Raw genomic sequence first — 109,008 nt, forward strand, 5'->3', positions numbered from 1 at the left:
CCCCCGCAAGGGGGGAGATCGGACGTAACCCCCGCTTCGCCAATCGCCAACGCTGCAAGAAGAGCGCCTTCGACGAAGCTGCCAATCTCCCCCCTTGCGGGGGAGATGTCCGGCAGGACAGAGGGGGGTGTGAAGGAACGCGGCGTTCGCTTTTTGGCTATCGCTGCCTGGTAACTGAGCGCTCCGCGCCTACAGCGCCTTGGCAATCTCCGCCGCCAGCCGCGCATTGTTCTCGACCAGCGCGACGTTGGTCTTGAGGCTGCGACCGCCGGTCAGCTCCAGGATTTTCGACAACAGGAACGGCGTCACCGCCTTGCCGGTGACGTTCTGCGCCTCGGCGGCCTTCTGCGCCGCCTGGATGTAACCGTCCATCTCAGCGGCCGGGATCTCGTCGTTCCGCGGCACCGGATTGGCGACCAGAATGCCGCCGCCCAGGCCCAGCGCTTGGCGCGTGCGGTAGAAATGCGCGATGTCTTCCGGCGCATCGAGCGTCAGTGGGGCGCGGAAGGGCGACTGCCGCGACCAGAAGGCGGGCATGATCTCGCAGCCATGGCCGATAACCGGTACGCCGCGCGTTTCCAGCACTTCCAGCGTCTTTTCGATATCGAGGATCGCCTTGGCGCCGGCTGAGACGACGATGACCGGCGTGCGCGCCAACTCGTCGAGATCGGCAGAGATATCAAAACTCTGTTCGGCGCCTTTATGGACGCCGCCGATGCCGCCGGTGGCGAAGACCTTTATGCCGGCCATATGCGCGGCGATCATGGTGGCCGCGACTGTGGTGCCGCCGGTGCGCGTTTGAGCGACCGCGAAGCCGAGATCGGCGCGCGACAGCTTCATGGCATCGCCCGTCATCGCCAGCGATTCGCGCTCGCCATCGGACAGGCCGATCTTGATGCGCCCGTCGATCACGGCGATCGTCGCCGGCACCGCGCCGCCGTCGATGATGATCTGCTCGACCTTGGCGGCCATCGCGCCATTGTCGGGATAGGGCATGCCGTGGGTGATGATGGTGCTTTCCAGCGCCACCACGGGCCGGCCGGCGGCAAGCGCTTCCGCCACGGGCGGGTGGATATCGACGAAGGGGCGGGCGGTTTCCGGCGTCATGGCTGTCTCCGACAAGGAGGAAGTAGATGGTGGGTGGCCCTATGCCACCTCCCGTGCCTCCGGCACAAGGGCAAGCGCCTGCGTGAAATTGGCGATCGTGAAGGACGGCACGGCCTCCGGGCTCTCTATGGCGAGCATTGCCGCCGCAACGCCTTCGCGCAGCGCGGCGCGCAGCGGCAGGCCGCGCAGCAGGGCAGCGACCGTCGCGCCGGTCAGGGCGTCGCCGGCGCCGGTCACGTCGGCGACCCGGCGGGGCGCGGGGGGGTCGATTTCAAAGATGCCGGTGTCGTCGAAGCCCAGCACCGCGGCGCTGCCGGCCGTAACCACGCCGGCATTCAGGCCAGCCCGTCTGAGCGCGTCGACAAGGGCTTCGCCGGACAGGTCGGCACCGACCAGCACCGCGGCTTCGCGGCGGTTCATGAAAAGCACCGACAGATCGTCGAGCAGCGGCGCCAGGCGGACGACCTTGGCCGGTGAGACGGCGATGGCGAAGACCGGCCGGCCGCCGGCAAGCGCCGTCAGGCGCTCCAGCGCCGCCGTCGGCAGGTTGGCGTCGCACAGGATGGCGTCGGCAGCGGCGATCGCCTCGCGCACCTTGGCGCGCCTGATTTGCTTGGGGAAGGCAAGATCGTAGAGCGCCATGTCGGCCAGCCCGACGATCAATTCGCCCTCGGCGTCGATCAGCGCCGTATAGCTCGGCGTCGTGCGGTCGAGGAACACGACCGAGAGGTCCGTTATCCCGGCGCTGTCGATCGCCGAGGCGACCGTGTCCGCCGCCGCGTCGCCGCCGCGCACGGATATCAGCGAGGCCGACACGCCGCGCTTCACCACGCTGCGCAGCGCATTGAAAACGACGCCGCCGACGTCCTCGCGCATCATGCCGGGATTGGAGGCAGCGGGCACATAAATGCCCGAGACCTGGCCGCGCCGGTCGATATGGGCGCCGCCCAGCGCCAGGATAGTTGGGGATGTCGACATTTCGGGTCGCTGACTTTCGTTGATCGTGCGGCTGCGCACACTAGAGCGGTTCGGCGTCTCACGGAATCGCTGAACCGCTCTAAATCTTTCTTCCTGTGCAATTCCGGACGGAAAACCGCTACGCACTTTTCCCGGAATTGCTCTAGGTTTCCCAGGTCGCCCCGGCAATCGGGGTCGCGATTCGGGATGGCCGGATGTCGGGATCTCTTCTGGACCAGTGGTTGTGCTCCGCACTTGGTTCTGGTGAGACAAAAATAGAACAAATCCGGATAGTGTTTGTTTTTCAGGTATTTGTTGCCCCTTGCCAAATGAGAACAAAAAAGGTACAAAAGAGGAGGGATCACGGATTGTCCGGCCTTCATTGACGACCAAGGGGTGATGTATCATGGCTCAGAATACTTTGCGGCTTGTAGAGGATAAGGCAGTGGACAAATCAAAGGCTCTGGATGCGGCGCTGTCGCAAATCGAGCGCGCTTTCGGCAAGGGCTCGATCATGCGGCTCGGCGCCAACGAGCAGGTGGTCGAGATCGAAACCGTGCCGACCGGGTCGCTCGGGCTCGATATCGCGCTCGGCGTCGGCGGCCTGCCGCGCGGCCGCATCATCGAAATCTACGGGCCGGAAAGCTCGGGCAAGACGACGCTGGCGCTGCACACCGTGGCGGAAGCGCAGAAGAAGGGCGGCATCTGCGCCTTCGTCGATGCCGAGCACGCGCTCGATCCGGTCTATGCCCGCAAGCTCGGCGTCGACCTGGAAAACCTCCTGATCTCGCAGCCCGATACTGGCGAGCAGGCGCTGGAAATCTGCGACACGCTGGTGCGTTCGGGCGCGATCGACGTTCTGGTCGTCGACTCCGTTGCAGCGCTGACGCCGCGCGCAGAAATCGAAGGCGAGATGGGCGATGCGCTGCCCGGTCTCCAGGCTCGTTTGATGAGCCAGGCGCTGCGCAAGCTGACCGCCTCAATCTCGCGCTCCAACACCATGGTCATCTTCATCAACCAGATCCGCATGAAGATCGGCGTCATGTTCGGCTCGCCCGAGACGACCACGGGCGGCAACGCGCTGAAATTCTACGCCTCGGTGCGCCTCGACATCCGCCGCATCGGCTCGGTCAAGGACCGCGACGAGGTCGTCGGCAACCAGACCCGCGTCAAGGTGGTCAAGAACAAGCTGGCCCCGCCCTTCAAGGTGGTGGAGTTCGACATCATGTATGGCGAGGGCGTGTCCAAGACCGGCGAACTCGTCGATCTCGGGGTCAAGGCCGGCGTGGTCGAGAAGTCGGGCGCCTGGTTCTCCTATAATTCGCAACGTCTCGGCCAGGGTCGCGAGAACGCCAAGCTGTTCCTGCGCGACAATCCCGACACGGCGCGCGAGATCGAGATGGCGCTCAGGCAGAATGCCGGGCTGATCGCCGAGAAATTCCTCGAGAATGGCGGCTCCGAAGGCGGGGAGGACGGTTTCGAGGACGAAGCCGGCGCCATATAGGGCCGGTTCGTCCAGGAAGGCCGCGCGGCGGTTTCCTGTTCGGGATTGAGCGAAAGCAATTCGTTGGCTCAGCCGGAGTTCGGCCACAATCCGGGTTTATCGGTTTGCGCTTATGTAATCGAGTTCTTGAGTACTGCGTACCCGAACCGCCGGCCTTCGCGCCGGCGGTTTTGCGTTTTGCGGGCAGTGCTGAGCCGCCGCTCCTGCGAAGATTGGCCTAAAGCGCGCCGCGCTGAAACGGCTCCAGGCGACGCGCCTTAGGCCTTTGTTTTGATGCATGTCGTTGTCCCAGAACCGCTGCGCACTTCTGGGCGACACGCATTAATTCCGTGTTTCTGGACAGGGTGAGGAGCTATCGCTAAAAGGCCCATCTATCTTCTGAAACAAAAGCCCATCAGCCGCCGGCAACGCCGGCGGTTCTCGCGAAAAGGCAGTACGCAATGAGTGGCGTGAACGATATCCGGTCGACATTCCTCGACTACTTCCGCAAGGAGGGCCACGAGATCGTCGCCTCCAGCCCGCTGGTGCCGCGCAACGATCCGACGCTGATGTTCACCAATGCCGGCATGGTGCAGTTCAAGAACGTGTTCACCGGCCTGGAGAAGCGTCCCTATTCGCGCGCCGCGACCGCGCAGAAGAGCGTGCGCGCCGGCGGCAAGCACAACGACCTCGACAATGTCGGCTACACCGCGCGCCATCTCACCTTCTTCGAGATGCTCGGCAATTTCTCGTTCGGCGACTATTTCAAGGAGCGTGCGATCGAGCTGGCATGGAACCTGATCACCAAGGAATTCAGTCTGCCGAAAGACAAGCTCTTGGTCACCGTCTATTACACTGACGACGAGGCGGCGGGCCACTGGAAGAAGATCGCCGGCTTTTCGGACGACCGTATCATCCGCATTGCGACCTCCGACAATTTCTGGGCGATGGGCGACACCGGTCCCTGTGGGCCTTGCTCGGAAATCTTCATCGACCGCGGCGAGCATATCTGGGGCGGCCCGCCCGGCAGCCCGGAAGAGGACGGCGACCGGTTCCTGGAATTCTGGAACCTGGTGTTCATGCAGTATGAGCAGGTGACGAAGGAAGAGCGCATCGACCTGCCGCGTCCCTCGATAGACACCGGCATGGGCCTGGAGCGCATGGCCTCCATCCTGCAAGGCGTCGAGAGCGTCTTCGAGACCGACCTTTTCAAGCATCTGATCGATGTGGCGTCCTCGGCGCTCGGTCAGGGTCCGAACCAGGAGAACGTGGCGTCCTATCGCGTGATCGCCGATCACCTGCGCTCGTCCTCGTTCCTGGTCGCCGACGGCGTGCTGCCGTCCAACGAAGGCCGCGGCTATGTGCTGCGCCGCATCATGCGCCGTGCCATGCGCCATGCGCAGCTGCTTGGAGCCAAGGATCCGCTGATGTGGCAGCTGGTGCCGGCGCTGGTGCGCGAGATGGGCCAGGCCTATCCCGAGCTGGTGCGCGGCGAGGCGCTGATCACCGAGACGCTGAAGCTTGAGGAAACACGCTTCCGCAAGACGCTGGTGCGCGGCCTCGGCCTGCTTTCGGACGCGACCGAGACGCTCAAAGCCGGCGACATGCTGGACGGCGAGACGGCGTTCAAGCTCTACGACACCTACGGCTTCCCGCTCGATCTGACGCAGGATGCGCTGCGCCAGCGCAGCATCTCGGTCGATATCGCCGGCTTCACCGACGCGATGGAGCGGCAGAAGGCCGAGGCGCGCGCGCATTGGGCGGGTTCGGGCGAGGCCGCGACCGAAACCGTCTGGTTCTCCGTGCGTGAAAACACCGGCGCGACCGAGTTCCTCGGCTATGAGACCGAGCAGGCCGAAGGCATCGTCCAGGCGCTGGTCAAGGACGGCAAAGCGATCGATAGCGCGTCGCAGGGCGACGCGGTCGCCGTGATCGTCAACCAGACGCCGTTCTATGGCGAATCCGGCGGCCAGATGGGGGACATCGGCGTGATCTCCGGCGAGGGCTTCTCGATCGAGATTTCCGACACGCAGAAGAAGGCCGACGGCCTGTTCGTGCATCTGGGCAAGGTGGCCAAAGGCACGGTCAAGACGGGTGTAGCTGTCGAGCTCAAGGTCGACCACGCCCGTCGCTCGAAGCTGCGCGCCAACCATTCCGCGACGCATCTCATCCACGAGGCGTTGCGCGAGGTGCTGGGCACCCACGTCGCGCAGAAGGGCTCGCTGGTGGCGCCGGACCGGCTGCGCTTCGACATCTCGCACAACAAGCCGATCTCGGCGGACGAGCTCGAAGAGGTCGAGCGCATGGCCAACGAGATCGTCGTCCAGAACAGCCCGGTGACGACACGGCTGATGTCGGTCGACGACGCCATTGCCGAGGGCGCCATGGCGCTGTTCGGCGAGAAATATGGCGACGAGGTCCGCGTCGTGTCGATGGGCACTGGCCTGCATGGCGCCAAAGCCAATCGTCCCTATTCGGTCGAACTCTGCGGCGGCACGCATGTGAAATCGACCGGCGATATCGGCCTGGTGCGCATCCTGTCGGACAGCGCGGTGGCGGCCGGCGTGCGCCGCATCGAGGCGCTGACCGGCGAGGCGGCGCGCAAGCATCTCGACGAGCAGGACAGGCGGCTGAAAGCCGCGGCGGCGACCTTGAAGATCTCGCCGGCCGATGTACCGTCGCGCGTCGAGGCGCTGCTAGAAGAGCGCAAGAAGCTCGAAAAGGAGCTTACCGAGGCGCGCAAGAAGCTGGCGCTGGGCAGCGGTTCGGCCGTTGCCGATGCCCCGGCCGCGAATGAGACGGTCGCCGGCGTCGGCTTCCTTGGCAAAGCAGTCAGCGGTGTCGCGCCGAAGGACTTGAAGCCGCTGGCGGATGCCGGCAAGAAGACTCTCGGCTCCGGCGTGGTCGTCTTTGTCGGCGCCGGCGAGGACAACAAGGCGAGCGTGGTCGTCGGCGTCACCGACGACCTGACCAACCGCTTCAGCGCCGTCGATCTCGTGCGCGTCGCGTCCGCCGCGCTTGGCGGCCAGGGCGGCGGCGGGCGTCCCGACATGGCGCAGGCCGGTGGCCCCGACGCCTCCAGGGCCAATGATGCGATCGCGGCGGTGAAGGCGGCGCTGGAGACGGCGTGACGCTTGGGGCGATCGGCTGTAGCTCAGGCCGGTTCCCAATTCTCCGAGGGTGGCGCTGCCCCTCATCTGGCTGCCGCCATCTTCTCCCCGTTGAACGGGGAGAAGGGCGCTGTCACATAGGGCTTTCGCCAATCGCCGGCGTTGCAACTGCTTCTTTCTCCCCGTTTTTAAGGGGAGAAATGCCCGGCAGGGCAATGAGGCGTGGCGCCGGCGCTGAGCGAGTTACGCGACCTTTTCCGTGCGCATAAAGCTCGGCCGTCCGGCTATCTGCGCAAACCAATCCCGGATATCCGCAAACCGCGCCAACAGATCGCGTCCTTCCGCGACCTTGACGAAATAGGCAATCATTGGCGCCGCATGCAGATCGGCCAGCGTCACTTGCTCGCCGAGCAACCAAGGCCCTTTTGCCTTCAGCGATGTCAAAACCTTGAGCACCATCTCAGCTTGACGGAGCCCGCCGGTGATCAGCGCCTCATCCGGCGCCGCCTTCTCCAGCCGCTCGACCGCGACGTCCCAGACCATGGCGCGATAGCCGTAGGCGTCGAGCATGCCGATGATCTGGCCCGTCCTGGCGCGGCCGCGCGCGTCGGCCGGTTGCAGGGCCGGACCGTCGAAGGCCTCGTCGACATAGCGCGCGATGGCGCCTGTCTCGAACAGACGAAAACCGTCATGCTCGAAGGCCGGGATGCGGCCGAACGGGTGATGCTCCAGATACCAGGCCGGAATGCCTTCGGCGGCGAAGATGTCGAGCGGCACGAGCTCGTAGCCGACACCCTTTTCCTCCAGCGCCATGCGCGCGATGCGGACATAGATGCTGTAGTCGGCGCCGAAGAGGATCGGCTTCTTCATGCTGATCTTCCACTTTGTCGGAACCAGACACACAGACTCCCGACGGGTTCGAAGCCGGCAAGGCGCGCCGCATGTAGCGCGTCGCCATGCTCATATCCGACGAGTGGAAGATCGTCGGCGTAGATAGCGGCGGCGCGGGTGGCGTCCTGATAAGCAGTAGCCGCGCCAACTCCCTTTGCAAAAACGTTGGACAGCCCGACTGCCCCTGGCGAACGATTCACGATGCAGCCGGCGTCAAAACCGACGGCGGATGCACACCCAAAAAAAGCAATGTCGGGATTATCGAGGATCGCAGGCGGAAACACGCGCCGGTCGCGTGGATTGTCTTCAGCCCAAGCATCTTCCCAGGCCCGTAGCGCATCGGGATCACGGATGCGCTCCCAGCCAAAAGCCATGCGGCTATGAGCGCCAGCGGCTGCACGGCTCGGATTGGCCCAAGTCCAGTTTGCGCTGAAAAGCCGCTTGAAGCCGAGGCTGGCCAGATCGAGCCGGCAAAACCCATCCTTGACCGCAAACGGGCCGTCAAGCCCCGAACTCAGATGCTTGACGGCTTCATGCTGGGACTCGATCGCATCGGGATCAAGCGTTGTCATATTGGAGTAATAGGGTGGAGCGGGCGACTCGCTCCACCACAACAACGGGTTTCGCTGTCGATTCAGTCCGTGCGCCCGAAATACTGCCTCGTAAAGATCGGCATTGTTTGCCGCGCAGACGCGGGCCTTTTCGGCCGCGGCCAGCATCGCTATCCCATCGCCTTCTGCAAATTCTCGTCGATCTTGTCGAGGAAGCCGGTGGTCGAGAGCCAGGGCTGGTCGGGGCCGATCAGCAGCGACAGGTCCTTGGTCATGAAACCGCTCTCGACGGTCTGGATGCAGACCTTTTCCAGCGTCTCGGCGAAGCGCTTCAGCTCGGCATTGTCGTCGAGCTTGGCGCGGTGGGCGAGGCCGCGCGTCCAGGCGAAGATCGAGGCGATCGAATTGGTCGAGGTTTCCTCGCCCTTCTGATGCTGGCGGTAGTGGCGGGTGACGGTGCCATGCGCGGCTTCCGCTTCCACCGTCTTGCCGTCCGGCGTCATCAGCACCGAGGTCATCAGGCCGAGCGAGCCGAAGCCTTGCGCGACAGTGTCGGACTGCACATCGCCGTCATAGTTCTTGCAGGCCCAGACATAGCCGCCCGACCATTTCAGGCTGGAGGCGACCATGTCGTCGATCAGGCGGTGCTCGTACCAGAGTTTCCTTGCCTTGAACTCGGCCTCGAACTCCTTCTCGTAGACCTCCTGGAAGATGTCCTTGAAGCGGCCGTCATAGGCTTTGAGGATGGTGTTCTTGGTCGACAGATAGACCGGGAAATTGCGCAGCAGGCCGTAGTTCAGCGAGGCGCGGGCGAATTCTCGGATCGACTCGTCGAGATTGTACATGGCCATGGCCACGCCGGCGCCCGGCGCGTCATAGACGTCATGCTCGATCACCTGGCCGTCCTCGCCGACGAACTTGATCGTCAGCTTGCCCTTGCCGGGGAAGCGGAAGTCGGTGGCGCGGTACTGGTCGCCGAAGGCATGGCGGCCGACGACGATCGGCTTGGTCCAGCCCGGCACCAGGCGCGGCACGTTCTTCATGATGATCGGCTCGCGAAAGATCGTGCCGCCGAGGATGTTGCGGATGGTGCCGTTGGGCGACTTCCACATCTTCTTCAGCTTGAACTCCTCGACGCGGGCCTCGTCGGGAGTGATCGTCGCGCATTTCACGCCGACGCCCCATTTCTTGATGGCGTTGGCCGAATCGACCGTCACCTGGTCGTTGGTGGCGTCGCGGTGCTCGATGCCGAGATCGTAATATTCAAGCTTCAGGTCGAGATAGGGGTGGATCAGCTTGTCCTTGATGAACTGCCAGATGATGCGGGTCATCTCGTCGCCGTCGAGTTCGACGACCGGGTTAACCACCTTGATCTTCGCCATGGAAAGAATGCCTCGTTGCTGGGGGATCTGGACGGCCTTGCCCGCATGGTTTCGGCCGGGGATGCGGAGCGTATATCAAAGGCTTTTTCAGCGCGCAAACCGCGATCCGCGCCCGGGCCGAGGGGCGCCGCTGTTGTGAATGCTTCATTTTCCGGTCCGGATGTGGCAGGGGACGCCGAAACGCCGCAAATCCCGGTTACCGAAAGCCATGCCAAGCACTGACGACCCCAGCAAGACCGCTTCCGCCGGCCCCGCGATCATCCTGGTCGAGCCGCAGCTCGGCGAGAATATCGGCATGGTCGCCCGCGCCATGGCGAATTTCGGCTTGTCCGAGCTCAGGCTGGTCAATCCGCGCGACGGCTGGCCGAGCGAGAAGGCGCGCGCGGCCGCCAGCCGCGCCGACCATGTCATCGACGCCACCAGGGTTTTCGACGATCTGGCATCGGCGGTCGCCGACCTCAACTTCGTCTTCGCCACCACGGCGCGGGAGCGCGACGGCTTCAAGCCGGTGCGCGGTCCCGTGGAAGCGGGCAGGGCGCTCAGGGCACGTGTCGAGGGGGGCCAGCGCACCGGCATCCTGTTCGGCCGCGAGCGCTTCGGTCTCTATAATGACGAGGTCGGGCTAGCCGACGAGATCGTCACCTTTCCGGTCGATCCTGGCTTTTCCTCGCTCAACATCGCCCAGGCGGTGCTTTTGATGTCCTATGAGTGGATGAAGTCCGGCCTCGCCGACGAGACCCAGACCAATTTCTCCGGACCGGAGCTGGTGCCGGCGACCAAGGAGCAACTGCACAGCCTGTTCGCCTATCTTGAGAACGCGTTGGAAGCGCGCGGTTATTTCCGCCCTGAGGAAAAGAAGCCGAAGATGGTCGACAATCTGCGCGCCGTGCTGACGCGCGCGGGGTTCGCCGAACCCGAGCTCAAGGTTCTGCGCGGCATCATCTCCTCGCTCGACCGGTTCTCGCCGGCCATGCCGCGCGGCGACGGCTCGCCCGGGGACGATCCAAGACGACTGCCGGCCGGCGCGCGCGGTCGCGCCAAAGACGAAGAAAGTTAAGATCGATAAGCTGTGAGCATTTGAAGTAACCGATTTTTATTCGGTCGTGCCTCATCCTTGCTGCAATAGTTGGGGGTGGCACATGTTTACGTCCAATATTGGCCGGCTGCGCTTTTTCCTTTACTCTCTTGGTCTTGCCGTCGCCGAAACCGTGGTGATCGTCATCTGCATTGTCAGCACGATCGGTTTCGAAGGACTGATCAATTCGGGTCCCGGTCCGTCGCGGCAGGGCATGGCGGGCGCCGTCCTCGTCGCCTCGCTCATCTTTGTCGCGCTGCGCGGCAACATCGCCTCGCGCCGCACCCGCGACGCCAACGGGCGTCGCTGGATTCTGTGGGCCTACATCGCCCTTTCGGCCGTCTATGCCCTTCTGCAGGCAGGCGTGCTGCTGGTCGTCAAATTCGGCGATCCCGAGAGCATTCCGGGCGGGCTGAACCTGCTTGCATTTTCGATATTCGGCCTCTGGTGCACGATCCTGTGGGCGAAACCCGTCGCGGGCAGCAACATCGATGAATTGACCGATGTTTTCGACTTCGACGGTCCGCTGCCGGCATCGACCCGCACTGGACGCACCGCTGTGCCGGCCGCTCCACGCGCCGCGGTTGCCGCTTCAGCCGCACGCATCCCGCCCGCGCCGCAGCCTTTCGGCAGACCGCGCCCGGCCGGTTTCGGCAAGCGCGGGATATGAGTTATCTTAGAGATAGAGCATGATGTCGTCCGAAAAGCGCTTCACTCTTTTCGGCATCATGCTCTAGCGATTGCGCGAAAGCTGCTCGCATTCGCCACTTCAAGACCATGATCATTCGCGATAGAAGCGCGTCGGTCCAATTCCGGGCCTGCCGCTTCTTATAACCGGATGACAATGAGCGATCGATCAAGCCAGCGCCCGATCCTGATGTTCGATTCCGGCGTCGGCGGGCTGACGGTGCTGCGCGAGGCGCGTGTGCTGATGCCCGACCGCCGCTTCGTCTATGTCGCCGACGACGCGGCTTTTCCTTACGGCGCCTGGGAAGAGCCGGCGCTCAAAGAACACATCCTTGCGCTGTTCGGCAAATTGCTCGACCGCCTGCAGCCGGCGATTTCGGTCATCGCCTGCAACACAGCCTCGACGCTGGTGATCGAGGTGCTGCGCGAGACATTCCCCGGCCATCCTTTCGTGGGCACGGTGCCGGCAATCAAGCCGGCGGCCGAGCGCACCCGCTCCGGCCTGGTGTCGGTGCTGGCGACGCCGGGCACGGTGAAGCGCCAGTACACGCGCGACCTGATCAGCAAATGGGCGCAGAAATGCCATGTGCGCCTGGTCGGCAGCGACCGGCTTGCGGGGCTGGCCGAGATCTATATGCGCCAGGGTTTCGTCGATGAGGAAGCCGTGCGCGCCGAAATCGCGCCCTGTTTCATCGAGCGCGACGGCAATCGCACCGATATCGTCGTGCTCGCCTGCACGCATTACCCGTTTCTCGCCAACCGCATGCGCAAGACCGCGCCCTGGCCGGTCGACTGGATCGATCCGGCCGAGGCGATCGCACGGCGCGCCATGTCGCTGCTCGATCCTGTCGGAGAAACATCCGGCGAGAGCGAGCCCGATCTGGCCGTCTTCACCTCCGGCAAGATGGATTTTGCCACGAGGCGGCTCATCCAGGGCTTTGGACTGACCGCACCTTAGTGCTCAAGCCGGGGTGGCGGGCTCGAAGACGATGCTGCGCTGATCCGGATCGGCCGAGACCAGCTTCAGGTTGAGATTGTCGCCCTGCCTGAGGCCGGAAGCCTTGACGTTGGCAACGACAGGCATATCGGCAAGCTGCACGCGCACGCCATGGTCGACGAAGTCGGTGACGACGGCCTTGAACGTCTCACCCTCATGTCCCTTGAGCATTGCGGCCTCGGCAAGGTCGATGGCAGCGTGATTGATCTGCGAGGCGCGGGCATCCGCACGCCCCATCACCTTCGGCAATCTGGCAAAGGCGTCGGCGACGGCCTGCGGCACGGGCTGGCCGTTGGCGATCGCCAGCGCGCAGCGCACGACGTAACGGTCGGCCAGCCGCCTGAGCGGCGCGGTGGCATGCGCGTAGGTCGCGGCCATCGCCTCATGCCAGGGCACGACGCCCTCCTGATAGGGCTGGTAGGATGCGCCGTTGCCCGCGCGGCGGATCTCCAGCATCAGCGCTGCCTGTTTCGGATCGGCCGGATCGAGCGTGCGCTGATAGTCGCGCAGGCTGGTGGAGGCGGGCCAGGACAGGCCGAGCGCCTGTGCTGCGTTGCGCAGCCGTTGCACCTTGGAAGCATCCGGCCCCGACATCACCCGGAACAACCCGGTCTTGTGCGCCAGCATGGCATCGGCGATCGCCATATTGGCGGCCAGCGAAAGTGCTGCATTGTCCTGCTCGGATTGCAGCAGCGGTCTGAACGAAAGCCGGAACGTGCCGTCGGCGAGCCTTTCCACCTCCTGCTCCGGCGGATCGACGCGCGAAGCGCCGCGGCGCTGTTCGTTGGCCGCCATGCGCCGCGCCAGTTCCGCGAAGCCGGCGGGAACATCCGAAGGTTTGACGCTGTCATAGGCGAGCTTGGCGCGGCTTTGAATGATGGCGCGCTCCGCGCCATCCAATTTCACCGCACCGTCCCCGGCAACCCGGATCGTGAAGATGACCGCGGGACGCGGCCCATCGGGCAATAGGCTCGCCGCAGCCTCGGCAAGCAGCGGCGGGTAGAGCCCGGCCTTGCCGTCCGGCAAATAAAGCGTCTCGCCCCGGTTCCAGGCTTCGAGATCCACAGCGTCGGCATCCCCGGCGAACCAGGCCACGTCGGCAATGGCGTAATGCAAGAGAAGATCGCCGCCGCTGGCCTCGATCGAGAAGGCCTGGTCGAGATCGGTCGAGCTCGCCGGATCGAGCGTTACGAAAGGCACCGCGGTGCGATCGGCATGCTGGTCGGGCACACGCTTGGCAGCCGCCTGCGCCGCAGCCACCACCTGCGGCGGAAATCCGTCCGGCACGTGGAACTCGGTGCGGATTTTCGCGAGGCCGGTGGAGAGTGCCTGTGAGGGATCGGTCAGCGATTTCATGCCGCCGTCCTACACTGGCGTTCCGGACGCGGGAAGGCCGTCGCTGAAGATCGCCGATGCCGCAAGCTTACGAAAGACCTGGCCGCCCAGGCCGGAACTGCTGCCGAACCGCGGCGTTTCTCCCGCAGCAAAGGAGAAACCGCCATGCCCGCCAAATCGCAAGCCCAGCAAAAGGCCGCCGGCGCAGCGCTTTCCGCCAAGCGCGGGGAGACGAAGAAGAGCGAACTCAAAGGCGCTTCGCGCGAAATGTATGAATCGATGAGCGAGAAGCAGCTCGAGGAGTTCGCCGAGACCAAGCGCAAGAGTCTGCCCGGCAAGAAGTCGTAGATCGAATGAAATGCCCGCGGCGTCGGCCGCGGGCCTCCGTTAATCCCTTTGCCGCGAGATCAGCTAGCGGCGCCACCAGCAATGCCGCGTCTTGTAGCGCACGACATGGCGATGGCCGTGGCGCCAGACCACTTTTTTCTTCACAACGACGCGGCACACCTGCTTGTGGCCATGGCCATGCCAGTGCCTGGCCATGGCCGGTTCCGGCGTCATGACCGCCATCGATCCGGCCAACACAGCCGCTCCGGTCAGGGTAAGGAAGAACTTCTTCATGGGAATTCGGACTCCTCTGCTCCAGTCCCTTCATCACGTGCAGGGCGTTGCGTCCGAAGACGCCGCATCCGCCCCGATACCGCCGGCGTGCAACTTTCCGCCACACCCAGCGCCGCATGCAACGCCAAGATGATATCGAGTTGCCGTCGGCGCCGCCAGCCACAAGCTTGACAGCGGTTAAATCTGTGTTTAACAGGCCACCAACACCGGGTGGCGACGCCCGGTGGTTTCTTTTGACGTGTCCCGTGGGTTTTCCGTCGCTTTGCGTGGGAAACCCTGTCAGGTCTCGAAAACGGAGGCCAGAGGAGGGCGCGTTTCCTTCGCCCGGAGCCATGGGGTTCCGGGTATATTGTTTTGAAAGGGAATGCGATGAGCAAGCGCGAATCCGCGAAATACAAGATCGACCGCCGTCTCGGCGAAAACATCTGGGGCCGCCCGAAGTCCCCGGTCAACAAGCGTGAATACGGCCCCGGCCAGCACGGCCAGCGCCGCAAGGGCAAGCTTTCCGACTTCGGCCTGCAGCTGCGCGCCAAGCAGAAGCTGAAGGGTCACTATGGCGACGTTTCGGAAAAGCAGTTCCGCAAGGTCTATGAAGAGGCCAACCGCCGCAAGGGCGACACCTCCGAGAACCTGATCGGCCTGCTGGAGTCGCGCCTCGACGCGATCGTCTATCGCGCCAAGTTCGTGCCGACCATCTTCGCCGCCCGTCAGTTCGTCAACCACGGCCATGTCAACGTCAACGGCAAGCGCACCAACATCGGTTCGTATCGCTGCAAGCCGGGCGATGTCATCGAGGTGCGTGAGAAGTCGAAGCAGCTCGTCATCGTGCTGGAATCGGTGGGCCTCGCCGAACGCGACGTGCCCGACTATATCGAAGCCGATCACAACAAGATGACCGCGACCTTCGCTCGCGTTCCGGGCCTGTCGGACGTTCCGTTCGCGGTGCAGATGGAACCCAACCTGGTCGTCGAATTCTACTCGCGCTGATCGACATCGATCAGCCGCAGCATCCAAGGCCGCCTCTCGAGGCGGCCTTTTCTTTGGCGGTCAGGTCCGCTAAGCCGGGCGCCAACAGAACCATGGAGCCGGCGCCATGAATATGCTGCCAGACCTCAAATCCCTCGAGCCGATCGACGACGAGGCCGAAGGCGGTTTCCACCCGCTGTTTCGTGACGTGCCGTGCTCGGTCGAGTTCAACAAGCTGCGCAAGCGGCTGTTGAGGCTCACCCGCCAGGCGATCGAAGATTTCGCCATGGTTAAGCCGGGCGAGCGCTGGCTGGTGGCGCTGTCGGGCGGCAAGGATTCCTACGGCCTGCTGGCGCTTTTGCTCGACCTCAAATGGCGCGGCCTGCTGCCGGTCGATCTGCTTGCCTGCAATCTCGACCAGGGCCAGCCGAATTTCCCGAAGCACATCCTGCCCGACTATCTCAACGCCAACGGCATCGCCCACCGCATCGAATACCAGGACACCTATTCGGTGGTGACTGACAAGCTGCCCGAGAGCAGCACCTATTGCTCGCTATGCTCGCGGCTACGGCGCGGCCATCTCTACCGCATCGCGCGCGAGGAGGGGTGCTCGGCGCTGGTGCTTGGTCACCACCGCGAAGACATTCTCGAGACCTTCTTCATGAATCTGTTCCATGGCGGGCGTCTCGCCGCCATGCCACCCAAGCTTCTCAATGACGAGGGCGACGTTATGGTGCTGCGGCCGCTCGCCTATAGTGCTGAGGCCGACCTCGAGAAATTCGCCAACGCGATGAAATTCCCGATCATTCCGTGCGACCTCTGCGGCAGCCAGGAAGGGCTGCAGCGCAACGCCATGAAGGCGATGCTCGACGACATCGAGAAGCGCATGCCGGGCCGCAAGGACACGATGATCCGCGCCATGACTAACGTAAGGCCTTCGCATCTCCTGGACAGGAAGCTGTTCGACTTCGCGGGACTCACGAACCCAGGAGGAGACAGTTCCGATGCGATTTGACGATAATGCGATCGACTGGCTGGCCGAGCTTCTCGCCGACGCGGCGAGCGCCGAAATCATGCCGCGCTTCCGCCGGCTGGGCGAGGGCGACGTCCGCCAGAAGACGTCCGCCGCCGACCTCGTCACCGAGGCGGACGTCAACGCCGAAAGGCTGATCGCCGCCCGGCTCCGCGAACGCTATCCAGACGCTATGGTGGTCGGCGAGGAAGCCTGCTCCGACAACCCGGCGCTGCTGTCGGGCCTGGGCGATGCCGCGCTTGCCTTCGTCATCGATCCGGTCGACGGCACTTTCAATTTCGCTTCCGGCGTGCCGCTGTTCGGCGTCATGGCCGGCGTCGTCGTCAATGGCGAGACCGTCGCCGGCATCATCCATGATCCGGTCGGCAAGGACTGGCTGATCGGGACCAAGGGCTCCGGCAGCCATATCCGCCATGCGCATGGCGCGCTGGAGAAGGTTCGCGTCGCGGCACCGGTCCCGATGTCGCAGATGACCGGCGCCGTTTCCTGGCAGTTTCTCCAAGAGCCTGAACGCTCGCGGCTTGCCCGCAACCAGACCAAAACGCTGTCGCAATTCGCCTATCGCTGCGCGGCGCATGAATACCGGCTTCTAGCCAGCGGCCACGCCCATTTCGTGCTCTACAACAAGCTGATGCCCTGGGATCATCTGGCGGGCGCGCTGATCCACCAGGAAGCCGGCGGTCATGTCGCGCGCGTCGACGGCAGCGCCTATCTGCCGTCGCATGTCGACGGCGGCCTGCTGGTCGCGCCCGACAAGCAAAGCTGGGACGAGTTGCGCCGCGAACTCTGGGCCGAGTAGGGCCAAATCCTGCGCTTGGCCTGGCCGGCAGGCCTGCCGGCCACAGCAATCTAGTGCAGATCGGTGACGTGGCCCGAAACGGGGGGATTGTGGGGCTGGAACATCCTGCCCCGCTCGGCGATCAGGATCATCAGCAAAGCCGCGACCGAGACGCTGCAGAAACCGGCGGCCAGAGGGGTCACCGTGCCGTTATAGGCCTGGCCGATCGCCGCGCCGATGAGGGCACCGAGAAAAGTCTGCATGAAGCCAAGAATAGATGCCGCCGTGCCGGCGAGCTCGCCGAGCGGCTCCATGGCCAGAGCGTTGAAATTCGCGCCCAGTCCGCCGAATGGCAGCATCGCGCCGGCAAAAAAGGTGACGAAGAGCCAGAGCGGCATCTGCATCTCCAGCGAGACCACCAGCCAGGCAAGGCTGATGCACAGGAAGATAAGCAGCGCGCCTTGCGACAGGCGACGCATGCCAATCTGTCCGACCAACCGCGAATTGAGATAGTTGGAGAAGGCAAGCACGCCGGCAACGCCGGCAAAGATCAGCGGGAACAATTCGCCGACATGGAATATGTCGATGTAGATCTGCTGCGCCGAACTGATGAAGCCGAACATGGCGGCGAAGATGAACGTGCTGGCAAAGGCGTAGCAAAGCGTGAGCCGGTTGGTGAGCACGATGCGGAAGCCGCCGAGTACGGACGCTACCGTTAGCGTGCGGCGATATTCGGGATGCAGCGTCTCCGGCAGGCGCAGCAGAGCCCAGGTCGAAACGATCAGCGCGCCGATAGCCATGGTCACGAAAATCCAGTGCCAACTGGCAAACAGCATGACGAACTGGCCGATGCCGGGCGCGATGACCGGGATGGCCATGAACACCATGAAGATCAGCGACATCACCTCGGCCATACGCCGGCCTTCGAACGTGTCGCGCACGATCGAGACGGCGATGACGCGGGTTGCGGCCGCGCCAATGCCCTGGATGAGACGCCAGGTCAGCAACAGGGCGAAACTGGGGGCTATGGCGGCGGCAGCCGCAGCCACGACATAGACGACCAGGCCAAAGACCAGTGGCGCGCGACGTCCAAAGCGATCCGAAATAGGCCCGAACAAAAGTTGCCCGCCGCCGAAGCCGAGCATATAGGCGGTGATGACATATTGGCGGTGGTTCTCGCTCTCGACGCCGAGCGAGGCGCCGATCTGCTGCAGCGCCGGCAGCATGATGTCGATGGCCAGGGAGTTGAGCGCCATCAGCGCTGCGCAGAGCGCGATGAATTCCCAGCGCGGAATGGGCAAGCTGCCTGCCCGTTGCGACGCTTCTACCTGCTTGTCCACGGCAAAGTCCGATTTTTCAGACGAACAAGCGCCGGCTGACCGGCGCGCTGCTCGTTTCATCCCCCGAGATGCGGGGTTTATGAATTGCCGAGGTGGGGGCGCCCCGGGGGATCTTGCCGGCCGAAGGGTTTGCCTCCGCGCGAGCGAGCAAAATTGAAATCAGGCGGCGCCTTTGACGCTGACGCCCTTTTCGACGAGGAAGTCCTGCAATTCGCCGGCCTGGAACATCTCGCGCACGATGTCGCAACCGCCGACGAATTCGCCCTTCACATAGAGCTGCGGGATGGTCGGCCAGTTCGAATAATCCTTGATGCCCTGCCGCAATTCGGCCGAGTCGAGCACGTTCACGCCTTTATAGTCGGCCCCGATGTAGTCGAGGATCTGCACCACCTGGCCGGAGAACCCGCATTGCGGGAAGCCGGGCGTGCCCTTCATGAAGAGCACGACGTCGTTGCTCTTCACTTCATTGTCGATGTAGTCGCTGATGCCGGTCATGGAAAATCCTTTCACGCCTGTGGGAGTCAGGCTCGAAGCATGTCTTTCAAATAAACCCATAGATGGGCTGAAACAAGACATTAGCCATGATGCACCTTGAATGGCGCAAGGGATAACGCGATTTTGGGCCAAGGCGTAAGGGGCGGCAGCGCTTAGTCCGGGACGCTGGTCTGCAGCGCCAGAGCATGCAGCACGCCGCCCATTTTGCCCTTCAGCGCGTCATAGACCATCTGGTGCTGCTGGACACGGCTTTTGCCCCGGAAACTTTCTGCGACGACCTCGGCCGCGTAGTGGTCGCCGTCGCCGGCCAGGTCGCGGATCGTCACCTTGGCGTCCGGGATGCCTTCCTTGATCAGTTTTTCGATGTCGTGGGCATCCATTGCCATGGCAAAATCCTGTTTCAAGCGGGCAGGTGACTCGGGGTGAGCCTAAAGCCTTTCCAGCCCGGATTGAAGCCGTTCCGTCGGGGGATGAAGCCTAGGAATTGTCCTGGCTCGGATGAACCACGCCGTCTTCGGTAATGTCGTCGCGCGTCGAATAGGCGCGGCCGAGGCTGAAGACCAGCACGTAAAGCGGGATGTTGATCAACAGGCTGACGATGGGAAGATAGCTCGTCATCTGCCATGCGGTTGAGAAGAAGGCCTGACCGTAGCCATCGCAGGTCAAGGACGAGCCATAGGCCCAAACCGCCCCGATCACCGTGGCGACGGCGAAGAGCTTGATGCAGGTCGCGATGTGCCTTGCCCGCGCCGGCTCCGGAGAAAGCCTGTTCCATAGCACCAGGCAGACGATCGGAACCGCGTAGATCAGCGTCTGCACGATGAGCATCGGCAGCGTGCCGTTGGCCGCCGCCAGGAAGTCGGCGCGGGTTTCCAGCCGCGGACAGACCTCGCTCGAGGTCGTCGACAACAGGAACAGGACGAACGGTCCAAGAAACCAGAAGAAGAACAAAGACGGCCAGAAGACGACTGCGACCAGCGCCCTGCCGGTCAGCCTCGTCAACTGGCTTGATCCATGAAGCGCGGGAACCAGCCCTCATGGGCAGCGGTCAATTCACTGACCGGGATCGGTCGTGCGTCACCCAGCTTCAATTCACGTCCGCCGGTAGTGCCGATCCAGGGCGCGAAGATGCCGAGCTTGCCCTGCTCCTCGCGGATCCTGTCCCATTCGCCGCTTTGCGGATCGATCGACAGCGTCAGCAGATAGCGGCCCTGGTCCTCGCCGAACCAGACCGGAATCGGATTGGTGCCGGTGAGGCCGGGAATGGTGGCGCCGATGCCGGAGGCCATCGCCATTTCGGCCAGCGCTATCGCCAGGCCGCCGTCCGAGACGTCGTGCGCGGCGGTCACGATGCCGGAAGCAATCAGCGAGCGCACATGGTCGCCGACGCGCTTCTCATGCGCGAGATCGACCGGCGGCGGCGGCCCATCGGCGCGGCCATGGATGTCACGCATATAGACGGACTGGCCGAGATGGCTGCCCCAACTCGACGGCGCGCCGACCAGCACGATCATCTGGCCCTCGGCGGCAAAGCCGATGCGCGCCATCTTCGACCAGTCGGCGATGAGGCCAACGCCGCCGATTGTCGGGGTCGGCAGGATGCCGCGGCCGTTCGTCTCGTTGTAGAGCGAGACATTACCGGAGACGATCGGGAAGCCGAGCGCGCGGCAGGCATCGCCGATGCCTTTGATGGCGCCGACGAGCTGGCCCATGATCTCGGGCCGTTCGGGATTGCCGAAATTGAGGTTGTCGGTGGCGGCGAGCGGCAGGGCGCCGGTGGCGGTGAGATTGCGCCAGCATTCGGCGACGGCCTGCTTGCCGCCTTCGTAAGGATCGGCCTCGCAGTAGCGCGGCGTGACGTCGGAGGAGAAGGCGAGCGCCTTGGTCGGATGGCCTTCGACGCGCACCACGCCGGCATCGCCGCCGGGAAGCTGCAGCGAATTGCCCTGGATCAGCGTGTCGTACTGCTCCCACACCCAGCGGCGCGAGGAGAGATCCGGTCCGCCAAGCATTTTCAGCAGCGCGTCGGCGACATCGGCCTTCGGCGCATCGTTTGCGGCAAGCGGCGCCGGCTTCTTCGCCTCGACCCAAGGGCGGTCATATTCCGGCGCCTGGTCGCCCAATTCCTTGATCGGCAAATTGGCGACCTCATCACCCTGATGGATGACGCGGAAGCGCAGATCATCGGTGGTCTTGCCGACGACGGCGAAGTCGAGCCCCCATTTGCGGAAGATCGCCTCGGCTTCCTCTTCCTTTTCGGGACGCAGCACCATCAGCATGCGCTCCTGGCTTTCCGACAGCATCATCTCATAGGCGCTCATGCGCTCTTCGCGCACCGGCACCTTGTCGAGGTCGAGCTCGATGCCGAGGTCGCCCTTGGCGCCCATCTCGACGGCCGAGCAGGTGAGGCCGGCCGCACCCATGTCCTGGATGGCGATAACGGCGCCCGAGGCCATCAGCTCGAGACAGGCTTCCAGCAGGCATTTTTCGGTGAAGGGATCGCCGACCTGCACGGTCGGACGCTTCTCCTCGATCTTGTCGTCGAATTCGGCCGAGGCCATGGTGGCGCCGCCGACGCCGTCGCGCCCGGTCTTGGCGCCGAGATAGACCACCGGCAGGCCGACGCCCTTGGCCTGCGACAGGAAGATGGCGTTGGTCTTGGCAAGACCCGCCGCGAAGGCGTTGACCAGAATGTTGCCATTATAGCGGGCATCGAAATTGACCTCGCCGCCGACGGTCGGCACGCCGAAGGAATTGCCGTAGCCGCCGACGCCGGAAACCACGCCCGCGACAAGGTGCCGGGTCTTGGGATGATCCGGCGCGCCGAAGCGCAGCGCGTTCATCGCCGCAATCGGCCGCGCGCCCATGGTGAAGACGTCGCGCAGGATGCCGCCGACGCCGGTCGCCGCGCCCTGATAAGGTTCGATGTAGGAGGGATGGTTGTGGCTCTCCATCTTGAAGACGACGCAGTCGCCGTCGCCGATGTCGACCACGCCGGCATTCTCGCCCGGACCCTGGATGACCTGCGGACCGCTGGTCGGCAGCGTGCGCAGCCATTTCTTGGAGGACTTGTAGGAGCAGTGCTCGTTCCACATCGCCGAGAAGATGCCGAGCTCGGTGAAGCTTGGCTCGCGGCCGACCAGATCGAGGATGCGCTGGTATTCGTCGGGCTTCAGCCCATGCGCGGCGACGAGCTCGGGAGTGATCGGCACGGAATTCGAAATGGTCATGAGCGGCGATTTTTGTCCGTGGGAAAGGGGAGTTCTTTTGAGTCTCCTCTTATCGCAAGCTTTCGCGCGATACACCCCACCGGATGACGAAAAAAGCCGGAAAACTGCCCCTGCCGGCGGAGATCAGGGCCTAAGGGCCCGTCAGCTTGATCAGGAAAAACTGTCGTAGCCAGCGCGGCCTTCGTCGAGCAGGCGGCGGATGACGGCCACGCCGCCGGCGACATCCTTGCTTTGCCGCGGCTGCGACACGCCAAAGCGCACGCCGTGAAAGACCTGCTCGGAGCGGCCGGCCTTGAACTCGTCCTCGTCGTCGATGAGCACGCCTTGCGCCAGGCAGGCGTTCTTGAAAGTGCCGGGCAGCCACGGGTCCGGCAAGGTCAGCCAGACGAAAGGCACGTTGTCCCGCGCCTTGAAATCAAAACCCGCCAGCACGTCGCGCGCGATGGCGAGGCGCGCCTGGATCTCGCCAATGCAGCGCTTGCGGATCTCGCCCGCCTGCCCCGACATCACCAGCCGGGTACCGACCTCGGCCAGCAGGAAGGGCAAGCCGCCGGTCATCATCTTGTGGGCGACACGGATGCGGTGGCGGTAGGCCGGGGGGCAGGAAAGCCAGCCGCCGCGGACGCCTGCCGCGACCGACTTCGACAGGCCGCCGGCAACGATCGTGCGCTCGGGCGCATATTCGGCCAGCAGCGGCGTCGGGTCGTCGGTGAGCTCGCCGTAAAGATCGTCCTCGATCAGCGCGACATTGTACTCGCGCGCAATCTTTGCGATCGCCTGCCGCCGCTCCGCCGACAACGTCACCAGCGTCGGGTTCTTCGCGGTCGGCATCAGGAACATCAGCTTTGGATGTTTCTGCGCGCAGACGCGCTCGAAATCATCCGGGTCGATACCATCCTCATCAGTCAAAACCAGCGCCGTGCGGCGGCCGATCAGCCCGGCGCTGCGCGCGATCTGCGAATAGGTGAGATGCTCGAATACCACGTAGTCGCCGGGCATGGTCAACGCCGCGATCGCCGCCATGACCGCGGCATGGGTGCCCAGCGTCGGCACGATCGAATCGAGCGAGGGGCGGAAGGCATTGCGTGCCAGCCAGCGGCTTCCGGCTTCGTACCAGCGTTCGGGGAAATCCCGCGTATAGCTTGAAATGTCGTGCGGATGCTCCTGCGCCGTGCGTGCCAGCATGTCGGCAATCACGGCGCCCTGGCCGACATCGGGCGCGGCGGTGCTGTCGAAGCGCAACTTGCCGCTCGGCGCATCGACGGGGCGCGTGCCCTGGATGGCAAGTTCCAAATCCGGCTTCGGGTCTGCTGCGCGCTGACCGAGCACATAGGTGCCGCGGCCGACTTCGCCGCTCACCAGACCGCGCTCGCGCAGCAGCTGATAGGCCCTGCCGATGGTGCCGACGGTCGTGCCGATGTCATAGGCGAGGTCGCGCTGCGGCGGCAGTTTTGCACCGGCGTCGATGACGCCCTTGTCGATATCTGACTCAATGCTGTCAGCAAGGCGCTGGTATAGCGGACCGGAGCCGGAGGAAAGATCGGGGAGCCAATTTGTCATGGTGACAATTTTCTATATTGCACCGCACGATGAGTCAATTCATATCGGTTGCGCGATTGCCAAGGTACAATCGAAACAAGGCAGAACGACAATGGATACAATCGAGACAACTCGCTACGCTCGCCCGGCTTTTGGCGCCCAGGTCGAGCCTCAGACCCATCGCGGCTTCGTCGGCCGCATGGCGGTTGTGCTCCGTTCCATCGCCAGGCGGATCGACCGCGTGCTCCAGCGCCGGCGCGGCCGTCTCGCGCTCATGGAGATGACGGACGATCAGTTGAAGGATATCGGCATCTCGCGCTGCGACGCCCATCGCGAAGGCATCAAGGCGTTCTGGGAGTGATGCCTATCGGTGGGGCTCGATTGGACGTGGGTTGCGGGCTTTCCTCGCAATCGGCCGATGCCGTGATCGACAAGCACGGCAAGCACGCTCAATCCGATGAACAGGGCTGTGACGCCCAGGGCCGAAACGGCGACGCTGGCCGCGCCGTTCTTGGCGACATCAAGGAACGAATACGGCACTTCGCCGGCGAAGGGCGCGCGTATCAGCGCGTAGGCGAGATACGCCAGCGGATAGGCCATCCACCGGGAGATATCGCGCCAGCGCGTGCTGCCGTCGGCGCCTGCGGCGAGCCACCACGCGACGAAGATGAACGGCGTGACGTAGTGGAGCAGGATGTCGCAAAGCAGGAACAGGCCCTGCGGTTGCCAAAGCCCTGCCAGCACCGTCGCATAGACGATGAAGACCAGCGTCGTGGCGACCGCGACGCCGGTGCGCATTCGCTGTCCGGCAAAGGCCGGAAACCAGGCATAGCCGGTGGGTGACAGCAGCGAAGCATGCACCATCACCGCCGCGATGTTGGTGAGGATGGTGAAGAAGCTGAAATAGAAGACGACCGAGCCGAGCAGGCTGCGTCCCGCCGCCATCGATGCCGGTATGGTGATGGCGAATTGCAGGACAAGCGCAATCAGCCCGATAGCCAGTCCCGCGGTCTGCAGGAACCGGGCCATGACAATTTCAGGCGGCAGCCGCGCAGGACGGATTGCCGGCCTGCCAGCGGGCGATATCGGACCTGATGCGCACGCCGAGCGCCTCATTCATCAACGGGCCAAAGGCGTCGACGCGGCTGGAATTGCCCTGCGCCTGCACGACCAGCAGCGGCTTGCCGCCATAATGCTTGGCGGGCACCAGCAGGAAGCGCGGCGTGCCGCTGTAGGAATTGAGCTCGTTGGCCATCTGGTAGGCCTTGAACGCCGGATCCTTGCTGGCGATCCAGCACTTGTGCGCTGAGATGGCAACCTGTTCCATCGCAAGCAGCGAGGCGCTCTTACCCGAGAGAACCGGCGTAGTCTTGGGGCCGGACTGGCAGGAAGCCAAGGCGAGCCCGGCGGCGGCCAGGAGGGCAAGGCGAGCGATCGTCAGTCTCATGGTCAGTCCGCCCCCGCGTTCCGATAGGATGTTAAAGGATCAAGCCGCGACGCCGAGCGCGCTCTCGAACAGCGCCCGGCCATCATTGCCGCCATGCGCCGCTTCGATCAGGTTTTCGGGATGCGGCATCAGGCCGAGCACATTGCCCTTGTCGTTGACGATGCCGGCAATGTCGTTGATCGAGCCGTTGGGATTGGTGCCCTCTGCATAGCGGAACACCACCTGGCCTTCGCCTTGTATCCGGGCAAGCGTCTCGGCGTCGGCGAAATAATTGCCGTCATGGTGCGCCACGGGCGAGCGGATGATCTGTCCCGGCTGGTAGCGGCGGGTGAACATGGTGTTGGCGTTGGCGATCTCGAGCTTCACCTGCCGGCAGACGAATTTCAGCGATGCATTGCGCATCAGGGCGCCAGGCAGCAGTCCCGCCTCGACCAGGATCTGAAAACCGTTGCAGACGCCGATGACGGTCACGCCCTTGGCCGCCTTTTCGGCTACCGCCCGCATCACCGGCATGCGCGCCGCGATCGCGCCGCAGCGCAGATAGTCGCCGAAGGAGAAGCCGCCCGGGATGGCGATCAGATCGACATCGGGGATTTCGGTGTCGGTCTGCCAGACGGTCGCCGGCGCCTGGCCGGAAATCTTGGTCAGCGCCGCGATCATGTCGCGGTCGCGGTTGAGGCCAGGCAGGAGGACGACGGCTGATTTCATGTCAGGCGATCTCCACCGCGTAGTTCTCGATCACCGTGTTCGCCAGCAACTTGTCGCACATGGCCTTTAGGTCGGCCTCGGCCCTGGCCTTGTCGGTTCCGGCGAGTTCGATGTCGAACACCTTGCCCTGCCGCACCTGGCCGACGCCATCGAAGCCCAGCCCGGAGAGCGCGTGCTCGATCGCCTTGCCCTGCGGGTCGAGGACGCCGTTCTTGAGGGTCACGGTGATACGGGCTTTCATCGATACTCCTGGGCAGACAGTCGTTTTAGGAAAAGGCCTACCTTCTTAGGCAGGCCCTCGGTAATTAGTGCTTCAGACCCTTGGGGGCCTCGGAAGAGGCGACGAGCACCGGACCCGTGGGGCGTGGCGGCTCGTTCTCGTTGATAATGCCGAGACGGCGCGCAACTTCCTGATAGGCTTCGACAAGGCCGCCCATATCACGGCGGAAGCGGTCCTTGTCGAGCTTGTCCTGAGTGGCGACGTCCCACAGCCGGCAGGAATCGGGCGAGATCTCGTCGGCGACGACGATGCGCATCATGTCGCCCTCGAACAGGCGGCCGCATTCGATCTTGAAGTCGACGAGTTGGATGCCGACGCCGAGGAACAGTCCGGACAGGAAGTCATTGACGCGGATGGCCAGGGCCATGATGTCGTCGATTTCTTGCGGGCTGGCCCAGCCGAAGGCGGTGATGTGCTCTTCCGACACCATCGGATCGTCGAGCGCGTCGGCCTTGTAGTAGAATTCTATGATCGAGCGCGGCAGCACCGTGCCTTCCTCGATGCCGAGGCGCTTGGACAGCGAGCCGGCGGCGACATTGCGCACCACGACCTCGAGCGGGATGATCTCGACTTCCTTGATCAACTGCTCGCGCATGTTGAGCCTGCGGATAAAGTGGGTCGGGATGCCCATGCGATTCAAGTGGTTGAAGATGTGCTCGGAAATGCGGTTGTTGAGCACGCCCTTGCCATCGACCACTTCGTGCTTCTTCTTGTTGAAGGCGGTGGCATCGTCCTTGAAAAACTGGATCAGCGTGCCCGGCTCAGGTCCCTCATAGAGGATCTTGGCCTTGCCTTCATAAATGCGGCGGCGATTTTTCATTTGATTTTTTCTCTGGATCTGCGGGCAGGCGGCAAGTGACCGGTTCCTGCCCGTCTGCCTAAATTAGTATGGCGAAGGCGGCGTTCAATGCCGGTGTTATCGCAATCGCCTTGTTTGCTCAATCCGCAAATCCCGCGAATCAACCGCTTTCGGGACCGAAATGCCGCAGCGCAGCATGCGACGAAGCATATTGACCGGCCCGCGGCCTTTTGGTTTGTGCTTGCCCATCACACATATTCACCGCCAAGCGAATCGGATTGATCGGAGGGACGTAATGAGCAGCATGAAAGACCGCGAAGAGGGTTTTGAGCGCAAATTCGCCTTCGACGAGGAACTTCGCTTCAAGGCTTCCGCGCGGCGCAACAAGGCGCTTGGGCTCTGGGCCGCCGAGAAACTCGGCAAATCCGGCGCCGATGCCGAAGCCTATGCCAAGGAAGTGGTGGTGTCCGATATCGAGGAAGCAGGCGACCACGACGTTTTCCGCAAGATCCGCAAGGATTTCGACGCCGCCGGCGTCAACCAGTCCGACCACCAGATTCGCCGCACCATGGATGAGCTGATGGCGCAAGCTATCGAGCAGATCAAGAACAGCTGAGCCTGTGTGGGGATGATGTCGCCCGAAAATAGCTTCACGCTTTTCGGCATCATGCGCTATCTCTTTGTTTTTACGCAATTCCGGACGGAAAACCGTTACACACTTTTCCTGGAATTGCGCTGACTGGACCAATCGACCGCCCGGCCAAGCCGGGCGGTTTTTCTTTGCCTTCACATCGTTTCCGGCCAAAACTGCGGATTGTTAGCAAGGAAAGTTCCGATGTCGCTCAAATCCCGCCTGGCCGCCGACGAAACGCTTTTCACCGCATGGTCGGGCGTGCCGGACGCGCTGACGGTCGAGATCATCGCCAAGCAGGGTTTCGATGCGGTCACCCTGGACATGCAGCATGGCGGACACCACGAAGACAGCGTGCTGCGCGGCCTGGTGCCGGTGCTGGCGGCCAACAAGCCGGCGCTGGTGCGCATTCCGGTCGGGCGCTTCGACATGGCGAGCCGCGCGCTCGATTTCGGCGCCGAGGCGGTGATCGCGCCGATGGTGAACTCCGTTGCCGATGCAAGGCAGTTCGCCGCCGCGATGAAATATCCGCCGTTGGGCGAGCGCTCCTGGGGCCCGACCTACGCCTTCCCGCGTCACGGCAAGGGCGACCATGCCGAGTGGCTGCGCGATACGAACCAGCGCACCATGGCTTTCGCCATGGTCGAGACGCGGGCGGCCCTTGAGGCGCTGGATGGTATTTTGGATACGCCCGGCATAGACGGCATCTTCGTCGGCCCGTCGGATTTCTCGATCGCCTGGTCGAACGGCGCCACTGTCAGCTCGACGCTGGAAAGCATGATGGAGACAGTCGCGTCGATCGCCGAGCGGACGCGCAAGGCCGGCAAGCATGCCGCGATCTATGTCATCGAACCGGCGATTGCCGGGCGCGTCGTGTCGATGGGCTTCCGGCTGCTCGCCATGGGCTCGGACCACGCGCTGATCTCGCTCGGCGCAACGACGCTGCTCAAGAGCATGCGGGATTCGATCGGTTCTTGAAGCCGGCGTTACGGCTGCTTCAACTCCGTCAGGAATTTGGCGAAAGTCATCGAACCCTCCGGCCACGGGCCGAAGCCGGCATCGTGGTTGAGATGACCGGCCTCGCCGGCATCGATGAAGAGCGATCCCCAGGCGGCGGCAATGTCCTCGGCGACCGCGAAGGCGCAAAACGGATCGTTGCGGCTGGCGATCACGATGGACGGAAAAGGCAGGGGATCGCGTGAATAAGGGCCGAAGGTCATCAGATGCCTTGGCCTGATTTCCGGATTGGAAACGTCCGGCGGCGCCACGAAAAAGGCGCCCGCGACAGGCTTCTTGAATTGCGGGATGGCCTGCACCGCGGCCGCGACGCCAAGCGAGTGCGCAACGAGAACCACCGGCCGCTCGGCCTCGTTGACGGCGTTTGCCACGCTCGCCGTCCAGTCCTCGCGTACGGGCTTCGTCCACTCCGCCTGCTCAACCCGGCGCGCGGTCGACAGTTTCGATTGCCAGCGGGACTGCCAGTGCTCGGGACCGGAATTGGTGTAGCCCGGCACGATCAGAATATCTGCGTCTTTGACTTTCATCGCGCCGATGTAGCGAGCGGTCTTCTCGCCCGCAACCCTGTCGCCAATATCGGTGTGATCACAATTGTGAACAACTTGTTCGACAACTGCTGCCTTGTGTGAACGATCGCAATCGACGATTTGGAAGGAAGAAGAACTGCGGCCCGGAAAGCCCCATATTGGGAAGCGTCGCCGAACGGAGAGTTTGATGAGCGAACTGCCTTTTGCCGCGACCACCCCGGTCAGCGTGTCGCGTGTCGGGCTGAAGGCGCGCGACGCCGAGAGCCTGGCGGCCTATTACCGCGCCGTCGTCGGGCTGCAGGAACTGAGCCGCGCCGACGGCGCGATCACGCTTGGCTCCGCCAACCGGCCTCTGCTCGTGCTTGAACAGGATTCTTCGGCCAAGCCGGACGATCCACGCAGCGCCGGCCTTTTCCATACCGCTTTTCTCTTGCCGTCGCGCGCGGACCTTGGCCGCTGGATCAGCCACGCCGCAGCCAACCGCATCGGTATTGAGGGCGCTTCCGACCATCTGGTCAGCGAGGCGCTCTATCTCACCGACCCGGAAGGCAACGGCATCGAGATCTATGCCGACCGCCGCCCGCAGGACTGGAAATGGAATGGCGACCGTATCGCCATGGCGACCGAGCGGCTGAACCTGCCGGCGGTGGTGGGAAGCGTGCCGGCGGGCGATGCCGGCTGGCATGGCGCGCCGGAAAACACCATTGTCGGCCATGTGCATTTGCGTGTCGGCCGGCCGGAAGATGCCGAAGCCTGGTGGCATGACCAGTTCGGCTTCGACACCGTCGCCAAATATGGCAGCCAGGCGGTGTTCCTGTCGTCCGGCCATTACCACCACCATATCGGCGCCAATGCCTGGCAGAGCGCCGGCGCCGGCCGCCGCGATCCGTCCCGCTCCGGCCTCGCCTGGGTCGAGATGCGCTCGGATAATGCGAAGACTGAGACGAGCAGAGAGGACCCGTGGGGCACGGTGATCAGGACCGTGCCTGGGAAGGCTTGAGCAGGCGTCGGTGACAGCGTCTTTCTCCCCGTCACTATACGGGGAGAAATGCCCGGCAGGGCAATGAGGGGCAGCGCCGGCGTCAGGATGTTTCACGACAGACGGGTGCGATCACCGAAGTCGGCGCCGCACCTCATCCGCCCTTCCGGCACCTTCTCCCCGTATAGAGACGGGGCGAAGGAACGATCAAGCTTCCCCAAACACCCGCTTGAAGATCGTGTCGATATGCTTGGTGTGGTAGCCGAGGTCGAATTTCTCGCGGATCTCGGCTTCGGGCAGCGCCGCCGTCACGTCCTTGTCGGCGAGCAGTTCCTCAAGGAAATCGGCGCTGTGCTCCCAGACCTTCATGGCGTTGCGCTGCACCAGCCGATAGGCGTCCTCGCGTGACAGGCCGGCCTGGGTCAGTGCCAGCAGCACACGCTGCGAATGCACCAGGCCGCGGAACTTGTTGAGGTTCTTCTCCATGTTCTCGGGATAGACCAGCAGCTTGTCGACGACGCCGGTCAGGCGCGACAGCGCGAAATCCAGCGTCACCGTCGCGTCCGGTCCGATCATGCGCTCGACCGAGGAATGCGAAATGTCGCGCTCATGCCAGAGCGCCACATCCTCCATAGCCGGCATGGCGTAGGCGCGCACCATGCGGGCGAGGCCGGTGAGATTTTCGGTCAGCACCGGGTTGCGCTTGTGCGGCATCGCCGACGAGCCCTTCTGGCCCGGCGAGAAATATTCTTCCGCTTCCAGCACCTCGGTGCGCTGCAGATGCCGGATCTCGATGGCGAGGCGTTCGACCGACGAGGCAATGACGCCCAGCGTGGCAAAGAACATAGCATGCCGGTCGCGCGGGATGACCTGGGTCGACACCGGCTCCGGCTTCAGGCCGAGCTTTGCCGCCACATGCTCTTCGACATAAGGCTCGATGTTGGCGAAGGTGCCGACCGCGCCGGAAATGGCGCAGGTGGCGATGTCTTCGCGCGCGTGCAGCAGCCGCTCGCGGCAGCGCGAGAATTCGGCATAGGCCTGCGCCAACTTGACGCCGAAGGTGGTCGGCTCGGCATGGATGCCGTGGCTGCGGCCGATGGTGACTGTGTTCTTGTGCTCGAAGGCGCGGCGCTTCAGCGCCGCAAGCAAGGCGTCGATATCGGCAAGCAGGATGTCGCTGGCGCGGGTCAATTGCACCGCAAGGCAGGTGTCGAGCACGTCCGACGAGGTCATGCCTTGGTGGATGAAGCGGGCATCCGGTCCGACGAATTCCGCAAGATGGGTCAGGAAAGCGATGACGTCATGCTTGGTGACGCGCTCGATCTCGTCGATCTTGGCGACGTCGAATTTGGCTGCGCCGCCCTTTTCCCAGATCGTCCTCGCCGCTTCCTTCGGAATGACGCCGAGCTCGGCCAGCGCATCGCAGGCATGCGCCTCGATCTCGAACCAGATGCGGAAGCGGGTTTCGGGCGACCAGATGGCGACCATTTCCGGCCGGGAATAGCGAGGGATCATCCGTTTTCAGTCCTGCCTGGGAGAAGCGTCGGCCGCGTCCTAACAGAGCCAGGCCCAATGCTCAACGCCGCTGCCGCGCAAACCAGGTACTGACTGCGACGAGCGCTGCAAGACGGTTCGTTACCTGTCTCATCGGCGTCATGTCTATCACGCCATGGTGAACGAGACGTGCCGTGCGATGCATCCAATCCGGCGTTCATTTGTTATTGTCGGCCGTCTCGCATCCGAAAGGGCAAATCGCCATCCAGCGGAGAACCAGCATGAGCACCGACATCAGCAAGATACGCGGACATATGGAAGTGATCGGCGCCGATGGCGTCCATATCGGCACCGTCGACAAGATAGAAGGTGACCGGATCAAGCTGACCAAGGCCGACAGCGGCATGGGCTCGCATAAGGGCCATCACCATTACATTTCGCTTGCCCTGGTCGCGGAAATCGATGGGCAGAAGGTATGGCTCTCCGCGAACTCCGATGTCGCCGTCAGCTTCGAGGAAGAAAAGTCTGATCCGACCTGATTAGCCGGTCAGCGCGACGACCAGACCGGGAACAGATCACCGTCGGCCGGCGTGGCGGCATGGACGCCGCGGCTGATCGCGCGCGCCATGGTCGCGCCGGCCGCCGCGAACAGGTCGATCGCGGCATCCGCGCCGAGCTCGATCCCGCTCCTGCCGGTCGCCAGCGCAAACACCAGATCGCCGTCCGCCGGCGTGTGCGTCGGCCAGATGGCGCGGGAAAAGCCGTCATGCGCCGAAATCGCCAGCCGCTTGGCCGCGGCCTTGGTCAGGACGGCATCCGTGGCAATGACGGCGATGGTGGTGCTGCCGGCTTCCCCATGCCCGCCGACGCGCCTGTCGCGATATTTCAGCAGGATATTCCTGGCGTCCTGCGGCAGGGGATCGGGATAGCCCAGGCCGCCGAACTCGTCGCCGATCTCGAAGGGCGCCGCCCAGAAATGGCGCCCGCGGCCGACCGTCACCGAGCCGGTCGGGTTGACGGCGGCGAGCGCGCCGATGGTGACGCCGCTGTCGAGCACGGTCGAGGCGGAGCCCAGCCCGCCTTTCAGGCCGGAGGTCAGGGCGCCGGTGCCGGCGCCCGCCGTGCCGATGGCGAAATCGACGGTTGCCGCCTGTACGGCGTCATAGCCGAATTCGCGATAGGGCGGATAACGGCCCCAATCCTTGTCGCCGCCATTGCGCAGGTCGAACAGGATCGCGGCCGGCACGATCGGCACGCGGAAGCCTCCGACCTCAACGCCGATGTTCTTTTCGCGCAGCGCCGCCTGCACGCCCGAGGCGGCGTCCAGGCCGAACGCGGAGCCGCCCGACAGAACGACGGCATGGATCGTCGCGATCGAATTCTGCGGCTCGAGCAGATCGGTCTCACGCGTGCCCGGCGCGCCGCCCAGCACCTGGACGCCGGCCACCGCGGGCTGGTCGCACAGCACCACAGTGACGCCGGATTTGAGACTGGCGTCGGCCGTATTGCCGACGCGAAGGCCGGCAACGTCGGTGATCAGATTGCGCGGACCGGTCCGGAACATCACTTGTCCTCCAGCGGCACGAAATGCGTGCCGTCGAAGCGGAAGAGGCGGAACGGGTTCTGGCTGAGATCGCCCTTGTCGTCGAAGCGGATGGTGCCGATCGCAGTCGCAAAATCATGGCCGGTCAGCGCTTCGCCGATCGGCCGGCCGGAGCTTTCCGCGCCGGCCAGCGCGGCCTTGGCGACCTCGACCGCGGCATAGGCCGGAAGCGTGTACCCATCCGGCGCGATGTTCTTCGCACCAAAGGCTTGCACGATCTTGGGGTCGGCGACCTCCGACCATTCCGGCGTCGCGATCATCAGCGTGCCGACGGCATAAGGCACATCGCCCGGCGGCGTGCGCAGGTTCTCGCCCCCGGCGAAGGTGATGCCAGCGTCGAGCTGGGCGGCGTCGCGGCCCATGATGGCGATGTCGTCGCCGTCGCCGCCGGCGAACACCTTGGTCGCGCCGGCCTTCTTCAGCCGGCCGACCAGGCCGATCTGGTTGTCGAGCTGCGGCCGGAATGTGTCGGCGAAGACCGGCTTCAAGGCAGCCTGCTCGGCCGCGGCGCGAAAGGTCTCGGCCATCTCGCGGCCATAGATGGTGCCGTCATCGACGATGGCGAACAGGTCGTCGCGCCAGAGCTGAATAAGCTTGGCGGTAACCGCATTGCGCTCATCGTCGCCGCGCGGGCCAAGCCGGTAGACCGGCCAGCCAGTTTTGGCGCGCCGGTCGGTCAGGCTTTCGGTGCGCACGCCGACCGTGATGACCGGGATGTTGGCATTCTTCAGAATCGGCAGCGCCGCCTCGATCGCCTCGGTGCAGAGAAAGCCCACCACGACATTGACCTTGGCGTCGACGAATTCCTTCGCCGCCGTGGCGCCCCCATCGGCGGTGCAGGCGTCGTCGGCGGCTTTCACCGTAATGCCGTTTGCCTCCGCCGCCAGGCCCGCGCCGGTTTCGACCTGCTTGCCAAGGATCGCCGACGGACCGGAAAGCGGCGCCGCAACACCGACCAGCGTCTCGGCGTCGGCGCTCGCGGCCAGCGACAGCCAGAGCAGCACGGCTGATGTCGTCGTGAGAAGACGCATTCGGGCTAAGAGATCCTCCATGCCGGGAATACAGTCCCGACACTATTCCAAGAAATGCCTAAAGGCTGGCTAAGCGGCGCGCAACACGCGAATTTGCGGATTGCAGTCAAGCACTTCGCCCCTGCCGGGCAACTTGTGGCATGCAATATGCCGCCATATATAACGAACTGGTTTCGACAGGTGGACTATCGGGTGCTGAAGATCAATGACATCGGGCCGCAGCATTATCGCGATGCGATGGCACATTTCGCCGGCCATGTGCATGTGGTGACGACGGATGGGCCCGGCGGCAAACGGGGCGCAACCGTGATCGCCGCCTGTTCAGTCTCGGACACGCCGCCGACGCTGCTGGTCTGCCTCAACCGCGAGAACGCCAAGAACGAAGCTTTCATCAAGAACGGCAAGTTCGCGTTGAACACGCTCGCCTCGGATCAGGAAGCCGTCTCCGTCGGCTTTTCCGGCGTCACCGGCCTGCCGGTGGAGGAGCGCTTTGCGCTGGCCGAGTGGGATGTGATCTCAACCGGCGCGCCGACCCTGAAAGGCGCCCTTGCCGTGTTCGACTGCGAGATCATCGACAGCAAGGACCTTGCCACCCACCGTGTGCTTTTTGGCAAGGTGACAGGCCTGCGCATCGGCGATAATTTGCGGCCGCTGATCTACCACAACCGCGGCTACCATTTTCTTTGAAACGGGCGGGCGGAATCCACGGAGACAAGATGACCGCGCCGCGCCCCGCGCCGAAAACGATCGACGAAACGCTCGATCTGTTGACCGGTGCGGACTATGTCGCGGACCGCTCGCTGGCGACGGTGCTGTTTTTGTCGCTGCGCATGAAGCGGCCCTTGTTCCTCGAAGGCGAGGCGGGTGTAGGCAAGACCGAGATCGCCAAGGTGCTGGCCGGCGCGCTCGGCCGCCGGCTGATCCGCCTGCAGTGCTATGAAGGGCTCGACGTCTCCTCGGCCGTCTACGAGTGGAATTACGCCGCCCAGATGATCGAAATCCGCATGGAGGAGGCGGCGGGCAAGGTCGTGCGCTCCGACATGGAGCGCAACGTATTTTCCGAAAAATACCTGATCCGCCGTCCGGTGCTCGATGCGCTGACCGGCAAGGCTGGCGCGGCGCCGGTGTTCCTGATCGACGAGCTCGACCGCACCGACGAAGCTTTCGAGGCGTTCCTGCTCGAGATCCTGTCGGACTTCCAGGTGACCGTCCCGGAACTGGGCACCATCAAGGCGGAAGAGCCGCCGATCGTCATCATCACCACCAACCGCACACGCGAGATCCACGACGCGCTGAAGCGTCGCTGCCTCTATCATTGGGTCGACTACCCGAACGCCGAGCGCGAGCTGGAGATCGTGCGCCGCAAGGTGCCGCAGGCGAACCGCCGGCTGTCGGCGGAGGTCGTGTCCTTCATCCAGAAGCTGCGCCAGGTCGAGCTGTTCAAGGCGCCCGGCGTCGCCGAAACCATCGACTGGGCCGGCGCGCTGACAGAACTCGACAAGATGGCGCTCGATCCGGAGACCGTGTCGGACACGATCGGCGTGCTTTTGAAATACCAGGACGACATCGCCCGTATCGGCGAAGGCGAGGGCCGGCGCATCCTCAACGAGGTGAAGGCCGAGCTTTCGGCCGCGGAGTAGACGCGATGCCGTCGCCGCGTCCGGAACCCAAAGAGGCGCTCGCCGATGGGCGCATCGCCGACAACATCGTCTATTTCGCGCGGGCGCTGCGCAAGTCCGGCATGCGAGTCGGCCCGGCCTCGGTCAAGGACGCCATCGAGGCGGTGCTTGCCGCCGGCATCGGCTCGCGCGACGATTTCTACTGGACGCTGCATGCGGTGCTCGTCTCGCGGCACGAAGATCACCCTGTCTTCGACGAGGCCTTCCGCCTGTTCTGGAAATCGCGCGAGCTGATCGAGAAGCTGCTGGCGATGTTCTCACCGGTCGCGCCGGACAACGCTGAAAAGCAGAAGCCGCGGGCGGCCGAGAACCGCGTCAGCCAGGCGATGTTCGAGGCCCATCGGAAGAACCAGCCTGCGCGCGAAGTGCCGGAGATCGAGGTCGATGCACGGCTCACCTTTTCCGGCAACGAGGTGCTGCGCGGCAAGGATTTTGCTCAGATGGACGCCGGCGAGATGGCCGAGGCCAAAAAGGCGATCGCGGCCTTGCGGCTGCCCTTCGATCTCGTCCGCACGCGGCGCTTCAGGGCGGACGCGCAGGGGGGGCGCATCGATCCGCGCGCAATGATGCGCTCGGCCGCGCGCACCGGCGGCGAGCTTATCCTGCCGAAATTCCGGTCTCCGCGCGAAGTGCATCCACCGCTGGTGGTGCTAGCCGACATTTCCGGCTCGATGAGCCAATATACCCCCATCTTTCTGCATTTCCTGCACGCCCTGACGGAGAAGCGCCGGCGCGTGCATGCCTTCGTCTTCGGCACGCGGCTGACCAACCTGACCCGCCAGATGCGCCATCGCGATCCGGACGAGGCGCTCACCGAATGCTCGGCGGCGGTGAAGGACTGGTCGGGCGGCACCCGCATCGGCGATACGCTCGCCGAGTTCAACCGGCTGTGGTCGCGCCGCGTGCTGGGGCAGGGCGCTGTGGTGCTTCTCATCACCGACGGGCTGGAGCGCGACGACGTCGCCGGCCTTTCGCAGGAGATGGAGCGGTTGCACAAATCCTGCCGGCGGCTGATCTGGCTCAATCCGCTGTTGCGCTTCGATGGTTTTGAGGCCCGCGCCCGTGGCGTGAAAGCGATGCTGCCCTATGTCGACGAGTTCCGGGCAGTGCACAATCTCGACGCGCTGGCCGATCTTTGCGCCTCGCTCGACCAGCGGCCGGCGGCTTCGGTCGACCCGCGCCGTTGGCAGCAAGCTGGCGGGAGGCGTGCCGCATAGCCATATGTTTTGCAGCCATATATTTCTGGGGGATGGCCCCCGAGGGAAACGAAAGTTTCTCATAGGGAAAACTGAAGTTTCCCTGGAAAAACAGCTTTGTGAGAAGCGACGATGGATGAGAGCATTTATCTCGATGAGGCCCGCGACCCCCTGATCATCGCGGAAGGTTGGATGAAGGACGGCAAGGATGTCGCCATCGCGACCGTGGTCGAGACCTGGGGTTCGGCGCCACGTCCGGTCGGCAGCCATCTGGTCATCGACGCCGAGGGCAACTTCCATGGTTCGGTCTCCGGCGGCTGCGTGGAGGGCGCCGTGGTGACGGAGGCGATGGACGTCATCGGCTCGGGCAAGGCCAGGATGCTGGAGTTCGGCGTCGCGGACGAAACCGCCTGGCAGGTGGGCCTCTCCTGCGGCGGCCGCATCAAGGTTTATGTCGAAAGGCTGGGCTGACCACCGTGGATCCCTACGTCCTAAAGACACTCAACGAAGAACGCCGCGCCCGCCGCGCAGCGGTGCTTGTCACCGACCTCGGCGACGGCCGCGACCGCATCGTGCGCGAGGGCGACCATGTTGCGGGCGATCTCGGGGCGGCAATCGCCAACACGTTTCGCACCGGAAATTCGCAGTCGGTGGAGGCGGAAGGGCGAACCTTTTTCCTCAATGCGCATCTGCCGCGCCCGCGCCTCGTGGTGATCGGCGCCGTGCATATCAGCCAGGCGCTGGCGCCGATGGCGAAGATCGCCGGCTATCCGCTCGAGATCATCGATCCGCGCACCGCCTTCGCTACCCCTGAACGCTTCCCCGACGTCGCGCTGCATGCCGAATGGCCGCAGGATGTGCTGAAGCGCGCGCCGCTCGACAGCTATACCGCCCTTGCCGCCGTCACCCATGATCCGAAGATCGATGATTTCGCGCTGAAGGCGGCGATCGACGCCCGATGCTTCTATGTCGGGGCGCTGGGCAGCCGCAAGACCCACGCCAAGCGTGTCGAACGCCTGCTGGCGCTTGGCGCCGGTGCCGACCAGATTGCCCGCATCCACGCGCCGATCGGCCTCGATATCGGTGCTGCCAGTCCGGCCGAGATCGCCGTCGCCATCCTTGCGCAGACGATCCACGCCTTCCGCTCACGCGGTCTCGAAGCGAAAGGCGCGGTGGCGTGAAATTCGGACCGGTTCCGATCGACGAGGCGGAAGGGGCGGTGCTGGCGCATGCTACCACCGCCGGTGAAAAACGCTTCCGCAAGGCGCACCGGCTGAGCGGCGAGGATATCGCGGCACTCAAGGCGGCGGGCGTCGGCGAAGTCGTCGCCGCGGTGCTTGCCGAGGACGATCTCGGCGAGGATGCCGCTGCCGCGAAGATCGCGGCCGCCATGAGCCACCGTAACATCGAGGCCAAGCCGGCCGCGACCGGGCGGGTGAATTTGCATGCGGAAGCCTCAGGGGTCTTTACCGTCGACGCCGGGATGATCGACGCCATCAATGGCGTCGATCCGGCCATCACCATCGCAACGCTGGCGCAGCACACGCCGGTCGAGAAAGGTCAGATGGTGGCGACGGTCAAGATCATCCCCTTTGCCGTCGCCGCAAGCCTGGTGGACAGCGTGGTGAGGATTTGCGCCGGCCGCGAGATCTTTGCGGTCAACGCCTATCGCCCCGTCACTGTCGGCGTCATCCAGACGGTGCTTCCCGGCGTCAAGCCGAGTGTGCTCGACAAGACGCTGCGCGTCACCGAGGCGCGGCTGGCGCGTTTCGGCGGCCGACTGACCGCCGAGCGGCGCACGCCGCATGAGGTGGCGCCGGTCGCCGCGGCCGCGACAGCGCTGGCGCGCGACAACGACATGGTGGTGATTTTCGGCGCCTCGGCGATGAGCGATTTCGCCGATGTCGTGCCGGCCGCGATCGAGCGTGCCGGGGGCACTGTCGTCCGCGCGGGCATGCCGGTCGATCCAGGCAATCTGCTGGTGCTCGGAACGCTCGACGGCAAGCGCGTTGTCGGTGCGCCTGGATGCGCGCGCAGCCCGAAGGAGAATGGCTTCGACTGGGTGCTCGATCGCCTGGTTGCCGGGCTCGAGGTGACCGCGGGCGATATAGCCGGCATGGGCGTCGGGGGCCTCCTGATGGAAATCCCGACCAGGCCGCAGCCGCGCGAGCCGGCGCCGCAGCCGGCAAGGTCGGCGCTGAAGGTCGATATCGTGCTTCTGGCCGCCGGCCGATCGAGCCGCATGGGCGGCCCGAACAAGCTTCTGGCGCTGTTCGACGGCGAGCCGCTGGTGCGCCGCACCGCCCGGCGGGCACTGGGCTCGAAGGCCGCCAGCACTATTGTCGTCACCGGGCACCAGCGCGAGCGTGTGCGTTCCGCGCTTTCCGGCCTCGGTGTGACGGTCGCCGACAATCCGGACTTCGCCGATGGCCTCGCTTCGTCTTTGAAGGCGGGCATCGCGAAGGTCGCGCCCGACGCGGCCGGCGCCATGATCGTGCTTGGCGACATGCCGGGCGTTTCGTCGCGCGATCTCGACAGCCTGATAGATGCGTTCCGCAGCTCCGGTGGCCGCTCCGTGGTGCGCGCCTCGCATCAGGGCAAGCGCGGCAATCCGGTGCTTTTGCCGCGCTCGCTTTTCGCGGCTGTCGCGCAGCTCGAGGGCGATACCGGCGCGCGCCATCTGGTCGAAGCCGAGGGTCTCGACGTCATCGATGTCGAGATCGGGCAGGGCGCCTCTATCGATGTCGACACGCGCGAGGCGCTGGAAGGGGCGGGCGGCGTTCTGCAGGATTGACAAAGCGGAGCCGAATTTCGCATGCCTCTCGGCATGGCTTTGCGTTATCGACTTTTCTTCGCCCTGATCGCCGCGACGGCGCTGTCCCTCTCTGCCGCCGAGGGGCAGACGCTTTCGCTCAAATCGTTCAAGGACGATCTATTCGCCTATCCGGCGACACTGTCGACCGGCGACAACGGCGCCTACACCGTTCTCGACTATCGCGAGATGCGCGACATCAATCAGCGTGACGAGGTGCCGGAAAGGCGTGTGCATGCGCAGTATACCGATCCCGGTGTGCGCAAGGTGCAGCAGGACCTGATGCTGAAGACCGACGCCGGCGATATCAGGCATTTCGCGGTCGGCAGGACCGATGGCGCCTCCATCATCGTGCTCTACCTGCATGGGCAAGGCGGCAGCCGCAAGCAAGGCGTCGACGACTTCACCTTCGGCGGCAATTTCAACCGCATCAAGAACCTGATGGCCGCCAATAACGGGCTCTATCTTTCGCCGGATTTCCCCGATTTCGGCGACAAGGGCGCGGCGCAGGTCGCGGCGCTCATCGATCACTATGCCGAGACATCGCCGGGCGCAAAAATCTTCGTCGCCTGCGGCTCGATGGGAGGCATGATCTGCTGGAAGCTCGCCGCGCGCAAGGACACGGGCGGACGCATCAATGGGCTGCTGCTGCTCGGGTCGCTGTGGGACGACAGCTTTCTCGCCAGCCCCGCCTTCAAGCGCCGCGTGCCGGTGTTTTTCGGCCAGGGCAGCCATGACGTGGTCTTCCCGGTGGAGAAGCAGGAAGCTTTCTTCCGCTCGATTCTGGCCAAGAAGTCTTATCCGACCCGCTTCGTGCGCTTCGAGACCGGCACGCACGGCACGCCGATCCGCATGGTCGACTGGCGCGGCACGCTGAACTGGATGCTGACGAAAGCGCCGTGATTGCGCTGCAGCGCCTCAAGGCGCGGTGTTGTAATCGATGATTGTCTGCGGATTTTGTTCGCCGTCATAGGATGCATCGACGTCATACTGGATGAGCGAGAAATCGCCGTTGCGGAAAAGGTAGGTTCCCGATGACGAGGCATCCCCCACACCACGCCATTTGTTGGATGTGGTGATGGTTTTTGTGTTGTCGTCATAGTCCGAATTGGTCGCCCAGCCGCTGGTCTTGAAACCGACGATGTGGATCGATTCGACCTTGCCTTCGCTGTTGTTGTTCTCGTAGCGGATGTCGAGGTCCGGCTCGGTGAACTGCAACTGTGAGACGCCGTTGACGTCGTCGGCGATGTAGTAGACCGCCGTCTCATTGTAGGCGGCCATCGAACAGAAGAAGCGGAACAGCCGCGTCTCGCGTTCCGGGTCGCTGGGCTGGGCGTCCTTGTCCTTGTAATGGATGGAGTGAGCCTCGGGCTCGCCGATCGGCTTGCCTTCCGGATCCTGCTTGTCGCATTGGTCGCCATAGGTGGCGAGGAAGGCTTTCTTGGCCTGCTCCAGCGCCTCGTCCTTCTTCGGCGGCGGCGGACCGTCGCCGCAGCTTGCCGGCACGGCGCTGTCGAAATCCTCGGTCGACGGCTTCAGCGTGCCCTTGTCGATGAAGATCGGCTGGAAGGGCGGCTCCTGGATCTGCGCGTTGACCTGGCGGACCGTGTAGCAGCCGGCGAAAACCTTGGCCTCGCCCTTCTTGTCGGTAGCCTGGATGGCGACCGGGACGCTGTAATAGATGCTGCCGGCCGCCGCTTCGTTCGATACGGCGCCAGTCTTGACTTCGACGCTGTCGGTGCCGTCGTAACCCTTTACGAAGGCATTGAAGTCTTTTGCCGGCTTTGTATCGCCGAAATAGGCCCAAGCGCGGGCGAATTCGTGGCGGTTGATGGCGCTATAGAGTGAACGGACGGCCGCTTCGGCGCTTGATCGGTCATCGATATAGGGCGCATCCGCCGCGGACGCGGACTGCATAAAGCCGGCCAGTGAGAAAAAGACGGTCGCTGCGAAAGTGGCTCTTTTCATCGAATCCTCCGCTCGGTAACGAAAATACTACCCCGGCGATTGCGGCGGCGTGGTGACGCCGAGGGCAGGACCGCTTGAAGAATCGTGGTGGGAGGCGCTAGTTCACGGCCGCGGCGCTGGGGCCGCGTCGGAGGTTACCCGTGACCATTTCCATGTACGACATATCGGTCGGCGTGTTTGCCGCCAGGCTGAAGGCACTGGCCAGCGTCTTGACCGCGGCGGAGCAGAATGCCGGCGAGCGCAAGATCGATCCGCAGGTGTTCCTCACCGCGCGGCTGGCGCCCGACATGTTCGCGCTGGCAAGGCAGGTCCAGATCGCCACCGACCACGCCAAGGGCGCACCGTCGCGGCTCGCCGGCCGCGAGGTGCCGAAATACGAAGACAATGAAGCGAGCTTCGCCGAGCTGCAGGCCCGGATCGCCAAGACGCTCGATCATCTGGCGACATTCGCGGCGGCCGATCTGGAAGGCTCCGAGGACAGGACGGTCGAAGTGCGGCTCGGCGGCCGCGAAACCACGCTGCCCGGCCTGCAATATCTGCTGCACCTGGCGATGCCGAATTTCTACTTCCACGTCACCACGGCCTACGACATCCTGCGCCACAACGGCGTGCCGCTCGGCAAGCAGACTTTTCTGGGAAATCGCTGACTTTGGAGCGGTTTAGAGGTTTCCCAGCACTCCGGGAAACCTCTTCGGTTCGGCTCAGCGGATCGACATTTCGCGCGCGATGCGCGGAAAATCCGCCGGCTTGATGCCGATATCGGCGCGGTCGGCATTGCTCATCGCGTTCAGAAGTGCGAGCGCCGAGCGGTAACGCTGGTGTTCCTGCGGCCTCGGCCGGGCGAACATTTCAGTGAAGAACCCCATGACTCAGTTTGCCCCTGTTGGTCCTCCCGACATCACTATATAGGCGATTTGTTAAAAATTGTGCAGTGCAGCATTTGCATGGCTGCCATGCTGCACCAAATTTTTCCGTCACAGTCGATTTCCGTGAAACTTTCGGTAGGCTCGACCGTAGGCAATCGTGCCGGCACATGGCTGGCTTTTTCCTCGCCACTCCTGGCGACCTTGCCGGACTGCAAAGAGCAGTCCGGCTTTTTATTTTCCGATGCCGTCTTTCCAGGCGGAAAAACCGCCAATTGTCAGCATCGCCAGAATTCATTCTTAACGAGAGCGCCCTATCTTTGGCGGCATCACTGCAGGCCGTCACGATAGGAGGTTGAGATCGGCACCGGGAACAAGCTCGATTTCGCTTCGTTGCTCGACGACCTGATCGTCGCCTCGGAGAAAGGCGAAGACGAAGGCGCCCGGCCGTCTATCCCATTCGATTATCTGTCCGTCGCCGATGAATTGCATTCCGGCCGCATCAAGGTCGCCGGCGAGAGCGTCGCCGCCGAATATCGCGAGCAAGGCGCCGACCTTGCCGCCGAGTTCGCTGCACTTCTCGACCAGGCGAAACTGACGCTTGCCGGCGAAGAGCACTGGCCGGAGGAGAAGCTGCCGCCGATCGATCCCGAAGCGATCGCCGGCGAGCTCGGTCTCGACCGTACCGCCAAGAACGCCGATTTCGGCCGCATCCGCCGTAACTTCGCCTTCGCCAACCATCCGGACCGGGTCGCGCCGCATCTGCGCCAGCGCGCCATGATCCGCATGCAGGTGGCGAATATGCTGATCGACGAGGCCAAGCGGCGGGCTTTTGTCGGGGCAAGGCGGTAGCGCAGTCTCGCAATTCACACAAAAATCGGAGCCGGGTCAGGCTGCTCGACGGAAGATCTTTGCGAGAAGATGGACGCGCGTTGCGCCGAAGCCGGGAAAGTGCGGACCTTACAAAAAGCGACCGGGATGAGCACTGTACTCAAAACGATCTATCGAGATGATGGGCTTGCACGGGCCAATATCGTCAGATTTGAAGTAGGTGACGCTTCTTATTTCACGTTCCATGAGGACGCTTGGTACGAGGGCGAACACGGCCTCGACGAGAAATATGCTTATTGGGCGCTCTCCGGAAACGGCTTCGGAGGAGGATTTTACGAAACCGCTGAGGCGGCTGAGAGTGAATGCCGTGCCACTATCCCATGGCTCAGGAATTCAAACTGAAGCACGACCCGAGGCCGGCAGGGGCTTGGAGAAACTCCAGCCTGTGCTTTATGCTTGAATTTCCTCCCCGCGCTGTCCGCGCAAACCTCCCGCCGGAGAACCCCATGCATAAACGCCGCCTCGGTCGGACCGATCTCCTTGTTTCGCAGATCTGCCTCGGCTCGATGACCTGGGGTCAGCAGAACACCGAGGCGGAAGGCCACGCGCAGATGGATCTCGCGTTTTCGCGCGGGGTGAATTTCATCGACACGGCCGAGCTTTACCCGATCCCGCCCAAGGCGGAGACGCAAGGGCGAACCGAGAGGATCATCGGCAGCTGGATGAAAGCCAACCGCAACCGCGACAAGGTCATCCTTGCCTCGAAGGTGGTCGGCCGCACGGCCAACGCATGGTTCCGCGGCGATCGTCCGTCGAAGCTGGTGCGCGCCGACATTTTCGACGCGGTCGAGAAATCGCTGGCCAAGCTCGGCACCGACTATATCGACCTCTACCAGATTCACTGGCCGGACCGGGACATTCCGTGGGGCTCGAACCCGACGCGCGTCGGAGCGGTGGCGCGCCGGGCCGATGCGGTAGCCGCGCCCGCAGACGAAACGCCGATAGCCGAAACGCTCGCCGTCTTCGATGAGCTGGTGAAAGCCGGCAAGATCCGCCATCTCGGGCTTTCGAACGAAAGCTCCTGGGGTGTCATGCGCTTCGTCTTCGAAGCCGAGAAGGGCACCGGTCCGCGCGTCGCATCGCTGCAGAACGCCTACAACCTCGTCAACCGCACCTTCGAAGTGAACCTTGCCGAGGTCTGCGCGCGCGAGGAGATCGCGTTCCTTCCTTATTCGCCGCTGGCGCAGGGTTATCTCACCGGCAAATACAATCATGGCGCGCGGCCGCAAGGTTCGCGCACGCAGCTCTTCAATCGCGGCCAGCGCTATGAGACGCCGAATGCGGCGGAAGTGCTGCTGGAATACACCGAGCTGGCGCGCTCCTTCGGCATGGAGCCGGCGCTTTTCGCTAACGCCTATGTGGCGAGCCGGCCTTTCGTGACCGCGAACATCGTCGGCGCAACCACCATCGCGCAGCTCGATATGGCGCTGTCCTCGGTCGACGTCACCTGGACGGAAGAAATGCAGAAGGCGGTCGACGCCATCCACCAGCGTGTCGGCAATCCGTGCCCTTGAGCGGGAAACGTCGAGAAAAGACGGATCGTTGAGAAAAGACGAATTGCTAAAAAAGACAGGGGATAGAGCCGATGGCAGACTTTCCGATCGAGGCCGTGCGCGGCAGGTTTCCGGCGCTTTCGCTGGCCGATGACGGTCGCCGGCGCATCTATCTGGACAATCCCGCCGGCACGCAGGTGCCGCTGACGGTGGCGGACGCGGTCTCGCGCTGCCTGCTCTCGACCAACGCCAATCTGGGCGGGTTCTTTGAGACCACGGTGGCGGCCCAAAAAGTGGTCGACGCTGCGCATGCCGCGATGGCCGATTTCCTGAACGCCGCAAGCGTCGAGGAGATCGTCATCGGCGCCAACATGACGACGCTGACCTACCACATGTCGCGCACCCTCGGCCGGACGATGAAGCCGGGCGACGAGATAATCGTCACGCGCATGGACCACGAGGGCAATGTCTCGCCTTGGCTGCAGCTCGCCGAGGATCTCGGCCTGGTCGTGCGCTTCCTGCCCTTCGATGAGCGGAGCTGGCAGGTGGAGGAGACGGCGCTGAAGGCGCTGCTTTCGCAAAAGACGCGGCTTGTGGCGCTGAACTATGCCTCCAATCTCACCGGCTCGATCAACCGGGTGAAGGCGCTGACGGCGATCGCCCGGCAGGCCGGCGCGCTGGTTTATGTCGATGCCGTGCAATTCGCGCCGCACGGGTTGATCGACGTGCAGACGCTCGGCTGCGATTTCCTGATCTGCTCGGCCTATAAATTCTTCGGGCCGCATATGGGCATATTGTGGGGCCGGCGCGACGTCGTCGACGCGCTCCAGCCTTACAAATGCCGCTGCTCTTCGAATGTCCTGCCCGAGCGGTTCGAGCTTGGCACGCCGCAGATCGAGCTGATGGCCGGGCTGACAGCGGCCATCGACTATTTCGCCGATGTCGGCGCTGCCGCCGGCGAGAGCAGATCGCGGCGGCAGCGGATCGCAAAGGCGTTCGAGGTCTCGATCGCTTACGAGAAAAGGCTGGCCCGGCAATTGATCGAAGGCCTGTCCGACGTCGAGGGCCTGGTCATTCACGGCATCACCGATCCGGAACGCCTCGCCGAGCGGGTGCCGACGATTTCCTTCACCGTCGAAGGGATCGCGCCCGAGACGATCGTGCGGCAGATGAATGCCGAGAACATCTTCGTCTGGTCCGGCCACAATTATGCGTGGGAGGTCGTCCACCAGCTCGGCATACCCGCCGAGCAAGGCGTCGTGCGGATCGGCATCGCGCATTACAACACGTCGAAAGAGATCGAGGAGACGCTGGAGAGCGTGCATCGCGTGATCGCGATGCTGCGGCAGCAGCGTTCCTGAAACTGGCTAGCGCTGCTTGCTGCCGAAGCCGGCGAGAAACGCCGTCAGGTTGTCGCCCAGCGCGTCGCAGAGATAGCCCCCTTCCTGGACGATAACCGTCGGCAGGCCGAGTCCGGCAATTGCTTCGCCGATGCGCGAGAAGCCCGGCGTCGTCACCGACAGGCCGCCGAACGGATCGCCTTCGAAAGCATCAAGGCCGAGCGCCACGACCAGCGCTTCCGGCGCGAAGGCGCGGATGCGCTGGAAGGCCGTCGCCAGCGCTTCGAGGAAGGCCGCGTCGCCGGACTTGCGCGGCAGCGGCAGGTTGAGATTGTAGCCGAGGCCGGGGCCTTCGCCGCGCTCGTCGGCGTGACCCCAGAAGAACGGATAGAAGCGCACCGGATCGGCGTGCAGCGAGACGGTCAGCACATCGGGACGGGTGTAGAAGATGCCTTGCGTGCCGTTGCCGTGGTGCAGGTCGACATCGAGGATGGCGACGCGCGCTGAATTCTTCCGCAGAACCTGCGCGGCGACGGCCGAATTGTTGATGAAGCAGAAGCCGCCGGCGACATCGGCGAAGGCATGATGGCCGGGCGGGCGGCAAAGCGCATAGGCCGAAGGCGCGCCGGCCATCACCGCTTCAGCGGCTTCCACCGCGCTCCAGGCGCTCCACAGCGCGCTTTTCCATGTCTCGGCCGAAATCGGGCAGGCGGTATCGGCCATATGGTAGCCGGCCTGGCCGACCGCCGAGGCGGGATAGGAGCCGTTGCGGGCGATCGGGTGGATGTTCGGGATCACCTCCGCCGAGGCGCCCTCTATGCGCTGCCAGCGCGCAAAAATGTGCTCGAGGAAGTCCAGATATTCAGGCGTATGCACCGCCGCGATCGGGCCGAGCCCATGGTTGCCTGGGCGTTCGACCGTCAAGCCGGCCGATCTTGCGCCGGCTAACAATCGTTCGATCCGCTCCGGCTTTTCCGGGTTCGGCTGAGGCGCGCCGCTGGAGAGGAAAGCCTTCGGATCATGGCGTTTCTGCTCCTCGGCATAGAAGGCTTTCATCGTCATTCCTCCGGCGTGTCGGCAAAGGCGAAAAACGCGTCGCCGACGATCTTCTGCACCTGTTCATAGCTCGACCAGCCGATGCCCAGTTTCTCATAGAAGGCCTTGGCGGTCTCGTTATCGGTATCGACGGAGAGCCTCAGGTAGGCGCCGCCCGCCGCCCGGCACTCTTTCGCGACGCGCCGCAGCAACCTTTCGCCGACCCGGCGGCCGCGAAAACGATCCTCGACATAAAGGTCCTGCACATAGACGCCGGGACGGCCCATCCAGGTCGAGAAGATCGGAAAATGCAGGCAAAGCCCGGCGAATTCGCCGTCGATCTCGGCGATCAAGGTCGAGAAAGCGGGCCTTTCGCCGAATCCGTAGCGGCGGAGATCTTCGGGTGTCGAGGTGATTTCCTGATGCGCGCCGATATGTGTACCGAGGCGCAGCAGGGCGGCGTGGATGGTTTCAACGTCGTCGACGGTGCCGGTGCGGAGGGTGATTGGTGCCGGCATCAAAACACCTTTCTCATCCTTCCACCGGCAGGTCGAGTTCCACGGCCAGCGCCTCCAGCGAGTCGCCGATGATGGAGATCATCTCGCCTATCTGCGCGGCCGTGATGATCATCGGCGGCGCGACCATGAAATTGTCGCCGTCGACGCCGCCCTTGACCTTGCGGCCATAGATGATCAGGCCGCGCGCATAGGCGTGGTCGAGGAGGCGCTGCGTCGCCTTACTGGCCGGATCGATGGGCTTCAAAGTCTCGGGATCGGCGACCATTTCGGCGCCGGTGAGCAGGCCCTTGCCGCGCACGTCGGCGATGAAGGGAAAGCGTCTTTGCAAGCCCTTCAACTCCGCCATCAGCATATCGCCCATGGCGGCGGCGTTGGCGATCAAGTCGAGCCGGTCCATCTCGCCGAGCACGGCGAGGCCGGCGGCGCAGGCCAGCGGATTGCCGGCATAGGTGTGGCCATGCTGGAAACCGCCGGAGGCCAGCAGCGGCTCGACCAGGCGCATGGGTGCGGCCAGCGCGCCGAGTGGCGCATAGCCCGAGCCCAGGCCCTTCGAGAGAGCGACGATGTCGGGCCTGCAGTTCCAGTGGTCGCCGCCGAGGAACTTGCCTGTCCTGCCGGCGCCGCTCATCACCTCGTCATGGATCAGAAGGATGCCGTAGCGATCGCAGATTTCGCGGATGCGCGGATAATAGCTGTCAGGCGCCACCAGGGCAGCGGTCGCAGCACCGCCGATCGGCTCCATGATGAAGGCCAAAACGCTTTCAGGGCCTTCTGCGAGAATCTTTTCCTCCAGCATGTCGGCGTAGCGAAGACCGCGCTGCTCCATCGAAAGGTTGTCGCGGTCGCGCCAGGCTGTGGGCGCCGGCACCGTCGGCATCACCTTCATCATCGGCGTGAAGGTTTCGGCCAGCGCATCGTCGCCGGTGACGGAAAGCGAGCCCAGCGTGCCGCCATGATAGGAAGGGAATCGGGTGATCACCTTCCAGCGCTTGGGCTGGCCGGTGGCGACCGCCCGTTGACGGGCGAGCTTGATGCAGGATTCGGTCGCTTCGGAACCACCGGAAACAAAGAAGATGCGGTCCATGCCTTCGGGCAGCTTGCCGGCCAGCGCGCGCGCCAGCTCTTCGGCGGGCTCGTTCTCGAAATGCAGCCGGTAGGCGAAGGTGGTCTTGTCCATCTGCCGCTTCATGGCGTCGAGCACGTTGCGGTTGGAATGGCCGATATTGGCGACCATCGGCCCGCTCGAGCCGTCGATGAAGCGGCGGCCGTCCTTCGTCCAGAAATAGATGCCCTCGGCGCGGTCGACGAGCGGCCGGCGCAGGCTGGAGAGATAGAACAGATGCGACGGCGGCCGCGCTTCGGCCTCTGCTACGGGCTGGACTTCCAGTTTCGACATGTCAGGACTTTCCGAGATATCGGTCGAGAACATTTTTGGTCACGCGTTCGACCATCGCGTCCTGCCTTAGCAGGCCGGCGACCCATTCGCAGCTTCCGGCGTGGAAGACCTCGCCTTTGCCGCGCGGGAAATTGACGATCATGCCGTTGCCGCGCTTGACCTTGTCGAGATTGGCGTCGCTCGCCTCGCCGAACAACGTCTCGGCGGTGAAGCGGCCATCCTCGTCGGCGAGGAACTGGTCCTCGATCGGGATCTCAGCGCTTTCCTCGACCTGGCTCGCCATGCCGACCGCCAGCACCTGCAAGCCGTCCGGCGCGCCGCTGGTCGCGGTCGGGTAGGGCAGGCCGCCACGGATCTCGAAATCGAGGCCGTCGACTTCATAGCCATAGACATGGCTGTCGGCGCCGAGCAGGTCGCCATAATAGATGCCTGTGCCGACGAAGGCCCAATGCTCCGGCCGGTAGACTGGGAAGCCGCGCACGCCGCGCGGCGCGCAGCCGCCCCAGCCGGCATAGATGCCTCGGGTCGCATTGAGGCCGAAGGTGGCGCTGCCTGGACGGCCGATCTCGGGCGCTTCCCAGGAATTGGTGGCGCGGGTGACGTCGCCGCCGCGATAGGCCGGGTCTTCCGCGCGCGCCTTGTATTTGTAGCAGACCTGGCGGCGGCCTTGGTCCTCCAGCCTCGTCTGCCACATGAAATTGCCGGCGAAGCGCGCCGCATGCCCGCCGCGCTCGACATAATTGTCGACGGCGTCGCGCATCTCCCAGGTCCAGTATTCGTCGTGGCCGACGAAGACGACGCAGTCGTAGCCGTCGAGGATTTCGGGCGAGAAATGGAGCTCGTGCTGGCTGGCGAGATCGACCTGATAGCCGGCGCGCTCGGCGAAGCGGAAGAAATGGCTGTCATAGCTCGCCCAGCCCGAAGAGGCATATTTCTTCGAATGTCCAGTGGCGAAGGCCCACTCCATATGCGGATAGCGTGGCACGGTCTTCGGCGGCACCGCCACTTCCAGCGGCACGCGCGGCGCATCCTTGGGCAGCACCACGAAGCCGCGGCACCAGGGGCGCTCAATCGACACCGTCGTCGCGTACTGGTCGCGGTTCGGACCGGTGATGCCCTGATAGTGGTTGGAGCCGCCCCAGGTGTTGTAGGCGAGCCAGGTGCCGGTCGCGGCGACCTGCAGCAGGCGGCCGGGCTTGCGGCCGGGCAAGGGTGTGACGATGAAGAGATGATGGCTGTGGATCGGCGTGCCGTCGCGGCCTTCGGCCGAGAGCGTCACGCGGTAGGCGCCGGACAGCCAGTCGTCGCCGACACGGAATTCGAACGAAGCCTCCCAGCCGCAGCCGTCGACAGAGCATTGGTCGGGCGTATCTTGCCAGCGCGCCGACAGCCCCGCTCCCTCGAAGACTTTTGTTTCGCTATCGCCGTCGCGAATGACGTCAAGGCTGAATTGCGGCGCCGTCGAACTGACAAAAAGCGTGACCAGCTCCCCCGGACGAAAGGAAAACCGGTCGCTGTATGCCCAGATTTCACCGCGCTCACCGTCCATGCCCGGCCATTCGTAATAGTGGCCGCGCACCGCTTCACGGCGCTGTTCGGGCGTGAGCCCGAAATCGGGGAATTCGGTGGGCAGTTGCGTCAAGGAACACCTGAGATCACGAGGCCATCATTGAGACCATCGGCCGGCCAAGCGTCAAATGGAAAGCATCGGGCCAGCGTGCCCTTGCGCTTGGCGATGTCCGGCAAACGAGTTACTTCATTCTTAGGCGACGTTTCAACGCCGGGAGCCGACATGCTGCGTGTGCAAAAGGTCAAGGTCGACGACATCTATGTGCCGACGGCAAGGCGCAAGACGCTGCATCCCGAGACCGTGCGCCATCTCGCCGAGGATATTCTCGAAAATGGCATGAAGACGCCGATCCAGGTGCGGCACGACGGCAAGCGCCACATCCTTGTCGAGGGGCTGCATAGGCTCGAAGCCGCGAAGTGGCTCGGCGAGACCACGATCGACGCCTATCTCGTGCAGGCCAAGCGCCACTGATTTCTCGGTAGGGGGCGGGGCCTATCACCGTTAGCGATCGCGTTTCATCAACGCTTTTTGATTGACGCTGCCGTGCCTGCAGTTAAAGCGTGCCGCTATTCCAGGAACAGGAAGCTTACTATGGCAAAGTATGAGGGCGGATGCCTGTGCGGCGCGGTGCGCTACAAGGCCGAAGTTGAACCGGTCAACGAACGCGTCTGCCATTGCCGGATCTGCCAGAGAGCGATCGGTGCCGCCTTCAATGCACGGCTTCTGTTTCGCATCGACGACGTGACCATCGACGGGCCGGTGGCGACAATCAATTCCACGCCGGACCTCAAGCGCGGTTTCTGCCCGGCCTGCGGCACGACTTTGTTCTCACGGCGGGACTCCAGGGGCATTCTCGGCGTTACCTCCGGCTCGCTCGACGATCCGTCGCTGTTCAAGCCCGACATGCATTTCTGGACCGCCTCGAAGCAGCCCTGGGTGATGCTTGACGATGGCCTGCCGCAATATGAAGGCGCGCCGCCGGCCTGAGTCATTGCGACGCAGACCTGCACAAAAATTTCATCTTCGATTCACGACATAGCCGGCAAAGCGTCATTGGCGGGCCATCTTTGGCTGCCTATCTAAGCGCCATGCGGGAAGGCATCGAGGAGGCGATGGATGAGCGAGAGCATCAACACCCTGGACGAGCTTTTGAACGACCCGATGGTCCAACTCGTGATGGCGCGCGACCGCGTGCGCCCGGCCGAGCTTCGCCTGCTTCTGGAAAAGGCTCGCGAGAGGGCGAGCGATGATTCCCGCATCGATCAGGCTTCGGTGCCGCCCGCGCATGTGGTGGCAAGAAGCTGCCTGAAGCAGTGGCTCTACCGCTGAGGCGACCCGGGTCAGCTCGAATGAGCGGGCAGGTAGCTGTAATGATTGCGCAAATAGGCGAGCTTGAAGCCGAGCCGGTCGTAGTTGCGATAGGCCGGCCCGTCGCGGTCGGGGCGCGGCGCCTCGATGTCGGCGACAAACAGTTTCGCGCCGGCGGCTATGCCGTCGCGAACCAGCCTTTCGCCAAGCATGGCGTCAAGATCGAAGCTCGGCGCCATGATTCCCGGCACCGGCGCGTCGAGGCCGCTCCAGGCGGCACCATCTGAGATGAAGAGCGAGCGCACGGCGGCGACCGCGCCCCTGCGTTTCAGCATATAGTGACGCCAGCCCTTGCGACCGACAAGCGCCGTGAGCCAGGGCGTGGTGGGAAGCCTGTATTTGGCATCGATGAAGGAAGCCCATTCCGAAGCCGTCCAGGGCGTAACCTCCTCGACCACCAGATCGTCGACAGGGATCAGCGGGTCGCCCGGGAAAAGCGGTTCGTCCGGCAGCGGCGTCGCGTCGCGATAGATGCGCTCCCAGCCGCCCTGATGCTGCAGGCCGCGCGCTTCCAGCCAGCACCGCAGCCGCGCCGGTTCAGCATGTGGATTGGTATAGAACCACGGCCGCCTGATGCCGGCTTCGCGGTAATGCGCGAGCAACGTGTCGACCTGTTCTTCCGTCGCCGGACCATCGACGCCGATATTCTTCACGCAGTTGAAATGGATGAACGGGATCGTCGTGCAGGTGGTCCAGACGAGATCGCCGTCGCTCGCGATCGAAAGCCCTTGCCGGGCCGCGAAATCCGCCGGCGCCGCTTCATACAGATCGAGCCAGGCAGCGACTTCGGCGCGCTCGATGGCCCGGCTGGTATCACGCGACACCTCCTCGATCGCGATTTCGGCAGCATGCGTTTCCGGTGGCGTGACCGGCTCCAATTCCGACAGGGCGGCGGTCGACATCGTGATGCTCCTCCGATTTGCCTTACAGTGTAAGATTAGCGGAGGATAATATGGCGGCGCCAGTTGTCAAGCGGGATTAGCGGCACCTTACAAATCCGTGAGTTGGAATCACGCTATCGTGAGGCTAAGCCTGTCTTCCAGGCTTTTCGAATGACGATTCACTTTTGCCTCGGGCCGGGGCGCTGGGAAAAGGATTGAAATGACCGACGTCTGCACTCAAGGACTGGATACCGGCTTTGTCGGCCTGGGTTATGCCAAGGTGGCGTTTCTGGGCATCGTGCAAGGCATCACCGAATTGCTGCCGATTTCGTCGACCGCGCATATGCGCATCGTGCCGGCCGTGCTCGGCTGGCAGGATCCCGGCTCGGCCTTCTCGGCCGCCATGCAACTGGCGGCGCTGGCGGCGGTGGTCAGCTATTTCTGGAGCGATGTCAGGGACGTGCTGTTCGGTTCGCTGACTGCGATCTCGCGCCGCGATTTCAGCGACCGCTATTTCCGCCTCGCGATCAGCATCGTGCTTGCCACCGTCCCGATCGTCATTGCCGGCCTTGCGCTTTCCAGCGTGCTCAACGCCTGCAACTCGCCGCTGCGCGGGCTGGCCGTCATCGGCTGGGCGTGTATCGCCATGGCGATCCTTCTGGCGCTCGCCGAGATCTTCGCCAGCCACAAGCTCGCGCTGCGCCAGGCATCGATCCTCGACGCGCTGCTGGTGGGCGTCGCCCAGGTCGGCGCGCTTATTCCCGGCGTCTCCCGCTCGGGCTCGACGCTGACGGCGGCGATGGGACTGGGCTTCGCCCGGCCGGAGGCAGCGCGCTTGTCATTCCTGCTCGGCCTGCCGGCCATCGCGCTGGCCGGCCTCAAGGAGCTCTATGAACTGCACAAGGTGCATCTCGACGCACATGGCTGGTCGATCCTGGCCGTCGGCCTAGTCGTCGCCTCGATCTCGGCTTTCTTCGCGATATGGGGGCTGATGCGCGTGCTCGAGCGCTTCTCCGCCTGGCCGTTCGTCGTCTATCGCGGCCTGCTCGGCGTGGTGCTGCTGCTAGGCCTGGCACTAGGATGGCTGTCCTAACAGATCCGGCACTGCCGGCCGCTCGCGCGCAAAGCGCGCGCCGGCTCGCGGGATTTCTCTCCTGCCTGGTTCTCGTGATGCCGCTGGCCGACGCGAATGGGCTGGGCCGCCAATGGCAAGCCGGCCAGTATTCCTTCTCGGACGAACTGGGCGGCTTTCTGATCCGGTCCGTCTCCGGCGCGGGAACGAGATCCGATCCGGTTGTCCTCGGCGAGGAATTGGAGTCGGCCGACCCCGTCATTCTGACGATTCGCGCGCGGCAGCCAACGGCCAATTTCACTGAGGGAATCCTCTACCTGCGCATCGTGGCGCTCAACGGCAGCGGATACCCGTGGGTGGATTTCATGTTCGAGCTTCAGTCGATACTGAACCAGCCAAGCGTGTTCGGCGACGGCCTGTCCTTCGACCAGACCCATACCCCGTCCGACTTCATCTCATCCGACAGTTTCGTGCGATATGATCGCCAGCTTGAACCTTTCGATCGCCTTCGGTTTCTCGATGGCCATGTGGACATACATCGTCAGGCAAGCTTTGAATTCCTCATCACCGATTTCAATCCCAAGAGCGTCTTTTATCTGCTGCAGGACCCGGGTATTCCGGCCTCCTGACGATCTGGCCCTCTTAGGCGGCAATCGCCGGAAGAGGCGAGTTGCCTATTCGTCTCAAAGACCCACTCAGCTATTGGTACGCTCATGGATCTTTCGACGTTGCTGCACTCGCTGCCCTTGCTGATGATGCTGGTGAAATCCGCGGTGCCTGCAGCCGTCGGCGCCGGCATGGGCTTTGGCCAATGGCTGGCCGCGCTGCCGCCCTGCCGCAACCAGGTTTTTGAGAACGCGACCTATCTGGTCTGCGAGGCCGATCCGAAGCATTTTTCCATCGAGCTGTTCTGGAAGAACAAGGATGGCGAGCTCTACCGGTCGCTGCACAATCTGCGCAGCGCACAGCAGGCGACGGGACGCACCCTGCTCTTCGGCCTCAATGCCGGCATGTATCACCCCGATCTCGCGCCGGTCGGGCTCTATGTCGAACGCGGCGAGCAGGTCACGCCGGCGAAGACCGGATCGGGGATCGGCAATTTCTCCATGCAGCCCAACGGCATCTTCTATCTCAGCGACGGCAAGGCCGGCGTTCGCGCGACCAGGGATTACCTCAAGCATCCGCCGCGCGTCGATTACGCCACGCAATCCGGGCCGATGCTGGTCATCGACGGCAAGCTGCATCCGAAATTCCAGGCAGACGGCACCTCGCGCAAGATCCGCGATGGTGTGGGCGTGCGCGCGGACGGTGTCGCGGTCTTCGCGATCTCGGATGACGTCGTGACCTTCCACGAATTCGCGCGGCTGTTCCGTGACCGGCTTGGCTGCCCGAACGCGCTCTTCCTCGACGGCTCGATCTCGAGCCTCTATGCGCCCGGGATCGGCCGCAACGACGATTTCTGGAATCTGGGGCCGATGATCGGCGTGTTCAGGCATTAGCCGAGAGCCACTTCGGCGCCACTCCGAATCATCCGGCCGCGCCAAAAGTAAATTTTGATTCAAACTTTGTTGGTAATTTCTCATTAGGAATGGCGTTTCCGGCGGCGCTGTTCCTGCCTTCGGTCTGTTTTGTTTTGCGTACAGGTCAAGATGCGGATTTTTGGCGTCGTCAGTTTCGTGCTCGCATCGCTTTGCCTTGCCGGCTGCTCGTCCACGTCGGGCGTCGATGCCTTGCAGATGCCGTCCAACGAGACGACGAGCTCGGTTGTGCGGCCAAGCGCGCCGGTGTCGAAGGGCATTAGGACCGCCGTCACCGAAAGAACCGTCGAGACCGCGTCGATGTCGGGCGCCGCGCGCATCAAGCCGCCGGCGCCGCTGCTCGACGAGGCTAACGCGAGCGCTGACAACGAAAGTCCGCGCCCCGGCGACGAAAATTCGCGCCCCGGCGAAGAGAACTCGCGCCCATTCGGCCTTGCCGAGGAGGAGACGGTGAACTTCCCGGCGGCCGATCTGCCGGACAGCGTCGAGCCGCCGGTGCAGGAGGCAGCGCTCGTCTCGCCGCCGAAGCGGCTCTCGCGCGCCGCGCCCGCCATGCTTGCCGGTCCGGTCACCCGCTATGCGTTCCGCGACGCCAAGCCGATCAATTTCGGCCGTGCTTCGCCGCGCCATCTGGCCGTGCACGGCGTCGACGTCTCGCGCTGGCAGGGCAACATCAATTGGGGGAAGCTGCGCGCCCAGGGCGCCAATTTCGCCTATATCAAGGCGACCGATGGCGGCGATCATCTCGACCCGATGTTCATGAAGAACTGGCGCAACGCCGATGCCGCCGGGCTGAAGCGCGGCGCTTATCATTTCTTCTACTGGTGCCGCACCGCGGGCGAGCAGGCCGACTGGTTCATCCGCAATGTGCCCAAGGTCGACGGCGCGCTGCCGCCGGTCATCGACGTCGAGTGGAACGGCGACTCTTCGTGCAGACGCAAGCCGTCGCGCGACAAGGTGCTGGAAAAAATGCAGGTGTTCATGGACAGGCTGGAGCGCCATTACGGCCAGCGGCCCATCATCTACACCAGCCCCGATTTCTATCGCGACAATCTGCGCGGCGCTTTCCCGGATTACCCGTTCTGGCTGCGCGCGGTGGCCGCGCATCCGTCAAAGGTCTATCCGGGCCGCAAATGGCTGTTCTGGCAGTATTCCGGCTCCGGCCTGTCGCATGGCGTGAGCGGCCGCATCGACCTCAACGTCTTCCATGGGGACGAGCGCCAATGGCGCGCCTGGCTGGGCGGTGGCGGGCAGATGGTGGCCGACGCGGATTGAGGCGAATCTTCCCCTTCTCCTATGGGAGAAGGGAAAAGCGCTCACGCCTCGCCCCGCGCGGTCGTCATACTCGGGCTTGACCCGAGGATCCATTCCGTGACCTCGGTGAAGCGTACAACGGAGCAGAATTCTGCATTGCTGCAACGCTTCAAAGTCACGGAATCGATTCTAGGGTCTGCGCGCGTCGCTTCGCTCCTTGCTCCGCCCTAGAATGACGAAGCAGAAGGGGCGTCGCCACACAATGCCTCATTGATCATCGCCTCGATATTATAACTATCCGGATCGAGCACGAAGCATGCGTAGTAATGTTCCGCATAGTTCGGACGCGGCCCGGGCGCGCCATTGTCGGCGGCGCCGGCATCGAGCGCCGCGCGGTAGAATGCATCGACCTCAGCCTTGCTCTTTACCCGGAAGGCGACATGCAGATGGGTGAGCGGCGGCTTCTCGGCCGTGCGTTGGATCTCGAACAGGCAGCCATTGCCGACGTCGAAGGCCCAGAACACGCCCTCCTTGCCGAAGGCGAGGCGATAGCCTAACGGCGCAAAAGCCCGTTCGTAGAAGAGCTTGCTCTTGGCGAGGTCGCTCACTTCGATGGTGATGTGGTCGATCATGAATATTTCGAAACGATCGCGACCAAGCAGCTCGGCATCGGTGCCAGGAAGCAGCTACGCCTCTACATACTCCGCCAAGCTGACGCCTTTCGGCACATCCAGCCCGTCAGCACGCAGACCTTCGATGTGGAAGCGGATCGCATCACGGATTTCAGTTTCCACCTCAGCCACCGTAGCCCCGATGGCTATGCAGCCTAGCAGGTCAGGCACATATGCTGAAAAATTGCTTCCGGCTTTTTCGATCACCACGGCGTAGCGCATGCCATCTCTCCTTAACGCCGCATCAAGTGCCGTTCGACGTTCTCAGGTCGCTTGCAGGGAGGTTCAGAGCAGTTCTATTTCGACGCCTGATAATCTCGTATTTTCAGCATCTCGACTCTTTTGGATATTGTTGCCGCAGCAGCTGCAATATTTTGTGGGACGCCTGTCAAGTCGGCAAGGTTTTGAATGTCTTCCCTATTCTTAAATGCGACATAAGGAGGCACAAGGAAATGTCGAGCGAATATATCGGCCTGATCTTCAATGCTTGAAAGAGAATTACTTGCCAATATCTGCTTTTCGTATCCGAGCAGGTTGCGCTGCATTGAGCCTTCAATCTTCATATGCAGAAGAAAATGACCTAATTCATGGGCTAGAATACGACGGCAATCTCTGTCGCCTTCGCATGCTGCGTCGTAGATCGTTTCGCGGACAAAAATACGAGGTGGATCAATCGTGGTTTCGGCCGTGTTTTTCAGCTCGATATCGCGTCTTATTATCAAGCGAAAATCAGGAACAAAGTCTATGATCCGGAACTCAAGTATCTCAATAATATCTACATAAGTTTTGTCGGCGATGCCGAACGTGGCTCGAAATTGGTGCGCACGTTCGGCAATTTCCAGTTCATTCAGTGACTCTGGGTTGAACCGGTCCAAGGACTTCATTACGGGCTCCCGACCGCGTTTCGCTAAATCACAGGACGCGCTTAATTTGATCGTCCTGTTGCGGCTTCGGTCCGAGCATAGCTTCGAGAAACTCATGCGGCACGCCAAAAAGCTGCGCACAGCAATCAATTATATGATCTGATGGCCAAACTTCCCCGTTTTCCACGCTAGTCACATAGGAGCTGCGGACTCCTAACTTTTCCCCAAGTTGATGTTGCGACCAACGCTGGCCGCGCCGCTGGCGGTGAATAAAAGCACCGAATTTATGCAAGCCAGGCTCGCTCATTTCATGCTCCAGTGGATAGGTTGATTTTCAGGCGACTGAAGGCTCAAATTTCCTCAGCTGCACCCGCTGGTCGAGCCACACGTGTCGCACTTCTCGCAGGTGCCGTTCCGCACCATGGTGAAGTTGTGGCACTCGGAGCATTCGTTGCCGGTATAGCCCTGGAGCAGCGACTGCTGGCGCCTTGTCGCGGCGAGCTTCTTTGCCTCGGCGGCCTCGTTGGCGGCGGCGTCGGTGAATAAAGCCTCAGTGCCACCGGCGGCTTCGGCTTCTTCTTCCACCATATCCTCGGCCAGTTCCCTGGCGCGCTCCTCATAGTCGCGCTTGTAGGCGAGCGCCTCGTCGCTGGCGGGCTTCAGCGCCAGCACGTTGGAGCCGGCGAAGGCCGTCGGCGCCGCGCGGGCAGGGGCCGTGGTAGGGGCTGAGCCGCCAAAGCCCTTGGGCTCTGAGCCGATGCCGGACACCAGCTTCACCGGCGAGGCGCCGCGATAGAGGCCCTTGGAGAAGGGCGTCGCCTTGCCTTCGGTGATGCCGCGGCCGAGTGCCGTCTTGTCGAAGTCCGATTGGTCGACATGGGCGAGGTCGTGGCGGCCGAGATAGGAGACGGCGAGCTCGCGGAACACGTAGTCGAGGATCGACGTCGCGTTCTTGATCGCGTCGTTGCCCTGCACCATGCCGGCCGGCTCGAACTTGGTGAAGGTGAAGGCTTCGACATATTCGTCGAGCGGCACGCCATATTGCAGGCCGAGCGAGATCGCGATGGCGAAGTTGTTCATCATCGCGCGGAAGGCAGCACCCTCCTTGTGCATGTCGATGAAGATCTCGCCCAGGCGACCGTCGTCGAACTCGCCGGTCCTGAGATACACCTTGTGGCCACCGACGACGGCCTTCTGCGTGTAGCCCTTGCGGCGGTTCGGCAGTTTTTCGCGGTCGCGGTAGAGCCGCTCGATGACGCGCTCGACGATCTTTTCCGTCACCTGCACCGCGCGCTGCGCGGCAGGCGCGGCGATCAGCTGCTCGACCGCCTCGTCCTCATCCTCGTCGTCATCGGCGAGCAGCGAGGCGTTGAGCGGCTGCGACAGTTTCGAGCCGTCGCGATAAAGCGCGTTCGCCTTCAGCGCCAGCTTCCAGGACAGCATATAGGCGTTCTTGGCGTCCTCGACCGTCGCCTCATTCGGCATGTTGATGGTCTTGGAGATGGCGCCCGAGATGAAGGGCTGCGCCGCCGCCATCATCAGGATGTGGCTCTGGATCGAGAGCGAACGCTTGCCGATCTTGCCGCAGGGGCTGGCGCAATCGAACACCGGCAGGTGCTCGGCCTTGAGGAAGGGCGCGCCTTCGAGCGTCATGGCACCGCAGACATGAATGTTGGCGGCGTCGATGTCCTTTTTCGAGAAGCCCAGAGCCGGCAGCATCTCGAACGAGACGTCGCTAAGCTGCTCATCGGTGAAGCCGAACGTGTCCTTCACCCAGTCGGCGCCGAGCGTCCACTGGTTGAACACGAACTTGATGTCGAAGGCCGACTTCAGCGCCGCATTCAGCGCCGCGATCTTCTCGTCGGTGAAGCCCTTGGCTTTCAGCGTCGAGGGGTTGATGCCGGGCGCCTGATTGAGGTTGCCATGACCAACCGCATAGGCCTCGATCTCGGCGATCTGGCTTTCGGAATAGCCCAGCGTCCTGAGCGCCTCCGGCACGGCGCGGTTGATGATCTTGAAGTAGCCGCCGCCGGCGAGCTTCTTGAACTTCACCAGCGCGAAGTCGGGCTCGATGCCGGTGGTGTCGCAATCCATGACGAGGCCGATCGTGCCGGTCGGCGCAATCACCGTCGCCTGCGCGTTGCGGTAGCCATGCTCCTCGCCGAGCTCGATGGCGCGGTCCCAGGCGGCGCGGGCATGCTCGGCCAGCGCCTGCTGCTTGAGATCGGCAGCGACCAGCGGCACCGGATTGACGGCGAGCTTCTCGTAGCCGTCCTTGTCTCCGTAAGCGGCGCGGCGGTGATTGCGCATGACGCGCAGCATGTTCTGGGCGTTGCGGTCATAGTCCGGGAAGGCGCCGAGCTCGGCGGCCATTTCGGCCGAGGTCGAGTAGGCGACGCCGGTCATGATCGCCGTGAGCGCTGCACAGATCGCGCGACCTTCGTCGGAGTCATAAGGGATGCCCGAGGTCATCAAGAGGCCGCCGATATTGGCGTAGCCGAGGCCGAGCGTGCGGTATTCGTAGGAGAGCTTGGCGATTTCCTTGGACGGGAACTGCGCCATCATCACCGAGATTTCGAGCACGACGGTCCACAGGCGAACGGTGTGCTCATAAGCCGCGATGTCGATCGCGCCGTCTTGCCTGCGGTAGGGCAAGAGGTTGATCGAGGCGAGATTGCAGGCCGTGTCGTCGAGGAACATGTATTCCGAGCACGGGTTGGAGGCTCGGATCGCACCGGCGGAAGCGCAGGTGTGCCAATCGTTCATCGTCGTGTTGAAATGCAGGCCCGGATCGGCGGAAGCCCAGGCGGCGTAGCCGATCTTTTCCCACAGATCGCGCGCCTTCAGCGTCTTCAGCACCTTGCCGTCCTTGCGGGCGGTGAGCTGCCAGTCGCCATCGGCCTCCACGGCGCGCAGGAAATTGTCCTTCAGCGACACCGAATTGTTGGAGTTCTGGCCGGAGACGGTGAGATACGCATCCGAATCCCAGTCGGTGTCGTAGGTCTTGAACGACATCGAGGTGTAGCCCTGGCGGGCGAACTGGATGACGCGATAGATGTAGTTCTCCGGCACGGCGTCCTTCTTGGCTGCCTTGATCTCGCGCTTCAGCGCGGTGTTCAAAGCCGGGTCGAAGCAGTCGTCGCCATTGCCTTCGCAATTGACGCAGGCCTTCATGATCGCTTCGAGATGCTTCTTGACGATCTTCGAGCCGGTGACCAGCGAGGCGACCTTCTGCTCCTCATTGACCTTCCAGTCGATGAAGTCTTCGATATCCGGATGGTCGGCGTCGACGATGACCATTTTTGCCGCGCGGCGCGTCGTGCCGCCGGACTTGATGGCGCCCGCCGCGCGGTCGCCGATCTTGAGGAAGCTCATCAGGCCGGACGAGCGGCCGCCGCCGGACAGCTTCTCGCCCTCGCCGCGCAGCATGGAGAAGTTCGAGCCGGTGCCGGAACCGTATTTGAACAGGCGCGCCTCACGCACCCACAAATCCATGATGCCGCCCTCGTTGACGAGATCGTCCTGCACGCTCTGGATGAAGCAGGCATGCGGCTGCGGATGCTCGTAAGCCGACTTCGACTTGGTCAGCTTGCCGGTGAAGGGATCGACATAGAAGTGGCCTTGGCTCGGGCCGTCGATGCCGTAGGCCCAGTGCAGGCCGGTGTTGAACCATTGCGGCGAGTTCGGCGCGACGCGCTGGGTGGCGAGCATATAGGCAAGCTCGTCGCGGAAGGCGCGCGCGTCTTCCTCCGACTTGAAGTAGCCGCCCTTCCAGCCCCAATAGGTCCAGGTGCCGGAGAGGCGATCGAAGACCTGGCGGGCGTCGGTTTCCGAACCGTAGCGCTCGGCCTCGGGCAGCTTGGCGAGCTCGGCCTCGTCGGCGATCGAGCGCCACAGGAAGGAGGGGACGTCGTTCTCTTCGACCTTCTTCAGCCGCGCCGGCACGCCGGCCTTGCGGAAATATTTCTGCGCCAGGATGTCGGCCGCGACCTGGCTGAACTGCGCCGGCACATCGATGTTGTCGAGGCGGAACACCACCGAGCCGTCCGGATTCTTGATCTCCGACAAAGCCTTGCGGAATTCGATCTCCGCATAGGCTGATTGCTCTGGCTTGGTGAAGCGACGCTCGATGCGCATTGGTCCGGTCCCTTTGTATCTACATATAGCGCTTTTCTCCGGGAATCTCTGCCCCGCAAAACGAAAAGCGCAGTCCGCCGTTTGCCGGCATCGCAGGCGACGCCGGCACTCTCCTCGTCGCGGGCACCGCCATGCAGACAGCAAAACGCCTTGCCAGGCTTTTGCCCGGGCTGCAGGCAGAACCCCCGCGGGTCCCTCAACTGAAACTTTGGTCGATTCCCTCGGAAGAGGGAGGTTCACACTATCTAGGGTCCAGCCTGCCTGCAAACACTAAATATAGTGTTAACAGATCATTTTTTCCAGGCCGGCAATTCTCCCTTTCGCCCACCCAAGCCCTAACGATCCCAACGCTTCCGCCGGCCTCGTGAAGGGGCGGAATGTGGCCAAAAACGCACAAAATCCGGGAAAAAAGACCGGCCTCTAAACTCTCCGGTCACGCCCGCTACAGGAGCGCATGGCCCATAAAAAGCGACTCGTTCCGAGCCGTCAAGGATTCGTTTTTGTAGCTTTTGTGACCCCAACATCTTGTGTGTCACATATGTGGATAACGGGGACATAAGAGGCCCGGGTTTGCCGGCGCTTGACGAGCTTCGTCCGGCCGCCGCGAAGCGCGTCAGGCCAGCGGCTTTTCATTTTAGCTGGCTTGCACTATCTCTTGCGTTCGCGCGGGGGCGCGCCTTGTCAACACCAAAACCATCCGCTACGCCCCGCTCATGACAGTTACCGTACGTTTTGCCCCATCGCCGACCGGCCGCATCCATATCGGCAATGCGCGCACCGCGCTGTTCAACTGGCTTTTCGCCATGAACAATAAGGGCCGTTTCATCCAGCGCTTCGACGACACCGATATTGCCCGCTCGAAGCAGGAATATGCCGATTCCATTCTTTACGACCTGCATTGGCTGGGCATCTTTCCGGATGTCACCGAATATCAGTCGCGCCGCTTCGAGATCTATGACGCGGCGGTCGAGCGATTGAAGACGGCACGCGTGCTCTATGCCTGCTACGAGACGCCCGAAGAACTCGATCTGCGCCGCAAGGTGCGCCGCACGCGCGGCCTGCCGCCGGTCTATGGCCGCGAGGCGCTGACGCTGACGCCGGAGCAGGTGGCGGAATACCAGTCGGACGGACGCAAGCCGCACTGGCGTTTCCTGCTGCCCAATTTCACGAGCGATCCGTTGCAGCCGGAGCGCACCGAAGTGCATTGGAATGATCTGGTGCGCGGCGAGGAGACGGTCGACCTCGCCTCGCTGTCGGACCCCGTGCTGGTGCGCGAGGACGGCACCTATCTCTATACGCTGCCTTCCGTGGTGGACGACATCGAGATGGGCGTCAGCCATGTCATCCGCGGCGACGACCACGTCACCAACACCGGCGTGCAGATCGCCATCTTCAAGGCGCTCGGCGCCGAGCCGCCGGTCTTCGGCCACCACAATTTGCTCACCACCGTATCGGGCGAGGGGCTGTCGAAGCGCACCGGCGCGCTGTCGATCGAAAGCCTGCGCGAGGACGGCATCGAGCCGATGGCCGTCGCATCGCTAGCCGTGCTCGTCGGCACGTCGGAAAATGTCACCGCCGCGCACGACCTCAATGAGCTTGCCGGCCATTTCGATCCGGCGGCGACCTCCAAGTCCGCCTCGAAATTCGACCCGGACGAGCTCTTCGTGCTCAACCGCACGCTGATGCATCATATGCCGTTCGAGGAGGCGCGCGACCGGCTGATCGTGCTTGGCATTTCCGGCGACAAGGCCGAGCCGTTCTGGCTGGCGGTGCGTGGCAATCTCGACCGGCTGTCGGACGCGGTCGCCTGGTGGCGCATCCTCAACGAGGGTCCGCAAGAGCCGGCCGACTTTTCCGGCGAGGACCGCGATTTCCTCGATCAGGCGTTCGAACTGCTGCCGGAGGAGCCGTGGAACGGCACGGTCTGGAAGGACTGGACCGGCAAGATCAGGGAAGCGACCGGGCGCAAGGGCAAGCCGTTGTTCATGCCGCTACGGCTGGCGCTCACCGGGCGGACTTCGGGGCCGGAGCTTTCAGATCTATTGCCGCTGATGGGTCGGGAAGGAACGCTGGCCCGACGACCCTGACCTTGCGCTGATCCGGCGGCAACGCCGAGACCGGCGACACCGGCGCCTTGGTGGTCAGCCGCTTGATCGCGTCCAGGTCGAGCCCGCCTTCGGCATTGGCGAGCGTTTCGGGATCGGCACCCGGATCGGGCTTGACCGCCGGCATGGGAACGAAGGGCGCTGCCTGGCCGTTGGGCCTCGACTGTTCGGGATTGGGCGGGTTGCCGCCGATGATGATGAAATTGCCGGCCTGCGGGTTGCAGCCGCAACTCGGCGGGCGCGAGTAATTGGCCTGCTTATAGAGATAGGCGGTCGGCAGCTCGCTGTAGGGGTGCCCGGTGACCGAGGAGGTCATCGAACCCGAATCGTCGTCCATTCCGCGCGAATAGAAGACTTGCATCTCGGTGCCGGGGCAGCTCGATTCGCAATTCTTCTGGTCGCGTTCGAAATCGCCGACGGAAGCGGCATTGGACATCGGGAAGAAATAGCCGTCGCAGGTGCGCACGCACATGGTGTGGAACTCGCCGCCCAATTGCGGCAGGTCCATGCCGTCCGGCTGGTTGATGACACGGCGGAAGTTGCGCTCGCTGGGATCGTCGGACGGCACGTCGGCCGTGTCCGGAACGTCGGGAGCATCAGGCGTTTCGAGCTGCTCATCCCGGCGGCCGAAAAGCTGCTCGAACAGATTGCCGCCGCCATTGTCGCGGGAAGCCTCCCGAAGCGGCGCGCGGCGCGGCGCGATCTCGTCGTCGCGGCAGTTATTGGCATCGAGCGCCGCGAGGATGCGGCCGCGGTCGCGCCGGGTGCCGCCGCCCGCGGCCAGCCGCTCGCGCTTGGCCTGCAATGAGTCGAGGTTGGCGTTCATGCGCTCTATCGAGGCGTTGATCGCGGCGCATTGGCCGACATTGCGCGAAAACAGGGTGAAGCCGCAACCGGCGTCGCTTGCCCGGCCGCGGGCCTTGGCAAGCTGCTCGCGCTGCCTGGCGATCGCGTCGTCATATTTGCGGACGAGACCCGGCCCTCCGCCGCCACCGCGCGTCGCGGCGAGTTCGGCTTCGAGTTGCCGGCATATGCGAGAAGCCGCCTGGGATTGTGTGAGGGTGACAGCTGAACATGCAAGCGCTGCAAGCAGCGTCGCAAGATGCATCAGCGTCGACCCCTTCATCCGCCTGGAATCCCGATTGCCCGTGGCCGGAAAACTACCGCGTTCGTGGTTAACTGTTCCCTAGTTTGCAACCCGACACAATTGTGCTTGGGCGCGTAGCCTCAATTCACGGCGACCAGCGCCTGCGCCTTATGCGCGGCCTCGACAACGGCAAGCGCGGTCATGTTGACGACACCTCGCGAGGTGACCGACGGCGTCAATATGTGCGCGGGCTTGTCGGTGCCGAGCAGGATCGGTCCGACATGCAGCGCGTCCATCATGGCGCGCAGCGCCGTCAGCGTGATGTTGGCGGAATCGAGGTTCGGGAAAACCAGCAGATTGGCTTCGCCGTTCAGCCGCGAATGCGGGTAGACGCGTTGGCGCAGATGCTCCGAAAGAGCGGAGTCGGCATGCATCTCGCCATCGCACTGCAGATCAGGGGCGATGCGCGCCAGGATCGCCGCGGCCTGGCGCATCTTCAGCGCGCCGGGTGAATCGCGGGAGCCGAAATCCGAATGCGACAGAAGCGCTGCCTTCGGCTCGATGCCGAAGCGCTGGATTTCCTCGGCCGCGAGCACCGTCATTTCGGCGATTTCTTCCGCCGTGGGATCGACCGAGACATGCGTGTCGGTGAGGAAGATGATGCCGCGCTGCGAGATCAGCATCGACAATGTCGACAGGTCGCGGTCCTTGATGCCGGCGCGCGGCCCGATGATCAGCGTGACATTGCGCAGATGCCGCTCGAAGCGGCCCTCGAGGCCGCAAATCATGGCATCCGCATCGCCGCGCTTCAGCGCAAGCGCGGCGATCACCGTATTGTTGGTGCGCACCATGGTGCGGGCGGCTTCCGTCGTGATACCGCGGCGGCCGGCAAGCTCGATCAAAAGGTCGACATAGTGGCGATAGCGCGGATCGTCTTCCGGGTTGATCAGGCCGAAATCGACGCCGGGCCGGATGCGCAAGCCGTAACGCTTCAGGCGGACCTCCACGACATGCGGACGGCCGATCAGGATCGGCTCGGCAATGCCTTCCTCCAGCACCACCTGGGCGGCGCGCAGCACGCGCTCGTCCTCGCCGTCGGCATAGATGACGCGCTTGGCGCTGGAAGCCTTGGCGGAGGAGAACACCGGCTTCATCACCAGGCCGGAGCGGAAGACGAAGCGGTTGAGCTTGTCGATATAGGCGGCGAAGTCGGCGATCGGCCGCGTCGCGACGCCGGTTTCGCAGGCAGCCTTCGCTACTGCCGGCGCGATGCGCAGGATCAGGCGCGGATCGAAGGGCGAGGGGATCAGGAAATCGGGGCCGAACATCGGCGTCTCGCCGGAATAGGCGCGCGCCGCGACGTCGGAAGGCTCCTCACGGGCAAGGGCTGCGATCGCCCGCACGGCCGCCATCTTCATCTCCTCGTTGATGGCGCTGGCGCCGCAATCGAGCGCGCCGCGGAAGATGTAAGGAAAGCACAGCACGTTGTTGACTTGGTTGGGAAAATCCGAGCGGCCGGTGCAGATCATGGCGTCCGGCCGCGCGGCGCGCGCCACCTCCGGCATGATCTCGGGATTGGGGTTGGCCAAGGCCAGGATCAGCGGTTTCGGCGCCATGTGCTGCAAGAGCTCCGGCTTCAGCACGCCGGCGGCGGAGAGGCCGAGAAAGACGTCGGCACCGGGAATGACATCGGCCAGCGTGCGCGCCTCGGTGTCCTTCACATAAGGGTCCTTCCAGCGATCCATCTCCTCGACGCGGCCCTTATGGGCGACGCCGAAACGGTCGGTGACCCAGATGTTTTCCACCTTGGCACCGAGCGAGACCAGAAGGTTGAGGCAGGCGAGTGCTGCCGCACCCGCGCCGGAGGTGACGATCTTGATCTCGGAAATCGCCTTGCCGGCCAGTTCCAGCCCGTTGAGCACCGCTGCGGCGACGATGATCGCGGTGCCATGCTGGTCGTCGTGGAAGACCGGAATGCCCATGCGTGCCTTCAGCCGCTCCTCGACTTCGAAACATTCCGGCGCCTTGATGTCCTCCAGGTTGATGCCGCCGAAGGTTGGCTCGAGCGCGGCCACCGTCTCGACCATGCGCTCGATCTCCGGCGCGTCGATCTCGATGTCGAAGACGTCGATGCCGGCGAACTTCTTGAACAGCACCGCCTTGCCTTCCATCACCGGCTTGGAGGCGAGCGGGCCGATATTACCCAGTCCCAGAACGGCGGAACCGTTGGAGACGACGCCGACGAGATTGGCGCGGGCGGTGTAGTCGGCGGCGGTGGCGGGATCGTCACGGATTTCGAGGCAGGGCGCGGCCACGCCCGGCGAATAAGCAAGGGCCAGGTCGCGCTGGTTGCCGAGCGGCTTCGTCGCCTGGATCTCGAGTTTTCCCGGCGTCGGGTGCTTATGGAAGAAGAGGGCGGCCTCGTCGAGATCCGACCGGGCCGTTTTCTTGTTCTCGCCGTCCATTCGGCCCTCCCTCTGTTCCTGATTTGGAGCCTTTTAGCATGTGCCGGAGAGTTTTCGCGACGTCAAATAGCGGGCTCCGGCCCTCACAATGCCGGAGCGAAAATAATCAACCGATCCAGATGGTTGGGCTGCGAGCCTCAACCCTTCGGATTGGCGGTCGTCAGAACGCGCTGACGTAGAGGCCGCCGTCGACAGGGATGTTCTGGCCGGTGAGATAGCCAGCATGGACCGAGCACAGGAAGGCGCATATCTGGCCGAATTCCTCCGGCGTGCCGAGACGTTTTGCAGGCACGTCGGCGCTGATGCGGGCCTTGCGCGCCGCCGCGGCGGCCGGGTCTTCCGGTGTGCCGGCCTCATGCGGGCCGCGCAGCCGGTCGGTGTCGAGCTTGCCGGGCAGCAGGCTGTTGATGGTGACGTTGCGGTCGACAACCGTGCGCGCCACGCCGGCGAGGAAGGACGTCAGGCCGGCGCGGGCGCCGGACGACAGGTCGAGGCCGGGGATCGGCACATAGACCGACAGTGAGGTGATGTTGACGATGCGGCCGAAGCCGCGCTTGGCCATGCCGTCGATCACCGCCTGGATCAACTCGATCGGCGTGACCATGTTCTGGGTCACGCCCTCGAGGATCTTGGCGCGGTCGAGCTCGCGGAAATCGCGCAGCGGCGGGCCGCCATTGTTGTTGACTAGGATGTCCGGATCCGGGCAGGCGGCGAGGATCGCCTTTTGCACGTCCGGCTTTGAAACGTCGCCGGCGACCTCGACGACCTTGACGCCGAACTTTTCGCGAATCTCGGCGGCAGTCTTGGCCAGAAGCTCGGCGTTGCGGCCGTTGACGACGAGGTCGGCACCCGCTTCGGCCAGCGCCATGGCGCAACCTCTTCCAAGCCCCTTGCTCGAAGCGCAGACGATGGCCTTCTTGCCGCGAATGCCGAGATCCATGGTGATTTCTCCTGATGTGTTGGCGGCGCAAGCTAGCGCCTGGGCTGGACCAACCGCAACCGTCATACGGTTGTTGCATGAATCGGGGCATAGGCACGCGAAAGCAAAGGGTAAAATCGTGATGTCAAACCCAGAGCCCCGCACTTTCCGCGCACTGTTCATTTCCGACGTGCATCTCGGCTCGAAAGCGGCCAAGGCCGATTTCCTGATCGACTTCCTGCGCCATCACCATGCCGAAATCATTTATCTGGTCGGCGATATCGTCGACGGCTGGCGGCTGCGGCGCAGCTGGCATTGGCCGCAGAGTCACAACGACGTGGTGCAGAAGCTGCTGCGCAAGGCGCGCAAGGGCGCCTCGATCACCTATATCGCCGGCAATCACGACGAATTCGCGCGCCAGTTCCAGGGCGTGCATTTCGGCGGCATCGTCGTCGCCGACCGCGCCATCCACGAGACCGCCGACGGCCGGCGCCTGCTGGTCATCCATGGCGACCAGTTCGATACGGTGGTGCACAACCAGCGCTGGCTCGCTTATCTCGGCGACTATGCCTATGACACGGCGATGCTAATCAACCGGGCGGTGACCAAGCTGCGCCATCTGCTCGGCCTGCCTTACTGGTCGTTCTCGTCATGGGCCAAGGTCAAGGTGAAGAAGGCGGTGAACTTCATCGGCTCGTTCCAGACGGTGCTTTCCGAAGAAGCGCGGCGCTCGCATGTCGATGGCGTGATCTGCGGCCACATCCATCACGCCGCGATCGAAAGCTACGGCGACGTGCAGTACATCAACACCGGCGACTGGGTCGAAAGCTGCACGGCGGTGGTCGAGCATTTTGATGGCCGCATGGAGATCCTGACATGGGCGCATGTGCTGCCCGAGGCGTCGGCCGGCAATGAAGCGCTGGTGCCGATCGACATCATCGACCTGACGGGCAGGGCGGCTCAGGCGGCCTGACCTCCCGGTTAAGCTTGGCGCCTTAGTCGCGCTGATGTGTGCGGCGCTCGCTCCAGGCCCAGTTCGTCAACAGCTTTGCCGCCAATCGATTGATCCAGCCAGTTCCGCCGCGCTTTGCAGCATGTTACGGGGGCTAGACACGTTGCATGGAAGTCATATGCAACGAAATTGGATCGATTCATGTCGCTGCCGCCGCTATCGCCCAAACAGCTGGTCAAGCCTAGCCACTTCGAACTGCGCATGAGCCTGATCTTCGCGACCTTGTTCGTGTCGCAGGGCACGCATCTGCCTTATTTTCCGCTCTGGCTGCAGGCGAAAGGTTTTCATGCCGAGCAGATCGCCGTCATCCTGGCGGCGCCGATGTTCCTACGTGTGGTGACGACGCCGATGCTGACGGCGCTCGCCGACCGTGCGAAGGACCGCGCCAATGTCTACATCATACTGGTCGCGGCCTCGATGGTCGTCTCGGCCGGCTATTTCCTGCCGGCCACCTATACGATCGTGCTTGCCGTGTCGCTTTTGCTGACGATCGCCTGGACGCCGCATTCGCCGATGGCCGATTCGCTGGCGCTGTCGGGCGTGCGCCGCTTCGGCTCGAACTACACGGCGATGCGCAAATGGGGCTCGATCTCGTATCTCGGCGCCAATGTCGCGGGCGGCTTCATCCTGGCGGCCACGGGTCCGCAGGCGGTTCCGGTCATTATTTTCGTCGCGCTCGGCGCGGCTCTGGCCGCTGGGCTATGGGCGCCGCGCATGGGGCGACCTCGCAAGGCCTCGCCGCTGTCGGTTACCGAGATCCAGCATAAGGCGCCGAGCCTGTTCAACGCCTATTTCCTCTATTTCACGCTCGGCGTCGGCATCATCACCGCCAGCCACGCTTTCCTCTACGGCTTCGTGTCGATCTACTGGAAGTCGATCGGCATCGGCGATTCCGTCGTTGGCCTGCTGTGGGCCTGGGGCGTGGTCTCCGAAGTCTGCATGTTCCTGTTTTTCAACCGTATTTTTGCTTCCATCTCGGTGGTCCGGGTGATGGTTATCGCCGGTATCGGCTCGATCGTGCGCTGGATCGCCTTTCCGCTGGTCTGGCCGCTTGGTCTTGGCGTCGCCGGCTTCTTCGGCGTCCAGACGCTGCATTCGGTGTCGGTGGCAATGGTGTTGATCGGCCTGCAGAAAATGATCGGCGAGACGGTCTCCGAGGAGCGCACGGGTGCCGCGCAAGGCATCGCCTATTTCTTCAACGGCTTCTTCATGGCGGCGGTGACGCTCGCGTCCGGCCCGCTCTATGATCGCCTAGGCGTCGACGGTTTCTGGGCGATGATCCCGATTGCGATCGCCGGCATGGTGCTGATAGGCCTCGCTTCCCGCTCAGCCCCAAAGCACGCTGTCAGGGGGTGAAACGAGCGATCCCCGGTAGACGAGACCAGGCTCGCGATCGCGCGTAAGCAGCAGCGGGCCGTCGAGGTCGACGAAGTCGGCATCGTGCGCGAGCAGCACGGCCGGCGCCATGGCGAGCGAGGTGCCGACCATGCAGCCAACCATGATGCCGAAGCCGAGATCGCGCGCGCGGTCGCGCAATTTCAACGCCTCGGTCAGGCCGCCGGATTTGTCGAGCTTGATGTTGACGGCGTCGTAGAGACCGACCAGCGCATCAAGGTCCTTCGCCGCATGCACGCTTTCGTCCGCGCAGACCGGCACCGGATGCGCGATCCGGCGCAGGATCTCGTCTTGGCCCGCCGGCAGCGGCTGTTCGACGAGCGCGATGCCGTGTTGGGCGGCGAAGGCAAGGTTCGCCTCGACAGTCTCGTCGGTCCAGCCCTCATTGGCATCGAGGACGATGCGGCTTTCGGGAGCGGCCTCCGTTACGGCGCGAATCCTCGCCATGTCGTTGTCGCCGCCGATCTTGACCTTGAGCAGAGGCCGCATGGCATTGGCGCGCGCCTGCGCCGCCATGGCCTCCGGCTCGGCGAGCGACAGCGTGTAGGCGGTTTCCAGCGGCCTGGTCGGAAGGACGCCGATCGCCGCCGCCACGGGCGTGCCGGTCAGCTTGGCTTCCAGGTCCCAAAGGGCGCAGTCGATGGCGTTTCGCGCGGCGCCCGCGGGCATCGCTGCGAGCAGAGCGGTCCGATCGATGCCGGCGATGATCGGATCACGCATGGCTTCGATGGCCGCGCGCACCCCCTCCATGGTCTCGCCGTAGCGCTTGTAAGGCACGCACTCGCCGCGCCCGGAACGTCCCCCGTCGGTGATCGTTACGGTGACGACTTCGGCCTCGGTTTTGGATCCGCGTGAGATGGTGAAGGTGCCGGCGATCGGGAATCGCTCCATTTCGACCGAAATGACACGCGCCATAATTTTCTTCTCCGGCTGTGCGACACCGGTCTGCCGGCAAATCGACACGCCAGTCCCGTCAGGCTAAACAGGACGCCATGTTGACCATCCGCAAACGCGACGCAAGCGGCGAGGCCGCCAAGGAGGCCGAGCACCGGCCGCGCGTTGCCGTGGGCGAGGAAGAAGGCGTCCTGAGCTGCGCCTTTTCAGGCGTGTGGACGACGCGCACCGTCGCGGCGGTCGATGCCGACATGCGCAAGATCGAGCAGAGAAGCGGCGCGAAACAGCTGGTGCTCGACCTTTCCCACATCGAAAAGATGGACACGGCCGGCGCCTGGCTGATCGATCGGCTGGCGAGCGCCTTCGAGAAGAAAGGCACCGAGGTCCATTTGCAGGGTCAGAGCGAGATCGCCTCGATCCTGCTCGGCGCGGTCGGCGACGCGGTCCGCCGCGAGCCCGAATCGGGACCGGCCGGGCCGCCCAACATCATCCTGCGCGCGCTGGAGCTGGTCGGCCGGCGCGTCTATGAGATGGGCGACGATTTCCTGGCCTCGATGAACATCCTTGGCGCCACGATCCGCGGCGCGCAGATGAAGCTCGGGCGCGGTCACGCGGTCAATCCCGCCGCTATCTTCAACCAGATCGATCGCATGGGCGTCGGCGCCATACCGGTGGTGGTGCTGATGTCGGCCATCGTCGGCGCCATCGTCGCCCAGCAGGGCGCCTATCAGCTCAGCTATTTCGGCGCCAACATCTTCGTCGTCGACCTCGTCGGCGTGCTTATTCTGCGCGAACTCGGCGTGCTGATGACGGCGATTATGCTCGCCGGCCGTTCAGGCAGCGCCATCACCGCCGAGATCGGCTCGATGAAGATGCGCGAGGAGGTCGACGCGCTGAAGGTGATCGGCCTTAATCCGATCGGCGTGCTGGTCTTTCCGCGGCTCGTCGCGCTGGTGATCGGGCTGCCCTGTCTCACCATCATCGCCAATTTCGCAGCCCTTGCCGGCGGTATCGTCGCCGCCTGGCTCTACTCCGACATTCCGCCGGCCGCGTTCATCGACCGGCTGCGCGTCGCCATCGATCTCAGCACCATCTTTGCCGGCTTGATCAAGGCGCCGTTCATGGCCCTGATCATCGGCATCATCGCATCGGTCGAGGGCATGAAGGTCGGCGGCAGCGCCGAATCGCTCGGCCTGCACGTCACCGCTTCGGTGGTGAAGTCGATCTTCGTCGTCATCATCCTCGACGGGCTTTTCGCCATGTTCTACGCAGCGATCGGATTCTGAGATGGCGAATGGCAACGGCGCCACGGCAGCGGGGGAGGCGAACGACGACGAAATCGTGCTTTCGGTGCGCGACGTCACCGTCGCCATCGACGACAAGCTGATCCTCGACAAGCTTTCGCTCGACATCAAGCGCGGGGAAATCCTCGGCTTCGTCGGCGCCTCGGGCGCCGGCAAATCGGTGCTGTTGCGCACGATGTTGGGACTGATGCCGAAGCAATCGGGGACGATCTGCCTGTTCGGCGTCGACGTCGACAAGGCAAGCGACACCGACCGCTTGCGCATCGACATGCGGCTCGGCGTCCTTTTCCAGCATGGTGCGCTGTTTTCGGCGCTGACGGTGCTGGAAAACGTGCAGGTGCCGATGCGTGAATATCTCGACCTGCCGAAGGCGCTGATGGACGAACTCGCCATGCTCAAGATCGAGCTGGTCGGGTTGCCGGCCGATGCGGCGCAGAAATTTCCCTCCGAGCTGTCCGGCGGCATGATCAAGCGCGCGGCGCTGGCGCGCGCCTTGGCGCTCGATCCGGACATCGTCTTTCTCGACGAGCCGACATCGGGGCTCGACCCGATCAGCGCGGCCGAGTTCGACGAGCTGGTCGTCAAGCTCCGCGACACCATGGATCTGACAGTCTACATGGTCACGCACGACCTCGACACGCTGTTCACCGCTTGCGACCACGTGGCGGTGCTCGGCAAGAAGAGGGTGCTGGTCGAGGGCACGATCGACGACATGCTGAAGAGCGAGGAGCCGTGGGTGAAATCCTATTTCCGCGGAAAACGCGCCCGGCAACTTGATCTTGCGGCGCGCGCATAGCCATAAGTGGGGCGATGGAAACAAGAGCCAACTACATTATTGTCGGCATCTTCACGCTGGGTGCGATCCTGGCGGCCTTCGCCTTCGTCTATTGGACAGCGGCGATCGGCGAAAGGGGCGAAACGGCAATGCTGCGCGTGCGCATTCCGGGTTCGGCCTCAGGTCTCGGCCGCGGCAGCTTCGTGCTGTTCAACGGCGTCAAGGTCGGTGACGTCAAACGGGTTTACATCGACGTTGACAATCCGACGGTGGCCATCGCCGACACCGAGATTGACCGCATGACGCCGATCACCAAGTCGACACAGGCCGATATCGGGCTGGCCGGCTTGACCGGCCAAGCCAATATCGAACTCCGGGGTGCCGACCCCAAGGAAGCGAAGCTGCTCGACGAGGCGGAGAAAGAGGGCAGGATCCCCGAGATTACCGCCAATCCGTCGGCGGTCACCAACCTTCTGCAGACGGCGCAGAACATCTTCACGCGCGCCGACAAGGTGCTGAGCGAGCTCGAAGGCTTTACCAAGGACGTTCGCGGCCCGCTGACGCAGACGGTTAAGAATGTCGAGACCTTCTCGGACGCGCTGGCCAAGAACTCCGACGGCATCGACAAGTTCCTGTCCGCGGTGAGCTCGCTTTCGGATCAGCTGAAGAACGTCTCGGGCCGCCTCGACAGCACGCTTAAGGCCGCCGAAGGCCTGCTCAATTCCGTCGACAAGGACCAGATCAAGAGCATCGTGGCCAATGTCGACACGGTGACGGCGAACCTGAAGGAGACCTCGAAGCAGTTCGATACCGTTATCGGCAACGTCAACACGGCGGTCGGCTCGATCAACGATTTCGCCAAGCAGACGCAAGGGACGCTGGCCAGGGTCAACGGCGTGCTCGACGGCATTGATCCGAACGACGTCCGCACCGCGCTCGCCAATATCCAGAAGGCGAGCGACAGCGCCAACAAGGCGGCCGCGGACATAGCCAAGGTCACGGACAAGATCGCCAGCCGCTCCGACGATATCAACGATACGATTAGGAATGCCCGCCAGCTTGCGCAGCGCCTCAACGATGCTTCGGTACGCGTCGATGGCATCCTCGAAAAGATCGACAATCTTCTCGGCTCCGGCGAGGCCAACGGCGTGATGGCCGATGCCAGGGCCACATTGAAATCCTTCAAGCAGGTGGCCGATACGCTGAATTCCCGCCTCGGCACCATCGTGGACAACCTGTCGCGCTTCTCCGGCCAGGGCCTGCAGAATGTCCAGGGGCTGGTGCAGGACAGCCGGCGCTCGATCAATCGCATCGAGGAAGCGGTAACCGATCTCAGCCGCAACCCGCAGCGCATTCTGTCCGGCGGCGCCGGCGAGGTCCGACAGTTCGATGGAAGGGCACGGCGTTGACTCCGGCTGCCGCGACCGCCAAGAAAATGAACTGCAAATGCGGGTTGATCGTAAGATCCGGGGACAACGGGGATCACGCGTGAAGTCGGTGAGGGTGGTGGCGGGGACTTTCAGATCATCCGCGGCAGCGTTGCTGGTGCTTGCGCTTGCCGGCTGCGCGGCCCTGGGCGCCAGGCCGGCGCCGCTCGACACGTTCGAATTGTCGGCGCCGTCGGTCGACGTGCGTGCCCACAGCCGTCGCCAGATCCTGATCGCCCAGCCGTCGGCGCTCAAGGCGCTGGATAGCCAGAACATCGTCATCAGGCCTTCCGACCGGTCGATCCAGTTCCTGAAGGGCGCGCAATGGGCGGACCGGTTGCCGCTGATCGTCCAGGCAAGGCTTGCCGAAACCTTCCAGCGCTCCGGCAGCTTTGCCGGCGTCGGCAAGCCGGGCGAGGGGTTGGCGATCGACTACCAGATCATCGTCGAGGTGCGCTCCTTCGAGGTGCGCGTCGATGGCGGCGAGCATGCCGATGTCGACCTGTTCGTGCGCGTCCTGAACGACCGCAATGGCGAGGTACGCGCCTCGAAGAGCTTCGCCGCGAGCGCGCCGGTCTCCGGCGGCGGCAATGCGGCTTATGTCGACGCCTTGGACAAAGCCTTTGGACAGGCGGCGAAGGACATCGTCCGCTGGACGGATTCGACGATCTGAACGCGGACCAGGCCAACAATCGAAATCATGGACATGAAAAAGGCGGGTCGAGACCCGCCTTTTTAGTTCTGATTCCGCTTGGCGGCGTCAGTGCAGCCGGCCGCTGGCGTGAGCCAGCATGGTGTAGACCTTGCCGGTGTCGGAGGTCAGATAGGTCTGAGCCATGATGTTGTCGCGATCGTTACGCGAGACATCCTTGAGCAGTTTCTCGAAATCCTCGCAGTAGCGATCGACCGCGGCGCGGAATTCCGCCTCGGCCTGATACTTGCGACGGATCTCGTCGAAGGTCTGCTGGCCCTTCAGCGTGTAGAGGCGACGCGTGAAGACGTCGCGCTCGCCGCGACGGTAACGGTTCCAGAGCTCGATCGAGGCGTCATGGTCGATGGCGCGGGCGATGTCGACGGAGAGCGAGTTGAGCGACTCCATGACATGCAGCGGCGAGCGCTGGGCAGGCGTCGCGCGCGGCGCTTCCGCGGGCGCTGCCGGCCGCAGCTCTTCCTCGCGCGAGGCGTTGGTCAGCAGGTCGCGCACCCAGCCGCCCTGCGGCGTCGTTTTGCCGTTCTCGCGGCGCGGCGCCTCGGCGGGACGTTCCAGGTCGAGCGTGCCGCGCAGATTGGTCTCGGCAAGCGGCGCCTGCGGGGCGCGAGACACCGGCTGCGGCTGCGGCTGAGATTGCGGAGCCGGCGGGCGACGCAGCGGCGGCTCGGCGGCGCGGGCCGGTGCTTGCGAAGCAGGGCGCAGACCGCGCTGCTCGCCCTGCTCGCTGCTGCCACTGCGGCCGGATTTCGCAACGATATCCGACAGTTCCTTGAGCGCGTTGATCTGCTCGGCGACAGCGCGGCGAATGGCCGAGGTGGATTCCTTGGCCTCTTCCGGCATCTCGATGACACCCTTCTTCAGCTCGGCGCGGGTCAGGTCGAGCTCGCTCTTGATGGAGCCCGCGGTGCGGCGCATCTCCTCGGTCGCGTCGGCAAAGCGGCGCGTCGCCGAATCGACGACTTCGGCGATGGTGGTGCGGATCTTTTCGGCCGATTCCATCGTGCGGCCCTCCGCGGTCTGCATCGTCTGGCCGACGAGGCTTTCGAAGGAACGCATCACCTTCTCGAGGTCTTCCGACTTCTTGACCAGGCCAACGGCGAGGTCTTCCAGCGAGGACTGACGCTCCAGCGTGTGCTCGAGATTGCTCTGCGCGGAGCTGAGCAGGTTGGAGGCGCTGGAGAGCAGCCGGCTGTGCTCGTCGAACTTGGTCGCGATCGAGGCCACCTCGCGCAGCGTCGCCGAGGACAGGTCGGTGAGCCGTGTCGTGTTGGAATCGACGAGGCGCGCCGAGCTGGCGAAGGTCTGGGCGGCCTTCTCCGTGGTTGCGGCGAAGCTCTGCGTGCTGCCCGAGAGCCGCTCCTCGACCTGGCCGAGGTTGACGGCCGCCTGCTCGATGAGCTGGCCGAGCTGCGCGCTGGAGGTCGTCATGCGGCCGATAAGATCGGCCACGCTGTCGGCAAGCGACGAGCGAGCGCCTTCGACGGCCGACAGCGTTTCGGCCGTGCGGCTGGCGAGAGCGTTGACGAGGTTCGTGTTCTCGCTGCGCAGCTTCTCGGCCGCGCGTTCGGCGACCTCTTCCATGCTGCGCTGCAGTTCCGAGCCGCCCTGGGCGAAGCGCTCGACCAGCGGCTTGGCCGTCTCGTCGAGGATTTTCGCCATCTCGGCCGAACGCGCCGCGAGCATGGTGTTGAGCTCGCGGGTATTGGCGCCGATCGTGCGTGCGGCCTCATTGGTGCTCTGGCCGATATGCTGGCCGACCGCCGTGAAGGTCTCGGCGATGACGTTGGCGCGCGAGATGAGCTGGGCCTCGGCGCTGGAGACCTGCTCGTTGAGCTTTTGGCCCATCGTCTCGGCGGAATAGGCGAGGCGGTTTTCCACGCTCGCGACCTGGTCCTCGACGCGGGAAGCCGCGGCCGCGGCACTTGCGGCAAGCCTCTCGTCGGCGCCGGCCAGTGCCTGCTCGATCTCGCGGGCATGCACGGCAAGTTCCTGGCCGGTCTGGCGGGCGCGGTCGGCGACACGCTGCTCGGTGGCGGCGAAGGCGCCGACGATCGTGTCGGCATGCTCACCGATGGTCGAGCTGGTCGAAGCAATGCGCGATACCAGGCGGTTGTCGGCGTCGTCGAAGATGCGGCCGATTTCGCCGGCGCGGGCGGAAAGCGCTTCCGAACCTTCAGCAATGCGCGCCATCAGCTGCTGGTCGGCGCTGTCGAAGATGCGGCCGAGATCGGTAGCGCGAGCGGCCAGCGCTTCGGCCGATTCGCTGATGCGCATCGAGAGCCGCTCGTCGGCGCCCTCGAAGTTGCGCAGGATGTCTCCGGCGCGGGCGGCCAGCGACTGCGCCGTCTCGACGGCACGGGCAACCAGCTTCTGGTCGGCCGCGTCGAAGGTGTTGGCGATCTCGCCGGCGCGCGTGGCCAGCTTGTCGGCGGTTTCCTCGGCGCGGGCCATGAGCGCGTTCGATGCGTCGTCGGCGCGCGCCATCAACATGTTGGACGTGTCCTCAGCGCGTTCGTGCAAACGGCGATCGGCCGCTTCGAAGGCCTGGGCGATGTCCTCGGCCCTGGCAAGTAGCGCGGAGGACGTCTGCTCGGCGCGCTCGGCGATCTTGCGATCGGCGTCGCTGAAAGCGGCACCGGCCTGCTCATGCAGGGTGCTGGTGATCTCCATGACCTTGTCGCGCAGCGCGCCCGCCACGAACACGGCGGTCTTTTCCAGCACGCCGCGGACATTGTCGACACCGGTCGACAGCGCACGCTCCATGGTGCCGGCGCGCTCCTCGATGACACCGGTCTGCCGGCTGAAGGCCTGCTCGATCTTCTCGACGTCGGCGGCAATCGCCGCCGAGATGTCGCCGCTCCTGGCGGCGATCTGGTCGATATGCCCGGAAACCGAACGATCGACGTCCTTGCGCGCATCGGCGAGCTTGGCGAGATCGTCCTCCAGGGCGCGGGCCAGCATGTCGCGGCCTTCGGACAGCTTGCCGACATGGCCGGCGATGACGTCGTCGATCTCGGATCGGCTTTCGGTCAGCTTCTGAAGGTCGGCTTCGAGGGCGCGCTTGAGGATATCGCGGCCTTCGGCGAGCTTTTCGACCTGGCCGGCGACCAGTCCGTCGATGCCGGAGCGGCTTTCGGCCAGCTTGGCGAGATCGGCTTCAAGAGCGCGCGTGAGGATGTCGCGTCCTTCGGCAAGCTTTTCGACCTGGCCGGCGACGAGACCATCGATCGAGGCGCGGCTCTCGGCGAGCTTGGCAAGGTCGGCTTCCAGAGCGCGTTTCAGGATATCCCGGCCTTCGGCGAGCTTCTCGACCTGGCCGGACACCAGGCCGTCGATGCCGGCGCGGCTCTCGGCGAGCTTGGCGAGATCGTCCTCGAGCGCCTTGGACAGCGTCGCGCGGTTCTGCGACAGCTGGTCGGCATGGGTCTGCATGAGGCCGCTGGCGTTGGCCATATCGGCTTCCAGCGCGCGCGAAAGCTCGGCGCGGTGATCGGTGATCTTCTGCGAATGATCGACGATCGCGCCCTGGATCGTGTTGAGATCGGCTTCCAGCGCGCGCTTGAGGATGTCGCGGCCCTCGGCAAGCTTTTCGACCTGGCCGGCGACCAGCCCATCTATGCTGGAGCGGCTCTCCGCCAGCTTGGCGAGATCGTCCTCCAGCGACTTCGACAGCACGGAACGGTCCTGAACGAGCCGGTTTTGATGGTCGGCAATGGCGCCACTGACGGCCTGCAGGTCGGTTTCGAGCGCTTTCGAAAGCTGCGAGCGATCTTCCAGCACCTTATCCGAGTGTCCCGCAATGGCACCCTTGATTGTATTGAGATCGGCCTCCAGGGCGCGCTTGAGGATATCGCGGCCCTCGGCGAGCTTCTCGACCTGGCCGGCAACCAGTCCGTCGATCGAGGCGCGGCTATCGGCCAGCTTGGCGAGGTCGGCTTCCAGCGTCTGCGACAGCAGGCTGCGGTCGTCGGCAAGCTTGCCGGCGTGGCTGTCGATCAGGCCGCGGATGCCGCTCAGATCGCTTTCAAGCGCACGGCTGAGCTCGCCGCGGTCCTCGGCGAGCTTGGTCGAATGGGTCTCGATGAGGCTCCTGATGCCGACAATGTCGGTTTCGAGCGCCTTGGCGAGCACCGCGCGGCCCTCGGCGATCTTCTCGACCTGCCCGGCGACCAGGCTGTCGATCGAGGCGCGGCTGTCCTGCAGCTTGCCGAGGTCGGCTTCCAGGGCGCGCGCCAGGATGTTGCGGCCCTCGGCCAGTTTCCCGACATGGCCGGCGACCATTTCGTCAATCATTGTACGGGCTTCGACGAGTCTGCCGGAGTCTTCGTTCAAGGCCTGAGACAGGCGATTACGGCCTTGTTCGAGCTGCTCCAGATGGCTGCCCAGCGAGGCGTCGATGGCGGCGCGCGATTCGTTGACCTTGCGCAGATCTTCTTCCAGCGCGCGCGAGATCAGGCCGCGGCCTTCGGCAAGCTTCTGCACCTGGTTGGTGACGGCGGCATCGATCGCGGCGCGGCCTTCGGCGAATTTCGCCAGGTCCTCCTGCATGGCGGCGGCCATGCGTTCGCGGCTGTCGGAAAGGGCGCGGCTGTGGTTCTCGACGGCTTCCTCGATGCCGACACGGGCATTGGCCAGCCGCTGGATGTCGGAATCGAAGGAACGCGACACCACATGCCGGGCCGCTTCCATGCGGCCGGCGAAGTCGGTGGCGCGGGCTTCGAGCATCGAGGAGGTCGACGAGATGATGTCGGCCATATCGGCACCGATCTGGGTCTTGCCCTGATCGATCATCGCCGACAGCGTGTCCTTGCTCTCGGCAAAGGCGTGGGCGATTTCCTTCGCGCGCTCCACCATCGTCTCGTTGATCTGACGGGCGCGCGCCTCGAGGGCGGCGTTGAGCTTCTGCGTGCCGGTGTCGAGCGCCTCGGCGCGGGTCTGGAATTCGCTGATCAGCGCCTGGCCGCGTTCGGCCAGCGTCCGCTCGATGCCGCTGAGGCTCGCCTCGAATTCTGAATTCAGCGTGCGCGCCGCGCCGCCGAGCAGCGAGACCATGCCATTGGTGCGGTCGTCGAGCAGGTCGGTCAGCGAGCGGGTCAGGCCGTCCGTGGTGTCGGTCAGCTTGGCGATACGGGTATCGAGAAGACTGGCGAAAGCCTCGCCGGAGGTCGAGAGGCGGTCGGTAATGCTGTCGAGGCGCGATTCGACGGAATCAAAGATCGACGTCGAGCTTTCATTGATACGATCGATCAGCGTGTCGCCGGAATTGTTGATCGTCATCGACAGCTTGGTCGAGGCGTTGAGGATCGAGTCGCGGATGATGTCGCTGGCCGAGCCGATCTCGTCGCGTAGCGTCTCGTGAGCGCTGGCAATCGAGGCGCGCACGCGCTCGGCATGGGTGACGACCGCCTCGCGTTCGCTGCCGAGACCGTCAACCAGCGAACGAATGCGGGCCTCGTTCTCGGAATAGGAGCGTTCGAGCTGGCTGACTTCGCCATGGACAAGCGTTTCGAGCTCGACGGCGCGGGCCAGGGTGCGCTCGATGCCTTCGCCCATGGCCGCGACCTCGCGGCGAACGGCCTGGCCGATCATCATGACACGGTCCTGGGCGAGGTTTTCCGGCTCCGCCAGGCGGAAGGCGACCTCGGTCATGGATTGCGCGGCGAGGCGCATTTCCTGCGCGCGCCGGATCATGGCGGCGAACGCCCAGAACAGGATGACCGGAACGATCGCAGCGACTGCCAGGCCGATCAGCTCAGGGCGCGCGAAAAACTGGTCGAAGGTGCGGATCTTCCAGATACCGGGGCCGAACAGGAGATTGGCCAGGCCGCCGGCGCCGGCGATCCAGGCCAGCGAGATAAAGGCGATCACCCAGTAGACGGTGCTCGACGCGCGCCGGTTGAGGCTGTGCAGCAGCGTCTTGTAATCCTTCTGGCGGTCGTCATTGGCGGGCGTGAAGCCGGCGGGAGGCGTAAAGCCGGATGGCTGCCCGTTGCGCGGCTCGACGGGGCGCAGTTCGGCCGGCTTGGCCGCGGGTGCCTTGGGGGGCAGGGGATTGTTTGCCGGCTCCGCTCTCTGGCTGCGGCCCTCGCGCGCCAGCTCGTCGGCTGCCGCCGAGATCTGCGCTTCGAGATCCTCCATCGACGCCGCCATATCGAGCCCGCCTTCGTCGCCGGCAAGGTCAAGGTCGAGCGCCTTTTCCAATTCCGCGGCTACGTCATTCTCGAGAGACTTGGTCGTCGTTGGTTTCTTAGCCATGCCTTCGCTACCCTGTACTAGCTGCCGCGGGACTTATGATTTTGGCCTGATTCTGGCCCGATTCTGGCTTGTCTATCCCGAGCAGGAGGCTGAAAAATGGACCTTCGTATCGTAATGACACACAGGGGTAAAGAAAACATGCATTCCGGGCGATACGTAAAACTTTAAATATAAGGTTAACGGAAGCGTGATCCGGCCGCCTCCGTGACAACATTTTTCCTCTGCAATCGTTAACCCGTTGGCGACGGGAGTCGCATATTTTCCTGGGCCCGTCTGCCCGCTTGATGGAGTTGCAGTGCGTATGCGTGGCGAAAGTGGTATTGCGTTTTCCATGCCGGGGGGAGATGTCTCCGGAACAGCCGGAGCTCGACCTGTGGACCTCGGCCATCTGGCACGTCAGACAATGGGCGACCGCGACCTCGAACGGGAGGTGCTGGCGCTGTTCGTGCATCAGTCGCTCACCGTCCGTGACCAGATCGCCGATGCCGACGCCAGGCAGCGGGTGCTTCTGGCGCATGGCTTGAAGGGCTCGGCGCGCGGCATCGGCGCCTTTGCGGTCGCCGAGTGCGCGGCGATCATCGAAATGCAGCCGGAAGATGTCCGCGCGCTCAAGCGGCTCGGCACGCTGATCGAGGAAGTGCGCGATTTCATCGCCGGCATCAGCCGCTAGCATTATCTTTTCGAAAACGTCATTTGGTGGCGCTTTCGCGCCGCAGTTGACTTGTCCGGCGGAGTGATTATCTCGGCTGCGACTCCTCAGGTGACTTAATGACCAAGCTGACCTACATCGCCCATGACGGGACCCGATTTGACGTGGACGCCGAAAACGGCTCGACGGTCATGGAAAACGCGATCCGCAACGCGGTGCCCGGCATCGAAGCCGAATGCGGCGGCGCCTGCGCCTGCGCGACCTGCCATGTCTATGTCGACGAGGCCTGGACGGCCGAGGTCGGCGAGCCGGAGGCGATGGAAGAGGATATGCTGGACTTCGCTTACGACGTCCGGCCGAACTCGCGCCTCTCCTGCCAGATCAAGGTGCGCGACGCGCTGGACGGGCTGGTGGTACGCGTGCCCGAGCGCCAGGGCTAAAGCCGACTTCCAGTTTTCTTCGCGCTGGCTGCTTGGCAGCAGGCGATAGCTCATGCAGTCTCGCACCGTTTGCCAACGGGGCGCAGCGCATGACCGAGACCATCAAGACGGACGTTCTCATTGTCGGGGCAGGGCCGATCGGCCTGTTCGCCGTATTCGAGCTCGGCCTGCTCGACATGAAATGCCATCTGATTGACATTCTTGATCGTCCCGGCGGGCAATGCGCGGAGCTCTATCCGGAAAAGCCGATCTACGACATTCCGGGCTGGCCCACGATCTCGGCCCAGGGTCTCGTCGACAAGCTGATGGAGCAGATCCATCCGTTCAAGCCGGACTTCACCTTCAACCGCATGGTCTCGAGCCTTGAAAAGCTGGAGGACGGCAGCTTCCGCGTCGCCACCGACGAGGGCGAGCTGTTCGAGGCCAAGGTGGTGGTGATCGCCGCCGGCGGCGGCTCGTTTCAGCCCAAGCGCCCGCCCATTCCCGGCATCGAGGAGTATGAAGGCAAGAGCGTCTTCTATTCCGTCCGGCGCATGGAGGAATTCCGCGGCCACGACCTCGTCATCGTCGGCGGCGGCGATTCGGCGCTCGACTGGACGCTCAACCTGCAGCCGATCGCCAAAAGCGTGACGCTGGTCCATCGCCGCCCGGAATTCCGGGCCGCGCCCGACAGCGTCAACAAGATGTATGCCATGCAGGAGATGAAGCAGCTCGAATTCCTGGTCGGTCAGGTCAGCTCCCTTGCCGGCGCCGACGGGCAGCTGTCATCGGCGACCATCAAGGGGGGCCCGGATGGCGACGTCGAGGTGCCATGCACCCGTATGCTGCCATTCTTCGGCCTCACCATGAAGCTCGGGCCGATTGCCGAATGGGGCCTCAACCTGCACGAGAACCTGATCCCGGTGGATACCGAGAAGTTCCAGACGTCGGTCCCGGGCATCTTTGCGGTGGGCGACATCAACTGGTATCCCGGCAAGCTCAAGCTGATCCTGTCAGGCTTCCATGAGGTGGCGCTGATGGCGCAGGCTGCCAAGCGCATCGTCAGCCCCGGCGAGCGTATCGTCTTCCAGTACACGACGTCATCGACCAGCCTGCAAAAGAAGCTCGGCGTCCACGATTAAAGCGTATTGATATTCAGGTGATGCCGGCCTGCGACGGCAGCTTCCTGCGCTTTTCGGTGCTCACGTATTCAAAGAAGCTCGGCGCCCACGACTGAAGAAATTATTCCGCGAGCACGGGCGCGACGTTCTCGTCATGTCCGCGCAGTTCCTTTTCCGGCATCAAGGCCAGCGTGATCAGCGCCAGCACAAGCGTGATGCCGGCGGTGAGGAAGATCATCACGAAAGGCATCGCCGACGTCAGTTGGATGTGCGTCTGCGAGCCTTCGGCGGCGAGGGGCAGGCCATAGCCAAGCGCAACGGCGCCGAGCATGGCGACACCCAGCGCCCCGCCCAGCGTGCGCAGGAAGGTCAGGACGCCGGTTGCGACGCCGAGATGCGCCCGGTCGACCGCGTTCTGGACCGAGACGGTGCTGACGGGAAAGGTCGTGCCGCTGCCCAGGCCGATCAGCGTGGTAAGGATTTCGACTTCGAGCAGCGAGGCGTGTCCCGCAATGGCACTGAGCAGGCCTATGCACAGTATTGCCAGGCAGATCCCGATCATGGCGATGCGCTTGTAGTGGACGAAGCGTGGGATCATGCGGCCACTGAAGGTGGCACCGGCAACGGTGCCGAGCAGCAGGCCAAGCATCGCCGTGCCGGATTCGCTCACGGAAAGCCCGACGACCGATTGCAAATAGACCGGCAGGTAGACCGACGCGCCGATGTTGGCGGCCTGTAGCAGAAACATCGACAGCGTACCGGCGAGCACGATCGGGTTGCCCAGCACTTCGAGCGAGACCAAAGGCTCAGCCGCCCTCAGCAGCCTCAGCGCGAAGAAGAACCAGAACACGGCAGAGCAGGCCACGAGCCCGAGAATCTCCTGAGAGAACCAGGGATATCTGCTGCCGCCCCAGCTGAGCGCCAGGAGCAGCAGCGTGGTCGCGATGACCAGGAGCACCGCCCCCAACCCGTCGATGCGGTGATGCTTGGCCGCGATCGGCAGCTTCTTCAGCGGGTTGTTGACGATGGCCATGGCCAGGAAGCCGATCGGCAGGTTGATCCAGAAGATCAACGACCAGTGCAGGTGTTCGGCAAAGACGCCGCCGAGCAGCGGACCGGCGACGCTGGCCACCGCCCAGGTGCCGGAGATCCAGGCCGCGTAGCGGGCGCGCTCGCGCGGCGGCACGAGATCGCCGATGACCGTCTGTGCCAGTGCGAAAAGACCGCCGCCGCCGGCGCCCTGGATGGCGCGACCGATGACCAGCACCAGCATGTTGGGCGCGAGCGCGCTGACCAACGAGCCGAGCAGAAAAATAAGGATGCCGGCATGGATCACCGGCCGGCGTCCATAGACGTCGGAGATCTTGCCGTAGAGCGGCGCCACAGCCGTTGCGGTCAAAAGATAGCCGGTGACGATCCATGGCAGATACTCGGCATGGCCGAGCGCGCCCGCGATCGTCGGCAGGGCGGGGGCTACGATGGTCTGGTCAAGGGCCGCCAGCAGCATCGATAACAGCACACCGCCGATGATGGTATTCTTCTCGCTCTCGCTCATGAGCGGCGCGGCTTTCGGCGCCATCGTCTCGACGGTCTGGTCCATGCGTCGTTCTTTCAAAGGCTGATGCTTGGCGCGCCAAGACGGCTCTGGCCGGTCGCGCCTGTCATTTCTCATCGTGGATAGCGGCTCGAGCGTTTTGGAACCCGCTATATGTCGTTCGATATAGACCGATTTCGACCGTCCTTCGAAAGTTTTCCCGGTCTGGCACCATGCTTGGGCGAAATTGGCCTCGGATAGGCTTGCCTCAGGTCAAGGCGGCGGCAGTTGCCCGGCTTCGACGCGCTGCATCCGGTAGCGCATCAGTCGGAGGATACGGCTTTCGAAATTGACGCTCTCGACGCGGTCGAAGCGGACCTGGTCCTGATCGTGCCTGGCGAGCTCGGCTGCCTGGACCGCGGCGGCGTTGAGCTTCGCCTGCTCGCAGGTCTTTTGCGGCGGGAGTGCCTTCAGCGCATCCTCGAGCAGTCGCGCATGGTTCTTGGCGATCTCGACATGGCGCTCCTCATGCCGCTTGATGTCGGCCGAGAGCGTGTCCCAGACCAGCCTGACGCCGGGGTCGGATTTGCGCGGGCGCCGCCATTCGGGGAGGATCACCTTGACCTTCACGGTGACGGCAGCGTCGGCGATGCGGCAGGACCCGGCGCTCTGCGCGTAGCTGATGCGGGTGGTGAAGGCCATCTGCGTGGCGCCCGGGTGCCGCGAGCCGGTGCTCTTCACTTCGGGCCCGTTTTTCGAAAGCTGGTTCTGGATGTCGTCGAGCGTGCGGCCGCCGACGCTGAAATAGCTGTAGGTCTTCACCAGATTGGCCGCGCCCGCCGGCAGGGCAGTGAGCGAGAGCATCAGGGCGCAGAGCAGGGAGCGGTTCATCATATTGCCTCTTCACGCACCTTGCTTTAGGGCCGTCGCCGGCGCAACGGAATTGATTTCGCGCGGATCACGCATGGTTGATGGACAATGACGACAAGGCGATGGCAGTTGGCGCACGGACGCTATCTCGACCTCGGTCCGGAGGCGGTCGTCGCCGGCATCCTCAACGTGACGCCCGACAGTTTTTCGGACGGCGGCCTGTTCATCGCGCCCGAGAAGGCGCTGGAGCAGGCGCGCCGCATGGTGAAGGAGGGCGCGGCGATCATCGATGTCGGCGGGGAATCGACGCGGCCGGGTTTTGTCCCGATTGCCGCCGAGGAAGAGCAGGCGCGCGTGCTGCCGGTCATTGCGGCGCTCGCAGCTTCCGGCGAGGCGCTGATTTCGGTCGACACCTATCGCGAGGATACGGCGCGGCGGGCGGTCGCCGCCGGCGCTCATATCGTCAACGACGTCTGGGGGTTGCAGCGTGAGCCGGGCATCGCGCGCGTCGCCGCCGAGACCGGCGCCGGGCTCGTCATCATGCATACCGGACGCGAACGGCAGAAGCTGCCCGACGTGATCGAGGACCAGTTCCTGTTCCTGCGCAAATCGCTGGAGATCGCGCGCGCCGGCAAGGTCGCCGACGGCCAGATCGTGCTCGATGCCGGCTTCGGCTTCGCCAAGGAGACGGCGGAGGAGAACCTCGACCTGATGGCGCGGTTTTCCGAGCTTCAGGCGCTCGGCTATCCGCTGATGGCGGGGACTTCGCGCAAGCGCTTCATCGGTACCGCGACGGGGCGCGAGCCGGGCGAGCGGGCAGCCGGCACGGCGGCCACCAGCGTCATTCTGCGCTTGAAGGGAGCCGACCTGTTTCGCGTCCACGATGTCGCAATCAACGTGGATGCGCTGGCGGTGACCGATGCTATGCTTCAACGCGAAACCGAGCTTCCTCCCGGACACTGATCATGTACGTCATCCGCATGAAGAACTGCGCCTTCTTCGCCCGCCACGGCGTGCTGGACGAGGAGGAGACGCTTGGCCAGCGTTTCTATGTCGATGCCGAGCTTACGGTCGAACCCAGCCGGCCGCTGACCGAGGATTCCATCGAGGACACCGTCAATTACGGCGTCGCCTTCGCGGTCATCGAGAAGATCGTGACCGGACATCGCCGCTTCCTGATCGAGGCGCTGGCGCTGGAAGTGGCGAAGGCGCTGACGACGCGGTTCTCTCAGATCAGGAAAGCCGCGATCACCGTGCGCAAACCGAACGCTCCGGTGCCGGGCGTGCTCGATCATGTCGAGGTGACCGTTGTCTGGCCAGAATAGCGCCGTCTACCTCAGTCTCGGCGGCAATCTCGGCGATCCGGCGAAGTCCATGGGCGCGGCGTTGCGCATGCTGGACGGCGAAGACGCGACGCGTGTCACCGCCGTCTCCTCGCTTTACCGCACGCCGCCCTGGGGCAAGCTTGACCAGCCCGATTTCCTCAACGCCGCCGCCGCGATCGAGACGGCGCTTTCGCCACGCGCGCTGCTCGAGCTTTGCCTCGATGTAGAGAGGCGGTTGAAGCGCGTGCGCGAGGAGCGCTGGGGGCCGCGCCTTATCGACATCGACATCCTGGTGTTCGGCGACCGGGTGATCCACGAGACCGGGCTTGAAGTGCCGCATCCGCGCATGCTGGAGCGCGCCTTCGTGCTGGCGCCCCTGGCCGAAATCGCGCCGGGGCTTTCGGTCGGCGGTAGGAGCGTGTCGGAACGGCTCAAAGCCGTCGACACGTCTGGCATCGAGCGGCTGCCGTCCGGCCGCGAATGGTGGCTCGGCTGATTTTGCATTGTCGCAATTCCGGACGGAAAACCGCTCACACTTTTCCTGGAATTGCTCCAAAGCCGGCTGGTCAGCCGGAAAAACCGCCACCGTCCAAGAATGCCTGCTCCTCGGCCGTCGTTGCGCGGCCAAGCATGCGGTTGCGATGCGGAAAACGTCCGAAGCGCCGGATGATCTCCAGATGCTCCTCGGCATATTTCAGATAGTCGGGCGCCCTGGCGACCGTCAGCTCGACCGACCGTTCCTGATCCGCCAGCAATTCGGAATGTTCGAAAGGCAGATAGAGGAAGACGCGAAACAGTTCTTCCAGCTCGAGGTCCTGGCCGGCGGCGATTGCCCTGTCGGCGAAGTATCTGGCGAGCGGATCGGTCGCGTACATGTGGCCGGTGCCGCGGAAGCAGTTGCGTGGAAATTGGTCGAGCAGGATCATCAACGCCAGCGATCCTTCGGCATGCGCATTCCAGTCGTCGCATTCGCGCCGCGCGGCGGCGTAATGCAGCTCGAGAAAGCGGTCGCGGAAACCGGCGTCGAAGGCGTCGCTCTTTTCGAACCAGGCGTCCTCGCCGGCGTCGCGCCAGAATTTGATGACCGAAAGCGCTCGCGGATCGAGCTCTGCCATATTTGCCCCTCAGTTCTTGGTCTCTGCCTGGTTCAGCACGACGGCGGTTTCCTGGTTCAGCGCGCGGCCAGCGCGGCGTGGCTGCGTGAGCGGCGTCGGGATCGGCGTGCCGATATTGCCCTTGAGGAAACGCTGGCCGGCGCGCACGCCCTCGGCCAATTGCGTCTCGAAGCGCGCTTCGTCGCGGCGTCGCACATCCTCCATGACTTCGGCGACCTCCTCGGGATCGACGCCAAGCGCCTCCAGCGCGGAGCCGCCGAAGACCAGCGCCGATTCGAAGGTCTCGCGCAGCTGGTAGTCGACGCCGGCGCGCACGAGCTGCAGCGCGGTGCCGCGGTCGAAGGCGCGCGCCAGGATGGTGACCAAAGGAAATTCGGCCTTGATCAGCTGCGCGATGCGCACGGCGGCGTCGGGCTTGTCGACGCAGATCAGCACTGCGCGGGCCCGCCCGGCGCCGGCCGCATGCAGGATGTCCAGCCTTGTGCCGTCGCCGTAATAGACCTTGAAACCGAAATCGGCCGCCGCCTGGATCATCTCCACCTCGTTGTCGATGATCGAGACGTCCATCCCGCGCAGCAGGAGCGGCTGGCTGGCGATCTGGCCGAAGCGGCCGAAGCCGATGATCAGCACGCTGCCGGTGAGGCCGTCGGCGATATCGACGCCATCGAGGGACTGCTCGTCGCGCGGGGTGAGGTAACGCAGCGCCACGATTGCGAGCGGCGTCAGCACCATCGAGATGATGACGATGGCGGTCAGTGTGGCGTTGGCCTGGCCGTCGATGATGCCGACCGCGGCGGCGGACGAGTAGAGCACGAAGGCGAACTCGCCGCCCTGCGCCATGAAGACGGCGCGTTCCAGCGCCTCTCGATGGCCACTCTTCAGAATGCGCGCGACAATGTAGATGCCGAGCGCCTTCATGACCATGTAGGCGACGACATAGATGGCGACGAGCCGCCAGTTGTGGGCGACGACGCCAAGGTCGAGCGACATGCCGACGGCGAGGAAGAACAGGCCGAGCAAGATGCCGCGGAAGGGCTCGATGTCGGCTTCGAGCTGGTGGCGGAAGGTCGATTCCGACAACAGCACGCCGGCGAGGAAGGCGCCCATCGCCATCGACAATCCGGAGAGCTGCATGGCCAGGGCCGAACCCAGCACCACCAGCAGCGCCGCTGCGGTCATGACTTCGCGGGCGCGGGCGTCGGCCAGGATGCGGAATAGCGGATTGAGCAGGTAACGGCCGGCCACGACCAGCCCGACGATCGCAGCGATGCCGATGCCAACTTCGGTCAGCCGCTCCGAAAAACTGGTCTCGGCGCCGCCGGGCGCAAGGAACGCCACCAGCGCGAGCAGCGGCACGATCATCAGGTCTTCGAGCAGCAGGATGGAAACGATGCGCTGGCCTTTCGACGTGGCGATCTCGCCGCGCTCCTCCAACAGCTGCATGACGATCGCCGTCGAGGTCAGGACGAAGCCGGCGCCGGCGACGAAGGACTGCGCGATCGGAAAGCCTCCGGCCAATCCGACGAGGGTCAAAAGCACCGCGCAGACGCCGACCTGCAGCGCGCCAAGTCCAAAGATCTCGCGGCGCAGCCCCCAGAGTCGCGACGGCTGCATCTCCAGCCCGATGATGAACAGGAACATGACCACGCCGAGCTCGGCGACATGGAGGATCGCTTCCGGTTCGGAAAAGATGCGCAGGCCGAACGGGCCGATGACCACGCCGGCGGCGAGATAGCCGAGGATCGACCCAAGCCCCATGCGCTTGAAGATCGGCACGGCAACGACGCCCGCGGCGAGCAGCGCCACCACCTGCACCAGATCGCTGCTCGACGCTTCAACTGCCATGCCTGTCGTCCCGTTGCTCGAAGCACTCCTTGCATGCCCCGGGAGCGAGAGGCAAGGGCGGGCGGACTGACTTGAAGGGTAGGGTGCCGTTGAAGCGGCCTCCGCTTGCCTGCCGGACGTTCGGCATATACAGTAGCCGAATGCCTGACTATTCGTCCCGCCCGCCTCTGCATATCCCGATGGATGCGCTCAGCGAAGTCCTACAGGACTTTCGCTTGAGTGGGGTCAACTATGGCCGCTGCGAGCTCCGGCATCCATGGAGCATCGCCTTTCCGCAACAAAAGCTGCTTCGCTTTCACTTTGTCGGCCAGGGTCCATGCTGGATTTATACCGAGGCGGAAGGCTGGCAGGAGTTGCGCGATGGCGATCTGGTGCTGTTGCCGCAAGGCATCGCTCACCGGCTGGCCAGCGCGCCGGACGTTGCGGGCGACTCGCTCGAGAGCTGCCAGGTGACCAAATTGGGGAGCAATGTCTGTGAGGTGGTGCGGGAAGGGACGGGCGCGACAAGCACCCTTTTCTGCGGCTCCATGGCCTTGGGCGTCTGTGCGCTCAATCCACTGATCACGTTGATGCCATCTATTATCAAGGGGTGCGATGTGGCCGGCAACGATCCGGTCGTCCGTCCTTTGCTGGCGGCTATGACGGCTGAGGCCGCGCAACCGCAGATGGGCAGCGCCACGATTCTGTCGCGCATGGCCGACTTGCTGACGGCCCGGCTCATCCGCTGCTGGGTCAATTGCACTGGCGCCTCTACGACCGGTTGGCTCGCCGCTATCCGCGACCCTCATATCGGCCGCGCGCTGGCAGCCATGCACCGAGACCCCGGCCATAACTGGACCCTGGAAAGCCTTGCCGGCCTGGCAGGCCAATCGCGCTCGATTTTCGCCGAGCGCTTCAGCGCTGTGTTAGGGGAGGGCGCTGCCCACTATCTCGCCCGTCTGCGGATGCAGCTTGCCCGCGAGTTGCTCGGGCAAAACGGCCTGTCGGTTGCCGAGGTCGCTACCCGTTTGGGCTATGATAGCGAAGCATCCTTCGCGCGCGCCTTCAAACGCATCACCAATGTCTCGCCAGGCGTTGTGCGCCGCACAATTCCCGGACGAACGGACATGAATTTCGGATTTTAAGGTACATCTCATCCGAGAGGACTCGTCTATTGAAGACCTCCGACCTTGGGAGATCTTTCAGTGACAGACACAACACTACAACTTGAAGATGCGGCGACGGAGCTCGATGACGCCGCGCGAGCTTCGTGGAACGCAGCCACCTGGTTTGCGGTCATTTCATTGGCGGCCACCAGCTTTGCCCTGGTGTCAGCCGAATTCCTGCCGGCAGGCCTGCTGACGCCGATGGCGCGGGACCTCGGCATCAGCGAAGGAACCGCCGGACAGGTCGTCACCGCCACGGCCTCGGTCGGTGCGGTGACGGCCATGTTGAGCAATGTTCTCATCGGCCGACTGAACCGCAAGACGGTGCTGGTTGGCCTCAGCGCCTTGGCGGTCGGTTCCAACCTCCTTGCCGCGCTGGCGCCCAATTTCTGGTTGTTGCTGCTGGGCCGGGCCGGGCTCGGAATCGCTCTCAGCGCATTCTGGGCACTCTCGGTTGCCGTCGTGGCCAGGCTGGTTGGCGCCAATGCGACAGGTCGGGGCATGGCTATCGTCACCCTCGGCGTCTCGCTCGCCACCATTGCCGCGCCATCGGTCGGCGCGTTGATCAGCGACTGGCTGGGATGGCGCAGCGCCATGGCCTTGACAGCGGGGCTGGCCGTGATTGCCATGCTGCTGCAGTTGGTTAGCCTGCCGACCCTGCCCGCCACGGCCAGCAATAGTCTTGCAGATGTATTTCGGCTGACACGGCGGCGTGGCATTCAACTCGGCATGCTGGCCATTCTTCTGCTGATGACAGGGCATTTTGCCGGCTCGGTCTATGTACGCCCCTTCCTCGAACATGTGACGCTCCTGGCGACCGCGCCAATTGCCCTGGCCCTGCTCGGATTTGGCATCGCCGCTGTGATCGGCAATATTGCCGGCGGCCGCATGGCCGATGCCAATATCCGCATGGCGCTCGCGGGCAACGCCGCATTGATGGCGCTTGCGGCGCTGGCATTGGTGCTTTGGGGTGTGCACATCGCCGTCGCCTTCGGATTCGTCACGCTTTGGGGCTTGGCCTTCGGCATGGCGCCGGTCGTGCTGCCGACCAATCTGTCCCGCGCGGCGCCCGATGCACTGGAAGCAGCGGGTAGCCTGATGGTCGTCTCCTTCCAGGTTGCCATCACCATCGGCGCGGTTGTCGGCGGCTATGTCGTGGATACCTATGGTGCCTCGGGGCCCTTGACCCTTACCGTCGTTCTTGCCGCATCGACAGTCATGCTGGCGCTGCTACAGTCTCGCGGCTGAACTTTGCTCCAACTGATCTAAAGCGCGTCGTGTCTGAACGGCCTCATGCGACGCGCTTTATTAAGCGGGCTGAATCCGAGCCGCCGCGATATTGCAGCCTGTTTACACAAGTTTATGCGGCCCGGTCGTTGCCTGCCGCCACAATCAGAGGTTAAGGCACAGCCGGCTTTGGCCATTGGGCTTCGGCCATTGGGAGGCAGCGGCGATGGGCGGCTGCCTTTTTTGAGGAGATGATTGACATGACGAAGTTTTTGCTCGTTGCCGTCGGTGTTGCGGCGTTGGCCGGTTCGGCTTGCTCCAAGGGGCCAGAATGCACGCAGGAAATCGCTGCCAAGAAGGCGCAGGACATGGCTGCCGCCCTCCAGGCAGCCGTCACCAAGGATCCGAGCAAGGCGGCTGATCTGACCGCCAAGGTGCAGGCCGTGACGACGAAGTATCAGGGCGCGACGACGCTCGACGAAGCCTGCAAGGCCTATGACGAACTGACTGCCACCATCAAGGGTTGAGCCAAACCGTCGGCGAATGCAAGGGCGGCGGCCATTTGGCCGCCGCCTTTTTCTTGCGCAGCGCTTCGATCGGCACCGCTTCGGGATACGCTACGCGATACCCATCGCGCGCTTATGGTCGGCGATCTCGGCGAGCAGCCAATCTTGGAAAAGGCCGGTTCCGGGCTTGTTCCCGATGCTGCGGCGCTGATGCAGATAGATGCCGGCGGGATAGGTGTGGCGGGCGCTGAAAGGAGCGACAAGCCTGCCTTGCTGCAGAAAGTCCTGGGCCATCATGGTATCGGCCAAAGCGATCCCCGCGCCGTTTATCACCTCGCGCATGATCAAGGTGCAGTCATCGAGCGTCGTGCTGGATTTGGGCGTGGCGTCCAGAACGCCCTCCTGCTCCAGCCAGCGCCGCCAGCGCATGCTCTCGCATTCATGGATCAGATGATGATTGACCAGATCAGCGGGCGTTCTGAGCGGCACCGGCCCTTCCAGCAGCGAGGGCGCGCAGACCGGGGTCAGGACCAGCGGGATCAGCAGCGTCAGGGCCGGGCCGGCCTTGTAGACGAACTCGTCGACAATAGCCAAATCGAAGTTGGCGCGCTTGCCCGAGGTAGAGATCTCCAGGTCCACGGCTGGATGCAGCTTGCGGAAATTCGGCAGCCGGTCCGCCAGCCAAAGGTTCAAAACCGCCGGCACGCAGAGCACTCGGACACGCTGGGTCCTGCCGTGCCCCGGCCCATCGACGAAGCTGACATCGCCGGTGGCGCGCCAGATGGCCTCGAACGCCTCGGAGAGGCTGCGCGCGTAGTAAGAGCCCCTGATGGTCGGGGTGATCTGGCGAAAGCCACGTTCGAACAGGTCCTGGCCGAGGTTTCTCTCGAGCGCGCGGATGTGGCGGCTGACGGCCGAGGGCGTCAGATGCAGCTCTTCCGCCGCATCCTTGATGCTGCCGAGACGCGCGGCGGCCTCGAAAGCGCGCATGCCGTTGAGTGAGGGCAGGGCCATTGGCCGATCATGAAATGTCAGTTGAGTTTTTGTCAATCGACTTGGGCAAAATTGGCGTTTGATCGCCTGGCCGGTTCGGGGATACCCAAAAGGCAAGAGCGACTAAGTCGCCATCCGAAAACGATTGTTTGGGCACTCCGATGCCATTCCACCACCGGTGGAAACCGGTATGACCGGCTTCCACCGGTGACCGGCGAAGCTTTGCGTAACGACGCCAGCTAAGCCTCGGCGGGGCGCTCCAGAATGGGAGAACGGGCTTTTATGCCTCAGTCGCCGGCGCCGGTCTTCGAAGCGGCGGACGAGATTTCCGCGGAAACCTCGGTCGTCGTGATCCTGCAAACTGCTCAAACAGGTTTTGGGCCCCGGGCAGGGGCACTTGACGCTGAAATGGACGGGATCTTGTCCCGTGCGTGTTCCGAGTCGGCCGTTCTTGAGGAATCCGGCGCCTGCGTTGACGTCATCGCTCCCAAGGCTATGTCCGCCCGCCGCGTCGTGGTGCTGGCTTTGGGCAGGGCCGAGGCCGTAACCCCGCTTTCGCTGGCGCGGGCCGGCGGTTCGCTTGCCGCCCATCTGGAAGGCAAGGGCGAGTGCACGGCCGCTCTGGTGTTGGATCCCATCGTCGGCGTCGATCTGCCCGCCGCGGAAATCCTGGCGCGGGTCGCGCTCGGCATGCGGCTGCGGCGCTATCGTTTCGACATGCGCAACCGGCGGCAAGGGGCAGGAGCTGACCGAACGCTGAGGGTGCAACTGATCGGCGCGGCCGGTCCGGAGCTAAAGGCGGCGCTGGCTCGGGTCAATGCCATCGCCGACGGCGTCGAATATGCGCGCACGCTGGTCAACCTGCCGCCGAACCATCTCCACCCCGACAATTTCCATGACCACCTGGAGCCTCTTCGCGAGGCCGGCATCGATGTCGAGATCCTCGATGCGGCACAGCTGAAGGAGCTGGGCATGAATGCGATCCTGGCCGTCGGCTCCGGCTCGGCGCGACCGCCGCGGGTCGCCGTCCTGCGTTATCGCGGCAAGGGCGCTCCCGCGCAGCCATTGGCTTTCGTCGGCAAGGGCGTCTGCTTCGATTCCGGCGGCCTGTGCATCAAGCGCGGCGAGCAGATGTTCGACATGAAGGCCGACATGGGCGGCGCAGCCGCCGTGGTCGGCCTGTTGATTGCGCTCGCCCGGCAAGGCAGCCCAGTGCATGCCGTCGGCGTGCTCGGCATTGCCGAGAACATGCCGTCCGGCACCGCGCTCAAGCCGCGCGATATCATCACGACTGCGTCGGGCCAGACCGTGGAAGTGTTCGACACGGATGCGGAAGGCCGGCTGATCCTGGCCGACTGCCTCTATTATGCCGCCTCGCGTTTCAATCCCTCGGTGATCGTCGACCTGGCGACGCTGACCTATTCGGTGATGCGCGGCCTCGGCTCGGTCTTCGCCGGCCTTTTCAGCACCGACGATACCATCGCCTCGCGCATGATCGCGGCCGGGGAAAAGGTCGGCGAGCGGTTCTGGCAGCTGCCGCTCGACCGGGCCTATGATGAGGGGCTGCAATCGCCCTTCGCCGACATGCGGCATCACGCCAAGGACATGGAAGACGGCGACGCGCCCTATGCCGCGGCCTTCCTGCGCAATTTCACCGAAGACCGCCCCTGGGTTCATCTCGACATTGCCGGCAAGGAACTGGCCGACAAGGACCGGCCACTGGGCCGGGAAGGCGCCACGGCTTTCGGCGTGCAGATGCTGGAAGAATGGGTGCAGTCCGGCCCGACGGCAAACTAGGCGACAGCGAGATGTCTTCAACCACTGGGGGAACCGGAATGTCGTCCGAGATCGTCAGCAAGGAAGGGCGGGCCGGCTTCGGCGCCTATGAGACCTGGTATCGGATCAGCGGCGAGCTCGATGCCGGCAAGGCTCCGGTCGTGATCCTGCACGGCGGGCCGGGCGCCGCGCATAATTACGTCGATGCCTACAAGCTTCTTGCCCGGGACGGCCGCGCCGTCATCCACTACGACCAGTTGGGCTGCGGCAAATCCACCTTGCTGCCTGAAAAGGGCGGCGATTTCTGGACGCCCCAACTCTTCATCGACGAGCTGGAAAACCTCGTCGACCATCTCGGCATCCGCGGCGGCTTCCATGTGCTGGGTCAAAGCTGGGGCGGCATGCTGGGCGCCGAATATGGCGTGACCCGCCCGAAGGGCCTGAAGTCGCTGACCATCGCCAACTCGCCGGCTTCGATGAAACTTTGGGTCGAGGAAGCCAACCGGCTACGCGCCGATCTGCCCAGGGACGTGCAGGAGACGCTGACCAAGAACGAACAGGCCGGCACGACGGACGATCCGGCTTACCAGGAAGCGACGATGCGGTTCTACGAACGGCATGTCTGCCGGGTCGTGCCGTTCCCGCCCCAGGTGACGGAGACTTTCGCCCAGATCGTGCGCAATCCGACCGTCTACAATGTGATGAACGGCCCGAACGAATTCCACGTCATCGGCACGCTGAAGAGCTGGAGCGTCATCGACCGCCTGCCGGCCATTGATGTTCCGACACTCCTCATCTCCGGCCGTCACGACGAAGCCACGCCCGCGACCGTGCAGCCGTTCAAGGACGGCATCAAGGGATCGCGCTGGCAGATATTCGAGCATTCCAGCCACATGCCGCATGTCGAGGAGCAGGATCTCTGCATGCGTGTGGTGGGAAACTTCCTGGACGACAACGACAACTGAAAAGGGGAATGACGACATGAAGAAACTGCTTTTGGCGGCGTCGGCCGCGGCATTGCTGGCCGGCTCATGGCTCGCTCCGGCGCAGGCCGAATATCTCAAGGAGCACCGTGGCGGCACCATTCGCCTTCTCGCCCGTTCGGCGGCCGGAACGCTCGATCCGCACATCAACTACACGGACCAGGGCTGGCAGATGTACCAGCCGATCTATGACGGCTTGGTCGCCTTCCGCAAGGCCGAGGGCGTCGACGGCTTTTCCATCGTTCCCGACCTGGCCGAGGCGTTGCCCGAGGTCAGCAATGACGGCAAGACCTTCACCTTCAAGCTGCGCAAGGGCATCAAGTTCTCCAACGGCCAGGACCTCGGCGTGAAGGACGTCGTCGCCTCCTTCCAGCGCATCTTCAAGATTTCCGGCCCGACGTCGGGCACCTTCTATGCCGGCATCGTCGGCGCCGACAAATGCCTGGCCGACACCAAGAGCTGCACGCTGGAAGGCGGCGTCGTCGCCGACGAGGCGGCCGACACGATCACCCTCAATCTCACCAAGCCGGACGCCGAGATCCTCTACAAGCTCGCCTTGCCGCATGCCGTGATCCTGCCCGCGGACACGCCGGCGGAAGACATGGGCTCCAAGCCGATCCCCAGCACCGGCCCCTACATGATCTCGGCCTTCGATCCCAACAAGGGCATGACGGTTTCCCGCAATCCCAATTTCAAGCAGTGGAGCGAGGAAGCCCAGCCGGACGGCTATCCGGATGTCGTGCAGTACGATTTCGGCCTCTCGGAAGAGGCCGCCGTGACGGCGATCCAGAACGGCGAAGCGGACTGGATGTTCGACGCGCTGCCGAGCGACCGCCTCGGCGAACTCGGCAGCAAGTCCATGGACCAGCTGCACATCTCGCCGCTTTCGGCCTGGTGGTACGCGCCGCTGAATACGCGCATGGCGCCCTTCGACAATGAAAAGGCGCGCCAGGCCGTCGCCTACGCGGTCGACCGCAACACGCTGGTCAAGCTGTTCGGCGGCAAGGTGCTAGCTTCGCCGGTCTGCCAGGTCCTGCCGCCGGATTTCCCCGGTCATGAGGACTATTGCCCCTTCACCAAGAACCCGGGCGCCAAATGGTCGGCTCCGGATGTCGAGAAGGCCAAGCAGCTCGTCGAGCAATCGGGCACCAAGGGCCAGAAAGTGACCATCATCGTCGAGGACACCGCCATCTCGCGGGCGATCGGCGTCTATCTGCAGAGCGTGCTGACCAACATCGGCTACGTCGCCGACGTCAAGCCGATCTCGTCCAACCTGCAGTTCACCTATATCCAGAACACCAACAACAAAGTGCAGATGTCCGTCACGCAGTGGTACAAGGACTATCCGGCGGCGTCGGACTTCCTGAACATCCTGTTCAGCTGCGCTTCCTATCGCGAAGGTTCGGACGCCTCGATCAACATCTCGGGCTTCTGCGACAAGGATATCGACGCCCAGATGCAGAAGGCGCTGGACCTCGGCGTGGCCGACCAGAAGGCGGCCGACAAATTGTGGGCGGCAATCGACAAGCAGGTCACCGACAAGGCGCCGGCGGTCGGCCTCTTCACGCCGAAGCGGCTTGATTTCGTCAGCAAGCGCATCGGCAATTTCAAGTTCAACCCGCAGTTCAACTGGATTATCACCCAGTCCTGGGTGCAGTAAGGGGCCTGGGTGCAGTAACGAACCGCGGAAGGCACATATCGTGTCCAGCCAAGTCGCCGCCATGCCGCGCAAGACGCGGGGGCCCTGGGCCGTCGCGTTTGCGAAGCTGGCAACGGACAGGGCCGCCATGGCTTCCCTGGCCGTGTTCCTCATCATCGTTCTCGCCTGTTTCAGTGCGCCGCTCTATGCGAAATGGGCGGGCACGGACCCGTTCGCCTCGACGCTCGACGCCGTCATCCAGATCGACGGCGCCGACGTTCCGGTGATGGAACAGTCGACCGAGGGGCTGGGGCTTGGCTACACGCCGATCGGTCCGACCTGGCGGCTCGGCAATTACTTCCTCGGCGCCGACAGCCAAGGGCGGGACGTCATGGCAAGGTTGCTCTATGGCGGGCTCAACTCGCTGCTGATTGCCGGCGCCGCGACCATCTTCACGCTGATCTTCGGCACACTGGCGGGATTGATCGCCGGCTATTTCGGCGGCATCACCGACACGGTGCTGTCGCGCTTGCTCGACGTGCTCTGGGCATTCCCGATCTACCTTCTGGCGATCTCGCTTTCCATCGTCACCATCGCGCAAGGCATCGCGATCGGACCGATCGAGATCCAGTCGGGCAGCCTATGGCTGCCGATCATCATCATAGGCATTGTCTATATACCCTATGTCGCGCGTCCGATCCGCGGGCAGGTCCTGGCGCTGCGCCACAGCGAGTTCGTGCTCGCCGCGATCAATCTCGGCGTGCCGGGCTGGCGCATCCTGTGGCGCGACATCCTGCCCAATATCACAACCACGCTCATCGTCTTCGTGCCGTTGATGATGGCGCTGAACATGCTGACGGAGTCGGCGCTTTCGTTCCTGTCGATCGGCGTGCAGCCGCCGGCCGCGAGCTGGGGCACCATCATCCAGGACGGGCAGGCGCTGCTCTACACAAGGCCGCTGGTGGCGCTGGTGCCCGGCCTGGCGATCGCCGTTTCGGTCATGGCGCTCAACGTCTTCGGCGACGGCCTGCGCGATGCGCTCGACCCGCGCTCCAAGGTCCGGCTGGGGCGCGACTGATGTTTTATGCCATCCTGCGCCGTTTCGGCCAGATGCTGTTCGTGATGTTCGGCATCTCGGTCATTGTCTTCCTGATCTTCTTCGCCACGCCCGGCGCCGATCCCGCCGCACGCATTGCCGGCCGCAACGCTTCTCCGGAAGTGCTGGCGGCGGTGCGCCACAGCTTCGGCTTCGACCAGCCGCTCTACGTGCAATACACGCGCATGATGGAAAAGATCTTCGTCACCGGCGACCTGACCTCCTTCGTCAACCGCGGCTGGAAGGTTGTGCCGGCCGTCATGGATTCGATCCCCGTCACGCTTTCGCTGGTGTTCGGCGCCGCGGTCCTGTGGGTGGTCGTCTCCATCATCATCGGCATCGTCGCAGCGGCCATCCGCGACAGCTGGCTGGACAAGCTCCTGATGGCTTTGGGCCTGCTCGGCATTTCCATGCCGGTCTACTGGCTGGGCGAGGTGATGAACCTGATCACCCAGAGCCGCTATCACGACAGCTGGGCGTTCTCCTGGGTGCCGCCGCTCGGCTACAAGAACTTTTCCGACGATCCCAAGGGCTGGTTCCTGACGCTGGTCATCCCATGGATCACGCTGGCCATCCTCTATATCGGCATTTACGGGCGCGTGCTGCGCGCGGCCATCATCGAATCCATGCAGGAAGATTATATCCGCACCGCCCGCGCCAAGGGCCTGTCGGAGACCCGCATCCTGTTTCGCCATGCGCTGCGCACCTCGCTCATCGCCTTCGTCACCCTGTTCGGCCTCGACTTCGGCGCGCTGGTGGGCGGCTCGGCTTTGCTGACCGAGGTCGTGTTCGGCCTGCACGGCATCGGCAAGCTGACCTATGACGCGCTGCAGAACCTCGATTTGCCGATGATCATGGCGACGGTCATGTACGCGTCCATGTTCGTAGTCATCGCCAACGCGGTGGTCGATTTCGTCTACATCCTTCTCGATCCGCGCCTGAGGGCATCATGATACTGTCGGTGCGCGATCTCAAAGTGTCCTTCCGCACCCATGACGGGCCGGTGCGCGCCATCGACGGCGTTTCCTTCGACCTCGAGGAAAGCGAGATCCTCGGTGTCGTTGGCGAATCCGGCTCCGGCAAGACGGTGTCGCTGCTCGCCGTGATGGGACTTATCACCGATCCGAACGCCACCATCGAAGGCTCAATCCGCTACAAGGGTCGCGAACTCGTGGGCTTGCCGCCGCGCGAGCTTCGCCGTCTGCGCGGCAACGAGATCGCGATGATCTTCCAGGACCCGATGACGGCGCTGACGCCGGTCTACACGATCGGCTGGCAGATCGCGGAGCAGATCCGGGCGCATCGTGGTGTTAGCAAGTCGAAGGCGATGGAGCGCGTCGAGCAGCTGTTGGCGGAGGTGAATTTCCCCAACCCGCACGAGGCGATGTCGCGCTATCCGCACCAGCTTTCCGGCGGCATGCGGCAGCGCGCGGTGATCGCGATGGCCTTGTCCTGCGATCCGGCGCTGCTGGTGGCCGACGAGCCGACCACCGCGCTCGACGTCACCGTGCAGGCCGGCATCCTCGATCTCGTGCGCAAGCTGCGCGCCAAACATAAATCGGCCGTGGTCTTCATCACGCATGACATGGGTGTCGTCTCCGAACTCGCCGACCGGGTCATGGTCATGTATGCCGGCCGCGTGGTCGAGCGCGGCACCCGCACGGAGATGTTTTCCGATCCGCGACACCCTTATACGCGCGCGCTGCTCGGCTCGATCCCGCCGCTGACCGGCGAGAAACCACGCCGCCTGTTGGCGATCCCCGGTTCGCCGCCATCCTTGCTGCGGCTGCCGCAAGGCTGCGCCTTCGGCCCGCGCTGCCCGGTCCGCTACGAGCCCTGCGAGGCTGGCAAGCCGGGTCTCGGCGCGAGCGCGCATGCCGCCGCGTGCTTTCGGGTGGCATAAGCATGAGCGAACCGATGACAGACACAGATCGCCCGATCCTCGAGACGCGTTCGCTGGCAAAACGCTTTTCGATCGGCACCCGCTTTTCCGCCGAAGGCAGGCGAACGGTGCATGCGGTCGACAATGTCTCGCTGACCGTGCGGCACGGCGAGACAGTGGGCCTTGTCGGCGAATCCGGATGCGGCAAGTCCACGCTGGCGCGCTGCCTGGTGCGGCTCTACGATATCACCGACGGCAAGCTTCTGTTCGAAGGCGACGACATCACCTCGAAATCGCTGTCCGAGCTCAGGCCGCTGCGGCGGCGCTTGCAAATGGTCTTCCAGGATCCCTCGGCCTCGCTCAATCCGCGCCGGCGCGTCGGCGATCTCGTCGCCGAGCCGCTGCGCATCCACGGCAAGGTTTCGGCGCGTGAGATCACCGCGCGGGTGGCGGAGCTGTTCGAGCTGGTCGGGCTGTTGCCGGACCATATGATGCGCTATCCGCACGAATTCTCCGGCGGGCAGCGCCAGCGCGTCGGCATCGCGCGGGCCATCGCGTTGAATCCCGACCTTGTCGTGCTGGACGAGCCGGTTTCCGCGCTCGACGTGTCGGTGCAGGCCCAGATCGTCAACCTGCTCGCCGACCTGCAGGAGAAGCTGAAGCTCACCTATGTCTTCATCGCCCACGATCTCTCTGTGGTGCGCCAGGTCTCGACCCGCATCGCGGTCATGTATCTCGGCTCGATCGTCGAGGAAGGCCCGGCGGAAGAGGTCTTTGCGACACCCGCCCATACCTACAGCCAGGCGCTGATCTCGGCGGTTCCCATCGTCGAGACGACGCCTGCGGGCGCGCGCAAGCGCATCATCCTCACCGGCGACGTGCCGAGCCCGCTGAAGCCCCCGTCCGGATGCCGCTTCCATCCGCGATGCCCGATCGCGGCGGACCGGTGCCGTTCTGAGCGGCCGGAACTGAAGGAATATCGCCCTGGCCGCAAAGTCGCCTGCCACTCCCCGACTTTGACTTGATCTGTCTATTTTCGCGAGCGTGGACGCGGGCTGCCGGGACCGCGCCGGATCAGTTCTTGGCGATGGCGCCGACTTCGACCGAATCGACCCGCTTCAGGCTCATGCCGATCACCGGCACCAGCTGATTGTTGACGCGCACGGCCACCGTCACGGTCATCGAATTGCCGTCGGGCACACGCGCCTGCATGACGCCGTTCAACTGCTTGCGGTTGATGGTGAAAACGACCTTCTGGGCGTCGACGACATTGCCGCCGACAATGTCCATGCCGCTTTCGGTCGAGCCGCCCATGAAGGTGCCCCTGTAACCATCACGGCCCTTGCGCTCGACACTGGCCGACATCTTTTGCGTGAACACGCCGACCCTGCAGCCGCCGTCAAGCGTCATGCCGAGCTTGCTGGCGGGCGTCGAGCCATTGAAATCGCAGGTGAATTTGGTGCCCTTGTACTTGCCGGCGATGATCTCGCCAGGGCCGACCCATCTGCCTTCGACGGAGCGGAAAAACTGCTTGTCCGGCTCTGCGCCAAGAGCCTTTTCGACGAGGCCGAGCGGCGCGGCAATCGCGATGGCGGCAGGCAGGACGCAGGACAGGATTACGCTTCTCATCGACGACACCCGGCACGAAAGAGTCTATTCTTGGGACCGGACTGACCATGCAGAAGATTGGTTAATGCTTCGTCACCCGCAATGGGCCGCGCGTTTACCTTATCGGTCGTTCTGGCCGTTCTTTCGTGCCGCGAAAGACGTCAGCGCCGAGAGGAAATCGCCGAGGCCCGGGCGCTTCACGGCGATGAATGGCAAGGGGCGGGCGGTTTCCATCGCGGCGATGCCGATGCGCGCCGTCATCATGCCGTTGACCACGCCTTCGCCGAGTTTTGCCGAGAGTTTTGCGGCAAGCCCGTGGCCGACGATCTGCTGCACGAAACTGTCGCCCACCGCGATCGAGCCCGTCACCGCCAGATGCGCGAGCACGCCGCGCGCCAGCCGGAAGAAGCCGAGCGTGCCTGGGCGGCCGCCATAGAGCTCGGAGAGGCGCCGGATCAGCCGCCCGGCCTCGAACACGACATAGGCGATATCGACCAGCGCGCGGGGGCTGACCGCGGTGATGAGCGACACGCGCTTCGCCGCTTCCAGAATCATGACTTTGGCGCGCGCATCGAGAGGCGACAGGACTTCGGTCTCGGCGAGCCGCACCAGATTTGCGCCGTCGATGATCTCGCCGCGCAATTCGGCGAGCGAGCGGCGGCCGGCTGCGGTCTCGGGTTTTGCCGCTACGAAAGCCGAGAGCTCGTCGACCAAGGCGCGCGCCGCCTTGGGATCGTCGCGAGCCACGGCATCCAGGGCCCGTTTCTGCATCTTTTCGACTTCGGCCAGGCGGGCGATGGCAAGGAACTCGCGAATGAGGATGACGGACAGCGAAAGCAGCGCGATCGCCGCCATGCCGGCCGCCAACCAGCCGAGCCATTCGGCGCGCGCAAACAGGTCGCGGATCAGCTGATCGGCCCACAGGCCGACCGCCAGCGAGACGAGCACGCTCAGAGCGCCGAAGAACAGCCGCGCCAGCAGCGAACGCTTTCTCGGAGTCGTCGCCGGCGGCGGAACCGCGGCCTCGATGTCCGGCTCGTCGAAGACGTCGACTTCCGAGGGGATCACGACCGCCACATCCGCCCTCGCGGCACGTGGCCGGCGCGCCGGCTGTTCCTCGGCGGCGTGGGTTCGCTGTGGTTGCGGCGCCTCGGCCTCAGGCTCGATGCGGAAGGCCGCCGGTTTGCGGGGCGCGGTCATGCCAGATGATCTCCGATCAGGAACTGCAGCGCGCGGTCGAGCCGGATATGCGGCAGGGACAGCGTGACGCCTTCGGCGGTGCGTTCGAGCTTCGGCGGACGGAAACGCACGAAGCGGATCGCCGGTTCGCTGCTGTCGGGCGGTGATCCGGAAATGTCGAACACGGCGTCCACCTTTTCCGGCAAATCGCCCGGGAAGATGGCGGTTTCGGTCTTTCCGTCGAATGTCTCGCCGTTGATCTTCTCGCCCTTGAGCGGCGTGCCGATGATGACCGGCAGCGTCTCTCTTCCCTGTTTCACCGTGCCCTCGCGGGTCGAGCGAACTGCGGCCATGGCGACGACATCGACGGCGGCGCCGCTGAAATTCGCTCGCGCGACGGCCCGGTCGGTCAGCCGGCGCACGATCGCCTGCAGCCGGTCATGGCTTTCATGGTGCAGATGGTCCGCCTTGGTCGCCGCGACCAGGATGCGGTCGATGCGGCGCGAGAAGAAGTCGGTGAGGAAATTACCCCGTCCAGGCCGGAAGCAGGACAGGATCTCGGTCACCGCACGCTCCAGATCGGCCATGGCGGCCGGGCCGGCATTGAGGGCCTGCATGGCGTCGATCAGCACAATCTGCCGGTCGAGGCGGGTGATGTGCTCGCGAAAGAATGGTTTGACGACATGCGTCTTATAGGCCTCGTAGCGGCGCTCCATCATCGCCTGCAGTGATCCGGAGCGCGGTCGGCCTTGCGCCAACGTCATCAGTGGCGCGAAGGTGAGCGCCGGAGAGCCTTCGAGGTCGCCCGGCATCAGAAAACGGCCGGGCGGCAGCGTCGACAGCGCGGGGTCGTCGAGCTTGCAGGCCTTCAGATAGGCGCCAAAGCTTTCGGCCAATCGTCGCGCCATCATCTCGTCTGCGTCGGCATCGGGGCTGACCGTGGAAGCCAGGTCCCGCCAGGCCTGCGACAGGTCGCAGCGGACGGGCAGGGCGGCCAGCTCGACCGCCTCGCGCGAAAAGTCGGCGAAGGACTTGCCGAGCAGCGGTAGGTCGAGCAGCCACTCGCCGGGATAATCGACGATATCGACGGAAAGTTTTCCGGCTGAAAACAGGCGATTCCAACCGGAAGCCGACTCATATTCGATGGTGAGCCGGAGCTCGGAGATGGCGCGGGTCGAGTCCGGCCAGGCGCGGTCGTTCACCAGAGCCGCGACATGGTCCTCATACTGGAAACGCGGAACGGCGTCGTCCGGCTGCTCCTCGAGGAAGGCGCGCGCGATCCGGCCGGATTTCTGCGCCTCGAAGAGGGGCAGGCGTCCGCCATGGATGAGGTTGTGGACGAGGGCGGAGATGAACACCGTCTTGCCGGCGCGGGAGAGCCCGGTGACGCCAAGACGCAATGACGGAGAGAAGAGCCCGGCGGCGCGGCCAGATAGCGTGTCGAGCGCAATCCTTGCCTCGTCGGTGAAATTGGTCAGCGATGATGCCAAATCAGCCTCTGGTTGCGCGTCAGCGCCCGATATAGGCCCTGGACCGTGCGTTTGAAATGGTCTCAGAGGTCGGCGGGCGTGAGAAAGGCTTCGAGATAGCCGTTGCCCTGCGCCGCTTCGGCAAGCTGGCCGGGAAAGCGCACCACAGCAAGGCCGGAGGTCGGAAAACCGTGGTTCATCATGCGGCGCGCCGCCTCATCGCCGTCGCCCGACACCGCCATGGCCAGATCTTCGGTCATCGGGTTGTGGCCGATCACCAGAAGCGAGTTGGCGCCGCCATTCTTGCGGATGATGTCGAGATAGCCGGCCGCATCCTCGCTGTAGAGGGTGTCGAAGAACAGGATTCGGCCGGTGTCGGTGCGCCCCGCCAGGCCTTCCAGCGTCTGCCTCGCCCGCCTGGCGTTGGAGCAAAGGGTGACGTCCGGCACGTAGTTGCGGGTGCGCATGGCTTCTCCAATCGCTTCGGCATCGGCCATGCCCGATTCGTCGAGCGGGCGGTCGAAATCGCGCATGCCGGGCAGCGCCCAGCCGGCTTTGGCATGCCGTAAGAGATAAAGCCTGCTCAAACCGTACCTCCATGGCGACGCCTTCGTGGCAACGCGCGATTAGTCACCAGAACGACGTCTTACACAATGGCCGGCCGGCGACTGCAACGAATCATGTGCGATTTCGTTTTGTGCCGTTGAAACAACGTCGTCGCCGGAGTTGCCGATGCGAGACTAACAATTGCGTGAAACTCTCGCCGATAGCGCTTGTGCAGGCTCTTGTCCCCGAATATATAGGCGCCAAATTTTGGGGTTGTTGGGTGAGTCGAATGAACGACATCGTTACCGCCGATTACGTACCCTCCGAAGACGAGCCGTTCATGAACGAACGGCAAAAATCGTACTTCCGCCAAAAGCTTATCACTTGGAAGAACGACATTCTGCGCGAAGCACGCGAAACCTTAGAAATCCTGCAGCAGGAAAACGCCAACCACCCCGACCTGGCCGATCGCGCCTCCTCCGAAACCGACCGCGCCATCGAATTGCGCGCCCGCGACCGCCAGCGCAAGCTCATCTCGAAAATCGACTCCGCGCTACAGCGCCTTGACGAAGGCACCTACGGCTATTGCGAGGAGACCGGAGAGCCAATCGCGTTGAAGCGGCTCGACGCGCGTCCGATCGCGACGTTGTCGATCGAGGCGCAGGAGCGTCACGAACGCCGCGAGAAGGTCTATCGCGACGACTGACGCGAACCGGATAGGCAAGAAAACGTCGAAATGGCCGGATTTCCGGCCATTTTCGTTTTCGGTGCTCAGGGCGCGGAAAGGCCCGCTTCTGCCGGCAAGTTGCCGTCATCCGGTCAACGCTTGTGGCTGCCCAGTTCGCCAAGCAGCTTGGTCATCTCGTCATCGAGCGAAGGCTTGGCCGCGGGCTTGCTGGGTGGCGGCTGGGAGTGCGTTTCGTCGAGAGAGGTCTCGAGTTCGTGCATCAATGTGTCGTCGATGGAATCGTTTGAGGGCGGCGGCGTGTATCTGGTGCTGCCGTTGGCCGTCCCGTAGCCCGGCAGCGGCATGACCTTCGCCGTCGGCTGGCTCGGCGCCGCCGGTTTTGGCGCGGGAGCGGGCGCCGGGGCG

104 protein-coding genes and 3 pseudogenes are annotated in these 109,008 nt (G+C 63.9%); 58 read left to right on the forward strand and 49 right to left on the reverse strand.

Going from position 1 to position 109,008, the window contains the following annotated elements; genetic code table 11:
- Positions 1-189: 189 nt before the first annotated feature.
- Both LB565_RS21315 and LB565_RS21320 read right to left on the reverse strand, forming a co-directional pair.
- Positions 190-1,107: a pseudouridine-5'-phosphate glycosidase gene (locus tag LB565_RS21315; RefSeq protein ID WP_224587463.1), complete on the reverse strand. Its 918-nt coding sequence runs from the start codon at positions 1,105-1,107 to the stop codon at positions 190-192.
- A gap of 39 nt (positions 1,108-1,146) precedes the next feature.
- Positions 1,147-2,085 (reverse strand): carbohydrate kinase family protein, encoded by a 939-nt coding sequence (locus tag LB565_RS21320; protein WP_224587465.1) that lies wholly within the window; start codon positions 2,083-2,085, stop codon positions 1,147-1,149.
- 385 nt (positions 2,086-2,470) lie between these two features.
- Between LB565_RS21320 and recA the strand changes: the two genes are divergently transcribed.
- Positions 2,471-3,568 (forward strand): recombinase RecA, encoded by a 1,098-nt coding sequence (gene recA / locus LB565_RS21325; RefSeq protein WP_224587467.1) that lies wholly within the window; start codon positions 2,471-2,473, stop codon positions 3,566-3,568.
- A gap of 440 nt (positions 3,569-4,008) precedes the next feature.
- Positions 4,009-6,678 (forward strand): alanine--tRNA ligase, encoded by a 2,670-nt coding sequence (gene alaS / locus LB565_RS21330; RefSeq protein WP_224587468.1) that lies wholly within the window; start codon positions 4,009-4,011, stop codon positions 6,676-6,678.
- Positions 6,679-6,900: 222 nt separating this feature from the next.
- Here the strand turns inward: alaS and LB565_RS21335 are convergent, their stop codons facing one another.
- The 3 genes from LB565_RS21335 to LB565_RS21345 are packed head-to-tail and all read right to left on the reverse strand — an operon-like array spanning position 6,901 to position 9,481.
- Positions 6,901-7,527 (reverse strand): glutathione S-transferase family protein, encoded by a 627-nt coding sequence (locus LB565_RS21335; RefSeq protein ID WP_224587469.1) that lies wholly within the window; start codon positions 7,525-7,527, stop codon positions 6,901-6,903.
- Positions 7,524-8,267, reverse strand: coding sequence for a hypothetical protein (locus LB565_RS21340; RefSeq protein WP_224587471.1), 744 nt, complete (start codon positions 8,265-8,267; stop codon positions 7,524-7,526). The genes LB565_RS21335 and LB565_RS21340 overlap by 4 nt, the downstream gene beginning before the upstream one ends.
- Before the next feature lie 2 nt (positions 8,268-8,269).
- A complete protein-coding gene (locus LB565_RS21345; RefSeq protein ID WP_224587473.1) occupies positions 8,270-9,481 on the reverse strand; it encodes an NADP-dependent isocitrate dehydrogenase in 1,212 nt (403 codons plus the stop codon).
- A 208-nt stretch (positions 9,482-9,689) separates the two neighbouring features.
- On the opposite strand from LB565_RS21345, the gene LB565_RS21350 reads away from it, so the two are divergent.
- From LB565_RS21350 to murI, 3 genes are all read left to right on the forward strand, one after another.
- Positions 9,690-10,538 (forward strand): RNA methyltransferase, encoded by an 849-nt coding sequence (locus tag LB565_RS21350; protein WP_224587476.1) that lies wholly within the window; start codon positions 9,690-9,692, stop codon positions 10,536-10,538.
- 82 nt (positions 10,539-10,620) lie between these two features.
- Positions 10,621-11,226 carry a hypothetical protein gene (locus LB565_RS21355; protein WP_224587478.1) on the forward strand — a complete coding sequence of 202 codons (606 nt, stop codon included), beginning with the start codon at positions 10,621-10,623 and terminating at the stop codon, positions 11,224-11,226.
- A gap of 174 nt (positions 11,227-11,400) precedes the next feature.
- Entirely contained in the window at positions 11,401-12,201 is an 801-nt protein-coding gene (gene murI / locus LB565_RS21360) for a glutamate racemase (protein WP_224587488.1), read from the forward strand.
- A 3-nt stretch (positions 12,202-12,204) separates the two neighbouring features.
- On the opposite strand, the gene LB565_RS21365 is transcribed toward murI, so the two are convergent.
- Positions 12,205-13,596 (reverse strand): RNB domain-containing ribonuclease, encoded by a 1,392-nt coding sequence (locus tag LB565_RS21365; RefSeq protein ID WP_224587489.1) that lies wholly within the window; start codon positions 13,594-13,596, stop codon positions 12,205-12,207.
- A 144-nt stretch (positions 13,597-13,740) separates the two neighbouring features.
- On the opposite strand from LB565_RS21365, the gene LB565_RS21370 reads away from it, so the two are divergent.
- Positions 13,741-13,923, forward strand: coding sequence for a DUF3008 family protein (locus tag LB565_RS21370; protein ID WP_140830373.1), 183 nt, complete (start codon positions 13,741-13,743; stop codon positions 13,921-13,923).
- A gap of 63 nt (positions 13,924-13,986) precedes the next feature.
- Here the strand turns inward: LB565_RS21370 and LB565_RS21375 are convergent, their stop codons facing one another.
- Entirely contained in the window at positions 13,987-14,196 is a 210-nt protein-coding gene (locus LB565_RS21375; RefSeq protein WP_224587490.1) for a hypothetical protein, read from the reverse strand.
- 369 nt (positions 14,197-14,565) lie between these two features.
- On the opposite strand from LB565_RS21375, the gene rpsD reads away from it, so the two are divergent.
- From rpsD to LB565_RS21390, 3 genes are all read left to right on the forward strand, one after another.
- Entirely contained in the window at positions 14,566-15,183 is a 618-nt protein-coding gene (rpsD, locus tag LB565_RS21380; RefSeq protein WP_126093607.1) for a 30S ribosomal protein S4, read from the forward strand.
- Between the two features lie 106 nt (positions 15,184-15,289).
- Complete coding sequence (gene ttcA / locus LB565_RS21385) at positions 15,290-16,177, forward strand: tRNA 2-thiocytidine(32) synthetase TtcA (protein WP_411970681.1); 888 nt, start codon at positions 15,290-15,292, stop codon at positions 16,175-16,177.
- Positions 16,167-16,994 carry an inositol monophosphatase family protein gene (locus tag LB565_RS21390; RefSeq protein ID WP_224587491.1) on the forward strand — a complete coding sequence of 276 codons (828 nt, stop codon included), beginning with the start codon at positions 16,167-16,169 and terminating at the stop codon, positions 16,992-16,994. Before ttcA ends, LB565_RS21390 begins: the two co-directional genes overlap by 11 nt.
- Before the next feature lie 50 nt (positions 16,995-17,044).
- Here the strand turns inward: LB565_RS21390 and LB565_RS21395 are convergent, their stop codons facing one another.
- The 6 genes from LB565_RS21395 to LB565_RS21420 all read right to left on the reverse strand — a co-directional run bounded on the left by LB565_RS21395 (position 17,045) and on the right by LB565_RS21420 (position 23,598).
- Entirely contained in the window at positions 17,045-18,268 is a 1,224-nt protein-coding gene (locus tag LB565_RS21395; RefSeq protein ID WP_224587631.1) for a multidrug effflux MFS transporter, read from the reverse strand.
- Positions 18,269-18,472: 204 nt separating this feature from the next.
- Positions 18,473-18,808, reverse strand: coding sequence for a Grx4 family monothiol glutaredoxin (gene grxD, locus LB565_RS21400; RefSeq protein WP_040981263.1), 336 nt, complete (start codon positions 18,806-18,808; stop codon positions 18,473-18,475).
- 152 nt (positions 18,809-18,960) lie between these two features.
- On the reverse strand, positions 18,961-19,194 hold the full coding sequence (locus LB565_RS21405; RefSeq protein WP_040995401.1) for a BolA/IbaG family iron-sulfur metabolism protein: 234 nt from the start codon (positions 19,192-19,194) through the stop codon (positions 18,961-18,963).
- Between the two features lie 91 nt (positions 19,195-19,285).
- Positions 19,286-19,810 (reverse strand): hypothetical protein, encoded by a 525-nt coding sequence (locus LB565_RS21410; RefSeq protein WP_224587492.1) that lies wholly within the window; start codon positions 19,808-19,810, stop codon positions 19,286-19,288.
- The gene (gene purL, locus LB565_RS21415; RefSeq protein WP_224587493.1) at positions 19,807-22,038 is read right to left on the reverse strand and encodes a phosphoribosylformylglycinamidine synthase subunit PurL; all 2,232 of its coding nucleotides are present in this window, start codon (positions 22,036-22,038) and stop codon (positions 19,807-19,809) included. Before purL ends, LB565_RS21410 begins: the two co-directional genes overlap by 4 nt.
- A 150-nt stretch (positions 22,039-22,188) precedes the next feature.
- Positions 22,189-23,598 carry a PLP-dependent aminotransferase family protein gene (locus LB565_RS21420; RefSeq protein WP_224587494.1) on the reverse strand — a complete coding sequence of 470 codons (1,410 nt, stop codon included), beginning with the start codon at positions 23,596-23,598 and terminating at the stop codon, positions 22,189-22,191.
- Here LB565_RS21420 and LB565_RS21425 point away from each other — a divergent pair.
- Positions 23,597-23,938, forward strand: coding sequence for a DUF1127 domain-containing protein (locus LB565_RS21425; protein ID WP_411970682.1), 342 nt, complete (start codon positions 23,597-23,599; stop codon positions 23,936-23,938). The two genes, LB565_RS21420 and LB565_RS21425, sit on opposite strands and share 2 nt — an antisense overlap.
- Here LB565_RS21425 and LB565_RS21430 read toward each other — a convergent pair.
- The 5 genes from LB565_RS21430 to purC all read right to left on the reverse strand — a co-directional run bounded on the left by LB565_RS21430 (position 23,869) and on the right by purC (position 26,832).
- Positions 23,869-24,606 carry a Pr6Pr family membrane protein gene (locus tag LB565_RS21430; protein ID WP_224587496.1) on the reverse strand — a complete coding sequence of 246 codons (738 nt, stop codon included), beginning with the start codon at positions 24,604-24,606 and terminating at the stop codon, positions 23,869-23,871. The genes LB565_RS21425 and LB565_RS21430 overlap by 70 nt on opposite strands.
- A 7-nt stretch (positions 24,607-24,613) precedes the next feature.
- Entirely contained in the window at positions 24,614-25,024 is a 411-nt protein-coding gene (locus LB565_RS21435) for a hypothetical protein (RefSeq protein WP_224587497.1), read from the reverse strand.
- 39 nt (positions 25,025-25,063) lie between these two features.
- On the reverse strand, positions 25,064-25,732 hold the full coding sequence (gene purQ / locus LB565_RS21440) for a phosphoribosylformylglycinamidine synthase subunit PurQ (RefSeq protein WP_224587499.1): 669 nt from the start codon (positions 25,730-25,732) through the stop codon (positions 25,064-25,066).
- A gap of 1 nt (position 25,733) precedes the next feature.
- Positions 25,734-25,973: a phosphoribosylformylglycinamidine synthase subunit PurS gene (gene purS / locus LB565_RS21445; protein ID WP_224587501.1), complete on the reverse strand. Its 240-nt coding sequence runs from the start codon at positions 25,971-25,973 to the stop codon at positions 25,734-25,736.
- Between the two features lie 64 nt (positions 25,974-26,037).
- Positions 26,038-26,832 carry a phosphoribosylaminoimidazolesuccinocarboxamide synthase gene (gene purC / locus LB565_RS21450; protein ID WP_040995384.1) on the reverse strand — a complete coding sequence of 265 codons (795 nt, stop codon included), beginning with the start codon at positions 26,830-26,832 and terminating at the stop codon, positions 26,038-26,040.
- A gap of 274 nt (positions 26,833-27,106) precedes the next feature.
- Between purC and LB565_RS21455 the strand changes: the two genes are divergently transcribed.
- A complete protein-coding gene (locus LB565_RS21455; protein ID WP_217577192.1) occupies positions 27,107-27,427 on the forward strand; it encodes a DUF1476 domain-containing protein in 321 nt (106 codons plus the stop codon).
- 219 nt (positions 27,428-27,646) lie between these two features.
- Positions 27,647-28,420: an HpcH/HpaI aldolase family protein gene (locus tag LB565_RS21460; RefSeq protein WP_224587504.1), complete on the forward strand. Its 774-nt coding sequence runs from the start codon at positions 27,647-27,649 to the stop codon at positions 28,418-28,420.
- An 8-nt stretch (positions 28,421-28,428) separates the two neighbouring features.
- On the opposite strand, the gene LB565_RS21465 is transcribed toward LB565_RS21460, so the two are convergent.
- Entirely contained in the window at positions 28,429-28,986 is a 558-nt protein-coding gene (locus LB565_RS21465) for an RBBP9/YdeN family alpha/beta hydrolase (RefSeq protein ID WP_224587506.1), read from the reverse strand.
- 187 nt (positions 28,987-29,173) lie between these two features.
- Between LB565_RS21465 and LB565_RS21470 the strand changes: the two genes are divergently transcribed.
- Positions 29,174-29,986, forward strand: coding sequence for a VOC family protein (locus tag LB565_RS21470; RefSeq protein WP_224587508.1), 813 nt, complete (start codon positions 29,174-29,176; stop codon positions 29,984-29,986).
- A gap of 186 nt (positions 29,987-30,172) precedes the next feature.
- On the opposite strand, the gene purB is transcribed toward LB565_RS21470, so the two are convergent.
- The gene (purB, locus tag LB565_RS21475) at positions 30,173-31,480 is read right to left on the reverse strand and encodes an adenylosuccinate lyase (protein WP_224587510.1); all 1,308 of its coding nucleotides are present in this window, start codon (positions 31,478-31,480) and stop codon (positions 30,173-30,175) included.
- 260 nt (positions 31,481-31,740) lie between these two features.
- Here purB and LB565_RS21480 point away from each other — a divergent pair, with 260 nt between their 5' ends.
- Positions 31,741-31,998 carry a DUF2171 domain-containing protein gene (locus tag LB565_RS21480; RefSeq protein WP_224587512.1) on the forward strand — a complete coding sequence of 86 codons (258 nt, stop codon included), beginning with the start codon at positions 31,741-31,743 and terminating at the stop codon, positions 31,996-31,998.
- An 8-nt stretch (positions 31,999-32,006) separates the two neighbouring features.
- Here the strand turns inward: LB565_RS21480 and LB565_RS21485 are convergent, their stop codons facing one another.
- Entirely contained in the window at positions 32,007-33,023 is a 1,017-nt protein-coding gene (locus tag LB565_RS21485; protein ID WP_224587514.1) for a P1 family peptidase, read from the reverse strand.
- Positions 33,023-34,093, reverse strand: coding sequence for a branched-chain amino acid ABC transporter substrate-binding protein (locus tag LB565_RS21490; RefSeq protein ID WP_224587517.1), 1,071 nt, complete (start codon positions 34,091-34,093; stop codon positions 33,023-33,025). The genes LB565_RS21485 and LB565_RS21490 overlap by 1 nt, the downstream gene beginning before the upstream one ends.
- A 192-nt stretch (positions 34,094-34,285) precedes the next feature.
- Between LB565_RS21490 and LB565_RS21495 the strand changes: the two genes are divergently transcribed.
- The 7 genes from LB565_RS21495 (at position 34,286) to LB565_RS21525 (ending at position 40,683) form a co-directional block, all read left to right on the forward strand.
- Complete coding sequence (locus LB565_RS21495) at positions 34,286-34,780, forward strand: flavin reductase (RefSeq protein ID WP_224587518.1); 495 nt, start codon at positions 34,286-34,288, stop codon at positions 34,778-34,780.
- A 29-nt stretch (positions 34,781-34,809) separates the two neighbouring features.
- Positions 34,810-35,733, forward strand: coding sequence for an AAA family ATPase (locus LB565_RS21500; protein WP_224587520.1), 924 nt, complete (start codon positions 34,810-34,812; stop codon positions 35,731-35,733).
- A 5-nt stretch (positions 35,734-35,738) separates the two neighbouring features.
- The gene (locus LB565_RS21505; RefSeq protein ID WP_224587522.1) at positions 35,739-36,989 is read left to right on the forward strand and encodes a vWA domain-containing protein; all 1,251 of its coding nucleotides are present in this window, start codon (positions 35,739-35,741) and stop codon (positions 36,987-36,989) included.
- A 111-nt stretch (positions 36,990-37,100) separates the two neighbouring features.
- The gene (locus LB565_RS21510; protein ID WP_140722749.1) at positions 37,101-37,439 is read left to right on the forward strand and encodes an XdhC family protein; all 339 of its coding nucleotides are present in this window, start codon (positions 37,101-37,103) and stop codon (positions 37,437-37,439) included.
- Positions 37,440-37,444: 5 nt separating this feature from the next.
- Positions 37,445-38,149, forward strand: a complete 705-nt coding sequence (locus tag LB565_RS21515) for an XdhC family protein (RefSeq protein ID WP_224587524.1) — start codon at positions 37,445-37,447, stop codon at positions 38,147-38,149.
- Complete coding sequence (locus LB565_RS21520; RefSeq protein ID WP_224587527.1) at positions 38,146-39,762, forward strand: NTP transferase domain-containing protein; 1,617 nt, start codon at positions 38,146-38,148, stop codon at positions 39,760-39,762. The genes LB565_RS21515 and LB565_RS21520 overlap by 4 nt, the downstream gene beginning before the upstream one ends.
- 33 nt (positions 39,763-39,795) lie before the next feature.
- Complete coding sequence (locus LB565_RS21525) at positions 39,796-40,683, forward strand: alpha/beta hydrolase (protein WP_224587528.1); 888 nt, start codon at positions 39,796-39,798, stop codon at positions 40,681-40,683.
- Positions 40,684-40,698: 15 nt separating this feature from the next.
- On the opposite strand, the gene LB565_RS21530 is transcribed toward LB565_RS21525, so the two are convergent.
- Complete coding sequence (locus tag LB565_RS21530; RefSeq protein ID WP_224587529.1) at positions 40,699-41,748, reverse strand: DUF1176 domain-containing protein; 1,050 nt, start codon at positions 41,746-41,748, stop codon at positions 40,699-40,701.
- A 140-nt stretch (positions 41,749-41,888) separates the two neighbouring features.
- On the opposite strand from LB565_RS21530, the gene LB565_RS21535 reads away from it, so the two are divergent.
- Positions 41,889-42,395, forward strand: a complete 507-nt coding sequence (locus tag LB565_RS21535; RefSeq protein ID WP_224587530.1) for a DUF1993 family protein — start codon at positions 41,889-41,891, stop codon at positions 42,393-42,395.
- Positions 42,396-42,449: 54 nt separating this feature from the next.
- Here the strand turns inward: LB565_RS21535 and LB565_RS21540 are convergent, their stop codons facing one another.
- On the reverse strand, positions 42,450-42,614 hold the full coding sequence (locus LB565_RS21540; protein ID WP_095765222.1) for a DUF1127 domain-containing protein: 165 nt from the start codon (positions 42,612-42,614) through the stop codon (positions 42,450-42,452).
- Positions 42,615-43,004: 390 nt separating this feature from the next.
- Between LB565_RS21540 and LB565_RS21545 the strand changes: the two genes are divergently transcribed.
- The 4 genes from LB565_RS21545 (at position 43,005) to LB565_RS21560 (ending at position 46,356) form a co-directional block, all read left to right on the forward strand.
- A complete protein-coding gene (locus tag LB565_RS21545) occupies positions 43,005-43,463 on the forward strand; it encodes a hypothetical protein (protein WP_224587531.1) in 459 nt (152 codons plus the stop codon).
- Between the two features lie 126 nt (positions 43,464-43,589).
- Positions 43,590-43,844 (forward strand): hypothetical protein, encoded by a 255-nt coding sequence (locus LB565_RS21550; RefSeq protein WP_224587532.1) that lies wholly within the window; start codon positions 43,590-43,592, stop codon positions 43,842-43,844.
- A 104-nt stretch (positions 43,845-43,948) separates the two neighbouring features.
- Positions 43,949-45,016, forward strand: a complete 1,068-nt coding sequence (locus LB565_RS21555; protein WP_224587534.1) for an aldo/keto reductase — start codon at positions 43,949-43,951, stop codon at positions 45,014-45,016.
- Positions 45,017-45,087: 71 nt separating this feature from the next.
- Positions 45,088-46,356 (forward strand): cysteine desulfurase-like protein, encoded by a 1,269-nt coding sequence (locus tag LB565_RS21560; RefSeq protein ID WP_224587536.1) that lies wholly within the window; start codon positions 45,088-45,090, stop codon positions 46,354-46,356.
- Positions 46,357-46,362: 6 nt separating this feature from the next.
- Here the strand turns inward: LB565_RS21560 and LB565_RS21565 are convergent, their stop codons facing one another.
- The 4 genes from LB565_RS21565 to LB565_RS21580 are packed head-to-tail and all read right to left on the reverse strand — an operon-like array spanning position 46,363 to position 50,926.
- Positions 46,363-47,391 (reverse strand): histone deacetylase family protein, encoded by a 1,029-nt coding sequence (locus tag LB565_RS21565; protein ID WP_224587538.1) that lies wholly within the window; start codon positions 47,389-47,391, stop codon positions 46,363-46,365.
- Between the two features lie 2 nt (positions 47,392-47,393).
- The gene (locus LB565_RS21570; protein WP_224587540.1) at positions 47,394-47,888 is read right to left on the reverse strand and encodes a GNAT family N-acetyltransferase; all 495 of its coding nucleotides are present in this window, start codon (positions 47,886-47,888) and stop codon (positions 47,394-47,396) included.
- Positions 47,889-47,901: 13 nt separating this feature from the next.
- Complete coding sequence (locus LB565_RS21575; protein ID WP_224587542.1) at positions 47,902-49,284, reverse strand: aspartate aminotransferase family protein; 1,383 nt, start codon at positions 49,282-49,284, stop codon at positions 47,902-47,904.
- A 1-nt stretch (position 49,285) separates the two neighbouring features.
- Positions 49,286-50,926, reverse strand: a complete 1,641-nt coding sequence (locus LB565_RS21580) for a N,N-dimethylformamidase beta subunit family domain-containing protein (RefSeq protein ID WP_224587544.1) — start codon at positions 50,924-50,926, stop codon at positions 49,286-49,288.
- A gap of 150 nt (positions 50,927-51,076) precedes the next feature.
- Here LB565_RS21580 and LB565_RS21585 point away from each other — a divergent pair, with 150 nt between their 5' ends.
- The 3 genes from LB565_RS21585 (at position 51,077) to LB565_RS21595 (ending at position 52,183) form a co-directional block, all read left to right on the forward strand.
- On the forward strand, positions 51,077-51,325 hold the full coding sequence (locus LB565_RS21585) for a ParB N-terminal domain-containing protein (RefSeq protein ID WP_040981203.1): 249 nt from the start codon (positions 51,077-51,079) through the stop codon (positions 51,323-51,325).
- Between the two features lie 120 nt (positions 51,326-51,445).
- A complete protein-coding gene (locus tag LB565_RS21590) occupies positions 51,446-51,841 on the forward strand; it encodes a GFA family protein (protein ID WP_224587545.1) in 396 nt (131 codons plus the stop codon).
- Positions 51,842-51,970: 129 nt separating this feature from the next.
- Positions 51,971-52,183: a hypothetical protein gene (locus LB565_RS21595; RefSeq protein WP_140848002.1), complete on the forward strand. Its 213-nt coding sequence runs from the start codon at positions 51,971-51,973 to the stop codon at positions 52,181-52,183.
- A gap of 11 nt (positions 52,184-52,194) precedes the next feature.
- Here the strand turns inward: LB565_RS21595 and LB565_RS21600 are convergent, their stop codons facing one another.
- Positions 52,195-53,124 (reverse strand): hypothetical protein, encoded by a 930-nt coding sequence (locus tag LB565_RS21600; RefSeq protein ID WP_224587547.1) that lies wholly within the window; start codon positions 53,122-53,124, stop codon positions 52,195-52,197.
- 199 nt (positions 53,125-53,323) lie between these two features.
- On the opposite strand from LB565_RS21600, the gene LB565_RS21605 reads away from it, so the two are divergent.
- From LB565_RS21605 to LB565_RS21620, 5 genes and pseudogenes are all read left to right on the forward strand, one after another.
- Complete coding sequence (locus LB565_RS21605) at positions 53,324-54,196, forward strand: undecaprenyl-diphosphate phosphatase (RefSeq protein ID WP_224587549.1); 873 nt, start codon at positions 53,324-53,326, stop codon at positions 54,194-54,196.
- The gene (locus tag LB565_RS21610) at positions 54,184-54,804 is read left to right on the forward strand and encodes a hypothetical protein (RefSeq protein ID WP_224587550.1); all 621 of its coding nucleotides are present in this window, start codon (positions 54,184-54,186) and stop codon (positions 54,802-54,804) included. The genes LB565_RS21605 and LB565_RS21610 overlap by 13 nt, the downstream gene beginning before the upstream one ends.
- A gap of 84 nt (positions 54,805-54,888) precedes the next feature.
- Positions 54,889-55,674 carry a phosphodiester glycosidase family protein gene (locus LB565_RS21615; RefSeq protein WP_224587552.1) on the forward strand — a complete coding sequence of 262 codons (786 nt, stop codon included), beginning with the start codon at positions 54,889-54,891 and terminating at the stop codon, positions 55,672-55,674.
- Between the two features lie 150 nt (positions 55,675-55,824).
- Positions 55,825-55,963 (forward strand): annotated as a pseudogene (locus LB565_RS30060) (muramidase); the annotation flags it as partial.
- 167 nt (positions 55,964-56,130) lie between these two features.
- Positions 56,131-56,988, forward strand: a pseudogene (locus LB565_RS21620) (GH25 family lysozyme); the annotation flags it as partial.
- A 206-nt stretch (positions 56,989-57,194) separates the two neighbouring features.
- On the opposite strand, the gene LB565_RS21625 reads toward LB565_RS21620, so the two are convergent.
- The 5 genes from LB565_RS21625 to LB565_RS21645 all read right to left on the reverse strand — a co-directional run bounded on the left by LB565_RS21625 (position 57,195) and on the right by LB565_RS21645 (position 62,638).
- Positions 57,195-57,599 (reverse strand): VOC family protein, encoded by a 405-nt coding sequence (locus tag LB565_RS21625; protein ID WP_224587556.1) that lies wholly within the window; start codon positions 57,597-57,599, stop codon positions 57,195-57,197.
- 54 nt (positions 57,600-57,653) lie between these two features.
- Entirely contained in the window at positions 57,654-57,860 is a 207-nt protein-coding gene (locus tag LB565_RS21630) for a type II toxin-antitoxin system HicB family antitoxin (RefSeq protein ID WP_224587557.1), read from the reverse strand.
- 74 nt (positions 57,861-57,934) lie between these two features.
- On the reverse strand, positions 57,935-58,522 hold the full coding sequence (locus tag LB565_RS21635; protein ID WP_224587559.1) for an ImmA/IrrE family metallo-endopeptidase: 588 nt from the start codon (positions 58,520-58,522) through the stop codon (positions 57,935-57,937).
- 28 nt (positions 58,523-58,550) lie between these two features.
- A complete protein-coding gene (locus tag LB565_RS21640; RefSeq protein ID WP_224587561.1) occupies positions 58,551-58,808 on the reverse strand; it encodes a helix-turn-helix domain-containing protein in 258 nt (85 codons plus the stop codon).
- A gap of 53 nt (positions 58,809-58,861) precedes the next feature.
- On the reverse strand, positions 58,862-62,638 hold the full coding sequence (locus LB565_RS21645; protein WP_224587563.1) for a vitamin B12-dependent ribonucleotide reductase: 3,777 nt from the start codon (positions 62,636-62,638) through the stop codon (positions 58,862-58,864).
- Positions 62,639-63,351: 713 nt separating this feature from the next.
- Between LB565_RS21645 and gltX the strand changes: the two genes are divergently transcribed.
- Entirely contained in the window at positions 63,352-64,725 is a 1,374-nt protein-coding gene (gene gltX / locus LB565_RS21650) for a glutamate--tRNA ligase (RefSeq protein WP_224587565.1), read from the forward strand.
- Here gltX and LB565_RS21655 read toward each other — a convergent pair.
- The 3 genes from LB565_RS21655 to LB565_RS21665 all read right to left on the reverse strand — a co-directional run bounded on the left by LB565_RS21655 (position 64,643) and on the right by LB565_RS21665 (position 69,235).
- Positions 64,643-65,869, reverse strand: a complete 1,227-nt coding sequence (locus LB565_RS21655) for a DUF2865 domain-containing protein (RefSeq protein ID WP_411970683.1) — start codon at positions 65,867-65,869, stop codon at positions 64,643-64,645. The two genes, gltX and LB565_RS21655, sit on opposite strands and share 83 nt — an antisense overlap.
- A gap of 101 nt (positions 65,870-65,970) precedes the next feature.
- The gene (locus LB565_RS21660; protein WP_224587566.1) at positions 65,971-68,295 is read right to left on the reverse strand and encodes an NADP-dependent malic enzyme; all 2,325 of its coding nucleotides are present in this window, start codon (positions 68,293-68,295) and stop codon (positions 65,971-65,973) included.
- A gap of 160 nt (positions 68,296-68,455) precedes the next feature.
- A complete protein-coding gene (locus tag LB565_RS21665) occupies positions 68,456-69,235 on the reverse strand; it encodes an SDR family oxidoreductase (protein ID WP_224587567.1) in 780 nt (259 codons plus the stop codon).
- Positions 69,236-69,356: 121 nt separating this feature from the next.
- Between LB565_RS21665 and LB565_RS21670 the strand changes: the two genes are divergently transcribed.
- Positions 69,357-70,187, forward strand: coding sequence for a UDP-2,3-diacylglucosamine diphosphatase (locus LB565_RS21670; protein WP_224587568.1), 831 nt, complete (start codon positions 69,357-69,359; stop codon positions 70,185-70,187).
- Positions 70,188-70,367: 180 nt separating this feature from the next.
- Positions 70,368-71,582, forward strand: coding sequence for an MFS transporter (locus LB565_RS21675; protein WP_224587569.1), 1,215 nt, complete (start codon positions 70,368-70,370; stop codon positions 71,580-71,582).
- Here the strand turns inward: LB565_RS21675 and dgcA are convergent.
- Positions 71,553-72,536 carry an N-acetyl-D-Glu racemase DgcA gene (gene dgcA, locus LB565_RS21680; RefSeq protein ID WP_224587570.1) on the reverse strand — a complete coding sequence of 328 codons (984 nt, stop codon included), beginning with the start codon at positions 72,534-72,536 and terminating at the stop codon, positions 71,553-71,555. The genes LB565_RS21675 and dgcA overlap by 30 nt on opposite strands.
- A gap of 77 nt (positions 72,537-72,613) precedes the next feature.
- Here dgcA and LB565_RS21685 point away from each other — a divergent pair, with 77 nt between their 5' ends.
- From LB565_RS21685 to LB565_RS21700, 4 genes are read left to right on the forward strand one after another with little or no spacing between them, the layout of a single operon-like run.
- Positions 72,614-73,801 carry an ABC transporter permease gene (locus LB565_RS21685; protein ID WP_224587571.1) on the forward strand — a complete coding sequence of 396 codons (1,188 nt, stop codon included), beginning with the start codon at positions 72,614-72,616 and terminating at the stop codon, positions 73,799-73,801.
- A 1-nt stretch (position 73,802) separates the two neighbouring features.
- Positions 73,803-74,615: an ABC transporter ATP-binding protein gene (locus LB565_RS21690; protein WP_224587572.1), complete on the forward strand. Its 813-nt coding sequence runs from the start codon at positions 73,803-73,805 to the stop codon at positions 74,613-74,615.
- Between the two features lie 14 nt (positions 74,616-74,629).
- Entirely contained in the window at positions 74,630-76,003 is a 1,374-nt protein-coding gene (locus LB565_RS21695) for an MCE family protein (protein ID WP_224587573.1), read from the forward strand.
- Positions 76,004-76,040: 37 nt separating this feature from the next.
- Entirely contained in the window at positions 76,041-76,694 is a 654-nt protein-coding gene (locus LB565_RS21700; RefSeq protein WP_224587575.1) for an ABC-type transport auxiliary lipoprotein family protein, read from the forward strand.
- Between the two features lie 87 nt (positions 76,695-76,781).
- Here LB565_RS21700 and LB565_RS21705 read toward each other — a convergent pair whose 3' ends face one another.
- Positions 76,782-82,988, reverse strand: coding sequence for a kinesin (locus tag LB565_RS21705; RefSeq protein ID WP_224587577.1), 6,207 nt, complete (start codon positions 82,986-82,988; stop codon positions 76,782-76,784).
- Positions 82,989-83,289: 301 nt separating this feature from the next.
- On the opposite strand from LB565_RS21705, the gene LB565_RS21710 reads away from it, so the two are divergent.
- From LB565_RS21710 to LB565_RS21720, 3 genes are all read left to right on the forward strand, one after another.
- Positions 83,290-83,658, forward strand: coding sequence for an Hpt domain-containing protein (locus LB565_RS21710; protein WP_224587579.1), 369 nt, complete (start codon positions 83,290-83,292; stop codon positions 83,656-83,658).
- 98 nt (positions 83,659-83,756) lie between these two features.
- Positions 83,757-84,077 carry a 2Fe-2S iron-sulfur cluster-binding protein gene (locus LB565_RS21715; RefSeq protein ID WP_041000712.1) on the forward strand — a complete coding sequence of 107 codons (321 nt, stop codon included), beginning with the start codon at positions 83,757-83,759 and terminating at the stop codon, positions 84,075-84,077.
- An 89-nt stretch (positions 84,078-84,166) separates the two neighbouring features.
- Positions 84,167-85,198: an NAD(P)/FAD-dependent oxidoreductase gene (locus LB565_RS21720; protein ID WP_224587580.1), complete on the forward strand. Its 1,032-nt coding sequence runs from the start codon at positions 84,167-84,169 to the stop codon at positions 85,196-85,198.
- Positions 85,199-85,298: 100 nt separating this feature from the next.
- On the opposite strand, the gene LB565_RS21725 is transcribed toward LB565_RS21720, so the two are convergent.
- Together LB565_RS21725 and LB565_RS21730 are read right to left on the reverse strand one after the other, a co-directional pair.
- On the reverse strand, positions 85,299-86,777 hold the full coding sequence (locus LB565_RS21725) for an MDR family MFS transporter (RefSeq protein WP_224587582.1): 1,479 nt from the start codon (positions 86,775-86,777) through the stop codon (positions 85,299-85,301).
- Between the two features lie 207 nt (positions 86,778-86,984).
- Positions 86,985-87,605 carry a DUF922 domain-containing Zn-dependent protease gene (locus LB565_RS21730; RefSeq protein ID WP_224587585.1) on the reverse strand — a complete coding sequence of 207 codons (621 nt, stop codon included), beginning with the start codon at positions 87,603-87,605 and terminating at the stop codon, positions 86,985-86,987.
- A gap of 84 nt (positions 87,606-87,689) precedes the next feature.
- On the opposite strand from LB565_RS21730, the gene folP reads away from it, so the two are divergent.
- The 3 genes from folP to folK are packed head-to-tail and all read left to right on the forward strand — an operon-like array spanning position 87,690 to position 89,402.
- Entirely contained in the window at positions 87,690-88,544 is an 855-nt protein-coding gene (gene folP, locus LB565_RS21735) for a dihydropteroate synthase (RefSeq protein ID WP_224587586.1), read from the forward strand.
- Positions 88,545-88,546: 2 nt separating this feature from the next.
- Positions 88,547-88,906, forward strand: a complete 360-nt coding sequence (gene folB, locus LB565_RS21740) for a dihydroneopterin aldolase (protein ID WP_224587588.1) — start codon at positions 88,547-88,549, stop codon at positions 88,904-88,906.
- Positions 88,890-89,402: a 2-amino-4-hydroxy-6-hydroxymethyldihydropteridine diphosphokinase gene (gene folK, locus LB565_RS21745; RefSeq protein WP_224587590.1), complete on the forward strand. Its 513-nt coding sequence runs from the start codon at positions 88,890-88,892 to the stop codon at positions 89,400-89,402. Before folB ends, folK begins: the two co-directional genes overlap by 17 nt.
- Positions 89,403-89,472: 70 nt before the next feature.
- On the opposite strand, the gene LB565_RS21750 is transcribed toward folK, so the two are convergent.
- Together LB565_RS21750 and LB565_RS21755 are read right to left on the reverse strand one after the other, a co-directional pair.
- Positions 89,473-90,021: a DUF924 family protein gene (locus LB565_RS21750; RefSeq protein WP_224587593.1), complete on the reverse strand. Its 549-nt coding sequence runs from the start codon at positions 90,019-90,021 to the stop codon at positions 89,473-89,475.
- Positions 90,022-90,030: 9 nt separating this feature from the next.
- On the reverse strand, positions 90,031-91,866 hold the full coding sequence (locus LB565_RS21755; RefSeq protein WP_224587595.1) for a monovalent cation:proton antiporter-2 (CPA2) family protein: 1,836 nt from the start codon (positions 91,864-91,866) through the stop codon (positions 90,031-90,033).
- 140 nt (positions 91,867-92,006) lie between these two features.
- On the opposite strand from LB565_RS21755, the gene LB565_RS21760 reads away from it, so the two are divergent.
- From LB565_RS21760 to LB565_RS21770, 3 genes are all read left to right on the forward strand, one after another.
- Positions 92,007-92,990 carry an AraC family transcriptional regulator gene (locus LB565_RS21760; RefSeq protein ID WP_224587597.1) on the forward strand — a complete coding sequence of 328 codons (984 nt, stop codon included), beginning with the start codon at positions 92,007-92,009 and terminating at the stop codon, positions 92,988-92,990.
- Positions 92,991-93,050: 60 nt separating this feature from the next.
- Entirely contained in the window at positions 93,051-94,259 is a 1,209-nt protein-coding gene (locus LB565_RS21765; protein ID WP_224587601.1) for an MFS transporter, read from the forward strand.
- 239 nt (positions 94,260-94,498) lie between these two features.
- A complete protein-coding gene (locus LB565_RS21770; RefSeq protein WP_224587602.1) occupies positions 94,499-94,765 on the forward strand; it encodes a hypothetical protein in 267 nt (88 codons plus the stop codon).
- Positions 94,766-94,855: 90 nt separating this feature from the next.
- Here LB565_RS21770 and LB565_RS21775 read toward each other — a convergent pair whose 3' ends face one another.
- Positions 94,856-95,734 carry a LysR substrate-binding domain-containing protein gene (locus tag LB565_RS21775; RefSeq protein ID WP_263488582.1) on the reverse strand — a complete coding sequence of 293 codons (879 nt, stop codon included), beginning with the start codon at positions 95,732-95,734 and terminating at the stop codon, positions 94,856-94,858.
- Between the two features lie 285 nt (positions 95,735-96,019).
- Between LB565_RS21775 and LB565_RS21780 the strand changes: the two genes are divergently transcribed.
- The 7 genes from LB565_RS21780 to LB565_RS21810 all read left to right on the forward strand — a co-directional run bounded on the left by LB565_RS21780 (position 96,020) and on the right by LB565_RS21810 (position 104,138).
- On the forward strand, positions 96,020-97,534 hold the full coding sequence (locus tag LB565_RS21780; protein ID WP_224587603.1) for a leucyl aminopeptidase: 1,515 nt from the start codon (positions 96,020-96,022) through the stop codon (positions 97,532-97,534).
- A 38-nt stretch (positions 97,535-97,572) separates the two neighbouring features.
- Positions 97,573-98,478, forward strand: a complete 906-nt coding sequence (locus tag LB565_RS21785) for a proline iminopeptidase-family hydrolase (protein ID WP_224587605.1) — start codon at positions 97,573-97,575, stop codon at positions 98,476-98,478.
- Positions 98,479-98,494: 16 nt separating this feature from the next.
- Positions 98,495-100,156: an ABC transporter substrate-binding protein gene (locus tag LB565_RS21790; protein WP_224587615.1), complete on the forward strand. Its 1,662-nt coding sequence runs from the start codon at positions 98,495-98,497 to the stop codon at positions 100,154-100,156.
- 61 nt (positions 100,157-100,217) lie between these two features.
- Entirely contained in the window at positions 100,218-101,213 is a 996-nt protein-coding gene (locus LB565_RS21795; RefSeq protein ID WP_224587638.1) for an ABC transporter permease, read from the forward strand.
- On the forward strand, positions 101,213-102,184 hold the full coding sequence (locus tag LB565_RS21800; RefSeq protein ID WP_224587617.1) for an ABC transporter permease: 972 nt from the start codon (positions 101,213-101,215) through the stop codon (positions 102,182-102,184). Before LB565_RS21795 ends, LB565_RS21800 begins: the two co-directional genes overlap by 1 nt.
- Positions 102,181-103,134 (forward strand): ABC transporter ATP-binding protein, encoded by a 954-nt coding sequence (locus LB565_RS21805; RefSeq protein ID WP_224587618.1) that lies wholly within the window; start codon positions 102,181-102,183, stop codon positions 103,132-103,134. Before LB565_RS21800 ends, LB565_RS21805 begins: the two co-directional genes overlap by 4 nt.
- A gap of 14 nt (positions 103,135-103,148) precedes the next feature.
- On the forward strand, positions 103,149-104,138 hold the full coding sequence (locus LB565_RS21810) for an ABC transporter ATP-binding protein (RefSeq protein WP_224587620.1): 990 nt from the start codon (positions 103,149-103,151) through the stop codon (positions 104,136-104,138).
- 49 nt (positions 104,139-104,187) lie between these two features.
- Here LB565_RS21810 and LB565_RS21815 read toward each other — a convergent pair whose 3' ends face one another.
- From LB565_RS21815 to LB565_RS21830, 4 genes are all read right to left on the reverse strand, one after another.
- A complete protein-coding gene (locus LB565_RS21815; RefSeq protein ID WP_224587622.1) occupies positions 104,188-104,742 on the reverse strand; it encodes a hypothetical protein in 555 nt (184 codons plus the stop codon).
- Positions 104,743-104,841: 99 nt separating this feature from the next.
- On the reverse strand, positions 104,842-105,921 hold the full coding sequence (locus LB565_RS21820; protein WP_224587624.1) for a YcjF family protein: 1,080 nt from the start codon (positions 105,919-105,921) through the stop codon (positions 104,842-104,844).
- On the reverse strand, positions 105,918-107,390 hold the full coding sequence (locus LB565_RS21825) for a YcjX family protein (RefSeq protein WP_224587626.1): 1,473 nt from the start codon (positions 107,388-107,390) through the stop codon (positions 105,918-105,920). Before LB565_RS21825 ends, LB565_RS21820 begins: the two co-directional genes overlap by 4 nt.
- Positions 107,391-107,452: 62 nt before the next feature.
- On the reverse strand, positions 107,453-107,956 hold the full coding sequence (locus LB565_RS21830; protein WP_224587628.1) for a SixA phosphatase family protein: 504 nt from the start codon (positions 107,954-107,956) through the stop codon (positions 107,453-107,455).
- 248 nt (positions 107,957-108,204) lie between these two features.
- On the opposite strand from LB565_RS21830, the gene dksA reads away from it, so the two are divergent.
- Positions 108,205-108,621 carry an RNA polymerase-binding protein DksA gene (gene dksA / locus LB565_RS21835; protein WP_224512009.1) on the forward strand — a complete coding sequence of 139 codons (417 nt, stop codon included), beginning with the start codon at positions 108,205-108,207 and terminating at the stop codon, positions 108,619-108,621.
- A 113-nt stretch (positions 108,622-108,734) separates the two neighbouring features.
- Here the strand turns inward: dksA and LB565_RS21840 are convergent.
- Positions 108,735-109,008, reverse strand: a pseudogene (locus tag LB565_RS21840) (hypothetical protein); the annotation flags it as partial.

This window comes from Mesorhizobium sp. CA14 (assembly GCF_020165195.1).
Classification (GTDB): Bacteria; Pseudomonadota; Alphaproteobacteria; order Rhizobiales; family Rhizobiaceae; genus Mesorhizobium.

Excerpts from the sequence above, each read along its gene's own strand:
- LB565_RS21315 (WP_224587463.1), bottom strand. The coding sequence starts at position 1,107 with ATGACGCCGGAAACCGCCCGCCCCTTCGTCGATATCCACCCGCCCGTG.
- LB565_RS21320 (WP_224587465.1), bottom strand. The coding sequence starts at position 2,085 with ATGTCGACATCCCCAACTATCCTGGCGCTGGGCGGCGCCCATATCGAC.
- recA (WP_224587467.1), top strand. The coding sequence starts at position 2,471 with ATGGCTCAGAATACTTTGCGGCTTGTAGAGGATAAGGCAGTGGACAAA.
- alaS (WP_224587468.1), top strand. The coding sequence starts at position 4,009 with ATGAGTGGCGTGAACGATATCCGGTCGACATTCCTCGACTACTTCCGC.
- LB565_RS21335 (WP_224587469.1), bottom strand. The coding sequence starts at position 7,527 with ATGAAGAAGCCGATCCTCTTCGGCGCCGACTACAGCATCTATGTCCGC.
- LB565_RS21340 (WP_224587471.1), bottom strand. The coding sequence starts at position 8,267 with ATGCTGGCCGCGGCCGAAAAGGCCCGCGTCTGCGCGGCAAACAATGCC.
- LB565_RS21345 (WP_224587473.1), bottom strand. The coding sequence starts at position 9,481 with ATGGCGAAGATCAAGGTGGTTAACCCGGTCGTCGAACTCGACGGCGAC.
- LB565_RS21350 (WP_224587476.1), top strand. The coding sequence starts at position 9,690 with ATGCCAAGCACTGACGACCCCAGCAAGACCGCTTCCGCCGGCCCCGCG.
- LB565_RS21355 (WP_224587478.1), top strand. The coding sequence starts at position 10,621 with ATGTTTACGTCCAATATTGGCCGGCTGCGCTTTTTCCTTTACTCTCTT.
- murI (WP_224587488.1), top strand. The coding sequence starts at position 11,401 with ATGAGCGATCGATCAAGCCAGCGCCCGATCCTGATGTTCGATTCCGGC.
- LB565_RS21365 (WP_224587489.1), bottom strand. The coding sequence starts at position 13,596 with ATGAAATCGCTGACCGATCCCTCACAGGCACTCTCCACCGGCCTCGCG.
- LB565_RS21370 (WP_140830373.1), top strand. The coding sequence starts at position 13,741 with ATGCCCGCCAAATCGCAAGCCCAGCAAAAGGCCGCCGGCGCAGCGCTT.
- LB565_RS21375 (WP_224587490.1), bottom strand. The coding sequence starts at position 14,196 with ATGAAGAAGTTCTTCCTTACCCTGACCGGAGCGGCTGTGTTGGCCGGA.
- rpsD (WP_126093607.1), top strand. The coding sequence starts at position 14,566 with ATGAGCAAGCGCGAATCCGCGAAATACAAGATCGACCGCCGTCTCGGC.
- ttcA (WP_411970681.1), top strand. The coding sequence starts at position 15,290 with ATGAATATGCTGCCAGACCTCAAATCCCTCGAGCCGATCGACGACGAG.
- LB565_RS21390 (WP_224587491.1), top strand. The coding sequence starts at position 16,167 with ATGCGATTTGACGATAATGCGATCGACTGGCTGGCCGAGCTTCTCGCC.
- grxD (WP_040981263.1), bottom strand. The coding sequence starts at position 18,808 with ATGACCGGCATCAGCGACTACATCGACAATGAAGTGAAGAGCAACGAC.
- LB565_RS21405 (WP_040995401.1), bottom strand. The coding sequence starts at position 19,194 with ATGGCAATGGATGCCCACGACATCGAAAAACTGATCAAGGAAGGCATC.
- purL (WP_224587493.1), bottom strand. The coding sequence starts at position 22,038 with ATGACCATTTCGAATTCCGTGCCGATCACTCCCGAGCTCGTCGCCGCG.
- LB565_RS21425 (WP_411970682.1), top strand. The coding sequence starts at position 23,597 with ATGGTGACAATTTTCTATATTGCACCGCACGATGAGTCAATTCATATC.
- LB565_RS21420 (WP_224587494.1), bottom strand. The coding sequence starts at position 23,598 with ATGACAAATTGGCTCCCCGATCTTTCCTCCGGCTCCGGTCCGCTATAC.
- LB565_RS21430 (WP_224587496.1), bottom strand. The coding sequence starts at position 24,606 with ATGGCCCGGTTCCTGCAGACCGCGGGACTGGCTATCGGGCTGATTGCG.
- LB565_RS21435 (WP_224587497.1), bottom strand. The coding sequence starts at position 25,024 with ATGAGACTGACGATCGCTCGCCTTGCCCTCCTGGCCGCCGCCGGGCTC.
- purQ (WP_224587499.1), bottom strand. The coding sequence starts at position 25,732 with ATGAAATCAGCCGTCGTCCTCCTGCCTGGCCTCAACCGCGACCGCGAC.
- purS (WP_224587501.1), bottom strand. The coding sequence starts at position 25,973 with ATGAAAGCCCGTATCACCGTGACCCTCAAGAACGGCGTCCTCGACCCG.
- purC (WP_040995384.1), bottom strand. The coding sequence starts at position 26,832 with ATGAAAAATCGCCGCCGCATTTATGAAGGCAAGGCCAAGATCCTCTAT.
- LB565_RS21455 (WP_217577192.1), top strand. The coding sequence starts at position 27,107 with ATGAGCAGCATGAAAGACCGCGAAGAGGGTTTTGAGCGCAAATTCGCC.
- LB565_RS21460 (WP_224587504.1), top strand. The coding sequence starts at position 27,647 with ATGTCGCTCAAATCCCGCCTGGCCGCCGACGAAACGCTTTTCACCGCA.
- LB565_RS21465 (WP_224587506.1), bottom strand. The coding sequence starts at position 28,986 with ATGAAAGTCAAAGACGCAGATATTCTGATCGTGCCGGGCTACACCAAT.
- LB565_RS21470 (WP_224587508.1), top strand. The coding sequence starts at position 29,174 with ATGAGCGAACTGCCTTTTGCCGCGACCACCCCGGTCAGCGTGTCGCGT.
- purB (WP_224587510.1), bottom strand. The coding sequence starts at position 31,480 with ATGATCCCTCGCTATTCCCGGCCGGAAATGGTCGCCATCTGGTCGCCC.
- LB565_RS21480 (WP_224587512.1), top strand. The coding sequence starts at position 31,741 with ATGAGCACCGACATCAGCAAGATACGCGGACATATGGAAGTGATCGGC.
- LB565_RS21485 (WP_224587514.1), bottom strand. The coding sequence starts at position 33,023 with ATGTTCCGGACCGGTCCGCGCAATCTGATCACCGACGTTGCCGGCCTT.
- LB565_RS21490 (WP_224587517.1), bottom strand. The coding sequence starts at position 34,093 with ATGCGTCTTCTCACGACGACATCAGCCGTGCTGCTCTGGCTGTCGCTG.
- LB565_RS21500 (WP_224587520.1), top strand. The coding sequence starts at position 34,810 with ATGACCGCGCCGCGCCCCGCGCCGAAAACGATCGACGAAACGCTCGAT.
- LB565_RS21505 (WP_224587522.1), top strand. The coding sequence starts at position 35,739 with ATGCCGTCGCCGCGTCCGGAACCCAAAGAGGCGCTCGCCGATGGGCGC.
- LB565_RS21510 (WP_140722749.1), top strand. The coding sequence starts at position 37,101 with ATGGATGAGAGCATTTATCTCGATGAGGCCCGCGACCCCCTGATCATC.
- LB565_RS21525 (WP_224587528.1), top strand. The coding sequence starts at position 39,796 with ATGGCTTTGCGTTATCGACTTTTCTTCGCCCTGATCGCCGCGACGGCG.
- LB565_RS21530 (WP_224587529.1), bottom strand. The coding sequence starts at position 41,748 with ATGAAAAGAGCCACTTTCGCAGCGACCGTCTTTTTCTCACTGGCCGGC.
- LB565_RS21540 (WP_095765222.1), bottom strand. The coding sequence starts at position 42,614 with ATGGGGTTCTTCACTGAAATGTTCGCCCGGCCGAGGCCGCAGGAACAC.
- LB565_RS21550 (WP_224587532.1), top strand. The coding sequence starts at position 43,590 with ATGAGCACTGTACTCAAAACGATCTATCGAGATGATGGGCTTGCACGG.
- LB565_RS21555 (WP_224587534.1), top strand. The coding sequence starts at position 43,949 with ATGCATAAACGCCGCCTCGGTCGGACCGATCTCCTTGTTTCGCAGATC.
- LB565_RS21560 (WP_224587536.1), top strand. The coding sequence starts at position 45,088 with ATGGCAGACTTTCCGATCGAGGCCGTGCGCGGCAGGTTTCCGGCGCTT.
- LB565_RS21565 (WP_224587538.1), bottom strand. The coding sequence starts at position 47,391 with ATGAAAGCCTTCTATGCCGAGGAGCAGAAACGCCATGATCCGAAGGCT.
- LB565_RS21570 (WP_224587540.1), bottom strand. The coding sequence starts at position 47,888 with ATGCCGGCACCAATCACCCTCCGCACCGGCACCGTCGACGACGTTGAA.
- LB565_RS21575 (WP_224587542.1), bottom strand. The coding sequence starts at position 49,284 with ATGTCGAAACTGGAAGTCCAGCCCGTAGCAGAGGCCGAAGCGCGGCCG.
- LB565_RS21585 (WP_040981203.1), top strand. The coding sequence starts at position 51,077 with ATGCTGCGTGTGCAAAAGGTCAAGGTCGACGACATCTATGTGCCGACG.
- LB565_RS21590 (WP_224587545.1), top strand. The coding sequence starts at position 51,446 with ATGGCAAAGTATGAGGGCGGATGCCTGTGCGGCGCGGTGCGCTACAAG.
- LB565_RS21595 (WP_140848002.1), top strand. The coding sequence starts at position 51,971 with ATGAGCGAGAGCATCAACACCCTGGACGAGCTTTTGAACGACCCGATG.
- LB565_RS21600 (WP_224587547.1), bottom strand. The coding sequence starts at position 53,124 with ATGTCGACCGCCGCCCTGTCGGAATTGGAGCCGGTCACGCCACCGGAA.
- LB565_RS21605 (WP_224587549.1), top strand. The coding sequence starts at position 53,324 with ATGACCGACGTCTGCACTCAAGGACTGGATACCGGCTTTGTCGGCCTG.
- LB565_RS21610 (WP_224587550.1), top strand. The coding sequence starts at position 54,184 with ATGGCTGTCCTAACAGATCCGGCACTGCCGGCCGCTCGCGCGCAAAGC.
- LB565_RS21615 (WP_224587552.1), top strand. The coding sequence starts at position 54,889 with ATGGATCTTTCGACGTTGCTGCACTCGCTGCCCTTGCTGATGATGCTG.
- LB565_RS21625 (WP_224587556.1), bottom strand. The coding sequence starts at position 57,599 with ATGATCGACCACATCACCATCGAAGTGAGCGACCTCGCCAAGAGCAAG.
- LB565_RS21630 (WP_224587557.1), bottom strand. The coding sequence starts at position 57,860 with ATGCGCTACGCCGTGGTGATCGAAAAAGCCGGAAGCAATTTTTCAGCA.
- LB565_RS21635 (WP_224587559.1), bottom strand. The coding sequence starts at position 58,522 with ATGAAGTCCTTGGACCGGTTCAACCCAGAGTCACTGAATGAACTGGAA.
- LB565_RS21640 (WP_224587561.1), bottom strand. The coding sequence starts at position 58,808 with ATGAGCGAGCCTGGCTTGCATAAATTCGGTGCTTTTATTCACCGCCAG.
- LB565_RS21645 (WP_224587563.1), bottom strand. The coding sequence starts at position 62,638 with ATGCGCATCGAGCGTCGCTTCACCAAGCCAGAGCAATCAGCCTATGCG.
- gltX (WP_224587565.1), top strand. The coding sequence starts at position 63,352 with ATGACAGTTACCGTACGTTTTGCCCCATCGCCGACCGGCCGCATCCAT.
- LB565_RS21655 (WP_411970683.1), bottom strand. The coding sequence starts at position 65,869 with ATGAAGGGGTCGACGCTGATGCATCTTGCGACGCTGCTTGCAGCGCTT.
- LB565_RS21660 (WP_224587566.1), bottom strand. The coding sequence starts at position 68,295 with ATGGACGGCGAGAACAAGAAAACGGCCCGGTCGGATCTCGACGAGGCC.
- LB565_RS21665 (WP_224587567.1), bottom strand. The coding sequence starts at position 69,235 with ATGGATCTCGGCATTCGCGGCAAGAAGGCCATCGTCTGCGCTTCGAGC.
- LB565_RS21670 (WP_224587568.1), top strand. The coding sequence starts at position 69,357 with ATGTCAAACCCAGAGCCCCGCACTTTCCGCGCACTGTTCATTTCCGAC.
- LB565_RS21675 (WP_224587569.1), top strand. The coding sequence starts at position 70,368 with ATGTCGCTGCCGCCGCTATCGCCCAAACAGCTGGTCAAGCCTAGCCAC.
- dgcA (WP_224587570.1), bottom strand. The coding sequence starts at position 72,536 with ATGGCGCGTGTCATTTCGGTCGAAATGGAGCGATTCCCGATCGCCGGC.
- LB565_RS21685 (WP_224587571.1), top strand. The coding sequence starts at position 72,614 with ATGTTGACCATCCGCAAACGCGACGCAAGCGGCGAGGCCGCCAAGGAG.
- LB565_RS21690 (WP_224587572.1), top strand. The coding sequence starts at position 73,803 with ATGGCGAATGGCAACGGCGCCACGGCAGCGGGGGAGGCGAACGACGAC.
- LB565_RS21695 (WP_224587573.1), top strand. The coding sequence starts at position 74,630 with ATGGAAACAAGAGCCAACTACATTATTGTCGGCATCTTCACGCTGGGT.
- LB565_RS21700 (WP_224587575.1), top strand. The coding sequence starts at position 76,041 with ATGCGGGTTGATCGTAAGATCCGGGGACAACGGGGATCACGCGTGAAG.
- LB565_RS21705 (WP_224587577.1), bottom strand. The coding sequence starts at position 82,988 with ATGGCTAAGAAACCAACGACGACCAAGTCTCTCGAGAATGACGTAGCC.
- LB565_RS21710 (WP_224587579.1), top strand. The coding sequence starts at position 83,290 with ATGCGTGGCGAAAGTGGTATTGCGTTTTCCATGCCGGGGGGAGATGTC.
- LB565_RS21715 (WP_041000712.1), top strand. The coding sequence starts at position 83,757 with ATGACCAAGCTGACCTACATCGCCCATGACGGGACCCGATTTGACGTG.
- LB565_RS21720 (WP_224587580.1), top strand. The coding sequence starts at position 84,167 with ATGACCGAGACCATCAAGACGGACGTTCTCATTGTCGGGGCAGGGCCG.
- LB565_RS21725 (WP_224587582.1), bottom strand. The coding sequence starts at position 86,777 with ATGGACCAGACCGTCGAGACGATGGCGCCGAAAGCCGCGCCGCTCATG.
- LB565_RS21730 (WP_224587585.1), bottom strand. The coding sequence starts at position 87,605 with ATGATGAACCGCTCCCTGCTCTGCGCCCTGATGCTCTCGCTCACTGCC.
- folP (WP_224587586.1), top strand. The coding sequence starts at position 87,690 with ATGACGACAAGGCGATGGCAGTTGGCGCACGGACGCTATCTCGACCTC.
- folB (WP_224587588.1), top strand. The coding sequence starts at position 88,547 with ATGTACGTCATCCGCATGAAGAACTGCGCCTTCTTCGCCCGCCACGGC.
- LB565_RS21750 (WP_224587593.1), bottom strand. The coding sequence starts at position 90,021 with ATGGCAGAGCTCGATCCGCGAGCGCTTTCGGTCATCAAATTCTGGCGC.
- LB565_RS21755 (WP_224587595.1), bottom strand. The coding sequence starts at position 91,866 with ATGGCAGTTGAAGCGTCGAGCAGCGATCTGGTGCAGGTGGTGGCGCTG.
- LB565_RS21760 (WP_224587597.1), top strand. The coding sequence starts at position 92,007 with ATGCCTGACTATTCGTCCCGCCCGCCTCTGCATATCCCGATGGATGCG.
- LB565_RS21770 (WP_224587602.1), top strand. The coding sequence starts at position 94,499 with ATGACGAAGTTTTTGCTCGTTGCCGTCGGTGTTGCGGCGTTGGCCGGT.
- LB565_RS21775 (WP_263488582.1), bottom strand. The coding sequence starts at position 95,734 with ATGCGCGCTTTCGAGGCCGCCGCGCGTCTCGGCAGCATCAAGGATGCG.
- LB565_RS21780 (WP_224587603.1), top strand. The coding sequence starts at position 96,020 with ATGCCTCAGTCGCCGGCGCCGGTCTTCGAAGCGGCGGACGAGATTTCC.
- LB565_RS21785 (WP_224587605.1), top strand. The coding sequence starts at position 97,573 with ATGTCGTCCGAGATCGTCAGCAAGGAAGGGCGGGCCGGCTTCGGCGCC.
- LB565_RS21790 (WP_224587615.1), top strand. The coding sequence starts at position 98,495 with ATGAAGAAACTGCTTTTGGCGGCGTCGGCCGCGGCATTGCTGGCCGGC.
- LB565_RS21795 (WP_224587638.1), top strand. The coding sequence starts at position 100,218 with ATGCCGCGCAAGACGCGGGGGCCCTGGGCCGTCGCGTTTGCGAAGCTG.
- LB565_RS21800 (WP_224587617.1), top strand. The coding sequence starts at position 101,213 with ATGTTTTATGCCATCCTGCGCCGTTTCGGCCAGATGCTGTTCGTGATG.
- LB565_RS21805 (WP_224587618.1), top strand. The coding sequence starts at position 102,181 with ATGATACTGTCGGTGCGCGATCTCAAAGTGTCCTTCCGCACCCATGAC.
- LB565_RS21810 (WP_224587620.1), top strand. The coding sequence starts at position 103,149 with ATGACAGACACAGATCGCCCGATCCTCGAGACGCGTTCGCTGGCAAAA.
- LB565_RS21815 (WP_224587622.1), bottom strand. The coding sequence starts at position 104,742 with ATGAGAAGCGTAATCCTGTCCTGCGTCCTGCCTGCCGCCATCGCGATT.
- LB565_RS21820 (WP_224587624.1), bottom strand. The coding sequence starts at position 105,921 with ATGACCGCGCCCCGCAAACCGGCGGCCTTCCGCATCGAGCCTGAGGCC.
- dksA (WP_224512009.1), top strand. The coding sequence starts at position 108,205 with ATGAACGACATCGTTACCGCCGATTACGTACCCTCCGAAGACGAGCCG.